Source organism: Pseudoalteromonas sp. CST2 (assembly GCF_028599385.1).
Classification (GTDB): Bacteria; Pseudomonadota; Gammaproteobacteria; order Enterobacterales; family Alteromonadaceae; genus Pseudoalteromonas; species Pseudoalteromonas atlantica.
The window spans coordinates 1-115,343 of record NZ_JAQREO010000002.1 but is presented as its reverse complement, the minus strand read 5'-3'; the positions used below and the strand labels follow the sequence as shown (position 1 = coordinate 115,343).

Sequence of the window (115,343 nt, the reverse complement as noted above, 5' to 3'; positions counted from 1 at the left end):
ACTTCTATTACAAAGTCCATTGGCGTGTAGTCGTCGTTATTTAAAACAACTTTGTATTTTCGCGGTGGCTGCAGCTTTTGCTTTTCACTATCGCGAACTGTGTCGATGACACCTGAATCTTTCATACCACTCATAATTAAATATAGTCTTGTCTTTAGAACTCAAGCAAACTTGAATAAAAAATAAATTAAATGTTAAAAAAATACCACAAAACACTTGACTGACTGGCCAAATAAACTACAGTCAGAAGTAGATTGATTAATCCTTAGTCAGTCTAGCAAATTATACGGTTTAGAATAACTAAATTAGTCAACTTATAGAAGGATGTAGAAGTATGGCTTGTGGTAAAGTCAAATGGTTCAACAACGCCAAAGGTTTTGGTTTCATCGTAGAAGACGGCTGCGAGAATGATATTTTCGCTCATTACTCAACGATTGTAATGGACGGTTATAAGACACTTAAAGCTGGTCAGGATGTAACATTCGAGCTAGAACAAGGCCCTAAGGGCTTACACGCTAAAAACATTGCGCCTAACGGCGACATTTTAGAGTGATCAAAAATTTGTTCGACTAAAGCGAGCGACCTAATTTAGATCCTCGCTTAATTCCCCACTTACCATTCAACTCTCTTCTTATTACTAAATTGCTCCTGTACACGCTAAATTCAACCCTTTTCCTTGATTTTATTTTATATACCCCAATGTTCTAACAGTTACCTGCTAATTAAGGCTGTTCAAAAGCGCAAGCGCTAGCCCTTTTTAAACAAGCTTGTTACACTCTTGTTGCTAAATTACGCGGTTACATTTTAGCTTATGCTTTTACGCGGCTAAAATACGTGTACTTTGCAACCTATAAAAATCAGTTAGTCAGGTGTGACTATTCTGCCTTTTGGCATATTAAGAGTACCGACACCTAACAAACTGCTTGTTAACGCAACCATGCGCTAATGAGTTTCTTTGCATTGTTGAATACGGCCACTGCGGCCTACTATCTAGGAATGATGATGACATCAAAAATTATCTACACTAAAACGGACGAAGCTCCGGCGCTAGCAACCTACTCGTTGCTACCAATTATCCAAGCCTATACAAATGCGGCAGGTGTTGAAGTTGAAACTCGCGATATCTCATTAGCAGGTCGTGTAATTGCAAACTTCGCTGATTACCTTACTGAAGAGCAACGCATCGGCGATGCGCTTGCAGAGCTTGGCGAACTTGCAAAAACACCAGAAGCAAACATCATCAAATTACCAAATATCAGTGCGTCTGTACCGCAATTACGCGCTGTCATTAAAGAGCTTCAAGAAAAAGGCTACGCACTCCCAGAGTACCCGGCTGAGCCTAAAAATGATGAAGAAGCTAAAATTAAAGCCACTTACGACAAAATTAAAGGCAGTGCTGTAAACCCAGTATTGCGTGAAGGTAATTCAGATCGTCGTGCACCAGGTTCTGTTAAAGAGTATGCACGCAATAACCCTCATTCAATGGGTGCGTGGAGCAAAGACTCACAATCATACGTTGCAAGCATGAGCGAAGGTGACTTCTTTGGTTCTGAGCAATCTGTAACTGTTGATGCAGCAACTGATGTACGTATTGAGCACGTAGCGACTAATGGCGATGTGACTGTACTTAAACAAAGCACGCCGCTAATTGCTGGCGAAGTAATTGATGCATCGCGCATTAGCGCAGCTAAACTACAAGCGTTTTTAGCAGCAGAAATTGATGCAGCTAAAGAAAAAGGCGTATTATTTTCGCTTCACATGAAAGCGACAATGATGAAAGTATCTGACCCAATTATTTTTGGTCACGCGGTAAAAGTTTTCTACAAAGACGTATTTGCTAAACACGGCGAGCTTTTTGAAGAGCTAGGTGTTGATGTAAATAACGGTTTAGGCGACGTTTATTCTAAAATTCAAACATTAGATGATGCTAAGCGCGAAGAAATTGAAGCAGACATTCAAGCGGTTTACGCTGAGCGTCCTGCTATTGCAATGGTTGATTCTGACCGTGGTATTACTAACTTACACGTTCCAAGCGATGTGATCATTGATGCGTCTATGCCTGCTGCTATTCGTTCAAGCGGTCAAATGTGGAACAACGACGGTAAACTACAAGACACTAGCTTTGTGATCCCAGATCGTAGCTACTCAAGCGTTTACCAAGCTACAATTGATTTTTGTAAAGAAAACGGCGCGTTCGATCCTACCACTATGGGTAGCGTACCAAACGTAGGCCTAATGGCTCAAAAAGCAGAAGAATACGGTTCTCACGATAAAACGTTTGAAGCAAAAGCGGATGGTTCTATTCGTGTTGTTGATGCAAATGGCACAACATTACTTGAGCACACTGTTGAGCAAGGCGATATTTGGAGAATGTGTCAGGTTAAAGACGCACCAATCCAAGATTGGGTTAAGCTTGCTGTAAACCGCGCACGTGCGACGGGCGTACCTGCTATTTTCTGGTTAGATGAAAACCGTGCTCACGATGCAGAGCTTATTAAAAAGGTAAACAAATACTTACCAGATCACGATACTGATGGCCTAGACATTCAAATTTTAGCACCGCTTGAAGCAACTTTATTCTCATTAGCGCGTATTAAAGAAGGTAAAGACACTATCTCTGTAACGGGTAACGTATTACGTGACTACCTAACAGATTTATTCCCAATTTTAGAGCTGGGTACCAGTGCTAAAATGCTTTCTATTGTGCCACTAATGAACGGTGGTGGCTTATTTGAAACTGGCGCAGGTGGTTCAGCACCTAAACATGTTCAACAGTTCGAAAAAGAAAACCACTTACGTTGGGATTCGTTAGGCGAGTTTTTAGCACTAGCGGCTTCGCTTGAGCACCTAAGCGTGAATACAGGCAACAAAAAAGCACAAGTACTTGCTGATACGCTAGATAAAGCAACAGGTACGTTCTTAGCTGAAAACAAGTCGCCTTCACGTAAAGTAAAAGAAATTGATAACCGTGGTTCTCACTTCTTCTTATCTTTATTCTGGGCACAAGAGCTGGCTAAGCAAGACGAAGACAGCGAGCTTAAAGCGCAATTTACACAAATTGCGAGCGATTTAGAAACGCAAAAAGAGCAAATCGTAAGCGAGCTTAACGATGCACAAGGTCCTTCAATGGATATTGGTGGTTACTTCCAACCAAACGATGATGCAGCGTTTAAAGCAATGCGCCCAAGTGCAACGTTTAACGAAATTTTATCTAAATTAGTATAATTTTAGATTAAATTAAAAAACCGCTTACGTTTAAAGTAAGCGGTTTTTTTGTGTCTTTATTTTATATAAAAAGGCCGCTACTTTAACTTTAAAGTAGCGGCCTTTAATAATTAACCTGAATTTGGGATAATTAAAGCTATATTAATTATTTTGTATATGCACGCGGCATAGATGATTCAGTGGTATAGCGCTCACGCAGTTTATCTTGGCGCGACTGCGTAGATACTTCTTCACCGTTAATAATCATTTTACTAACGTGCGAGCTTAGCTCAAACGGGTCGTTGCTCCACATTACTACATCAGCGGCTTTACCAACTTCAATGCTGCCGGCATTAATATTAAACACACTCGCCACATTAGATGTAACGGCCTCTAATGCACCTTGCTGGCTCATGCCGTACGAAACTGCATTACCGGCATCAAAACGAAGCTGGTAAATATTATGGCTGGCATCGCCGCCCACAGTTAAAATAACTTTTACCCCAGCTTTTTCAAGCGCGGCTGCGTTATCTAAACTGGCATGTAAAGAGTCAAAGCTTGAAGGTAAGCTATCCATAGCACTCATAATTACTGGTACTTGCGCTTTAGCAATCTGCTCTTTAACAACAACAGCATCTTGTGCACCATTGAGCACTAAATTAATACCAAATTGCTCTTTAACTTTAAGTAGCTCAATAATATCAGCCGCACGAGATACACCCACTACAAGTGGCATATCGCCGCTAAGTACTTTAACCATTACTTTATCTTCAGTACTTGGGGTGCTGTCGTCGTCTTTTTTAGGCTTTTTAGCTGCTTTTGTTTGGTGCTCTTCAAGCTTATTAATTAGCGTTTGCAATGTAAATGCGCGCGAGCCCTTACTGCGCTCACCTAAATAAACCACTAATGCAGCTTGTTTTTGTATGTCGCCTTGTAAATCACCGCTTAAATCAACCACGCTTGCTAAGCCCGAAAAAATACTATCGCCACCATGCGGGGTAATTACATCGCGGGTTACACCGCCTTTACGTGCATACGGGATAAGGCTTGAGTGAGCGTTATAAGCAAGGCTTACATCAAAATCAATGCCTGCTTTTTCTTCGCCTGCATCGCGTGAGCCTGCAACTGCACTTACTTCCACTAAGCCAAGTTGATTAATGCTAGCAATAAAACCTGGGGTTACAATTTGCCCATTTGCATCAATAACTTTATCTGCTTGTACTTGCTGTGGATTAATAGCGGTAATTTTACCGTTATCCATAACAATGCTGGCGTTTTCTAAAACACCTTGCTCGGTTGCCGTATGCAGCGTGGCATTAATAATTGCAAGCGATTGTGCATTAGCTGCACCTGAGGCTAATAGTCCGGCAGCAACCAGAGATAGCGAAAACGAACGTGATAAATTTTTCATTCTGGGCTCCTTATTGTTGGCCTAACATAAAATCACTTTGTGCTTGAAATGCGCTATCGTTTCTATCGTAAACTTTTGCGCCATCAATAAATACTTGTTCAGCTTTTGCGTAAACGCTAAATGGGTTTTGGTTCCAAATAACCACATCGCCTTGCTTACCTGCTTCAAGCGAACCAGTTTTATCTTCAATACCTAATGATTTAGCCGCGTTTGAGGTGATCCACTTAATCGCGTGCTGCTCCGAAATATCAAACCCATTTTCGTTTGCACGGTACATTACTTTACCCGCTTCTTGGTTTAAGCGCTGAATAGTGGTGTCTGAGTCAGAATGCACAATGGCACACGAATTTTTTACCGCATCAACAATAGCTACGTTTTCTTGAACCATGTCGTAGGCTTCCATTTTAAAGCCCCACCAATCTGGCCAAAGTGCAGCACACGAACCATTTTCAGCTAATAAATCTGCAATTTTATAAGCTTCTACACCGTGATGGAACGTACCTGCGTGATAGCCAAATTCTTTTGAAAGGTCGATCATCATCGCCATTTCTTCAGCTTTATAACAGTGATTATGAATTAACACTTCACCTTCAATTACCGCGCGAAGAGTATCGTGCTTAATATCGCGAACTGGTGCTTCTGGGTTTAAACCTGCTTCGTAATCGGCGTCGTACTTATCCCATGCACGTTTGTACTCTTGTGCTTCTGCCCATGCCATACGGTAACCGGCCATGTTACCCATACGGGTTGAAGGCAAAGTACCTTGGCGACCATATACGCGTTTTGGGTTTTCACCACAGGCCATTTTTAAGCCATTAGGCGCATCAGGGAATTTCATTGCTTGCATGGTATGCGCAGGAATGTTTTTAAGTGTTACGCCACGGCCACCAAATAAGTTAGCTGAGCCTGGTAAAATTTGTAGTGAAGTAATACCGCCTTCGCGCGCGCGGTTAAAGCCAGGATCTTGAGGCCATACCGAATGCTCTACCCACACCTCAGCAGTATTTGGGCTGGTCATTTCGTTTCCATCTTGATGAGACTCAACCGATGGGCTTGGGTAAGCACCTAAGTGAGAATGTACGTCAATAATACCTGGGGTAACCCATTTTCCCTGTGCATCAATGGTTGCATCTGCATTGGCCGATAAGTCTTTACCTACTTGTTGTACTTTACCATCAACAAGTAAAACATCGGCGTCATCTAAGCGCTCGCCAGTGCCAGTAAGTACTGTTGCATTGATAATTAATGTGCTTTTACTTGCAAGCGGTGTGTAGGTACTTGGGTATGGGTTTTTATTAATGGTAATTTTTGCATCTTGTGGGCCGTTTTCTTGGCAACCAACAAGGGCAGCAGCTAAACCAACTGCTAACAATGAGGGAGCAAATTTTTGCATGTTGTTAGGTTCTCCTGTTTTTTTGCTACTTTAGCTAAAGCGGCGTAATAAAGCTAAAAAAACAGGTAAAAAAGCGATTAAATGAGTTAAACGGCTGTAATTATTTTTTTATATAATTGTTATACAGTTTTTCAAGTGCGCCTTCGGTAGTAAGCGATGGGTCTTTGTTTATAAAGTGTTTTACGGTGCGAGTTACAAAGTCTGAGTTTTGCTTATGCTGCTTAGCAAAATCCTTAATTAATGTATTGCCATCGCTTGCTGCTGTTACTTTATCATGGCGATGACGATACTGGCTAAGTGCCCTATTAAAGTCGCCGTTATAATCCTCTACCAATATTTTATAAAAGTCACTTTTTTGAACTTTAAGTACGTTAATACAGTAATTTAATGCCTCTTTAAAGTCGGTAAAAACGGTGCCTTCAACATCAAACTCTTTGGTTTTTTCGCGTACGGTCACGCGGGCTTCTTCGGTGGAATATGTAAAGCCTGTAAACGCTAAACGCTCAGATGCCTCTTTACCTAATTTCATACCCGCTTGAATGCTGTGCGCAAATTCGTCACTCATTTCGCTTAATTCGTTTTCTTCCCACATGTTATAAACACGCAGCGCCTTAGCGTACTTATTAGAGAGCTTTTTTTTAAGTTTTGTAAAACGCTCATCTATCGTCATTAGCCTTTCATTATGCAATAAGGCATGGCACTCATAACACGCGGCAATAGAGACAAAGTCGGCCTCTTCGCCTAAATCAATAATGCTCTGTAGCATATGTAACGGCGGGCAATGATCGCGCTCTGTGGCTTCGCATCCACAATAAAAACATTGGTTAAAATGCTTGTGCTCGCAGGTATACGCTTGCTGGTAATAGCTGGCTAACGTTTTGCTCACTGGTTCTCCTAAAAATTAAGCGCGTAAATAATGGGGGCGATAATAGCAGGCTGAGAAAATATGTCAGTAGCTATAAAATAATTTTGTCTAAGTGTGTCAAAAAACACATTTATTAGGGCTTAAATTCAGTCACCTAGCTTAAGTGTGTATTTTTAAACATACCTGCTTACACCTTGTTGCGTTTGGTTAACAGCTTTTTAGTTTGAATCGCTCAATAATAAAGCTGAACCACAAACAATGAGGACTAATTATGAACACGTTAAAAGCTACTTTATGCACAACTATGGTACTAGGCGCTACTTTACTAATTGCAAAACCAGCATTAGCCACCCAATTTGTCGCGGCCGATTCATCGCCAGGTACACAGGCTTGTATGGCTGTTGCAGCTAATAAATCGTACGTAGTACGTAAAGCGTCACGCGATTTAAATATAAGCAAAGCGGTAATGAGCAAAAAGCTGCACTGTAATAACTTATCAATGGGCGATTTTGTTACTTTGTATAACCTTGATAAAAGCGCAAATTATTTAAATATTGATACCAGTACTCGTACATCAATTAAAGACTTAGCTAAATCGTACAACCCAGAAAAAGTAATCATCACAGGGCCAAAATAGTATGGCGTTAACACAAAATTAAGCCTGCTTTGTAAGCAGGCTTAGTTTATTAAATAATGGCCGCAATTAAGCCAAATAAACCGCCAAACACACCGCCCCATACTACTAGCCAACCTAAATGCTCACGTATCATAGTTTGAATAATGTCTTTAACCATTTTTGGGGTGAGTTCATTTAAACGCTCATCAACTAATTTAAGTACCGTAGCATGTAAGCTTTGTGCGCTATTCCCTTGTGATAACGTATCGTTTACTAGCACTTTAAAATCGTCTGTTTGGCTAATTTGCGCAAGTGATAGCTGCATTTTTTCAATAAACTTTTCTCGCATTGGCTCTATAGCCGCTGTGCCACCAAACATACCTAACATACTGCCAAACTGTGATTGCTCTATTACTTGAAGTAGGTTGTCGAATGCAGGGTTTAAATCAACCTTAGTAATAATGCCTTCAAAGTCGATATTAGGTTGTGCTTTGCTAAGTAGGTTATTAATTTTTTGCTCAGAGAAAAACTCAGTCAAAATTAAATTACGAATAGCCACTTTAAAACTTTCAAATTTTAGAGCAATAACACCCGAGCCGTATAGTAAAGGTACTTTTTCAAATAACATATGAACAGCCAATAAGTTTGTGACAGCACCAGATAGCGCAAATAACCCCACCGATAACACAATAGCGTGGTTAAAAAAGTAGCCTATAACTACACACAAGACAGCAAGCAAATTGGTGATAAAACTTTTGTTCATTGTTACTCCATTAGCATTTTTTATATCGTTAATTTTACAACGATTAGTTTGTTAAATTAATACTTTTTTGCCATAGTTTAAGTATCTGTTTAAAAGGCGAGCAATTGATATGTGGAAAACAGTAAACGAGCACATTAGCCAAGCCATTCATTATGACTTTAAACATACTTACAAACGTCAGCTGCAAAGTACAAATACCGATAAACTCTATCAACTCACCGATGGAAAACACAATTACCTGGTTAAAATTGCCCTTAAAAGCGAACTAGATCGTCTAGAAAGCGAAGCGATAGGACTTAAGCAGCTCACCCAAAATAGTGTTTTTATGGTGCCCGACTGTATTGTAACAGGTGCTAATATTGAATTTTCGTTTATTGTACTTGAATGGTTAGTACTTGATAAACAGCCCCACACGCATTGGCACGATATGGGTAAACAACTGGCTATGCTGCACCAAAAGCACGACCAAGCAATGTTTGGCTTTGATGTAGATAATTACCTAGCCACTACCGTGCAACCAAACCAATGGCATAAAAAATGGGACTTATTTTACGCAGAAGAGCGCATAGGTTGGCAACTGCAACTATTAGCCGAAAAAGGCATTCAGCTTGTAGAGCCTGAGCTATTAATTAATTTGGTAAAAGAGCAATTGCACAGCCATATTGTGGAGCCCTCTTTAGTACATGGCGACTTTTGGCGAGGAAATATGGGCTTTATTAAAAATGTACCGACCTTATTTAATCCCGCTTGTTATTACGGAGACCGCGAGGTAGATATTGCAATGAGCGAGCTATTTGCCCCCTTACCTGATGATTTTTATAACGCCTATAACGCGCAATACCCATTAAGCGAAAACTATAAAAAGCGCAAAGCTATATACCAACTTTACCCTATTTTAAATCACGCAAATATATTTGCAGGGCACTATCTTACTCAGGCTAAGCAGCATATTGATGAGCTGCTATCGCTTTAAATAATAACGCCTTATAAGGCGTAAAATAACTGTCATAATCGTTGCTTCAGCACTATATTTAAAAAGGATGTTATTTAGGCTCAATACCTTGTTGTTTAGTTCAGTTTTGAGCCATCAAGTTGTTGCTAGTATAACTGCACAACTTAATTAATGCGTATCAACAAGTTAATTCTTACCTTGGTACTATTGGAGTGATTATGAAAGATTTTTTATCACAACGTATCACGTGCCCACACTGTGGCAACCACATACACCTAGACATTGACGCAAGTATGGGGGATCAAGACTACGTAGAAGAATGCAGTGCCTGCTGTAACCCTATTCATTTAAACATGCACATAGACCATGCTCATAAAAAATTAGAGTTACACATAGACAGCGACGATGAACAAATTTTTTAGCCTTGGTGGCGTAAGTAATTTTCTACCGTGTTAATAATGGTATAAGTTTGCTGATCAACTTCTATATTTAGTTCATCACCCACTTGAGCGTTACCTAAATTTGTAATGGCCAGCGTTTCGGGGATCAGGTGTAACCAAAACCCCTGCTCGTCAATTTCGCCCACGGTTAGGCTTGCGCCATTTATTGCTACAAAGCCTTTGTACAAAACATATTTTTGCCATTTAGTAGGTAAGCTTAACTGAATTTTACAGTTATTTTGTTGCTTAACTATTTGCTCGATTTGGGCAGTGCAGTGTATGTGCCCCGACACAATATGCCCACCTAATTCAGTACCAAAGGTTACTGAGCGCTCATAATTAACTAAGCTACCTACTGCAAGCTTGCCTAAATTAGTTAGTAATAGTGTTTCGTCAATTACATCAAAATGTACTTGCGCCACTACATCGTGGTTACTTAATTCAACTTTAACCACCGTTAAACAACAGCCATTAATTGCAATGCTGGCGCCTAAATCTAAATGTTTAACGTATTCATCACCTACCGATACAACCAAACGTAAAACCCCTTCGGTATGCGTGGTAGATACAACAGTAGCTTGAGTTTGAACGATTCCTGTAAACATAAAATCACTTAAAATTATTACAAAGTGCTAGTTTAACGTATCAACTCGTAAAATCATTCACAACAGTGATTTTTATTTTAAACACAATCGATTACAATTGCGCCCTGTTTTATCAAATAGCTGTTTTTATGACCTTTAGTAGCTGGGAAGCCAAACGTTTAATCACCCTTGCCGTACCTGTATTTTTAGCACAAGTAACACTCGTTTTAATGTCGGTGGTCGACACCATTATGGCAGGCCAAGTAAGCCCAACAGATTTAGCTGCGCTGTCGATTGCAACCGGTATATGGAACCCGTTATTACTGGCGCTGCAAGGTATTTTGCTCGCGTTAACCGGTATTATTGCCCAATTTGCGGGCGCTAATGATAAAAAAGGCATTAGCCATTATTTTCAGCAAGCTCTGTATTTAACCGCTATTTTAAGCGCAATTGGTTTTGCTATAGCCAACCTAGCCGATATAGTGATTTTAAAACTCGATACAACCCCCGCTATCGCAAGCCTTGCGTATGACTATATCCATTTTGTGAAATGGGGAGCCTTTGGCTTTTTAATTTTTACCGTTTATCGCAATATGACCGAAGGCATGGGAATGACAAAACCCGCTTTTTATATCAGCTTGCTGGGCCTTGGCGTAAATATTCCGGCTAACTATATTTTTATAAATGGTTTATTTGGCTTACCAGCCTACGGCGGCGCTGGTTGTGGCATTGCTACGGCATTGGTACTAACTGTAATGGCTGTTGCACAAGTAACGTATTGCCAGTTTAGTAAAAAAATCGATGCAAAAGCCCTGCTGGCAAATTTTGAAAAGCCCAATATTAAAACCATTGGGATTATTACTAAATTAGGTATACCCATTTCGTTGGCTACCTTTTTTGAAATTACGCTATTTGCGTGTATACCTTTATTTATTGCACACTTAGGTGCTGTTGCAGTGTCGGGCCATCAAATTGCGGGAAGCGTGACCGCGTTATTATTTATGATGCCACTGAGCTTATCTATCGCCATTAGTATTCGTATTGGTAATTTATTTGGTCAAAACCATTTAAGCCAATTAAAAACTGCTATATCAACCAGCTACATATTAGCCATTGCTATTGCGTTATTTTTAGCTTTTATAACCTTTATTGGCCGCGATTTAATAAGCCAACTATACACCGACAGCCCAGCCGTTATTGCATTAGCGACCTCAATTATGATTTTGGCATGTATTTATCAAATACCTGATGCACTTCAAGTCGCTGCGAACGGCATTTTAAGAGGTTTAAAACATACGCAGCCTATATCGTATATAACGTTTATATCTTACTGGTTAATCGGTTTTGCTTTAGGCTACGTATTGGGAAGAACAGATTTAATTGTGCCCGCCATGGGGCCGCACGGTTTTTGGATAGGTATTATTTTTGGTTTAACCGTTGCTGCTGTATGGCTTATGTTCACCGTTAATAAGCGATTAAAGCAGGCGCCATTTGTATAAAAAAGCACTAACATTAATACCAAGCAAAACATGGTTAAGTTGTTTATTAGCTGTGTGTTGCGCCGTGCTTGCTGGGTGTTCAAAAGCGCCTAGCAACACTTATCAAACATACATAGCACGCTTAAGTAATACCCTTGAAACCCAAGCCCCCGGTTTAAGTAAACCTGTAGCAATTAGTCCGCTTTTACCCCCTAACACGCTTTTAAACACCACCACCATTAGCTTGATTGAACTTGCCAGCTTAAGCCATTGTAAGCTCAGCTTACTTATTAGTGAGCACAACAATCAGCTAGGTAAAACGGCCGGACATGCCGGTGTTTTAAAGTATCAAATAGAGTTTGTGCAAAATGCACAGCAGTGCTTAAGCACGCTTGAGCCCGACTCAGCAGTTTATAAAACCCTGTTAAAAGCAAAAACACATAAAGAGCAAACACTAAACCACTACTTTAATTTAATGTTGTATAACGAATTTGAGCTAAAAAACACGTGGCAAGCTAGCAGCTCAGAGCTTTCTGCTTCCCCTGCAGGGTTTAGCGACACGGTAGCGGCCATGCAGCAGCTTGCACTCATAAAACAACACATACTCAATAAACACTACTTAAAAATTAACTCCGCAGACATTTTTAACGCGTTAGAGCAGCTGAATAAGTACCGTTTTAACCAATTACTCATTTATTCTGCACGGCTGCAAATAGCGTTTAATAATTCAGCCACGCGATTTATCGAATCGCAATCCATCGATGAAATATGCCCAGCAGGAAAAAATAAAAAAATAGCCACTATCGTCAGTAACGTGTTTCAAAAGTATTTCCTTAAAGAAATACAGCCTTATCAGGCTAATTTAGCAGGCTACCTTGAAACACTTTTACCTTTGTATAACCAACTGTGGTTTGACCAAGCCATAACAAATAAGCAATTAAATACTTTAATAGCGCTTGATTCACAAAACAATCTACTAAACCAGCTTAAAGGCTCAGCCAAAAAACACGTTACCTGGTGGCAAAACTTTTATAAAACGTGTGAAATCAGCCCAATATGAATAAAAAAACGGCAAATAAACGTAAAAGCAACAAACTTGCTTGATTCACCACTCACCACGCTATATATTAGCGGCCGCTGATAATTAAATTTATCGCATCTTAATTAGGTAATACGACCGTAGCTCAGTTGGTTAGAGCGCTACCTTGACATGGTAGAGGTCGGTGGTTCGAATCCACTCGGTCGTACCAAATTTATTCTTCCCTCTGAATAAATATAATTAAGATACTATTTGTACGACTGTAGCTCAGTTGGTTAGAGCGCTACCTTGACATGGTAGAGGTCGGTGGTTCGAATCCACTCAGTCGTACCAAAACTATTCTCCCCTCTTAATAAATATAATTAACCTATTCCTATTAATCGTTAAGCCATAACTCAATTGGTTAGCGCGCTACCCACTCTCTATGCCCATGCAGAAATCGGTTGTTCGAATCCACTCTGTCGTATCAAATTTATTCATTCCACTGAATCAATTTAATTAAGCAATTAATAGTTCAATCATAGCTCTGTTGGTTAGAGCACTATCTACTTTAAATCCTAACTAATACTGCAAACACCCGCAGTGTTTATAAATTCGTTTAAACAAAAACGCCCTCGTATTACTTATTTATTAATGCAGTTTGTTATTTAAAGCCAAATTAAGCCATTACTTAAAGGCGATAATTTTGTTTGATTTATATACTATTTGTTTACAATTTGATTATAATCGCTTAGTGGGTTTTTAAAGTGAGTTTAGGTATGGTGCGGGTTGGTATATTAACAGTATTCTTTTTCTGTGCTTTGTTTAGCCCGCTAGCATATGCTTATACACTTAATAACAACATTACCCTAGAGGATGATAACCTGTGGCGCCCTGTCACAGCATTCAATGCGCCTCCTTCTGCACAGCAAGTAATTACATCTTATAAAAACGCTAGTGAAACGAGTAACCTGCTCGGTAAAAGTGGCGCTGTAATAACAAAAATTGCGCTAAATAACCCCACCACTGGAGATTGGTATGTGCTGCCGCAAGCCAATTTTATCGACGTTGGTTTAGCCTATTGGCAAACCGAACAGGGGGATATAGTTAAGCTTGCTGATTTTTCGCAGTCTCACGTTAATCAACCGGCTATTTTAATGCATGGACAAGCATTTAAATTGCCCTTCTATGCGCCAAGTAGTGGCTATTTATGGATATATTTAGAAGCCAAACACTATCCAACGCCAGTTGATTTAAGTATTTTAAGCGAAGGTGTATTTTTGCATCATCAGTTTTATATAAACTCATTAAGCCTTATTGCTATTTCTATCATGCTTACTTTAGCAATGATGGCCTTTGTAATGTTTTTAAGAGTAAAGCAAAAAGTGGCCTTGTTTTGTGCTGGGTATGTCGGTTTGCACGGTCTTGGCTGGGCGTTTGCTTCGGGCGCTGTAAATACAATTTATGCCAGCCCCTCTTTTAATAAACATTACTTAGGTATTTATTTATTTGCCTTTGCTGTGAGTTGCGCAGCAGCATTTACCTACTACCTGTTTAACTTCGATAAAGAAAAAGCCAATAAGCTTGGGAGTGCTTTAAAATACTTTACCGTTAGTGCATTTGTATGTGGTATCTGCAGTCTATTTATGCCTTTTTATTTAGTGTTTTATATCGCGCACTTTTTAGCAGCTGTATGGGTTATGCTTAGCTTAACCACCGGGTTTGCTATGCTTAGCCTGAACGATTTTAGAGCCAAGTATTTTTTATTTGGAAATATGCTCTATAGCCTGTCATTAGTAGTATACGTTGCGTTTCATTTTGATTTAATAAATGCGACCTCATCAGAAATACTTGTACTGTTAGCCTTAGCAATAGATTGTGTGTGTATTGTGCTGTCTTTGTCTGAGTGGCTAAAGTTAAAACAGCATGAATTTAGTACCTTGTTACATGAATCTCGCTTTGATCCTCTAACCCAAGTTGGCAACCGACTACTATTAAATGATGAGCTGATTAAACTTGCACACAGTGCTTACATCATTGTGTTTATAGATTGTGATGGAATAAAAAAAATAAACGATGCGCTTGGTCACGCCAAAGGTGATGCGTTTTTAATTAATGCAGCAAAATTAATGACACAGCATCTAGCGCAAGACGGCACCGTATTTAGAACCGGGGGCGATGAATTTATTTGGTTATGTAAAGTCAAAAACAAATCACACCTCCCCCAACTAAAAGCCACACTTACCCAAAAGCTCACCGCATTACATCGCACTATTCAACAGCAATGGCCGCAATCTGGTATTAGTTATGGCATAGCATCTAGCGATGAGTGCCAAAGCCATACCGAGTGTTTAACCTTAGCGGATCAGCGCATGTATAACTTAAAATCAGCCCATAAACTTAAAGCAAGTTAAGCTAATAACCTTCTCAACCACCTTTTTCGCCACTTACCGCCTTTTATTTTACTCGAAGCCTCTGCTAGGTACGCTCATGTATTCGCCAATAACTTCATGCACGTGTGTCGCCCTTTGTTCGCGAGTATGAAATTTATTAAACAGTGTAATAGTACAAAACAAACAAGAACAAAGTTATAATGGCGCTAATTTGTCAGGCGAATAAAGCTATAAATAACACGATTAAATTACACCAATAGGAGTTGTACATGGAACATATTATTTCGGGCGTGGCTAAGTTTCAAAAAGAAGTTTACCCATCAAAAAAAGCAGCGTTTCAAAAACTAGCCAATGGTCAAAACCCAGAAGTGTTATTTATCACCTGTGCCGACTCGCGTATTGATCCAAACTTAGTGACTCAAACTGAACCCGGTGAATTATTTATTTGTCGTAACGCGGGCAATATTATCCCGCCACATAGTAATCAAACCGGCGGTATGACAGCCTCAATTGAATTTGCGGTGGCTGCACTGGGCGTATCGCACATTATCATTTGTGGGCACTCGGATTGTGGCGCAATGAAAGGCGCTATAAATACTGAAGGTTTATCAAGCTTACCGCACGTTAAAGAGTGGCTTGGCCACAGCCGCGTAGCAACTGAAGTTGTAAAAGAAAAATGCGGTTGCGCAGAGCTAAACAATAACGACCACCTAGGCTTAGTAATTGAAGAAAACGTAGTACAACAACTACAGCATATAAAAACACACCCTGCTGTGGCTGCAAAAATTGCAACCGGTCAAGTCAAGCTACACGGCTGGGTATATGATATAGAATCTGCAGAAATTAAAACCTACGATGAAGCGACGGGCAGCTTTAAACCTGTTGAAGATACCGATGTAGAAACCCTGGCAAAACAAAGCAAGTAAAACCGCTTTACAGTATTAATGCACTTAGTGTTATTTTCATCTCAAAATAACACTAAGTGCATTTTTTATTTATAGCCTAAACGCTTACTCCTCGTTATTAGTTAACGTCACAAATGCACTTTTATTGGCTAAGCATCACATTGTAGCCTCATTTTGTGCACTCCCATAGTGCTAGCACCGCACCAAAACAACTCAAATATGCGTAAGTAAAACCATTTAAAAGTAATGTAGCTATTAAAAAACAAACACTTATAAAAATGGCCGTGTTTTTGCTTATATGATAACCATACCGTTCGTTATTAAAACGACACACATTTAGGTTGTTATGACCACAGGCAAAGAAGCCCGCTCGCAGTTACATTAATTTGTATCTGTAGCGGGCTTTTTTGTTTTTAAATTAAACCGTCATTGAGGGGATACCAATGCAAACACCAACAAAAATACTCATTATTGGGAATGGGATGGTTGGGCACCATTTTGTAGAGCAAATGCGCCAAAGCGACGCTAACGCGCACATTACCGTACTGTGTGGAGAAGCAAATTTAGCTTATGACCGTGTTTACTTATCCAGCGTGTTTGATGGTAAAACAGCCGCCGATTTAGCCCTAACCACCTTTGATAATTATCAGCAGTTAAATATAAATGTGCATACTAACCAGTGGGTTAATGAAATAGATAAAACAAACAAGGTAGTTAGCACTCAAACCGGTGATAAATTTAATTACGATAAACTTATTTTAGCAACAGGCTCGTACCCGTTTGTGCCGCCAATTAAAGGAAATGACCAACCCCATTGCTTGGTTTACCGTACCCTAGAAGATTTAGAGCAAATAAAAGCAAGCGCTGCACAAAGTAAAAGTGGCGTAGTGATAGGTGGCGGCTTATTAGGGCTTGAAGCAGCCAATGCAATTAAGCAACTTGGGCTTGATACTCATGTAGTTGAGTTTGCACCCCAACTTATGGCGGTACAACTTGATGAACAAGGTGGCACGCTGTTAAAAAACAAAATTGAAAAACTGGGCGTGAGCGTGCATACCGCTAAAGCCACCAGCGAAATAGTAAAAGGCGAAACGAGCCGTTACAGATTAAATTTTTCAGATGACACGTTTTTAGAAACCGACTTAATTTTGTTTTCGGCCGGTATTCGCCCATACGATGAGCTTGGCAAAGTGGGCGAACTTGAATTAGGGCAACGTGGCGGTATTGTAATTAATAACCAATGCCAAACATCAAACCCTGATATATATGCTATTGGCGAATGTGCCTTATGGGACAAAAAGCTATTTGGCTTAGTCGCCCCGGGATATAACATGGCTCGCGTGGTTGCAAGCCAACTTACAGGCGGCGAACTTGAGTTTTTAGGCGCCGATATGAGCACAAAATTAAAACTACTCGGGGTAGAGGTAGGCTCAATTGGCGATGCCCACGCTAAAACCCCCGATTGCAAAGAGCTAATTTATCAAGATCCTATTCGTGATTGTTATAAAAAAATTATTTTAAATGAGACAGGCAACAAGTTATTAGGCGCAGTGCTTGTTGGCGATACTAGCGATTACGACACACTGTTGCAGTACATGTTAAACGACATGGAATTACCCGCACACCCTGAGTGCCTCATTTTACCTGATAGCGAAGGAGCGCCTGTTTTAGCGGGAAATGCCCTGCCCGATACTGCGACTATTTGTTCGTGCCACAATGTAAGCAAAGGCGACATTGTGGGTGCAATTGATGGCGGCTCATGCGATTTGTCGGCAGTTAAAGCTTGTACCAAAGCCGCCAGCGGCTGTGGTGGTTGTGCCGCATTATTAAAATCGGTAGTCGACAGTGAACTTCAAAGCCGTGGGGTTGAAGTTAACAACCATGTGTGTGAACACTTTGCTTTTTCGCGCCAAGAGTTACTGCATTTAGTAAAAGTAGAAAGCATTAAAACTTTTGATGATTTGCTCGCTAAACATGGCAGCGGTCATCACGGCTGTGAAATATGCAAACCTGCAGTGGCCTCTATTTTAGCTTCAACGTGGAATGAGTTTATTTTAGAACCCGCTCATGTTGGCCTGCAAGATACCAACGACACTTACCTTGCAAATATGCAAAAAGATGGCTCTTACTCTGTCGTTCCCCGTATAGCGGGTGGCGAAATTACCCCCGACAAACTTATCGTTATTGGTCAAGTTGCCAAAGACTTTAACCTGTACTGTAAAGTAACCGGTGGGCAGCGTATCGACTTATTTGGCGCACGCCTTGAAGAGCTCCCTATTATTTGGGAAAGACTTATTGCAGCCGGTTTTGAAACCGGTCACGCTTATGGTAAATCGCTCAGAACAGTTAAATCGTGTGTTGGCAGTACGTGGTGTCGCTATGGCGTACAAGACAGTGTTGGCCACGCGATTGCGATTGAAAACCGCTACAAAGGTTTACGCGCCCCGCATAAATTTAAAATGGCCGTATCGGGTTGTACTCGCGAATGCGCTGAGGCACAAAGCAAAGATATAGGCGTAATAGCAACCGAAAATGGCTGGAACTTATACGTATGTGGAAATGGCGGTATGCGCCCGCGCCATGCTGATTTATTTGCTACCGATTTAGATACCGAAACACTCATTAAATACATTGACCGCGTGATCATGTTTTACATTAAAACCGCCGATAAACTGCAGCGCACCTCAGTGTGGATGGAAAATTTAGAGGGCGGGTTAGATTATTTAAAAAGCGTAGTAATAGACGACAGCCTAGGTATTTGCCATGAGCTTGAAACCCAAATGGCGCTTATAACTAAAACTTACGCCTGCGAATGGAAAAAAGCAGTCGAAAGTCCAGAGGCCTCAAAACGGTTCCGCCAATTTATTAATAGCCCAGATGCCGATAGCAATATTTTATTTGTACAAGAGCGCAACCAAATTCGCCCCGCCACTGACTCTGAAAAACGTAACCAGCAAAATTCGACAAACCGTATCCCCGTAATGGAAATTGAGCAGGAGCAAGCTGATGTATTGGCATAAAATTGGAACAATCGACGACCTAGTTGCTAATAGTGGCGTATGCGCATTAGTAAACAACCAGCAAGTGGCCATATTTTATGTTCCACAAAATAGTGAGCCTGTGTTAGCCATTAGCAACTACGACCCGATAGGCAAAGCCAATGTACTATCGCGCGGCATTATTGGCTCTATTGATGGAAAATTAGTAGTGGCCTCCCCTTTGTATAAGCAACATTTTTGTTTAAATACCGGCGAGTGCCTAGAAGCAGAGGCAATACAGCTCCCCGTATTTGAAGCCAAAATAGACAATGGCAATGTCTTTGTTAGCGCTGAGCCAAAAGCCATTACAGCGTTAGCATAAGGAGCAATAAAATGAGTGTTCTTTCGTATTTTTCGGGTATTGAAAGCCCATGGCTAAACAAGTTTGTTAATAAACTCACTCAAGATGCAAAGCACAAAGCTAAACACCAAAAAAACGGCCACGTGTATTTAATAGGGGCAGGCCCTGGCGATGCTGAGCTTATAACGGTGAAAGCGCAGCGCCTGATTGCAGCAGCCGACGTGGTATTGTACGACAGCCTAGTTAGTGAAGCGCTTTTAAATACACTGCCTAAACATGCGCAGCGAGTGTATGTAGGTAAACGCGCAGGCAAGCACTCTATGCCACAAGCTGCCATTAGTGCCTTATTAGTAAAATACGCACAACAAGGGTTTAAAGTTGTTCGTTTAAAAGGTGGCGATCCGAGTATTTTTGCGCGCATTAATGAAGAAGCCAACGCCCTATCAGAGCACAATATTAATTTTGCTATTGTCCCAGGCGTTACCACCGCGTGTGCAGCCTCGGCTTATACTGGTATACCGCTTACTGCTCGCGATGTGGCCCGAAGTGTTACATTTTTAACGGCGCAATTTGCCGATCCTAATAAACTCCCTAATTGGCACAACTACACCTATGTACAAGGCTCTAATAACCCCACGCTAGTCGTCTATATGGGATTAGGACGTTTAAACGCATTAAGTACTGGTTTGCAATCGGTTGGCTGGCCTAAAACAACCCCTATCGCATTGATAGAAAATGCCACCACCAACCAGCAAAAAATAATAACCAGCACGCTTGAGAAAATTACTAGCGAGAGTGCGGTGCACACATTATCGGGCCCTACGCTAATTATGGTTGGCGAGGTAATAAATCATCAAATGGCTATCAGCCCAGCGTTGCTGCAATGTAGCAACGTATAAATTCCCCCTCTGGTGTTTGCTCTGTGCAGTTTACAGAGTAAACACTTTTTTCCCCTCGTTCATGAAGGGTGCAATCGAGTGCAAAAACAACTATTTTTGCACCAAAAAGGTTTATTCCTGTAATAAGGACAGATAAGTTAAAATGGGAACAAATAGCAAGTATGGCTTTAAGCGGCTGTTTTAATTTAATTTTAAATTCAATCGAAAATTTTTTAAATGATTGGAACAGTGGTTGCACTTTATATACAAAAAAGTGTGGAATAAGTCCTATGTTATCGAGCAATCCTCTCACAAAACAGTTTTTATTAGCAGCAAAATACCAAGAAATTCATGCCTTAAAGCAGCTTCAAAAAAGCTGTGCATCGCTTACTAAACTGGGCGATTTTATACATCAGTTACAAAAAGAGCGCGGCATGAGCAATATTTATTTAGCCTCTAACCGCAAACGTTTTGCTTCGCAGTTAAAACAACAAATTAGCTTAACAGAGCAAACACAAACGCAGTTTTACCACTCAATTAAAACGACCTTTATTACCGATAACGCCGACACGGGCCACACCCGTTTGTACAATTTAATTACCCATAGTTTGCAAACGTTAGAGGCGCTGCCAGATCTGCGACAACAAATAGCAAATCAAAAAATTACCCCAGTGCATGCAACTCAATCGTATACGCAGCTTATTTCGTGTTTGCTAAATATAATTTTAGAAGCCGCCGATGGCGCCAGCGACCCGCGCGTTACACGATTGCTAGTGGCTTATTTTAATTTTATGCAAGGTAAAGAATACGCCGGACAAGAACGTGCCTGTGGCGCGCAAGCGTTTGCATCAAGTAAGTTTACCGTGGAGCAAAAACAACAGCTTGCTCATTTTGTTCAACAACAGCATCACAGCTTTACGTTTTTTAACGAATACGCCGACGAACACGTATTAAAATGCTATCGCTCGTTAACTGATCACCCCGTAAATAAGCAAGTGGATCAGCTACGCGGGCTTTTACAAAATTTAGATGACGAAAATGCGCAGCCGCTTTCTCAGCTTAGTGAGGTGTGGTACGAGGTAACAACAACGCGTATCGATATTATGCACAAAATTGAGCAAAACCTCAGCGACTACCTTATTGACTCTGCAGCAATGCAAATTGCTCAGGCTCAGCGCACTTTAAATTCAAATAAACAAGTTATAAGCAGCCTTGAAGAACAATACATGCCAATGACCGACGGGCAACTCGCGTTTAAACAAAATACCCCCCAAAATACCGCTGCTAATAAACTCAATAGTAATAAAAGCATGTACGACCTAATCATGGAGCAAAGCCAACATATTAAGCAAATAAATCAGGCTTTAGTTGATGCAAAACGGGTAATAACAGAACAAAAAATAATACATCAGGCAAAGTATATTTTAATAGAGCAGCTAAGCCTTAGCGAAGAGCAAGCTCATAAAAAGTTGCAAAAGCAAGCAATGGACTCGCACTGCTCGCTTTATAATATTGCGCAAAAAATTGTAGAGCTAAGCGATTAACATCGGGCGTGTGGTTAGCGCCCAAAACCGCCTTAAAGTAAGGGTTTTAAAAAGCGGTTTTTACGAGGTAAGTAATAATCGTCGTAATCAAGCGACACAATAATGCGCTCTGCTTTGCCAAGTAGTTCGCTGCGAGGGATCAAACCAATAACACGCGAGTCAGCACTGTGGTCGCGGTTATCACCCATTGCTAAATAATAATCTTCAGGAATAGTTATTTTATTAAAACCCGATAGCTGCGAAGGCGTATGCGCAACACGAATCGTGTGTTTGTGGCCATTTAAATCTTCTATTTTATCTAAAGAATCAATATTGCTTTGCAAGTTATTGTATTTAAGTTTAACGCCATTAATTTCTAGCTCGTTGTTATAAAGCGCTACCGTATCGCCAGGCACACCAATTACGCGTTTAATTAACCGGTTATCAGCAGCTTGTGAGTCAAATACAATAATATCGCCTGTTTGTGGGTCGGCTAATTTAACTAAAGGAATATGTGTAAAAGGGATGCGTATATCATAAGCCATTTTATCGGTTAAGATTCTGTCGCCTTCTAATATGGTGGGTTTCATCGAGCCTGTCGGTACTTCATACCAATCGGCAACTGCGCTTCTAAACACGCTCATCAGCGCAATAAATAAAATTAACGAACGGTTATTTTTCCAAAATTTATAAAGTGGCTTCATACCTAGTCCCTACCTATCATAAGTAATAGTATGACTAGCTTAATACCAAGCAGTTCAATGAATAATGTAACAAAAGTGTGGTGATTTTAGGTAGAATTACCAAGGCTTATGCCTTGGTAAGGAGTAATTTGTGAAGCTTATTGCTGGTTTAGCTTGTCTTTCGCTTCTTTTACTTTTTCAAAGTCTAGGCCGAGTTCGTCGGTGGCTTCTTTAATTAAGTGCGGCTGAGTCATAACCACGGCCATTAACTGCTGTAGTTTTTCAGGCGGAATACCAAGCTCTTGTACTAATGCCATTGCCATCATTGGGTTTTGTGTAAAGGCCTCGAACAATGCTTTTACTTTTTCGTCGCTTACATTGTGCTCTTTAAGTATTGCTAGTATTGGGTTCATTTTTAACCTTGTGTGTTTTGTACGTATTTTATATTTACTAAATTATATTAGCTGAGCCATGCATTAACAACGCCAACCCACGCCTCAGTGTTACATTGGGTGGTTATTCTACAAGTAATACCACTTTACCGGCATTTTCATTACGCTCTAAAATAGCATGCGCTTCGTTTGCATCGCTCCACGGTAGTGTTTTATACACGTTAAAGTCGTACTTTTTAGTAGCAATATCATTGTAAAAACGCGCAACTAAGTCATCGCGTAATTGGCGTTTAAACTCAATGCTACGGTTTCTAAGTGTTGATGCATGAAACGAAATACGTTTGCGTAATAGCGCTGCAAAATCAACCTCAGCAAAACGCCCATCTAAAAAAGCGAGCATAATAATTTGGCAATCCATGGCAGCAATAGCCGCATTTTTATTTAAATAACTGCCCGAAACAGGATCTACAATTGCATTTGCTGAAAGCTCATTTGCTTGCATATATTCTACAAAGTCAGTTGTTTTGTAGTTAATGGCATGATCGGCGCCAAGGGCTTTTGCATGCTCGCATTTTTCATCTGAGCCGGCAGTAATAACCACCGTTGCACCTGCACTTTTAGCCATTTGAATAGCCGCACCGCCTACACCACTTGCCCCTGCATGAATAAGCGCTGTTTGACCTTGTTGTAATTTACCAAGTTCAAAAAGCGCACCAAATGCTGTTAGGTACACTTCGCTAATAGCTGCACCTTCAACCATGGTTAAATCATCTGGCAATACCATTAATTGTTTAGCATCTATGGCAACGTATTCGCTGTAAGCCCCGCCTGCGCACAAGCTAAAAATACGTTTATTAAGCCAGCTTTTATCAACATCAAAACCAAGCTCAACCACTGTGCCTGCGCACTCTAAACCTAAAATGGGGCTATCCCCAGCTGGCGCTGGGTATTTACCTTGGCGCTGCATGCAATCAGCGCGGTTTACACCTATAGCAGACACTTTTACTAGCACTTCGTGGCTTTTTAAAACCGGTTTATCGGTTTCACTAAATGCAAGGGTGCCACCCTCATGAGAAATATATTTCATTAATGCTCCGTATTTAGCCTTTTAATTAGGGCCTGTTAACCTTTCAGGATTAAAATTTGTTCAATCTAGGGGCCATTTAATCGCGGCGCGAGGTTTGTAACCTAGTGGACTAAGTAAAAACCGAGCAAAGCTTCCGCGTCCTGCTCACGCCCCTTACCTACATCCATGTAGGCAACAAAGAGTCAATGGCCCCTAGGCAAAAACCCTTCGGGCAGCGCCTGTTTGGCATTTATGCTACGTTATCGCCTATTTATGGGGAACAACCACACTACATAGGCTCTGCCTTGCCTAATTACCAAACAGACGGCTGCAAATTTAACCTCGAAAGATAAACAGGCCCTAGCTAGACATGGGGTTAGTTATTTTTATTTAAACCGCCAGCTTTGTTTATAAGGGTATACGTCAGGTAAAAAGCCTGATTTAATTTGTTGTTGGCAAGCTTGCCAAAAATCGGCTAAAAACAGATCGTTATGTTCGCCGTTAAAATAGTTAAATGCCGTTTCGTTTGCGCTAAAAAACACCTTAAACTGACTGGGGAAAATATCGTTTTCTGCTATATCAAAATAACTGTTGGCGCTTAGCTCCTCTAGGTCGTTTTGTGCGCTAGGTACATCTCTAAAGTGGCAATCAGTCAATGGGCAAATTTCATCAAAGTCGTAAAAAACAACGCGCCCCCAACGGGTTACGCCAAAGTTTTTCATTAGCATATCGCCTGGGAATATATTTGCGCCGGCTAAGTCTTTAATCGCTTTACCGTAATCGGTCATAACCTGTTGTAATGCTTTGTTAGAGCAGTGATTAATGTATAAATTAAGCGGCATCATTTTTCGCTCAACATACACATGCTTTAAAATAAGCGCCTTACCCGATATAACCATGCTGCTGCCAATTTGTGATTTCATTTGCTTAAGTAACTCGTCGCTAAAGCGGCTGAGGTCGAACGCTAAATACCTAAATTCGTGTGTATCTACTAAGCGCCCTACGCGGTCGGCTTGCTTTACAAAGTTGTACTTGGCTTTTACTTGCGCTTTGGTGGCTGTTTTTGGTGCACTAAATTTATCTTTTATTACTTTATAAACGTAGTCAAGCCCTTCAATGGTAAATACCAGCATAACCATGCCGGGAGTACCTGGTGCTGTCACGTATTTAAAATTAGTAGGGCTATTTTTAGTGGTATCAACTTTGTAACGATAAAACTCTGTTTTAGCGTGCTTAATAAAGCCAATGGCGTTAAATAACTCAAAGCGTTTTTTATGAGGCATCAGCACGCTTAAGTAATCTACGTAACGCGCGGGTTGGTCGGTATCAACCATAAAATAGGTACGAGCAAAACCAAACAGTAAACTTAACTGATCGGCGCCCATCATTACGGCATCAAGCTTTAACCCTTTATTAGTATTTAATATGGCGATAGCAAAAGGCATATTATCGCCATTTTTAGCAATACAGCGCCCTATTAAGTAACAGGCTTTGTTTCTAAAAAATAATGAATTTGCGTATTCTATAAACCCGTCGTTTAAATTTATAAGCTCATACACTTGTTTGCATTGTTGCTTTGCACCGGCCATTAACGTTGTTTGCAATGCCTGTAAATCGGCGTTTAAATGGCTAAAAGGCACTCTAAAAGCTTGGCGGGTAATGAGCGTTTTTACAGCATGGTTAAACCCATCTTTAAACGATATTCTCCTTACTAAATTTTCATACGAACGCGGCTCGCTTCTGTATTTTGCTTTTAATACAAACAAATGTACGGTACGAATTTTTTTATCGTCCCAAATTGCACCAAAGGTAGAATTAAAAAAGGTATGTGCTATGGGTTTGTTTTCATGATTTTGCACCATATCGCCGTATATATTTTTAGCTAGCTGCCATGTTTGCGGGCAACTCAGTTCAGCGTAAGCAATTACTCTCACAGCTTCACTGACATTTTTTACTTCCCGTTCGTACACTTGTAAGCGTTCGCGCATGGCAGTTTGCACATCGTGATATTTTTGTTGTTCAAACCGGCTTTGCGCACCTAGGGTAATATTTAAAAACTGCGCAAACATTGCTTCAAAGCCTGCAAAAACAGCGCGGGCTAACTTAGTAGCAATAACTTGCTGTAGCGCATTATTGGTTTGATTAGTTAACAATTTTGACATGGTTACAGCACTTTTATTTTTACCACTTATAGCGGTTATTTTTTATTAATTGTTTACACCTTAGCAAGCAGGCTTTAATTTAGGTAATTAATAAAGCATATAAATAAAATTGATCATATGAATATACGTAACGTCGATCTCAACTTATTAGTGTACTTAAATGTGCTCATTGATGAAAAAAGTGTTTCAAAAGCGGCTAATAAACTCGCTCTAACACAACCTGCCATGAGTAACGCACTTAAACGATTACGTGATTTATTTGACGACCCATTACTTGTACGTGCCGCAGGCTCTATGACCCCCACCAGCAAAGCACTTAGCTTAAAGCCTGAAATAGAGTCTCTTTTAAAAATGGCAGAGGCGATTACTCAGCCCAGTGAGCAATTTAACCCAGCAACGGCAGAGGTGACTTTTAGAATAATGGCAAACGACTACATGGAGTCGACCTTAATTGCCCCCTTTATTACTGAGCAGTTAACTAAAAACCCGGGGGTTAATTTTGATGTACTGAGTCCAAGCGATGTAAACCTGCAAGATATGGAAAAAGGCACTATTGATTTAGGCATAAACCGGTTTAATGGCTTGCCCCGCTCGTTTCATCAGGCCAGTGTTTGGCGCGATAATTACTGCTGTTTAACCCACCCTAAAAATACCTTTTTACAGCACTCAAGCCTTGAAGATTATCTGCAAAAAGAACATGTTTGGGTAAACCGCGCTGGCTGGGGGCCAGAAGCTGCCGTTACCAATAAGTCAGGCAAGCAAAAACTAGGTTGGGTTGATGAAGCACTTTGGCAGCTAGAACAAACACGTAAAATACGGGTGTTTACACGCCACTACATGATTGCAAGTTTGCTATGCCAATCAGAGCAACTTATTGCTACTTTACCGCGCAGGCAGGCTAAATTATTAACCACGCATACCGATTTAGTCATTAGCCCAGTACCGTTTCAAATAGTCCCTATTGAGGTAAAAATGATATGGAGCCCGCTGCTTCACCATGCTCCCGCACACCAGTGGTTACGCCGTGAGCTGCTTGAGTTTGCTAAAACAATTGCTGATAGGTAATTAGTAATTTTCTTTAATTTAAAATTCTGATTACAGCTCAAAATGTATTAAAAAAGATTTAAGGAAAATCACTATCAACATTGATTACTCTAATTATTCACTTAAAGAATTACATGAAGCACTTGAAACTATTGATGCAAACAAATACCCGCAAAGATACAAACATCTAATAGAAGAGCTAAACAACCCAAAGAGAGTGGATCCTAAGGTTATAAAGCAATTAGAAATAACAGAGCAAAACTCAAAGAAAGAAGCCAAAGCATACGTAACTATTTTACTAGGCTTGTTTTTCATTCTATGGAGCTACTTTACTTATAATGATGGCGTTATACATAATAAAGGAGGGGAACGGGTAATTGCTTCTATCGAATCGAGCCCTAAAAAATTCTATTTTTTTATTTTTGGTGCAATAGGCTTAGGGTGTATAACCGTCGCGCACGGTATAGAAACGATAGTAAAACAAAAAAAAGCGCTCAAAAATAACAATTATGAAAAATAAAAAAGAATATCCTTACCTATGCGAAAGCCGCCTTAGCTATATTTATAGATGTATAAAATGTGGCGCATTTATTAAAAAGGGAATGCACGTGTGCTATCGGTGTGAACATGTTTTTTCTAAAGAAGATGTTGATATTATGATCAAACAGTATCGTAAAAATTATAAGAAAAACTGGCATCATAAACTTTATTTTGTCGTTTTTATCACAACTATTATATGCGCATTGCTCTTTTAAAAAATAAAAAAGCGCCATGGTATTCAACTTTGGGAAAATACCATGGCGCTTTTGAAATCGTAGAAATAGGAGTGAACCCTACCCTTTATATTTAGCAACCTTGATGCCAACCCACCAAAAAAATAAAAAACACTTAAAATCAAACATCTAATTAAATTATGCTTTTAATTATTATCTAGTGTGTCCCAGTTTTGTGCATTTTTATAGGTATTTGCACCACTTTAATTAAGCATGCTAAGTGGTTTTTGGTTTGTTGTCATTTACTATTGATAAAATCAATGTCAGTTATTGAAAACAACAATTTCATTAATAATACACTTAGCGCTAAAGTGAAGTTAAGCCAACAAACTAAGAGTAATGATTATGACAACATCAAGCTTCACACAACAAGACGGGTTATTTATTGACGCTAATTTACATCAGTTTATTACCCAACAGTTATGCACTAAAACCAATGCAGCTGAGACATACCAAGCACTTGCTACCTTGGTTGATGAGTTTGGTTGTAAGTGCCGTAAAACAAAGCACCAACCAGATGACATTTTAGAAGTAGATACGCTACTGCATGCGTATCAGCGTAAAAACCACCCGCTTTGCCATGTAGATGCACAAACAACCGAGGCAGTACTTGATGAATACTGCTGCCAAGTACCGGCTATTATTGTAGTTGCATTAATGGATACGCTTAGCGGTACTCAGTGCGATGAACCTAATGCACACGATATTTACCACCGCGCTGCACAGCTTACTAATCGCCCATGTGTACACAAGGCAAAAACAGCCACAGCGGCCTAGTAATGGAGTTGCTTAAAAATACTCGATAACCTTTTGTGCAAAATCACTGCAGCTTAGGGTTGTCGAGTTATTAATATTTTGCGCTAAATCAAAGGTTACATTACTGCTTTTGAGTGCTTGTTCGAGCGCTTGTTCAATCAGCGTTGCTGCCTCATCCCAGCCCATAAACTTAAGCATTAAAACGGCACTTAAAATACTGCTACTTGGATTTGCTTTGTTTTGCCCTGCAATTCTCTCAAACGTACCATGGGTTGGTTCAAAAAATGCCACATCGTTATTTAAATTAGCAGCCGGCATAATGCCCACTCCGCCAACTTGTGCGCTGAGCATATCTGCTAAAAAATCGCCATTTTGGTTTGTGGTTGCTACCACATCAAATTGCTCTGGGTTCATTAAACATTGTTGCAGCATGTTATCGGCTATCACTTCTTTAATAATCAAAGGCGATTTATTAGCGCGTGGTATTTCAAGCCAGCGTCCGTTTTCGTGTGGGGTAGCGTTAAACTCATTTTGGGCTAAGGCAAACCCCCAACGTTTAAAGGCACCATCGGTAAATTTAAGTACATTTCCTTTATGCACAAGCGTTAACGATTCGCTGTTATTTTTAAGGGCGTAATTAATTGCATAGCGTACTAGGCGCTCGGAGCCTTCTTTAGATATATTTTTTATACCTATGCCACACTCTTGAGAAAACCTTAGGCGCGTTACTCCCATTTCTTCACATAAAAAGTCGAGCATTTTCTCGCTCTCTACGCTGCCCGCTTGCCACTCTATTCCTGAATATACATCTTCGCTGCTATCACGCAGCACTGTTATATTAGTTAAAAATGGATTTTTTAACGGCGATGGCAACGCACTTAACCCTTTAACAGTGCGCATATTTACAAATAAATCCATTTCGTGCCTTAGCGCCACATTTAATGAGCGAAAACCGCCGCCAAGAGGTGTAGTTAGCGGCCCTTTAATTGCTATTTTGCACGCACGTACTGCGTTAATCGTCTCCTCTGGGAACCAATCGCCATCATATAACTTTGCTGCTTGCTCGCCGTTATATACTTGCATCCAGTGAATTTTTCGCTCCTTTGCATAACAGTGTGTAATGGCATTATTCACCACATGCTGCATGGCCGGTGTGACCTCTTGCCCAACCCCGTCACCATTAATATAAGCAATAATAGGGTTTACAGGCACATGCCATTGGCCTTTAGCATCAATAGTAATATTTTGTCCGTGCTCAGGGATTTTAATATGCTGATAAGCCATGGTTAATACCTATACTAAAAATAGTGTTACCTGATTAAATCATGCTTGATTGAGCATGTATGCAATTTGCTTTTTATAATTGATATTAGTTAAAAAAATAACGAATAACATGTGCTTAATTACGTAAATAGTGGGTCTAGTATTAAGCGCGTATTTAGGAGGTATAAATGAAGTTATTTTGGCTGTTATTGCTATTAATGTGCTCTTTAAAAGCCTCAGCTGTTGATGTGGTTATTCATAATTTAGACGCACTGACTACAAAGGGTCAAAAAACGGTAGCTACATGGGTAAATCAAAGCCTTGAAAAAACACAAAATACTTTAGGGCCATTGCAACAAAGCACCCTCCCTATTTATTTAAAGCCACAATATTTTGCTTTTGAACCCGTGCCATGGGCTAGCGTAAAACGAAATAATCCCGATGGATTAGAGCTGCATATTGACCGCTACGCAAGTTTAAATGCATTTACAAAAGATTGGACGCTTTACCATGAGCTCTCTCATTTATATTTACCACTACTGCCTTACTCTGGCTTTTGGTTAAGCGAGGGGTTTGCCAGTTACATGCAAAACGTAATAATGCGCAACAGCGGTGTCATTAGCCAAGCGCAATTTGTTCAGCGCCTAAACGCAGGGTTTGAGCGAGCACGCTTACAAACTAAAACAAAGCAGCAGCCACTTAATAAACTTTCAAGTGATATGTGGCAGCAACGTGCACAACAGCGGGTTTATTGGACAGGGGCAGCATTTTTTGTAGAAGCCGATTTAGCCCTTCACAAACAAGGTAAAAGCGTTGCCGCTATAATAAAACAATACCAACTATGCTGCAGAGCTGCGCGCACAAGTGCTAAAACGCTCATAAAAGAGTTAGATAAGCTCTCACGCAGTAGTATTTTTACTACCTTGTACGCGCAATATAATACGCGTACCGACTTTCCTGTTATTACTAAAACGCAGCTAAATACACTTTAAGTGCTTTTAATAAGTGCGCAATACTCATCATATGCTTTTACATTGTAATTAGTTGAGTAAGCATTCATAAAACCATGCAAAAACGGTGTTTTGTTACACGTAACTTGGCTTTTACTGGCTAAAGTACTTATCACTTCATCTACATTAAAATGCATTTCGGTATGTGGAAAAATAAACGTACAAGGTACTTTTGCCGCAATATCTAAATGATTTCTAATTTGTGAAGGGTAAAAGCCAATCAGCTTTTTTAGGTGTGGATTGCCTGTTAATAACTGTGCGCGCCACGCGGCACTTGCGCCTGCACTAAACCCTATACAGGCTGTTGGCTCTGTAAGGTTATTAAATACATTTAAGAGCTTAGCTACGTAATTGTCATGGCCACAGTCATTTATAAATTTATTATAATAATACTTTTCACTATCAATGGGTTGCAGTTCTCCTTTGTAGGGGTCTATAACCTCTGTATTGGCTTGCATAATATCTAACAACCTCATTAAAGGTGCTGTTAAACCATAAATATCGCTGACTATTATGTAATTCATACTTACCTTTTTAGGGTTAAAATCCATGCGTTTAAGCAGTTGATAAAATTAAGTATAAATAATTTTTAAATAAATAGCTTGCACACATTTTTTATTTAGGTTACCTTTCCTCTCTGGTCTTAAAAAACCACCGCGGTTAACCTTTTTACCCTGATCCAGTAAGCCCCGCAAAACGTATATTTTAGAGCTAAGTTATTGTACGGCGAGAACCCCTATTAATACCTTGATGATTTTTTTAATATCATCGCAAAAGTGTCATAAAGATCGTCAACACTGTAATGAAGCTAAACACAACATCGTTAATTTATTAACTGCATTTGGCTATAAAAAAATAGCGCAGAGTAAATAACAAGAATAAAGTGAGTTTTATTATGTCTTATAAATACAATGGATCTATGATCCAAATTGCCCATCCGGTGCAATCAATTTCTGTAAACAAACAACGTGTTATTTTTAGTGATACACAAGGTTTGAAAAACGCAATGTTTCAAAAAGCAAGCGAAGCGCGCGAATTTGTAAAGTGGTTAAAAGCCAACTAATCATTGCGAGCAATTAACTGCTTAAGCAGTTAATGTTAATAAAATGTGCCAGCTTTGTAGCTGGCATTTTACTTTGTTGCACTTAATTGACTACAATAGCGATACTTTCATTGTTTTAGGTAGTTGTAGTAATGCTCCGTGCATTTTTGTGTATCACCTTATATTTAAGCATTTCTTCAGTCAGTTACGCCCACACGATTAACTGGCTAACGCACGACTTTGCGCCCTATTACATTTTAAATGGAAAATACCAACACCAAGGGCGTGATGAAAGCGTTATAACCTTACTCGAGCAACAACTTGAGCACATCACGTTTAATCGCCTTGTTATCCCCTCTGGCAAAGTAACGCAAGAACTAGCCAATAAATCAGCCACACATTGTGCCCTATCACTTTATAAAAATGCATTTAGAGAAAAGTTTATTCACTTTAGCGAGCAAAGCTCAACCACGGGCCTTTCACCTTCCATTGCTATGCATAAAGGTTTGGCGCATTCACTAGAAGTGCCTAACTCAGAGCCGGTGTCGTTGCAGGATTTACTAGCAGAAAAAAAGCTCACGTTAGGTGTATCTATGAACCGCTCATACGGCGAGCAACTCGACAATGTAATAAATAACACCGCCGATGTTGATATTGTTATTCGCCCAACGCGAAATAGTTTAGCCAGCCTTACCTATATGCTTAATTTAAAGCGCTTAGATATTTTATTAGGTTACCCAAGTGAGCACCATTACTTAGCTAAATCTATGTACTTTGAAGAAAACCTAACTCAGCGAGCGATAGTTGAAGCGCCACCGTTAAGTTATGGTTATATTGGCTGCACTAAAAATGAGCAAGGTGCTAAAAATATTCAACTATTAGATGAGCAATTAAAAAAAATTAAGCAAACCGAGCAATACCACCAAGTAATGTTACGCTGGTTGCCCCCACATTTAAAACCCTTATTAGAATCAAGAATTCACGCTACAAAAAACAAAAACGCCACTAACTAAAGTGGCGTTTTAATTTAATCTACGCTTTATTATTTGCGTACACCTTCAATAGACAGCCCAATATCAACATGGGTAGACGCCGAGCCTAAATTATAATCAATGCCGTAATCGGACAGTTTTAAACTGGTTTCGCCCTCAAAACCAGCACGGTAGCCACCCCAAGGGTCTTGCCCTTCACCTACTTTATCCATTTTAAACGTAATGCGTTTAGTTACGCCATGTAAAGTAAAGTCACCCGTTACTGTGGCTGTATCATCATCGGTAAATTTCACATTGGTGCTTTTAAATGTTGCTGTTGGGTATTTATCCACATTTAAAAAGTCTTTACCGCGTAAGTGTTTATCACGCTCAGCATGGTTAGAGTCTAAACTTGCTGTATCTATATTTACTAAAATATTAGACCCTGTTTGCGCTTTAGCGTCGTAACTGAAGCTGCCATCAAAACGGTTAAATCGCCCGTGCAGCCAGCTGTAGCCTAAATGCTTAATTTTAAAGGTAACAAATGCATGCGCCCCTTGCGTATCAATTACATAATTTGCTGCATTTGCAGTAGCCGATAACATCATTACACCCGATAGAGCTGCAGTTACTAGTCGTTTTTTCATGTTAGTATTCCTTTGGTTTGATCATTCTCGTTAAGGTTTTATCTTTATCAATAAAGTGGTGCTTTAATGCCCCCAGTGCATGCAAAACAGCCAAGCCAATTAATGTACACGCACCGTAGTAATGAATTTTTCCGGCAATATCGGCTTGTCCATCAAAGTTATAATCCAGAGCTGGTACATTAAATATCGAAAAAACGGCGATTGCTCTGCCATCAGCGGTAGAAAGCAAATAACCCGCCACCACAATGACTGCTAAAATTAGGTACATAACAATATGCGCTGTATGTGCAATGTGGTTTACTGTTTTATTTTGACTAAGGAGGCGAGGTTTCGGGCTGGATACGCGCCACAAAATTCTAAAAATAAGCACTGCGGCGAGCGTTATACCTATACTTTTATGTAAATCCAGTGAGCCTTTATACCAGCTATCGTAATAGGTTAGCTCAACCATGTATAAGCCCAAGCCAAATAAACCAAACACGGTAAAAGCCATCAACCAGTGTAAAATAATGCCAATAAGGCCATAAGATGTGGGCGTATTTTTAAACATGTGGGTTCCTCTAAATTCAATAATTTAAGAATATAGAGGGTGAAGAAAAACTAAAATAGCGTATACAAACAACATCTGTGCATATACGCACATACAACTTGAGCTACAGTTTTACTAATTAGCTATTTGGTGTGTCGGTAAGGTTTATGTAAATTAGGCTATCAGGTGAGACTTGCAAACAGCTAATTAAGCCTTCTTTTATAAGCTCAAGCATAGCAATAAAGCTAACCACTACACCGCTTCTCCCTTCACTAAGGGTGAATAAATCGCTAAACGGCAGCGCTTTTTTTGCGTTACTCAGCTGGGCTAAAATTTGGCTCATCCGTTCACGGGTAGAGAGGATTTCTGCGGTCACTTGGTGATGCTCAAATGTTTTGGCGCGCGCCATCACGTCGCTCAGTGCTAACATTAAATCTTTTAACTCAAGCTCTGGCAGGTTTTGAGCGGTATTTTCAATAACCGGCATAGTTGCATGTGCAACAAAAATATCACGGCCTACACGGGGGATGGCATCTATATTTTCGGCTGCTTTTTTAAACTGCTCGTATTCTTGTAAACGCTTGATCAGTTCTGCGCGGGGGTCTTCCTCTTCTTCGAGCTCCTCGTGCACAGGCAATAACAGACGCGATTTTATTTGCGCCAATAACGCTGCCATTACTAAGTACTCACCGGCAAGTTCTAACTGAAACTCATTCATCATTTCTACATAACTGACATATTGCTCAGTAATGCTAAAAATAGAGAGTTCGAGCACATCTAACTTGTGCTTTTTTATTAAATACAGCAGTAAATCAAGCGGTCCTTCAAAGGTTTCCAAAATAATTTCAAGTGCATCGGGCGGAATGTATAAATCTTCAGGTTTATCTACAACGGCTTTGCCATGCAAAAAAGCCAGTGGCAGCTTTTGCTGCACTGGCTCACTTTGAGTCTTTTTTTCGCCCTGTGTTGTATCACTCACAAAGGTTACTCAAACGGGCTGGTATCGCCACATCCTACACGCAAAATGTGAATATCATCTTCTGATAGGTCAATAACCGTGGTTGCTTGCTCTGCAAGGTGTCCGCCGTCAATAATTAAATCTACGTGTTTATCTAAACGCGTTAAAATTTCATCTGGATCTGATTCTGTAAACTCTTCTCCAGGTAAAATTAACGAACACGACATTAACGGCTCCCCAAGCTCTGCAAGTAATGCACATGCAATTGGATGCTCTATAACGCGCATACCAATGGTTTTTTTCTTATCGTTTAATAACCGCTTTGGCACCTCTTTTGTGCCTTTAAAAATAAAGGTGTATGGCCCTGGCGTATTATTTTTAATAAGCCTAAACATTTGGTTATCTACACGGGCATAAGTTGCCAGCTCAGATAAATCACGGCATACCAGCGTAAAGTTATGGTGTTTTTCTATTCCACGAATACGCTCAATGCGCTCTTTTGCTTGCTTATTACCTAGGTTACACCCTATTGCGTAGCCCGAATCTGTTGGGTATACAACAACCCCGCCCTGTTTAATAATATCAACCGCTTGGCTAATAAGTCGTGGCTGTGGGTTTGCTGGGTGAATATGAATTAATTGACTCATGATAATGCTCCTTCTTGCCCTTCCCACACTTGCCAAACCCCTTGGCAGTCTTTGGGTAAGTATAAGTTTTTACCTAGCTCTAAATAACTAGTTGGAAAATGAAAGTCAGAACCTTGCGAGCACAGTAAACCGTACTCTTGGCTCAATTGCCCTAAAAATTGGCGTTCAGTAGGCGCTTGTTGCGGCTGCGCAACTTCCATGGCATCGCCCCCGTCACTTTTGTATTGCACAAGTAGCTTACGTAACCATTTATTAGACATTTGATAACGCCCTGGGTGTGCAAGTACTGCAACCCCGCCCGCAGCATGAATGGCGCTAATAGCTGTTTGCATATCACACCAATTGCTTGGAACATAACCTGTTTTGCTGCGCCCTAAGTATTTTTTAAATACCCCAGGAAAATTTTTAGCTACGCCTCTTTCAATCAATGCACGCGCAAAATGAGCACGGGTTATTTGGGCGTTTTCTGCCAGCGCCTTGGCTTGCTCGTAAATGCCATCAAAACCGTTTTTTGCCAGCCTTTTGCCTATTTCAATAGCGCGTTCGTCACGCTTTTGCTGCTGCGCCGATAACAATGATGTAAGGGCATTGTTATTTATATCAATATTTAGCCCAACAATATGTATTTCAAAGCTTTCCCACTTGGTAGAAATTTCTACGCCAGATATAAGCTTAAGCGGTAAGTTTTCTGTTTCGATAAACGCTTTTGCCGGCGTAATAGCAGCCACAGTGTCGTGATCGGTTATCGCAAACACATCAATGTTTTTTTCTACGGCGCGGTTTAATAATTGCTCAACTGTTAAATGTCCGTCTGAATGCGTTGTATGGCTGTGTAAATCGTATTTTATCAAAAGAAAACTGCTTAAATTTAAGGGTAATAGATGTTTATATAAGTATAACAACTTTTTTGACTAAATTGTTTTAAATAAACACTTGACACAAAAGCGCTAAATACGTTTTACTGTAGCCACTTTAAGACACATTAAGAATTAATAAAAATGATCAATTCAATTCAACACACTATTTGGTGGTGGCACTCATAATTTTTGGGTGATGAATTGTCGTGTCTAGCAAATATTCAAAACCCGCAACTATGCGGGTTTTTTTATAACTAAATTTTACGTATTTAATTTTTTATTTTGAGGCAAAAAAACATGAATAACGGTCTTACTCTTACACATCGTTGGTGGTGGCGCCTGATATAGCGGGACGGTAATGATCTGTTTGTAATTTAGATATCGTTATTCAAACCCCGCATTGCAAAAGCATTGCGGGGTTTTATTTTTTGAGGGAATGAGGTTTGATTTTTAGTCATATAACTACCACACCAGGCGAAGTTACTAGCATAACGCAAGTGCGCGACTACATTAGTAGCCCACTTGCACTTTATGCAGCACTTGATAAGCCTAATTCGCTACTGCTTGAATCAGCCGAAATTGATTCTAAAGACAGTGTTAAAAGCTTAATTTTAGTTGACTGCGCGCTGCGCATTGTTTGCCAAGGTAAAACCGTCACGGTAAGTGCTCAATCTAATAACGGTAAACAGTTACTGCCGTACTTAAGAGCCAATGTGCAAAGCTGCGATGCAACCTTAACCGACACAAGCCTAACCCTTGTTTATAAAGGCGGCTCTAATGACATTGACGAGGCAAGTAAACTGGTTGCCGATAATGCATTTAGCGCACTACGCACCTGTATAAACAGTATCAAAAGCACCACCGAAAACCCGTTTTCGGTATTTTTAGGCGGTGTATTTGCCTACGACATGGTCGCTAATTTTGAGCAGCTAAGCGACGTACCCGATGGCGAAAACACCTGCCCAGACTACGTATTTTACTTAGCCGAAACCTTAGTGGTTATCGATCATCAAAAACAAACTACCGAGCTTATTGGTAATGTGTTTAATGGCCCAGACGTACACGCTAATTGTTTTGAAGTAGGTAAAGAGCTAGAACGATTAAATGCCTTATGCGACAAAGCAGAAGAGTTTAGTGCGCCTATGCAAACAGGTACCTGCGATGTAAGTGTTGATATAAGCGATGAAACTTACTGCGAGCAAGTGGTTAAGCTTAAAAAGAACATCGTTGATGGTGATATTTTTCAGGTTGTGCCTTCGCGCACGTTTTCACTGCCCTGCCCTGATTCATTGCACGCATATAGCCAGCTTAAAAAGCAAAATCCAAGCCCTTATATGTTTTATATGCGCGATGAAGAATTTGCTTTATTTGGCGCCTCACCTGAGTCTGCGCTTAAATACGAAGTGCAAAGCAAACAAGTTGAAGTTTACCCTATTGCCGGTACTCGCCCACGTGGAAAATTTGCCAATGGCGCAATCAACCCAGATTTAGACAGCCGTATAGAGCTTGAACTAAGAAACGATCAAAAAGAGCGTGCAGAGCATTTAATGCTCGTTGATTTAGCTCGTAACGATGTGGCACGCATTAGTGTAGCCGGCACGCGCCATGCAAAAGAGCTATTAAAAGTAGACCGCTACTCGCAAGTAATGCACTTGGTTTCTCGCGTGGTGGGCACATTAAAGCCTGAGCTTGATGCACTACACGCCTACCAAGCGTGTATGAACATGGGCACGCTGGTAGGCGCTCCTAAAGTACGTGCCGCCGAACTTGTACGCCAAATCGAAGGCAAACGCCGTGGCAGCTACGGTGGCGCAGTGGGCTATTTAACAGGCGATGGTGCAATGGATAGCTGCATTGTTATTCGCTCAGCGTTTGTTAAAAATAATACCGCGTATGTGCAAGCAGGTGCCGGTGTCGTTTACGATTCTGATCCGCAAGCCGAAGCTAACGAAACCCGCGCTAAAGCCCAAGCGGTGATCACCGCCATAAAATCGACTTATGAGGCGGTATAAAATGAGCACAGCAAACCCAATGAAAATATATTTTTTAGATAACTTTGATTCGTTTAGCTACAACCTTGTTGATGAACTAACCATGCTGGGCTGTGAGCTTGTGGTATACAGAAATAACATACGTGCAGAGGTTATTTTTAATAAAATGCGTCAAGAGCCTGGGCAAGTATTATTAGTGCTTTCGCCAGGACCTGGTGCACCCAGTGATGCAGGTTGCTTAATGGAATTAATCGAACTGGCTAAAGGCCACTTCCCCATGCTGGGCATTTGTCTAGGGCAACAAGCACTTACACAAAGTTATGGCGGAGTAATCGGCCACGCTGGCGAAACCGTACATGGTAAGTCATCAATCATTAATTTAAACCCGCATCCGGTGTTTGAAGGAATGGGCAACACCATGCCCGTAGCCCGTTACCATTCATTAATGGCAACCAAGGTACCTGAAAATATTGAGGTAATTGCACAATTTGACGATATTCCTATGGCCATATATCACCACGACGATAAAGCGTTAGGTTATCAATTTCATCCTGAGTCAATACTTACGCCAAATGGTGCAATGCTACTTCAACAAAGTGTTGCGTACTTAACGCGCACCAACTAATAGAGGACATTATGAGTACCCAAGCACAAGAGACCATAAATGTTCAATACGCTATTGAGCAACTTATTCAAGGCAAGTCGTTAAACTATGCCCAATCAAACGCATTATTTAACCAAATAATGCAAGGTAACATGAGCGAAATAGAGCTCACTGCATTGCTAATCAGCCTTAAAATAAAAGGCGAAGTAAGCGATGAAATTGCCGGCGCTGCAGCGTCAATGCGAGAAAACGCCGTTGCCTTTACAACCGCTAGCACGCAACTTGCCGATAGCTGCGGCACCGGGGGCGATGGCTCAAACACGATTAATATTAGTACTACCGCGGCTATTGTTGCAGCTGCCGCGGGTATTAATATGGTAAAACATGGTAATCGCAGTGTATCGAGTAATTCGGGCTCTGCTGATTTATTAAAAGCACTGGGCATTAATATTGATATGAGTCCAGCACAGGCTGCACAGTGCCTTGAACAAACCCATTTTACCTTTTTGTTTGCACCGCATTATCACAGTGGTGTACGCCACGCAATGGGCGTACGTACTGCGCTTAAAACACGTACCATTTTTAATATTTTAGGCCCGCTTGCTAACCCTGCTGCACCACACGTGCAATTACTGGGTGTTTACGATGAGTCTTTATGTATGCCAATGGCGCAAACACTTAAAACATTAGGCACTAAGCGCGCGATGATAGTGCATGGTTCTGGCACTGATGAAATAGCCCTGCACGGCCCAACTAACGTAGTTGAGCTAAACAATGGCGAAATAACGCAGTACACATTAAACCCAAGCGACTTTGACCTTGCAAACTATTCACTTGAACAACTAGCCGGTGAAGGCCCACAATACAACGCAAATGCGAGCCTTGCTATTTTACAAGGTAAAGGCAGTGATGCGCACAATGCTGCAATCGTGGTCAATGTGGCTGCACTTTTATACCTAAGCGGTAAAGTACAGTCATTAAAAGAAGGCGCACAACAGGTACAAACATTACTAAGTTCAGGCAAAGCCATGAACACATTAAATGCAATTATTGAGGTAAGTCATGGCTAATGTATTAGACAAAATTGTTGCTGATAAAAAACAAGAGCTAATAGAGCGTAAAGCCGCGCGCCCACTAGAGAGCTTTAAACACCTAGCAGTGCCAACCAGCCGCAGCTTTTATAAAGCGTTAGCAAAGCCGGGTACGCAGTTTATTTTAGAATGTAAAAAAGCATCTCCTTCAAAAGGGCTAATAAGAGAGCCGTTTGATTTAACCGAGATCACCTCTGTTTATAAAAAATACGCCAGCTGCATGAGCGTACTTACAGATACTAAATACTTTCAAGGTAGTTTTGATTATTTAGAGTTTGTACGTAGCCAAGTAGAGCAACCACTTATTTGTAAAGACTTTTTTATTGATGAGTACCAAGTTTACATGGCACGTATTTATGGCGGCGATGCTATATTACTAATGCTTTCAGTGCTTGATGATGAACAATATAAAGCGCTACATGCAGTTGCCGACTCGCTTAACATGTCGGTATTAACCGAAGTAAGTAACGAAGAAGAAGTGCACCGTGCCCTTGCACTTGATGCGCAAATTATTGGTATTAATAACCGTGACCTTCGCGATTTAAGCACTGATTTAGCAACCACCGAAAAGCTACGTAAACTCATCCCACAAGATAAAGTAGTTATTTCAGAGTCGGGCATTTACACTCATCAAGATGTTAAACGTTTAGCGCCATTATGTGATGGCTTTTTAATTGGCAGTTCTTTAATGGCTGAGCGCGATTTAGAACAAGCCTGCAAAAAAGTGATTTTAGGTGATAACAAAGTGTGCGGTTTAACCCGAGCACAAGACGTACAGGCCGCTTACAACAACGGCGCAGTGTACGGTGGACTCATTTTTTACCCTAAATCGCCTCGTTATGTTGATTTAGATTGTGCGATTGAGCTGAGCCAAAGTGCGCCACTTAAATTTGTCGGTGTTTTTGTTAATGCAAGCCCGCAGCAAGTGGTACAATACGCGCACGAACTAAAACTTGCCGCAGTACAATTACACGGTCAAGAAAGTGACGATTACATTGCCGCATTACGTACACAGTTACCTAAAGGTTGTGAAATTTGGAAAGCACAGGCAATTAAAGATACATTGCCAACCCCAGCTACGGGCGTAGACCGCCATCTTTATGATACCCACAGCGATACACAAGCCGGTGGTACAGGTAAAGCATTTGATTGGGCAGTACTGCGCGACGCAACAACCCCCTTTATGCTAGCGGGTGGCTTAAATCCAGACAATATAAAAGACGCGCTTTCTCAAGGTGCCCTAGGCCTTGATTTAAATTCAGGCGTTGAAGAATCTGCGGGTAAAAAGTGCCCTATCAAATTACAAAATGCTTTTACAAGCATCAGAAATTATTGAGGTTATAATGCAAAATCCAGCTTATTTTGGCGAGTTTGGCGGTATGTTTGTACCTGAGCTACTTGTCCCTGCGCTTAAGCAGTTAGAGAACGAATTTAACAAAGCACAAAAAGACCCTGAGTTTGAGGCTGAGTTTACAAAATTATTAAACGAGTATGCCGGTCGCCCTACGCCGCTTACATTAACGCGTAATTTAATTAAAAACCCTAAAGTTAAACTTTACCTAAAACGTGAAGATTTACTGCACGGTGGCGCACACAAAACTAACCAAGTACTTGGTCAAGCGTTGCTAACTAAACGTATGGGTAAAAAAGAAGTTATTGCCGAAACTGGAGCGGGCCAACACGGCGTGGCAACAGCCCTAGCCTGTGCATTACTTGGCTTAAAATGCCGCATTTATATGGGAGCTAAAGACGTTGAGCGCCAACAGCCTAACGTATTTAGAATGAAATTAATGGGCGCAGAGGTTATTCCGGTAACAGCCGGCTCTGGCACATTAAAAGATGCGGTAAACGAAGCGCTCCGCGACTGGTCTGCAAACTACCAAGACGCTCACTACTTACTTGGTACCGCAGCGGGTCCTCACCCATTCCCAACAATTGTACGAGAGTATCAAAAAATCATTGGTGAAGAAGCTAAACAACAAGTACTAAAAGCAGAAGGACGCCTACCAGATGCCGTACTAGCCTGTGTTGGCGGTGGCTCTAATGCCATTGGTATGTTTACTGACTTTATTGACGAGCCAAGTGTAAAACTTATTGGTGTAGAGCCTGCAGGTAAGGGCCTAGATACCCACGAGCACGGCGCTACAATTTGTAAAGGTACTAAAGGTATATTGCACGGTACCTATACGTACATTATGCAAAACGACGATGGCCAAATTGAAGAGTCATACTCAGTATCTGCCGGTCTTGATTACCCAGCAGTTGGACCACAGCACGCGTTTTTACACGAAACAGGCCGTGCTCAATATGTGGGTATTACCGATACAGAAGCCCTTGACGCGTTCCAAGCACTTGCTAAAAACGAAGGCATTATTCCAGCTCTTGAATCAAGCCATGCCCTTGCTTATGCGCTTAAATACGCCGAAGAGCAAACAGAAGAAAGCATTTTGGTGGTTAACTTAAGTGGCCGTGGCGATAAAGATTTAACCCACGTACACAGTGTTTTATCACAAGGAGGTCAACTATGAGCCAGTTAAATACAGATCGTTACGGTAAAACCTTTGCTGCACTTAATGAGCAAAAACAAGGTGCATTTGTACCATTTGTTACCATTGGCGACCCAGGTAAAGAGCAAAGTATTGCCATTATTAAAAGCTTAATTGACGGCGGCGCGGATGCACTGGAGCTAGGTATTCCGTTTTCGGACCCAATCGCTGATGGCCCCGTTATTCAAGCGGCGAATATTCGTGCTCTCGATGTAAACATTAACACGCAAGATTGCTTTGATATTATTAAAGAAATACGCGATTACAATGCAGATATTCCAATTGGCTTATTATTGTATTCTAACCTTGTGTTTAAACGCGGTTTAGAAACATTTTATAAAGATGCTAAAGCGGCGGGCGTAGACTCTATTTTAGTTGCTGATGTACCACTGCATGAGTCTAAAATGTTTAGAAAAGCAGCCATGGCAAACGGTGTAGACCCAATATTTATTGCCACACCCAATGCCGATGACGATACTCTGCGCCAATGTGCATCTTACGGCCGTGGCTACACGTATTTATTATCGCGTGCGGGTGTTACCGGCACCGATACTAAAGCGCAAATGCCAGCGGGTAACATAGTAACTAAATTAAAAGAATACCATGCAGCCCCTGCTTTATTAGGCTTTGGTATTTCTACTCCCGATGATGTAAAAGCCGCCCTAAATGCCGGTGCAGCTGGTGCTATTTCAGGCTCAGCTGTTGTTAAAATTATTGAAGCCAACCTTAATGATTTAGACGCGATGACAACGCAGTTAAAAGCGTTTGTAGCTGATATGAAAGCGGCCACCGCACTGTAAAAGCTTAAAATTTACGCATTAAAAAAGGGCATTTAAAATGCCCTTTTTTATTAAGCTCTACACTTAGTGAGCTTGATGCTTACCTTCTAAAATTTCTTCAATAAATTTTGCATTAAATGCTTCTAAATCTGCAGGACTGCGGCTTGTTACTAAACCTTGGTCTACACTCACCTCTTCATCAACCCAGTTTGCACCAGCATTGATTAAATCACTTTTAATACTCGTGAATGATGTAACGGTACGGTCGCGTAATTTATTAATTTCGGCAAGTAACCAAGGGGCATGGCAAATAGCTGCAACGGGTTTGTTTTTCTCGGCGCCAAAAAAACCGTCTATAAACGCTTTTGCGTGCTTATCTTGGCGTAACGTATCAGGGTTAAATAAGCCACCTGGCAGCATAAGCGCATCGTAATCGCTGGCACTGGCATTTGTAACAAGTTTATCTACGCTTACTTTGTCGCCCCATTTATCTTCATCCCAGCCGGTGATTTCACCCTCTTTTACCGACACAATATCGATATCGGCGCCGGCATTAAGTAAAGCATCACGTGGAGATAATAGCTCACTTTGCTCAAAGCCATCGGTAGCTAAAATAGCAATTTTTTTACCTTGTAAACGAGTGCTTGTTTGTAATGTAGACATAGAGATCTCCTTATTGCGTTTAATAAAATGTTTCAATCACCCTAATAAAAGCATAACCGATGCCAAATTTAACCTATTGAAAATAATGGATAATATAAATTAAAGCTGTCAAAGCTATGTAAATCATTTAGAGGGTTTGAACAATCTACATAGCTTAATTTAAAGTGCGTATTAAAAACCAGCACACAAGCTTTGCTTATAAGATGAAGTCGTTAGGCATTAAACTAAAAGTTGGGTATTTATTTTGTAGACGCACCCTATTAGCGGGGTGCGCCGAACTATAATTTTATGATTAATAGCGCTAACTAAATCTAAAAAGGTAACCAGGCTATTAACAAGTATTGGTTGCAGGAACTAGTCGCTGGTACTGATCACTGGTACCGGTCAATGCAAGTTGCTACTTAAAGGAGATCTTTTAATGCTTTGGCAGGTTTAAATACGGGTTTGTTAGCGCCTTCTATTTCAATGCTTTCGCCTGTTTGCGGGTTACGCCCAGTGCGCGCTGGGTAGAAGCTTAAAGCGAATGTACCAAATCCATTAATTTGCACTTGGTCGCCTTCAGATAACGATTTAGTAATTACTTTTTGTAAGCTAGTAAGGGCTGCTTGTGTGTCTTTTTTTGTTAGTTCACTGCGTTTTGCTATTTGGGCAACAAGTTGTGCTTTGTTCATTGTAGGCTCCTAAATGCACACTTAATCAGTGTTGGTTAAGCGTGGGAATATGATGATGGATAATTAAAGCCACGCAGGCTAAGGCTTACAGGGCAACAAGTCAACCTTGTAGTTGCCTAGTGTTATGTGGTAAAAACTTCCCTGACTTCTTTTTGTATAATTTAGGTAGTATATGCACGCATTGATTGAATACATCCCGCTAATATTATTTTTTGCGGTATTTAAATTAGTTGATATTTACTGGGCAACAGGCCTTTTAATGGTCACTACGCTTATTCAAGTTGCGTATAGCTACTTTAAGCACGGCCATGTACCTGCCCGCCAATGGCTATTTTTTGCTATTGCAGCGGTGTTTGGCACATTAACCTTAGTACTCCACGATGAGCAGTATATAAAATGGAAAGCCACGTTAATTTATGCCGGCTTAAGCCTTACCTTATTAATTAGCCGTTACGTACTGAATAAAAATCTTGTTAAAAAAGCCCTTAGCTCAATTCTCGAAAACGCCAACGACTCTAAACAGGCGATTGAAGTACCTGAGCCGGTGTGGAATAAGCTTAACTTAATGTGGGTTGCCATTACCGCAGGTATTGCAGTACTGAATATTTACATTGCGTATAATTTCTCACTCGATTTTTGGGTTAACTTTAAAGTGTTTGGTTTAATGGCCATTACTTTTGTGAGTATTTTGATCACTATTTTTGCTTTGTATAAATACTTCCCTGATGAAGAAGAACCCGCAAAGTAAAACACCTTCGTCATAAAAATGTCGTCTTTGCTTGATAGCGTGTAAAAAAAATCAATCAGAGACGACCTTGAACGCCAATCAATACCGCTGGTTTGAATTTACCCTAATATTTGTTTTATTGCCTTTAATAGGCTTTACCCTTCGTAGCTACCTAGCAAACTGGCTAATACCTGCACTGATTGTTTTAATGAGTGTGTGCTGCATGTTATTACTGAACGACCCTCACTTTAAGCGATTTAGACTTACAAGCCTGGGGCAGTTTTCTGCGGTAAAGCGCCGTTTATTTAGTTTCTTTTTTTTAGGTGCGCTTTTTTCAGGCGTGTTTTACGGCATTATTCATCAAGAAAACTGGTTTAGTATGCCGCTGCACTCATTTTATAACTGGTTACTTTTACTGCTTCTATACCCGCTGCTGTCGGTATTACCACAAGAGCTAATTTTCAGGACCTACTTTTTTCATCGCTATAAACGCATTATGCCCAAAAAAAGAGTGCGTATAGTGGTAAGCGCAACGGTGTTTGCCCTTGCCCATATTGTGTATGCCAATTGGGTGGCTGTAGGCTTAGCATTTTTAGGCGGGTTATTATTTTCGTTTACTTACGCGCAAAGCCGCTCAACCATAGTGTGTGTAATTGAGCATAGCTTATGGGGATTATGGATGTTTACACTGGGGATAGGCAGTTCATTAGACTCAGGAGCTATAAGCTAACAAGCTAAGCCGCTATTTTAAACACAAAAAAGCCGCGTTAATACGCGGCTTTTGAAAACTTTTTTAGCCTAAAAACCAAATAACTTAAAGGCAAAAAACTTAGTCGCTACTGTGTTTATAAATATGGCTAATAAAATAACCGGAATAAACGTAGAAAGCGAAAAGTTAACGTATTTCTCCATAAAGCTACCGGCGTAATTAGGTGAGCCTTGGCTTAGCTCATCTGTTAGGCGCGCTTTTTTCCAGCGGTACATAACAAATAAACACACCATTAAACCATTCAGTGGCAATATAGTGTCGTAAAATACATCATAAACAATATCAAAAAAGCTTTTATTACCGCTGCCGTAACTAGTAAACGACGTTAGGCTATCAACCATACCAAACGACATAGTACATAATATAGTTAGCACACCGGTGGCTAGCGTTAAAATACCTAAGGCTTTTTTACGGCTGATCCCTTTGCGGTCGCTAAGGGTCGCTGTAGGTACTTCTACAATTGATACAAGCGAAGTAATCGCTGCAAAAAACACTAATAAAAAGAACGAAAACGCTACTGCAGACGCGCCAAAGTAACCAATATCATTTTGTAGTGCTAATAAAATTTTAGGTAAGTATACAAATATCATCGATACAGACGAGTCAGAAAGCGCGGCTGGGTCGGTATTTGGATCAAAACTAAATATTGCCGGTAACACCATTAAACCGGCAACAAATGCCACTAATGAGTCGGTAATAGCTACCATTTTAGCACTGCCAACAATGTCATCTTTTTTAGATATGTAAGAGGCGTACGTCATTAAAATACCCATACCTAGCGATAATGAGAAAAACGCTTGGCTTAGTGCACCATTGAGCACGCTGGCGCTCATTTTAGAAAAATCAGGAATAACATAATATTTAACACCAGCCATGGCGTTATCAAGCGTTAATACATACGCTACAAGGGCAAGCAACATAACAAATAAAGCCGGCATTAAAAACTTAGCGGCTTTTTCTATGCCTTGTTTAACCCCACCCAATAAAATAAGGTTAACAATAATAACGACCACAGCCATGTAGCCAAAAACAGTGTAGCTATTTATAAAGCTGCCAAAATGGCTAGGATCTGCCAATGCATCTAAATTACCCATGGCGGTTTGGCTTAAGTAACCAAAAATCCACACGGTAATAACCATGTAAAATACGGCAATCATAAACGGCGTTAATACAGCCAAAAAGCCTGCAAACTTCCATTTTTTGTCGTTATTTGCCAGCGCTTTATACGAACCAAGTGGATCTTTTTGCGCGTTACGACCCATGGCCATTTCAGCCATCATTACCGGTAAACAAATAAAAGCAACAAACAAAGCGTATACAAGTAAAAATGCACCACCACCATTTTTAGTTGCCGACACAGGAAAACCTACTAAGTTGCCAATACCCACTGCCGAACCTGCTGCAGCCAGTATAAAGCCAAGACGGGAGCTAAAATGCTCTCTATTATTGCTCATGTATTAACCTTGTTATTTTTAAGTTATTCAAGCGACTCTACCAGTGTTGTGCCGCGCTTTTCAAGCAATTACACACTAAAAATAATTAATAACTGTAAACCTAGCTTTAACGGTAATTTGTTCACCAACTATCAACGTTGTGCTAGTATTTGCGTTATTAAACTTAACATTTTTTTGAGAATTACTATGTTGTACATGATTTATTCAACCGACGTTGAAAACAGCTTACCGCTTAGAAAAGAAGCCCGCCCCGCCCACTTAGCACGTTTAAGCGAACTTGACTCTCAAAACCGTTTACTTGTTGCCGGCCCACTGCCAGCAATCGACAGTGAAGACCCGCAAGATGCTGGATTTACAGGCTCATTAGTCATTGCCGAATTTGATTCACTTGAAAAAGCACGTGAATGGGCAGCCTCTGATCCATACGTTGCAGCCGGCGTTTACGCAAACACCGTTGTAAAACCATATAAAAAAGTATTACCAGCGTAACGAACACCCTGAATTTAAAACGTTATTTAATTCAGGGTTGGTTCACTGCTAATTAATTAAGCTGGCGAACGTAAAAGCGCATATTGGACGTTTTTACTTGAGTTTTAGTAGCTTAGTTAATTAGAATAGCTGGGTTTGATCTAGGAGTTCCCGTCATGCGTGTATTATTAACCCTTGGTTTAATTGCCTGTATTAGCGTCAGTGGCGCCGTACACGCAAGTTCGACTGTTACCAAAGCAGTTAAAAAAACTGAGATCAGCAAAAAGAAAGCCGTAATACTTGCAAAAGAAGAAACTGACGGTAAAACCTTAAAAATTACAGAACAAGCAAAATTTTATACTGTACGTATACTCAAATCTGACGGCCACGTCGTTGATTTACATATAAATAAAAAAACCGGCGAAGTGAAAAAGGATTAGCAAATGCGAATTTTAGTTATAGAAGATGATTTACACTTAGCAGACAACCTACGTAATGCTTTAGAGAAAGAACGTTACAGTGTTGATTTATGTCACGATGGCGAAGCTGGCCTATTCCATATTACAGAATACCCGCTAGATATGGCGGTGGTTGATTTAGGCTTACCAAAAATTGACGGTATTGAGCTAATCAATAAAGCACGTGCACAAGGCGTGACGATCCCTATTTTAATCTTAACGGCGCGCGACCGCTGGCAAGACAAAGTTGAAGGCCTAGATGCAGGTGCCGACGACTACTTAACCAAGCCGTTTCATGTTGAAGAATTAATTGCGCGTTGTAACGCACTTATTCGCCGCAGTGCTGGTAAAGCAAACCCTGAAATGACAGCGGGTCCAATTAAAATTCATACTCGCTCACAACAAGTTTGGGTTAACGACAAAGAACTTAGCCTTACGGCTTATGAGTACAAAGTACTTGAGTATTTAATGGTTAACCCGCAAAAAGTAATTTCTAAATCAGAACTTACTGAGCACATTTACGACCAAGATTTCGATCTTGATTCTAACGTTATCGAAGTATTTGTACTTCGTCTGCGTAAAAAATTAGACCCTGAAGGCACATTAAACCCAGTAGAAACACTACGTGGGCGTGGTTACAGGCTTAAAAGTCAGTGGTAGCATCGCAAATATCGCTTAAAATAAGGCAAGGATTTATCCTTGTCTTTGTTTTATTGGTGGCACTGCCTATTTTATTTTACTCGATTGGTAAAGCGTATTACGCCTCATTAGTCGAAACCACCGAAAAAAATCTAGAAGCCCACTTATACTCCCTTATTTCTGAAGTCGACTTTACTGAGCGCGGCATTATTATGCCCAGCACAATTTTAACGCCTGAGCTAAATAACTTAAATTCAGATACCTACGCCATGATTTACCGCGATGATGTACCTGTGTGGCACTCAGAGTCGGCAGTAAATGTAAACTTTAAACCCGAGTACATAGAGCCTAAAGCAGGTGCGGCCGACTTTAGACGTGTGGTTTACAACAATGCAGTTTACTGGCAATTAAGCCTAACGGTCATTTTAAATAATATTGACCAATCTGAGCAGGCACGTTTTATATTACTCAAACGAAACGATGCATTGCTAAGGTTAATGGATGGCTTTAAACAAACCCTAGTCGATTGGATGTTTATAATGGGTATTGCGATTGCCGGTTTAATGGCAATTGGATTTATTTGGAGCGGCCGGCCGTTACAACGTCTTGATAAAGAAATAAAAGCCATTGAGTCGGGCGATATTCAAGAAATTAAAGGCTTATACCCTGTAGAGCTGCAAACAATTAAATCAGACCTAAACTTATTACTAGAGTCGCAGCAACGTCAAAAAGAGCGCTACAGAGCCTCTTTAAGTGACCTAGCACATGCATTAAAAACGCCCCTTGCGGTATTAAAATCAAGCCCGCTTGCTAATGATGCCGATGCCCAAGAGCAACTTGATAGAATAAATGTGATGATCGAGCATCAGTTAAAGCGTGCAGCTACTGGCGCCTCAGATACATGGAAAAAACAAACCCCAGTTAAACCTGTGGTTGATTCTATTTTAAGTGCAATGGCCAAGGTATACCGCGATAAAGACATTATATTTAATTGTACCGTGACCGATAAAGATTACTTTTTAGGTGACCAAACAGATTTAATGGAGTTACTGGGTAATTTAATTGATAACGCCTGTAAAGCGTGTCGCTCGCAAGTAGAAATACAGGTCATTCAAAGTAAAACACTGTGCATAGGCATTAGTGACGATGGACCCGGTGTACCCGAGGATAAACGCGAGTCTTTATTAACCCGTGGTACCCGCCTTGATACTTACGAAAGCGGCCACGGTGTTGGTATGGCGATAGTCTCGGACTTGGTCAAATCTTATAACGGTCACTTAACGATTAATAAGTCGGACACCTTGGGCGGCGCACAATTTATTTTAGAGTTTAATTACAATGATAAAAAATAGCCTTTTAATCACACTTGCGAGCCTATTAGCACTAAGTGCTAATGTCAGTGCGCAAGCACAGTGTACGCTTGAGCAAAACGCAACGCCAAGCCAAACTAAACGCTATACGCAGTGTTTAGACACTCAAATAAATCAGGCTAAGTACAATCAGGGTACTTGGGTTCAAAAACGTAAATATGAACTCACTAAATTAGAAGAGCAAAGCGGAAATACGCAAATACTCATGTTGTTTAAGCGCAGCGTCGACAACCACCAAAAGTATATTGAAGCAAGCTGCCAATGGCGCTACATATTAAAACTGCCAAATGCCAGCCAAGCCGCTATTGATTACAAATTATGTGAACTTGCACTTATTGAACAGTTTACTCAAGTGCTTAAAAAGCCACTTTAAACGGGGATTAACCCCTATAAAAAAAGCGATTAATACTGTGTATTAATCGCTTTTTTTGTATCAATTATTTAATCAAATACGCAATTTAAGCTATTAAAACCAATTGATATTATTTATCGTCTATCGACTCACCAGTACCAAGTAGCGTGGCAACCCAACGCCCTTCATCACTTGCCTCTAGGGCTATTTTAACAATCATGGTAAGCGGTACCGATAGCAACATGCCTACAGTGCCTAATAACCAACCCCAAAATATTAACGACAAAAACACCACCAAGGTAGAAAGCCCAAGCCCTTTACCCATAAATTTAGGCTCTACAATGTTACCCATTACCGTATTAATAATTAAATACCCTGCACCTACAAGCCCGGCTGTTAATGGTCCTTGTGTGATCAGTGCTAACAATACAGCTGGTACTGCGGCAATAATAGAACCTATATTAGGAATATAATTAAACATAAAGGCCAACACGCCCCACAGCACAAAGTAGTCAACATCTAAAATCCATAAATAAAATGCTGCAATAATACCGGTGGCTAAACTCACTAATGTTTTAATTGCTAAATACGAATTAATAGAAACCAAAAAGCGGTCAATTTGCTCCATTTTTCTATCTGGGTCGGCAAGTGCCATATGAATTTTTTTGCTTAATGCAGGCCCTTCAAAAAGCATAAACACCACAGTTAAAATTATTAAAAACATGTTTGCCATTACGCCACCTAAGCCGGTAAGCATATTCGTGGCTACATCGACCATTTTACCTGGGTCAAACATAGAAAGAATTTGATCTCTATCGATTAAGATATTGTATTGCGATGCAAGATCGACCAGCCACACAAACTCTTCTTGTAATTGGGCTTTATATTCAGGAAGTTGCTGAGAAAAGTCGTTAACTGATTGTCCTACAAGGCCGCCTAAGCTAACACCTAAGCCCACAATGATAAGCACCACAATAACAACAGAAACCCCTTTAGGGATCCGGTAGCGACCAAAAAATGTGATCAGCGGGTTGCATACAATGGCAATAAACGCCGCCAAAATAAAGGGAATAATAATAACACTTGCGGCCTTAATACCGGCTAATACAACCACCAGGGCTGCAAATATTATTAAGCTTTTATTTACGCCAGTTAAACTTGCCAACGCGCCAATCCTTTTCTTATGAAATTCGCTTTAGTGTAAGGCAAAAACTAATTAAATGAAATATTTACAAAGTGATCGTTGTTTTTTAGTTAACGTAATAATTTGCATTAAGATAGTTTAAATAGTATACATTTTAAACAAATCGTACACTTAAAATTGGTAAGATTTTTATGCATATTTTTTTTACAGGCGCTACAGGCCTAATAGGTAAACACTTAACGCCTTTTTTGCTACATCATCATAAAGTAACCGTACTGAGCCGAAATAAAACCAAAGCCCATGTATTGCTTGGTCATAATATTGATGTAGTAAGCAGCGTTGATGAGGTTAATTTTAACCATGTTGATACCGTGATTAATTTAGCCGGCGAACCTATCGTCAACAAACGCTGGACGCAAGCACAAAAACAAACAATTAGAAACAGCAGAATAAACCTTACCACGCAAATCAGCGATGCTATTTTAAATTGCAGCACGCCCCCTGCTACATTTATATCTGGCAGTGCCATTGGCTATTATGGCCGCCAAGGCGATACTCCTGTAGATGAAGACACCGACGATGTAAATGATGAATTTAGCCATCAGCTATGCAAAGAGTGGGAGCATGCGGCACTAAAAGCGCAAAGTGATAAAACACGGGTGTGTTTATTACGCACGGGAATTGTACTTAGCAAAAACGGCGGCGCTTTAAGTAAAATGCTTCCTGCGTTTAAATTTTTTGCAGGTGGCCCCATTGGAGATGGGGAGCAAGGTATGTCGTGGATTCATATTGATGACATGATTCAACTGATTTTATTTATTATAAAACACACGTCGCTTTGCGGGCCAATTAACGCTACTGCACCCACCCCTGTTAGCAATAAAGTATTTAGCAAAAGTTTAGGTAAAGCATTGTCACGCCCTGCGGCCCTAACCATGCCAAGCCCTGTGTTAAAAGTGTTAATGGGTGAAATGTCTGATTTGCTCACTACTGGGCAATATGTAATACCCAAAAAAGCGTTAGCGCATAATTACCGTTTTCATTTTACGGATATAGATTCGGCTCTAAGAAGTTTAATAAAGTAGGTGTATTCAGCATAGATACACCTACTAAAGGTTATAAAAATACTACTTTAAGCTAGGTTACTGTAATTAATATAAGCTTTAGTATCTAGTCTCCATTAAAATAGTCGTTTTATAATAAAAGAACCTTTCTATGCTGCACTTACCAACCGTTATAAGCCTTTCTTTTATTTTAAACCTTATAATTGGGCTGTATTTTATCTCTATTTATCAATATAAAAAACAAACTAGTTTTTTATATTTTGGCCTAGCTTGTACCACCTTTACATTCGCCATACTATGCGCAAGCTTACGCGTGATCATTGCATGGCCGTTTATTACCCATTACTTTGCCAGTCTATTTATTATTGCTTGCCCACTTTTTTTAATTATGGGATTAAAAGCACTCAGCCCTTTAAATAAAAGCATATGCAGGCAAGTTAGCTATTTACTCATCATGGCTGCGGTTTTTTTGCTCGTAGTTTACAACACCGCAGCAGAGCAAGTATTGGTTAGTTTAACTGTGGCAGGGTTATTTTTGTATGCCTCGTATATTGTTTTAAGTACCCGCTTTATAGCAAAATTACAGCAACGTATGCTATTGCTTTGCCTATTAATGCACGCACTCGTTATGCTAATACAGGGAGTTTTATTACTGTTGCCGTTTTTTACTGCGCTCAACTTTAATTCTGCCTCTGTTTTGCAATTTACTTTGGCTGTACACTTAATACTTGCCACTAGCGCCGCCCTATTGCTGCCTTTTTTAGTTTTTGCCAATACAGAGTATACGCTCAACTCCCTTGCTAATCGCGACCCATTAACCCAGTTATTAAATAAGCGCGGTTTAAATGCAGTGGCCAATACGTTATTTAATAAAAATAATGCCGAGCATCCCCTTAGCATTATTATGGTCGATATAGACTTTTTTAAGCGCGTTAACGATGAATACGGACACGATGCAGGTGATGAGGCAATTAAATGGGTTTCGCAGCATATTGCAGCGCTTTTTTCTAACAGCGCAGTTACCGCACGTGTTGGCGGCGAAGAGTTTGCAATTTTACTAAGCCACTGCACTTTAAATGAGGCACAGTGCGCTGCAAACACCCTCAGAAAAAACATTAAAAACAAGCCCTTTAGCTATTACGGCAACACCATTTATTTAAGAATAAGCGCTGGAGTGGCATGCAGCGATACTCAAACAAGCTCTTTTAAATCGCTACTTAGTGCGGCAGATAAGCGCTTGTATATTGCTAAAACCACAGGACGCGACAAAGTTATATATGAATCTGCACAAAATCCTTTTATAAATAACAAACCGGTTTGCACATAAAAAAAGCCCTTCAATTGAAGGGCTTTGACATACACACTAAAACAAAATGATTACTGACATTTAAGCCCAGCAGAGTCTGCCTTATTAGGCACAAACTGAATGTTTGCTACCGACACTGAGGTTTTACTGCTTGCATGTAAACTAAACGGGCTTGTAAGGCTTGCAAAGTCTACGCCTTGGTTGGCAAAACAACGTAAGTCTACCGACACCGACTGCCATATATTTTTGATTGATTGATCAACCATTTTACTCAAGGCAATCGCACCACCACACTCACCTGAACAAGTCATAGCAAGGTTTACGTCATCGGTTAGTGGCTCATTGAGTTTAATATCAAAACTAATAACGCCATTAGCCTCTAAATACGTAATGGTATCTTCTGCAAAGCTTGTGACTATTTCAGCACTTGCCTTTTGCTCGCCACTAAAATTAAATTGGCGCGCGTCTTCTTGAACTGTTTTATCTTCAGTACGGTATTTAAGTGCACCCAGTTGATGAGTACTGCTTGATACATCTAATAGCTCATCGCCAGATTTAAGTAATAAACGCCACGGAGCAACCGGTGCGCCAACTAAAATATCCATACTAGTGAGTGCTGAGTTATCTAATTTAGAGTCTTCGTCTAAATTATCAGCCAATACATTTTTATCGCCATAAGTTAAACCAAAGCCGTACGGTAATAATGGGCTGTAATCGTCATCGCCTTTATTAACCGTTGCTTGTACTGCTGTTTTAGGCCATGAAAACGAAAGCTTGCCGCTAAAGTCATGTTGAATACTGCCATCTTTGGCTTTTAAAATAACATCGGCAATACCGCCGCCCTCTGTACCTGGCAACCATGCTGCTACAAATGCATCTGAGGCATTTAATTCACTGTTAACCCACATAGGGCGACCCGAAATAAATACTGATACAACCGCAATACCCTGCTCTTTTAACGACTTTAATAACGCGAGCGATTTTTTATTACCACGCTCAAATTCAAGGTTATCTCTATCGCCATGGCCTTCTGCATAAGGCTCTTCACCAAATACCACAACAGCTACATCTGGGCGCTGCTCATATGAGCCATCCACACTTAAAATGGCACGACCACCCGCCTGCGTAATTTGTTTTTCAAGACCTGCGTAAATAGACGTGGCACCAGGAAAATCAGCATTTTTGTTATTTGTCCCTTGCCAAGTAATACTCCAGCCACCCGACTGTTTACCTATATTATCGGCTCCATCGCCGGCAATAAGTACAGTTTGGTTTGCTTCAAGAGGCAAAATATTGTTTTTGTTTTTAAGTAAAACAAGTGATTCACGAACTGCCTGACGCGCAACTTCGCGGTGCTGCTGCGCACCAATTAGCTCAGTTTTACCCGAAAACTGACGCTTAGCTGGGCTTGGTTTATCAAATAAACCGGCACGCAATTTAACGCGTAAAATTCTACTTACTGCATCATCAATGCGCGACATGCTGATTTCGCCAGCTTTGACTTGCGCTATGGTGTTTTCGTACAGCGGCTTCCAAGCACCCGTTGGCACCATAAAAATATCAAGCCCCGCGTTAACAGCCTGTGCACAGCTTTCGTTTGTACAGCCTTCAATTTGACCGTGGCCGTTCCAATCCCCTACCACAAAACCATCAAAGCCCATGCGGGTTTTAAGCACATCGGTTAACAGGTATTTGTTGCCGTGGTTTTTAACTCCATGCCAGCTATTAAACGATGCCATAACCGACTGACTTCCCGCCGATAAGCCGCCTACATAACCTTGGGCATGTATATCAAACAAATCTTGCTCACTGTCGATATTATTACCTTGGTCATCGCCATCGACTGTGCCGCCATCACCTAAAAAGTGCTTAACGGTGCTAATAACACGTTTATCACTTAAAAAGTCGCCTTCGGCTTTGCCCTGTAAACCATTTACAATGGCAGCTGAATAATCGCGTACAATGCGAGGGTCTTCTGAATAACCTTCATAGGTTCTGCCCCAGCGGTCATCGCGCACAACTGCCACTGTAGGTGCAAATACCCAATCAATACCCGTTGCCATTACTTCAACCGCAGTGATAGCTGCTATTTGCTCAATCAATGCCGGGTTGTTTGCCGCACCTAAACCAATATTATGCGGAAATAAGGTCGCGCCAATTACATTATTGTGACCATGCACCGCATCGGTGCCCCACATTGTGGGTATTTTACTGCCATCAATAGAGTCATCTACCGACGCCTGATAAAAATCTTCAGCCAATTTTACCCAGTCCATTGGTGTTGCGTGTTTATCACCGTTAGGAAACGCACCGCCCCCATTTAGGTATGAGCCAAAGCCATATTTGCGCATGTCTTCAACGGTAATATCACGAATTTCTGGTTGAATCATTTGAGCTACTTTTTGCTCAAGTGTCATCGTTTTTAAATAATCTGCTATTTTAGCTTCAATTTTTGGGTCTTGCTTTACGGCAATATTAAGTTTTGGCCAAATTTTCTCTGTTTTAGACAACGCATTATTAGCTTCCGGAGTGGTTGTCGCGTCATTTGAACAAGCCGCTAAAATGCCTACTGATGCAATTAATGAGGCACGTGCTATTTTATTAAGTGAAAAAGGGGTTTTCATTATAGAGTCTCCTGAGCTTGAACTGGTTTGCTTCCGCTTAAACCATAAAACGCGATAAATAAGTAACAAAAAATAGGTAAAACATACGAAAGTTGAACACCCACACTATCAGCAAGTGCACCTTGTAAAAGTGGCACTATTGCCCCCCCTACAATCGCCAAGCACAAAATACCAGAGCCTTGCGCGGTATGCTTACCAAGGCCATTTAACGCTAAACTAAAAATAGTTGGGAACATAATAGAATTGAATAAACCAACCAGTAGTATTGACCACATTGCTAATTGACCCGACGTGCTCATGGCAATAACCACCAAAATAATAGCCATACTTGCGTTAAAGCCAAGCACTTTACCAGCGGGTAATTTTTGCATTACCGCGGCACCAATAAAACGCCCCACCATAGCTCCACCAAAATAATATGTGATGTAGTGAGCGGCAACATGCTCTTTTAATCCAGCAATATTTTCTTGGGCTAAAAAGCTAACTAAAAAACTGCCAATCGCAACCTCTGCACCTACATACATAAATATACCCACAGCACCGAGTGTTAGGTGGCGGTATTGCCATGCACTACCTTCAATTGTCTCTGACTTTTCAGCGGCTTCTTTTTGCTCATTCATTATGTCTGGCAATTTAAGCCATGCAAAAATACCGGCTAGTAAAATAAGCATGCCTGCTAATAGTAAATAAGGAAGTTGTACCGATTCTGCATTTTGTGCCGGCGTTAAAAATGCTTCAGATGCAGAGTCAAGAATCAAAAATGCACCAAATGTAGGGGCAACCGTCGTGCCTAGCGCATTAAATGCTTGCGTTAAGGTAAGGCGAGAAGACGCTGTTTTAGGGGGGCCCAATAAACTTACATAAGGGTTTGCAGAAACCTGTAACAAGGTAATACCGCTTGCCAGAACAAATAAAGCAAACAAAAATACCGGGTAATTATGTAGTGCCGCGGCTGGGTAAAAAAGCACACAACCACATGCCGCTATAAGTAACCCCACTACAATGCCTTTTTTATACCCTAATTTTTTAACTATATAGCCACTTGGCAGTGACATTAAAAAATAAGCCCCAAAAAAACAAAACTGAACCAGCATTGCCTGAACATAAGTTAAGTTAAATACCGCTTTTAAATGCGGGATTAAAATATCGTTTAAGCAGGTAATAAATCCCCACATAAAAAATAAAGTAGTTAAAGATGTTAATGCAAAACCATAGTTTTTATCTTGGTAGTTTTGCGTCTGTGTGTGTGTCGTCAGTGGTGCTGAACTGGCCATGGGCTCTCCGCAATTTATTATTATAAATTAGGGCGTGTTGTTCTTTGCGGATTGAGATTTGTTCAATCTAGGGGCGATTAAATCGCGGCGCGAGGTTTGTAACCTAGTGGGCTAAGTTAAAACCAAGCAACAAAGAGTTAATCGTCCCTAGAAAGAACCCGAAGGGCAACGCATGTTTGGCATTTATGCTGCGTTATCGCCTATTTATGGGGAATAACCACACTTCATAGGCTCTGCCTTGCCTAAAACCAAACATACAGCTGCAAATTCAACCATCAAAGATCAATACGCCCTAACACAAAAGTCGTTATTAAAAATTGCCGTGTAACCCAGCAACATTAAAGGGTTGACCTTCGTATCAATTAACACTAATCTAAAAATGTAAGCGCTTTCACGTGTAATTAAATACGAACATGTAACATATTTCAACAAGTTTTATTTTTTTATAAACGCGCCCTTACGCTTCATCGCAGTAAATACAGTGGCTATTTATGCATTTAAGGTTTAAAAAGGTTTGTTACTAATGACAAAATTATCGTTACCATCTCATTCACCTCTATTAACAAAAAGCTTTGTTTATGGTGTGGCTACGGCATCATTTCAAATTGAAGGCGGGTATGAGCATCGCCTGCCCTGTATATGGGATACCTTTTGCGATACACCCAACAAAATAGCCGACAGCTCAAATGGGCATGTTGCCTGCGATCATTACAACCAGTGGCAAAACGACATTGAATTAATAGACTCGCTTGGCGTAGATGCGTATCGACTTTCTATCTCTTGGCCGCGCGTTATTACCTTATCGGGCGAGCTAAACCCTGAGGGCGTAAAGTTTTATACTAATATTCTTGATGAGCTTAATAAGCGCAACATTAAAGCGTTTGTAACGCTATATCACTGGGATTTACCTCAACATTTAGAAGATAAAGGCGGCTGGTTAAATCGCGATACAGCTTATGAATTTGCTCGCTATGTAAAGCTTATTAGCCAAGCATTTGGCGAGCGGGTATTTTCGTACGCAACCCTAAATGAGCCATTTTGCAGTGCCTTTTTAGGCTACGAAGTAGGCATACATGCCCCAGGTTTAGTGGGCAAAGAGTACGGTAAAAAAGCGGCGCACCATTTATTGCTTGCCCATGGTTTGGCAATGGATGTGTTAAAACACACCTCGCCTAATACTCAAAATGGTATTGTGCTTAATTTTACACCTTGCTACCCCTTAACGCAGTCAGCAGAGGATATAAACGCAGCTCGTTACGCCGATGATTATTTAAATCAATGGTATATGAAACCAATAATGGATGGCCAATACCCAGAAATTATTAAACAGCTTCCTAGCAATCAGCAGCCTGAAGTCCACCCAGGCGATATGGACATAATTTCACAATCTATTGATTACTTGGGCATTAATTTTTATACGCGCCAAGTATACAAAGCACACCCTAGCGATATATACGAGCCACTTGCACCACAAGGGCCTTTAACCGACATGGGCTGGGAAATTTACCCGCAGTCGTTTACCGATTTACTTGTAACGCTTAACAACACCTACACCTTACCGCCTATTTATATAACCGAGAACGGCGCGGCTATGCCCGACACCATAAAAAATGGCGAGGTAAACGATGTAGATCGCCTAAACTATTATCATAGCCACTTAAATGCCGTTCACGATGCCACAGCGCAAGGGGTTAATATTATTGGTTACTTTGCGTGGAGCTTAATGGATAATTTTGAATGGGCTGAGGGCTACTTAAAACGCTTTGGTATTGTTTACGTTGATTATAAAACTCAGCAACGTACTATAAAAGCCAGTGGCCAAGCTTATAAAAGCTTGATACAAAGCCGTAAATAGCCAATAAAAGCTATTCGACTAATCGCATAAATAAAAATCAAAAAGCGAGAACCTAACATCATGATAAGTGTAAAAGAAAAAATAGCCTATGGCCTTGGCGATACGGCAAGTAATATTATTTTTCAAACAGTTATGATGTTTTTAATGCTTTACTACACAGATGTAGTAGGGCTTTCTCCAGCGGTGGTAGGCACCATGTTTTTAGTGGTTAGGTTGTTTGATGCCATCACCGACCCAGTTATGGGCAACTTAGCCGATAAAACCCAGTCACGCTTTGGCCATTTTAGGCCCTATTTATTGTGGCTTGCCCTGCCCTTTGCGCTTATTAGTATTTTAGCTTTTACCACGCCAGAGCTTGAAGGCACTGATAAAATTATTTACGCCTTTACTACCTACACCTTGCTTATGGTGGCGTATACCGCCATAAATATTCCTTATTGCGCATTAGGTGGCGTGCTCACTAACGATGTAAAAGAGCGTGTTAGCGTGCAATCTTATCGTTTTGTGTTTGGTATGTTAGGCGGCGTTATTGTTGCGGGCTGTACAATGCCAATGGTTGAATACTTTGGCCAAGGCGATAATGCCAAAGGCTACCAATACACCATGACGGCAATGAGCTTGCTTGGCTTAGTGTTATTTTTACTGTGTTTTTTTGGTACCAAAGAGCGCGTAGAGCAACCGCCTGAGCAAAACCTGTCGTTGTTTAAAAGTTTAAAAACCTTGATTAAAAACGATCAATGGCGAGTCCTGTGCGCTGCCGCGCTATTTTTACTCACTGGCCAAGTATTACGTTTAACCTTAGGGGTTTATTACGTTAAATACTATTTAGGGCAAGAAGATTTAATTACCTCCTTTATGACCCTAGGAGTGGTTGCCAGTATGGTTGGGTGTGCGTGTGCTCAGCCGTTGGCTAAGCGATTTTGTAAAATAAAAGCCTATATTAGTTTGCAGTTAATCGCTGCGGGCATATGTATTGCGAGCTATTTTATCTCCCCTGATAACATTACCTTGGCATTTGCTGCCTTTATTTTGTGGAAGTTTTTTTTAGATATGGCCACCCCGCTACTATGGGCAAAAATGGCCGACACCATAGACTACGGGCACCACAAAACTGGGGTAAGAATTACTGGCCTTGTGTATTCGGGCGTTATATTTTTTATAAAAATGGGTGTGGCGTTAGGCGGTGCAATTGCAGGCTGGCTGCTGTCTTTTTATAATTATCAGGCGCAAACAATGCAGAGCCTTGATACGCAGCAGGGTATTTTATTATCGTTTACTATTATACCGGCGTTTGGTTCTTTGTTTGTTGCATTTATTATGCGTAAATACACGCTCAATAACGCACAGTTAGCCTCTATACAGGCATCGCTAAAAACTAGTGCTAGTTAACATTTGGTGGGTACGGTATTATTTGCCCGCCAAAATAAAGGATATAAGTGAGTTAACAATAACATGGCCACAATTTATGAAGTGTCGGAGCTTGCTGGCGTATCGTTAGCTACAGTGTCACGGGTAATGAATAAAAACACCCGCGTAAGTGAAAAAACCACTAAAAAAGTACTCGATGCAATGCAGCAGCTGGGCTATAAGCCCAACTCTATTGCGCAATCGCTTGCCTCAAACAGAACCAACAGCGTGGGTATTTTGGTCTCAGAGCTTCATGGTCCTTTCTTTGCTCAAATGATGGCAGGCATAGAGTCAGCCCTGCGCGCCGCGGGTAAGCACGTTATTATTACCACTGGTCACAGTGAAGACGATAAAGAAAAAGACGGCATTGAATTTTTAATTAGCCGCAAATGCGATGCGCTAATTTTACATGTAGAGTCAGTCAGTGATGACTACCTAATTGAGCTAAGTAAAGGTAAAACCCCTATTTACCTTATTAACCGATACGTACATTCACTTGAAAGTAACTGCATTAGCCTAGATAACGAACTCGGCGGCTACTTAGCCAGTAAATCTATTGTTGAACAAGGCCACACAAATATAGCTTATATCGCGGGGCCGCAAGTTAAAGCCGATGCCAGAAACCGTTTAAAAGGCCATAAAAAAGCGCTGCACGAAAAAAACATCCCCTTTAATGAGGCGCTGTTTTACGAAGGTGATTTTAACGAAATTGGCGGCAGCAAAGGCCTTGAAAAACTACTCAACACGCGTATTCCGTTTAGTGCTTTAGTGTGTGCCAACGATGAAATGGCATCAGGTGCTATGAAATACGCCCGAGAGCATGGCTTTAATTTACCAAACGATTTGTCGGTTATTGGCTTTGATAACGTTATATTTGCCAATTATCTTTACCCTACACTTACCACCATAGATAACCCAGTAGAAGAAATGGGTGAAATGGCTGCAAAAATGGTGCTACAAGATGTGTATCAGTATAAAAACTTACACATAAACCGCGTGTTTGAACCCACCCTTATAAAACGTGACTCAACACAAGCACTGCCAAAATAACGCATAAAAAAACGGCGCTATATTAAGCGCCGTTTTTATTAAACCCTGCAACTTATTTTGCTATCCAGGGAGTTACTTTAACTACGTTTTCTATATCACCAAGCAGATTTACGTCATCTTCCCAGTTATCCTGTACTGCAAAGTAGCAGATTAATTTTTCGCACTGTATATGTGGGTTATTAAAGGTTACAGGCTCTTTAAATGTTACAGCAACGCCTTTTTGCTCTGGCAATAAAAACCACATAAGCTTACTAACAAAAAAGCCCGATAAATCGGTTAAAAGTTCATCTAGCTCGTTATTAATTGTATACAACGAATCTTTAGTTAAGCTAAGCCCTTCAAATTCGCTGGCCTCAATTTGCAATTTTAACTGACAATCGTGATCGGGGTTTTGTGGCTCTACAACAATAACGGCTTTATCCGTATCGAGCTGCTTATCAAACGGTAAAAGTAACTGTGCTTTATCGGTAAAATTAAGCGGGTATTCGTTATTTTCAGTTAAAATTGTGCCGCTTTTAATAGCACATGCCTCGTTTGTGGCAATATCGCTAATGTAAAAGTTAACCCGTGCATACTGAAAGTCGCCCTTGTTAACCACTTTTAATCTATCGTAAAAGCCATCGTACGACATAACAAACTCTTTGGCATTGACGGTACTTGCCGCCAAACTTAATAAAATGAGTATGGCATTAATATTTATAAGTCGTATTTTATTCATCAAAGTAAGCTCTATTTTGGTTAATCATGGTGTTTAGCTCTTCTATGTAGGCCTCGCCGCGCTCTGAGTACGACATTAAACCCTGCGTTAGTGCCGTTGCCGCAATGGGCTTTTGCTGTTGTCGTAAATCTTCGCGTATCAGGCGTAAATCTTTGTAGGCATTATGCGTGTTTATATTTCTAAAATACGAGCTTACTGCTGCGCGTACCGACTTAAATGCAGCAACTTCGTGCGCCGCTCCGCTATTGCGGCGTCTTGGCACCATACCGCACCCTTTTGAATAACACCATTGGCCAAAAAAATTGAGCCCTATGCGTGCAAAGCGTGATGTACCCCACGCTGACTCATTCGCCGCTTGCATTAGCGCAAGCTCTTTAGGAATAATATCAACACGGCGCAGCGCTTGGCTTAAAATTAGGGTGTTTACTGTTTCAGGTAAGCCATAGGCTTTTAAAATATTAACGATGTCGCGCTGTTGTTTTTTCTCGAGCGGTTCGTTGTATTCAAGCATCATACGCGCAATTTCTAACTTAGCGCGTTGCTGTAATATTTTTTTATTTTCAGCCTCAACATGTGGGCGAATAAAATCAAAAAATGCCTGTTTTTTCTCTTTTACATCAGCAAATTCAGAAAATTTAGGTAAGGTAACATTGTGCAGGGGTTTTTCTTTTTTCTTTACTTTTTTAGGTTGTTCACCTGTGGTTTGTTCTTCAACCTCGTGCTCATTACTTTGCATAAACGGATATGCAAGCGCCCATAAAAAAAATACGCTTAGTAACAGCTTTAAAATGGTTTTTAGCATGTAGTCTCTCTTTCAAACAACAATTATGTATGGGTAATACACACACATACGAAACCCCATTATACCTAAGCCACTATATAAACGCGAATAACTCCCTGTGTGTAACCCTTTAAGGGCCACGCTTTGCTAAAAAATGCTAAAGTGGCTGCTTGCGATAAATATATTATCCACCAGCTAAGGTTATGTACTTGTTCATTCGCAATTTATTAGGGCATGGGTATACTGAGCTTATACCGTGTATAACAACGTTTTGTGAGTAAGCAGTATGGATAAGCAATGGCAAAGCCGAATAATAGAACAGTATAAAAATCGCCCTAATGATAATCGCTCCCCCTGGCAGGTAGACCGCTCTCGTATAATTCATGCTGCAGCTTTTAGGCGCTTACAAGCAAAAACCCAAATTATGGGGATAGGCTTAAACGACTTTTATCGCACACGCTTAACGCATTCTTTGGAGGTATCGCAAATTGGTACCGGCATATTGCGGCATTTAAAAGCACAGCACAGCGATTTTGAACACTTCCCCTCTACCGGTTTATTAGAAACCTTATGTTTAGCCCACGATATAGGCCATCCCCCGTTTGGCCATGGCGGCGAAATTGCCTTAAATTATATGATGCGTGAGCACGGTGGATTTGAAGGCAACGCACAAACATTACGTACAGTCGCTAAACTTGAGCCTTACTCTAACGGCCACGGCATGAACCTAACGCGCCGCACATTGCTTGGCTTTATTAAATATCCCGCATTTATAGACGATTTATGGCACACCATTCCGAAGGTAAATAATACACGTTCATTTATAAAAGCAGATGATTGGCGCCCCGCTAAAGGCTTATACAAAGACGATGCACAAATATTTGAATGGATCATTGCCCCTTTAAGCGACAACGACAAAGCCCTATTAACAAGCCATACGCCAATAGATCAGTTCCGTGCAAAAACCCGTTATAAATCGTTAGATAGCGCCATAATGGAACATGCCGATGATATAGCATATGCAGTGCACGACCTAGAAGATGCCATAGCCACTAAAGTGCTGACACTAGATGATTGGCAAACACACGCATTACCCCACTTAAACGCGCTTAATTACGATTGGTTAAACACTAAATTAGACTCGCTTACCCAACGCTTATTTTCAAAAAACGATTTTGAGCGTAAAGATGCCATAGGCGAGCTGGTAAATATGTTTATTATTCATATTCATTTAGATGTTCAGCATGGTGATTTTGAGTGCCCTATTTTAAAGTACACTGCAAAGCTAGACCCACAGTACGAGCGCGTTTTACAAATACTCAAACGTTTTGTATTTAATCGCTTAATACGCGACCCAGAAATGCAGCAAATAGAGTTTAAAGGTCAAAACTTACTGATTGAATTATTTACCGCTTTTGCCAGTGACCCACTGCGTTTATTACCCGAAACAACGCAAGCGCTTTATCTAGACGCTGAAAAACAAAACCAAGGGATGCGCATAATATGCGACTACCTAAGCGGCATGAGCGATGAGTACGCCTATAAAACCTATCAGCGGTTATTCTCACCAGTACAATAAAAAGCCAAGAGCACATCCTGCTAAGCGTTTGGTTAAACGAAGAGCCTGTGTAAGGGGTTATAGCAAATAAGTAGGCGTGCGCAAAAGCCGTTATCGAGCCCACTCGGTTACAAACTTAGCGCCGCGATTAAATAACCTCTTGTTTGCAAAAATTTTTCCTGCAAAATCTAGCAGCCCTTGTATATTTAATAAACTATAAAAATAAGAGCATTGACTATGAACACACCACACACTTTTAACTCCTTTAAAGCGTTTTACCCGTATTACTTAAAAGAGCACCGCAATGTAACCTGCAGAAGGCTTCACTTTATTGGCAGCACGCTAGTACTTGCAGTCATCTTTATTGCATTGATCAAGCAGCAATATAGCTTGCTGTGGTTATTACCGGTTATTGGCTACGGATTTGCTTGGATTGGGCATTTCTTTTTTGAAAAAAACCGCCCCGCCACTTTTAAGCACCCCCTTTATAGCTTATGGGGAGATTGGGTCATGTTTAAAGATATACTTATCGGTAAAATAAAATTTTAATTTTTATATTATTTTATTATAAAAATCACTCGCAACCTTTTTAAACGCTATACAAATTTCAGCTTAAATAATCTGCTTTTTATATGTTAATTTATTTAACATATAAAGGTGGGTTATACATTTAATTTAAAAAAAACACTGAGTAACAGCCATTATTAAAGGCGTACACACTGCTCTTACCTGTTAACTAAAAGTAAAATTCATGGTTGCCAATTATTTTAAGCTCCATCAGTTACTTACAAACTCCTGGCTATTTATAGCTTTTACCTCATTTAGTTTTATTAATTAAACCTTGTAACTATATATCCCTTAATTTTAATTGAATGTTATTCAATTGACTCATTTTGTTAATGCGGTTTATGTTCTCAAAGCAGCTCCATTAAAAAGTAGCGGCTATAAAAACAAAAACTTTAAATCAATGGATGATCAGATGAGGATTAACAACATGAATCAAAGCCTACCGTTTAGGTTAAATAACTTAAAAGTGAGTACAGCAGTGGCTGTGGGTGCATCGCTTTCGCTATTTGGTGCGTTTTCTGCACACGCGGTACAGCAAACACCTCAAGTACAAGAAGATATAGAGCAAATTAGCGTAATTGGCTCACGCCGTTTAGGGCGCACAGTTGAAGACAGCGCCGTACCTATTGATATTATTGGCGCTGAGGCGCTTACCAGTTCAGGCCTTACGGAAACAAACGCGCTACTGAGCAATTTGTTACCAAGTTTTAACTTTCCACAGGCATCGCTTACCGATGGCAGTGATCATGTACGCCCTGCACAACTTCGTGGTTTAGCACCCGATCATACCTTAGTGCTGGTTAATGGGAAGCGTCGTCATAGTAGCGCACTGCTTAATTTAAATGGTTCAACGGGGCGTGGTTCATCTTCTGTAGATTTAAATGCAATACCAGCTAATGCTATTGAACGCATTGAAGTTTTACGCGATGGCGCTGCGGCGCAATACGGCTCTGATGCTATAGCGGGTGTGATTAATATTGTACTTAAAAGCGCAAGCAGCGGCGGCTCCCTTGCTGCTATTTATGGGGCAAATGTCACCGAGATGGATGGTGTACCTCAGCTTGAATCGGTATCTGAGGGTAGCGATGGCAACCTAGCATTTACCGAAGGCGGCGATCGCTCTTTAACCGATGGGCAAACGCTTACTTTGCAAGGTAATATTGGTTTAGAGCTTGGTGATAATGGCTTTTTAAACATTTCGACTGAATACCGCGACCGCCACTCAACTAACCGTGCCGATTACGATCAACGCGAAAACTACAACCGATTAGAAGATGGCTCACTCGACCCTCGCGAGTTTACAGTTAACCGCTATAACCATAACTTTGGTAATGGGGATGTAGAAGACCTATCGGTTTTTTATAATGCGGGGTATCAACTAGCTAACGATGCAGATTTGTATTCATTTGGCTCTTACTCTAAACGTGAAGGTGAAGGCGCTGGTTTTTATAGACGCGCAAGCGATAGCCGTAATATAGAAGAAATATACCCCGACGGTTTTTTACCTGTGATCACCTCAGATATAAACGACTACTCACTCGCGTTAGGTGTTAAAGGCTTTATAAGTGATTGGAACTACGATGTATCGGCTGTGTATGGTGAAGATGCGTTCGAATTTGGTGTAACCAATAGTTTAAATACGTCGTACGGCCCCACTAGCCAAACACGCTTTGATGCCGGTACGCTTACATACGATCAACTTACTTTAAATGTTGATTTAAGCCGCGAAGTGGATGTCAGCTTTTTAGAAAGCGCGGTAAGTGTTGCCATTGGGGCTGAGTACCGCACAGAAGGCTATCAAATAGAAGCTGGCGAAGAAGCCTCATACGCACAAGGCTCATTTGGCCCAGGTGGCGTAGTCACAGGCGAAGATGGCCCATTTGGTGCAGCAGGTGCGCAGGTATTTCCAGGCTTTACACCTGAATCAGAAGGTGACAACAGCCGCCATAATGTAAGCTTTTACATAGACTTAGAAACCTACCTGACAGATGATTGGAACATAGCTGTGGCAGCCCGTTATGAGGATTACTCAGATTTTGGCGATACACTTAACGGCAAAATTGCAACGCGCTATTCGTTAACCGAAGATTTAGCCATACGCGCTTCAGCCTCAACAGGGTTTAGAGCGCCTTCATTACAACAGCAATATTTTACCTCGGTTGCTACCGTATTTGTTGATAGCGTTCCGACCGAAACCGGCACCTTTGCACCAAGCAGCGATGTAGCCAAAGCGCTTGGCTCACCGGGCCTTGATGCCGAAGAAGCCACTAACTACGGGGTTGGCTTTACTTGGTCTACCGACTTTAATTTCAGCTTATCGGTTGATTACTATCAAATACTAATTGATGACCGTATTGTTTTATCTAACAATTTATCGGGCGCAGCAATAGAAGAGCTGCTAGAAGGTACGGGCGCTAACCAAGGCCGCTTTTTCTTAAACGCTATAGATAGTAAAACGCGTGGTGTTGATGTGGTTGCCTCGTACAACTTAATCACCGATGGCTATGGCGATATTGCCTTTAACTTAGGGTATAACTACGGCAAAAATGAAGTCACTGATATTATTGACCCGCCCGCTGAACTGCAAGGTGCTGGGTTTGATCAAGACAACTTGTTCTCAGGTACAGAGCTGCGCCGCTTTGAAGTAAGCACCCCGCGCAATAAATACAATTTAAGTGCTACATGGACCCATGATGCGCTGCGTACCACACTTAGAACTACGCGTTATGGTGAAACCCAAGACCCTTCATCAACGCCCGAGCTAAACGAGGTATTAAAACCTAAGTGGATCACTGATTTAGATGTGGCTTATGCCGCTACCGATAACCTAACGCTTAGTTTAGGTGCCAATAACATTTTTGATGTATACCCAGATCCTACCCGCGAAAATGTAGAAGAAGTCTCTACTTTTTCTCGCTTGTTTGCTTATTCGAGCTTTTCGCCCTACGGATTTAATGGCCGTTACGTGTACGGCAAAATAGAAATGAAGTTTTAAGCGCTAACCATTTCAGAATGTACTCAAAAACACAAAAGCCACCTAGTCGGTGGCTTTTTACTGCGAACTACTCAAATCAATTAGATTTTAGTTAACCAGCCGTGTTTGTCTTCACTTTTACCCCATTGAATATCGTTCAATGCTTGGCGTAATCGCGCTGTTGTAGGGCCTGGCTCGCCACTGCCTACTTTGTATTCTTTATCGTTATGAATAAACGTGCCTACCGGCGTTAACACCGCAGCAGTGCCTGAAAGTGCAGCTTCTGTGCCTGGCTTTGCAGCACGCTCTAAAAGCTCGGTAACGCTAAAGTTACGCTCGCTTACCGTCATACCTAAATCTTTTGCAATGGTTAAAATGCTATTACGGGTTACGCCATGTAAAAACGTGCTATCAAGCGCTTTGGTAATAATTTCGTTACCATCAATAAGAATAAAGTTAGCTGCACCTGTTTCTTGTACGTCGCCGCCAGGGCAAAACAAGATTTGATCGGCTTGGTATTTTTCGCGCGCTGCGCTAATTGGTGCAAGTGCACTGGCGTAGTTACCGCCACTTTTTACCATGCCCATGTGTGGGGCACAGCGCATGCCATCTTCTTCAAGTAATACACGCAGCGCAGTAGCGCCGCCGGTAAAGTAATCGCCAACTGGCGATAAAAGTGTATATAACAACGAGCTCATTGACGGTGCAGCCGCTTTACCAATGGCAGCCTCTGTTCCTATGTGAGTTGGGCGAATGTACATAGAGCCCGGCGGTAATGGCGTTTCATCAGCATACTCTTTAACAATCTCGATAATCATGTCTTTTAGCATTTGACCGTCAAAGCTTGGTAAGCTTAATAACGCAGAGCTTTGCTGCATACGCGCAATGTTTGCATCTATTCTAAAAATATAAATAGAGCCATCTTCGTGGCGAAAAGCTTTTAAGCCTTCAAAACACGTGCTTGAATAATGAAGGACATGCGCGCCCGCATGAAGTTCAAGTTTATCGGAAGGGACGATTGAGCTTTCGCTCCATTGGTTATCAGAAAAACGAGCTTGAATCATCTGCGGCATAAACACGGTACCGAATGCGGCCATTTTAATCTCTCTTGTGTGGTCTATTTTTCTCCATTGTATGACATTCATGCATCATTTAACCATAGCAAAACTGAGGCTTTTTTAATTATCAAAAAGAATTTTTTGCAACTGCTGTTTATAAATTAGCCATATTGTTAAGCACATACAAAAAAGCCGATTAATGCATCTTCATTAATCGGCTTTTTAAAGGCACATTATTTATTTAAACGAGTACCTAATAATACGTTTTAATACCGAGCTATACTGTTTAAAAAAACCACCTGTATGATAATCAATACCGTGTTTTTGCATAACGGCTTGCACTTGCGGGGCCACTTCTTGATAGCGAGAGGACGGCATATCTGGAAATAAGTGATGCTCAATTTGGCAACTTAAATGCCCAGTTAAAACATGAAACCAATGCGGGCCTTTAATATTAGACGAGCCCAATACTTGGCGATAATACCACTGCCCTTGGGTTTCGTTTATGCAGTCTTCTTGTTTAAAGGTTTCGGTGTCCTCGGTAAAGTGGCCACAAAAAATAATGGTTGAGGTCCATAAATTACGGATTAAATTTGCCAGTAAGTTGCCTGCTAATACCCATAAAAACAAAGGGCCTGCCAATAAAGGAAATATCACATAATCTTTTATTAATTGGCGCGCACCTTTACTAAAAAAGCGCTGTTTTAGGGTAGAATGCGATACACCCCCTTCGCGGTTTTCTTTCTTTTTACCAATAAACACACGCTCAGCTGCCAGTTCGTGATACGACACACCCCACTGAAACAGCACACTTAAATTAATATACGTAATAAACTGCCACACATTTTTTAAGCGCCATTTAAAATCATTGCTTAAACGTAATAAACCATAACCAAAGTCGCGGTCTTTACCAATAATATTAGTGTAGGTGTGGTGCTCAAAGTTATGAACGCGATGCCAACTTTGCCCGTCGCAGGCAATATCCCATTCGTAGTGTTGCGAGTTAAGCTGCTTGTCGTTCATCCAATCGTATTGGCCGTGCATAACATTGTGGCCAATTTCCATGTTGTCTAAAACTTTTGCCAGCGCTAATAACAGTACACCCGCAACCCATAAAAGTGGCTGAATAAAGCCCAGCATAAGTAAAATACGGCCACTCCACTCACATAGCCGCTGCTTTTTAACGACCGAGCGAATGTAGTTTGCATCTTGTTGCCCTACTTTGCCTAGCGTATCCATTTTTATGCTATCTAAATCGTGGGCTAACTGATCAAAGTTTATGTTTTTCATAGCTGTAACTCCAAGTCGCTAACAGGTTGACTTACACACAGTTGAATTAACTGCTCGCCGTTATCACTCAACTCACCAGTTTTTAAATTACGCACCACGCCAGACTTTTTAATGCACTGGCACTGGTGGCAAATACCAATGCCACACCCGCGTTTAACCGGTAATTGTTTTGCTTCAAACTGTGCTAATAATGCGTTGTTGGCATTTACGACATGAGCGCTGCTATTAATCTGCACGTTAAACAGGCTGTCGTCATTTTGGCTTGGCAGCGTTAAACCAAATGCCTCTTGGTAGTAATTTAAATGGTGTTTTTTAGCAAAGTCACACACCGTTTTCATAAAGTTTGCAGGCCCACAGCAGTATATATCTGGGTTTTCCCATACATTTACATGGCGAGTAATCTCATCTGATTGCTCGCGTGTGAGCAGTAAAAACGAAAAATGCGAAAACTGGTTTGCTAATGCGCTTAGCTCCTCTACACATTGGTGTGCAGCAGCTTTGGCATAATAAATTAGCGATACTTTTTGTGTGGTATGTTTTAAATGCTCACTAATCATGGCAAGCATAGGTGTAATACCCGAGCCGCCAGCTATAAACGTTGCATTGTTCTGGGTGTTTTTATAAACAAAGTCGCCACTAGGCGCTGAAACATTGCACCACTCACCGACTCGTAAAGCACTGCTTAAAAGGCTTGTAAAACGCCCTTGCTCATTAGTTTTAATTAATAAACGCACCAAGCCCGTAGCTTTAAATTGCTCAGGGCTTGAGGCAACCGTAAACACACGAGTTAATAAACGCCCGTTTATTTCTACCGTTAAACTAATATGTTGGCCAGCAATGTGTGTCTGCCAGTGCTGAGTTGGCTTTAAGGTAATACTTAAAAAATCACCATTGTGCTGCGTCAGCTCTTCTATTTTTGCTCTATAAAGACCAGCACGCCACGCAGGCTTAACCATTTGCATAATGGGCTCAATGTAGCCTGCAAAGCTTTGATGGTGTAAAAACCACTTCGAAAATTGGTCTAATACTTTAGTAATCATCACTATTAATCTCTTGGATATTAAATATTGAATTTTAACTTACACGTGTACGCTCAAACTTCAGCGCACAAGTGTACGCCCAAAAAAATTAATTTCAATAGTATTAGAGTAAATATTCAGTTTTTTTAGCACAGTTTTTACGCAGCTCACTAATTTAAAGTGCTGTACTAAAGCCTCAATTAAGGTGTAATAAATAGCTGTTTAAAATATTAAAACCAGCCATACAACACTGCGGGTAAACTCTTTATGATTGAAATATATATAGTTTTTATTAAAGCGCTACATTTAGCAAAATCTGCAGCAGCATGCTAATGTAGGTATTACTTGCTTATTTATTGGACAGGGATATGACTGCGTTTATACCTACAAAAACGATTGCTAAAACATTATCAACGGCGTTTATAGCTGTACTCGTTTCAACGCCAGTGGCAGCTGTAGATTACAAAACCCTTGATGTGTTACCGCTCAATGTAAAGGCCGTCAGTGTGGCTAAAGGGGTAACTATCCCCTGGGCTATTGAGCCGTTAAGTAACGGTGATTTACTTATAACCGAGCGAAGCGGCACACTTTATTTACTGCCTAAAAACTCAGCTAACTTAACTAAGCTCTCGGGTTTGCCACAAATTGATGCTAATGGGCAAGGCGGTTTATTAGATTTAGCCCTACATAGCGGACCAGACGATAGCCAATGGCTTTACATAACTTACTCAAGTACCCAAGGCGCTAAAAGTGGCAGTAATACAGCCCTAATGCGCGCCAAGCTTAGTGACGATCGCACTGAGCTTTTAAACACACAATTACTATACAAAGGTGAGCATAACAGCACAAAAGGCCAGCACTACGGAAGCCGTATTGTGTTTGATAACCAAGGGTATGTTTACTTTTCGATTGGCGATCGCGGCTCGCGCGATAAAAACCCGCAAGACTTAACCCGTGATGGCGGTAAAATTTATCGCTTACACACTGATGGCCGTATTCCTAAAGATAACCCGTTTGTAAATCAAAAAAGCGCTAAACACGCTATATGGTCATACGGACACCGTAACCCTCAAGGCATGTGGTTTGATAAAACAACACAAACGTTATGGTCTCATGAGCACGGCCCACGTGGCGGCGATGAGCTAAACATAATTAAAGCGGGCGCTAATTATGGCTGGCCTGTGGTTAGTTATGGTGTTAATTACAGCGGTACGTCGTTTACCGACATACAAGAAAAAGACGGCATGCAATCGCCCGTACTGCATTGGACCCCCTCCATAGCCCCTTCTGACATGTTATTGGTTAGCAGCGATAAGTACCCGCAATTAAAAGGCAAACTTTTGCTATCGTCTATGAAATTTTCGTTTTTAAGTGCACTGGAAATATCTAACAAAGGTGTTTCAAAGCAATATAAAATTTTAGAAGGAATAGGCCGCGTCCGCAGCTTAGCACAAGGCAGTGATGGCTATATTTACTTAGGCATTGACGGACAAGGAATTAAACGCCTTGAGCCTGAACAATAAAACCGTTAGTAACCGCAGCATAGCAAATAATGCGTTTACCTTGTTTTTATATAACAAGGTAAACGCCCTTCAGCTAAAAGAACTATTTAGCTCTTTGTAGCGTATGGTAATGCTAATACTTTTATAAAACTAAGGAGCCACATGTTTTCACTATTTAAATCAGACCCGACAAAAAAATTACGTAAAGAGTACGATGCAAAGCTTGAGCAAGGCATGCAAGCACAGCGTAAAGGCGACATTAAAAGCTGCGCCATGTTAAGCGCAGAAGCCGAAAAAATCTGGAGTGAAATAGAAGCGCTTGAGGCAAAAAAAGCTAAGTAAATTCGTATTAAACGTGTCTGTACTGTTTTAAAAAAGCCGTTGCATCGGACCAAAACAAGCTTAGCCAATGGACAGGGGCATTAGCATGAAAGGAGTCAGCGTTTGGAAGCATTATTTTTCCTCTATTTTATTTTGATCATTTATGCATTGCTAATTCGTTTTGCTTCAAGGCATGAAATACGCGCACAATGTGACGGAAAAATATATAAGTTCCAATCCGTTTCAGCTGTTTTAATTACATCTTTAGCTAGCGCATCCCTCAGCTTTTTATTCGCAGAGCATTTCGCTGATTGGCTGTATCAGTTTATTCCTGCTTTTAATGTGGCATCTATAGTAGCAGTTGATAAACCTATTAGATTACAGTAACTTTATGCTAACAAGAGTTTCAAGTGGAACAAAATACAGTGGGCTTTTTATTCACTACGTCATGTATTTTAGCCATCTGAATTTAGCCTCTTAAATGGACGTTAGCCCGCCTGGAGATTTATGAGCATTCCCTTAGTCTACATTGATCAAAATATCATTGGCCTCCAGTTGTTAGGACATATAAATCTTAGCAAAAGAGATGACATGAAATGGGTTTATTCGAAGGAACATTATGCGGAAATCAAGCGAGCTGATGACCCAGAAAAATATTTAAATGTGCTAAATGAGATTGGCGCAAAAATGTTGGACCTTATACTTGACGAAAACTGGAAAATTACCGGTGAAGCAAGATTGATCGAAGATCTTACTCCATTTGAGAATTATCAGAACTATATTGAAGCAATAGGGAACGTAGAATTCGATGAAACCATTTTTGATCCATTTCAAGTGTGGATGAACGGTGGTGGAGATGAGGGTCCCTTAAAAGAACTTTCAGATAATTTAGCGAATCAAGTTTTGCTACTAACATCAGATTTACCATATAACACAACAGGAATGCCTAACAAAATCGGCGCCATCAAACCTGAACTTGATTCGATGGTTGACGATATGATTTCGAACGGAAATGACATAAAAAAGACTAGAGCTGCACTTGGTGATAAAAAAGGCACTATTGGCACTGTCTCTGAAGAACATCAGATTGCCCAAATTTGGGAGATAATATCTCCAACAATGGAAGACTCTGGCATGAACTGCGATCAATTCTTTGGGTTTGATCCCATTGATAATCAAGGTTATGAGTTATGGCCAGTGTATCTTGGCATAGTTGGATGCAATGCAGTTATGGATATTTTGGGATTCCAAGCGGAAAAGAAGTGCAGAAAAATTAGTAAAATCCAAAATGTGAGAAGTGATGCTGGTCATATTGGAATGGGAGCATACTGCTCTGCAATCTTGTCAGAGGATAAGAGACTAGTGAAAAGAGCAAAAGCCATTTATGAATACAAAAACATAGTTACTTCATCAATATTGATAGAGAAAGATGCTAAAAAGTCAATCCAGCCGACCGCTAACGTGTCGGCTGATTAAAGCGTTAGGCACCAAGGATGATTAAATTAATAAAGTATCTGCTAATAATATTTCTTATAATGCTTCTTGCAGTTATAACTCTTTTTACCATACATATTTTAAACGGTGATGATGACGCTACCTACGAGCTTAGAGGCCGATATAAAACTTCACTAGACGGTAAAACCTATTTGGTAATTGAAGATAATAATGGTGGCAATTGTGGGCCTTTACTCGTAGATAAAAAAGAGTGGCCATATGGTCTGAACGCTAAAGGAGAAGTGAAACCTGGGGAGCATAGAATTGAGTGTGGCGGATGGAGGGGAATTAGCATCCAAAAAGGCACTACTTATTATTTTGATTACTGGGGTCCATAAAATGGCTAAAAAGTTGCTTACATAGGCATTGCTCTTCCCTCGTTTACTATACCTCTCTAGTATTTCCCTCATACACATTTTCAGGATTTATTTGCATTAGCAGTGCTGGGTTATCTATCGGTTTAAACCCGTATTGCGCATACAGGCCATGGGCATCAGAAGTGGCTAATAAAAAGCGCCTGAGCCCTTGCAGCTCAGGGTGCTCTACTATCGTTTTAATAAGTAACTTGCTCAAGCCATTACCTTGCAAATCTGGGGTAATAAATACATCCGCCAAATAGGCAAAGGTGGCGTTGTCGGTTACTACGCGGGCAAAGCCCACTTGCTCGTTATCAGCGCTGTAAACACCAAAACACATTGAGTTATCAATCGCTTTTTGCATAATGCTTTTAGGTATTCCTTTAGCCCAATAGCTATTAGCAATAAAGTTATAAATAACGTTAAAGTTAAGCTTGCTTTTATCTGTGCTTATCGTGAAATTGTGGGTATTTACAGTCATAATTTATTGTCTTTTAGTAACAAAATTTGAATCAATAATCTTTAACATTTTTTAACTGTTTATCGTGTACTTTAGAAAGCAGCAATATCGAGCAAATAGCCCCAAGTAAGGCAATTCCCATATCAGATTGAGTATCCCATACGTACCCTTGCGTACCTAAAAATGCTTCTGCGTTTTCACCGCTTAACACTGCAACCCACCACTCTATTAGTTCGTAAAAAGCACTAAACGCTAAACATATCGATACAACAAACACATTTAGCCAGCCTTTACCATTGACTACGTTTTTACGTAGTAATATTTCACGCGCTAATAATGCAGGCACAAACCCTTGAAAAAAGTGCCCTACTTTGTCGTAGTTGTTACGCTCACTGCCAAATAAGTTATCAAACCAAGGGACTTCGGCGTAGGTGTAATGCCCGCCAACCATTAGCACAATACAATGCGCTAATATAAAGCCATATAAAATGGGGGTGAGTTTAAAATGCTTATAGCTGCTTGCCATAAGCACTAAACCAATTATTGCGGGGATAACTTCAAGCAGCCAAGTAAACTGATCTTTTGGGTTAATTCCGGACCAAGTTAATACAATAAAAAACAGGCCAAGCCATAAATACTTCATTTAGAATCCTTGTCTAAATTGATTGAATTTACAGCATTTTATATCTCTAAATCGCCCGATGCTACCGATAGTTTGTTTTAGCGGTTAATCGATTAAATACGCGAGGAAAAAACCGTTTAATGGTCGGTGCCCAGCCACTTAGGCCTTTGCCAACAATCACTTCGTCTTTTTGATTATAAATTGCGAGGATCATTTTTTTAGCAGCTAGGCTTACATCCATGCCATTTTCTATTGAGTGCTCTGGCTTGTTTTGTGCTATGCCTTGCTCGTTTAACGAATTATGTGCAATGGCGGTTTTAATAGAGCCGGGGCAAATAGTTAAGCAATGAATATTATGCTCTGCAAGCTCTGCACGCAGGCAATCCATAAAACCCACTACTGCATATTTAGAGCCTGAATAGCCCGTTCTAAATTTAGAGCCTACTTTACCCGCAACGCTACTAATTGAGACTATTGAGCCTCTGCGCCTAGCAACCATAGTAGGCGCTACCGCTTTGGTAAGTGCAATGAGGCCAAAATAGTTAACTTCCATCAACTGGCGGTAAACATTAAATTCGTTTTCTAAAAATAAGCTGCGCTGCGATACCCCACCGTTATTAATTAAAATATCGATAGCAGGTAATGTACTCATTAAATCAGTAACTTGAGCCAATACAGCTTCAGGCGCTGACAAATCAAGAGGCACAATAATGTGGCCATCGCCATGTAAGCTTTGTTTTAGTTCGTTAAGTTTATCAACGCTTCTGGCTGATAAAATAACCTTGGCACCCAGTGCTGCAAACTGTATTGCGAGCTCTTTGCCAATACCTGATGATGCGCCGGTGATCCATACGGTTTTATTGTTGTATTGCATGGGTTATTTGCCTTTATTATTTTATCCGCTGCTAATAGCAATCGTGTTAATTTTTATACGTTTATAACGACATATATATGATTTATAACGCGGTTAACGCTTTATTTAGTACACTCGAATAACTAAATATTTAAGCCGCTTAGCGTTATGCTTTGGTAGGGCCTGCTATGGCGTTAACTTCATGCTCTAGCGATTTATAAAGCCCCATTAAAAATAAAAACTCAACGGTTACATACAACGGGCCAATAATTAAGCCAATTAAATCATCTACAAACGCAGGCTTTTTACCCTCATAGTAATGGCCAATAAACTGCAGCACCCATCCAAATACAAACACGCCCACACCAATACTTAACCAAGGCCAAAAAGCCATAGCAGCGATTGGCTGGGCTGCTAAAAGCAATAAGGTAAACAGTACACCCATTATTAAGCCAAGTGACACGCTCAGCATTAAGTAATACACCACGCTTGCAAAAACAAAAAGCTGCGCGCCATCAATAAGCAGGCTACCAATGGGTATTTGAATACGCGCTAATAAGCACAGCACCGCAAATACAATAAGCGGAATGCCAAAAAAATGAGTTAAAACATTGCGTTTAGAGCGATGGTACAAACCGTATGTACCAAGCTGTTGCTGTAGAGTTTTCATGTGTGTGCCTTTTATTGTGATTTTTTACACTATATCAGGCTTTTAAAATATCACTCTGTCGGGTAACCGACATTTACTGATTACAAAGTAGCTCTAAAGCAGATTGGTTTAAAATGGTCACTTTGTTATAGCCGACCTCAATGAGTTGCTGCTTTGCTAATTTTTTTAGAATTTGATTGGCGGTTTGCCGTGTAAGGTAAGTCATATCAGCCAATTGTTGCTGAGACAAAGTAAACGTATGGCCATTACTATGCGCTAAATGCGCGCACAATATAAGTAAGCGTTTTGCAACGCGCTGCTCGGCACTTAATAGTGCGTGATCTTCCATGCTAGTAAACATAACTCGCAATTTTTGGGCAAGGAGTAACCCAAAGTCTTGCCAATAATGCGGGTATTGTTTTAACAATTGCTCAAGTGTATGTTGCCCAATAAAACACAGTGTTACATCGGTTTGCGCATAAACATCGTGGGTGCGCATTCCGCGGTCAAATAAAGTGACTTCGCCAAACCACAGCGAGGCGTCAACAAAGCTTAAAACAGCTTCTTTACCATTATTACTTACCCCACTAATACGCACCACACCACTTAATACAGCATAAATACCGTCGTGTTTATCACCTCGTAAAAAAAGAGATTGGTGCGCGCTAAGGCTTAAAGTTTTTGCGTGGCTTAGTAAAAACTGTTTTAAGTGTGCATCACGGCCAGAAAACCACTGCCCTTGTTCAATAATGTTACAATGTGCTTTACTTAATCCATTCATTGCATTGTGTTTATATGTGGTTGAAGCTCTATCGCCAACGACTTAGGCAAGTCTAAATTACTGGCAATAACAAAGTCGTTATACGCCTCATTACCAGAGAAAAACTCCGCAATAAGCGTTTTATTTTTATATACGTTCACTGAAACACCACTGCCCATACCACCAGCATTAATAATGTAGTAATAGTAATTGCCTTTGTTAAAAAACAAAATACTTTCGCCTACTTTCCCTATTTGACGATAGTAGCTACCAAATGGCTGCGCGGCAGTGGCCGTATACTCAAGGCCAATTTTTTGCTCAGTGCCATAACGATAAGTAATAGCTGAGTTATCATTGGCCACACACACAGACAAAATATTATCAGTGGGCTTTAGTGTATAAGTCACTTTTGCAGTTGGGTTGCGTATAACCTTTTGCATTTTTGCATTTATATACGCTGTTTCACCACGTTTACAGTGACTTGGTACAATTCCCTCTATTAGGCCTTCTACAACAAGGTGCTTTTGCTTAATAGCAGTAGCCGGTAAATTAGCGTTTTCGTTTTTAGCCACTGACGGCGTTTTACTGCTACTAAATAAACTCACTTCCTCATCGCAACCATTTAAAAAGAGTACGGGAATACAATAGCAAAAAGAGATCATTTTGAAACTCATACTAATTCCATCTAATACAACTTAACCTTAAAATAGCGGCAAAATTAAGCACTAGCAACCATTAAAAATGGTAAGTTTTATAAATCTTTTTTTTAACCATGTTATGCAAATATTGCTTTACTATTTAGTGACTTATTTAATATTTATTCACACAATAATTGGTTTATTTACGAGCAATTCATAAACCAATTAATACCCGTATGTCTATTTTCAATATAGGGACAATAAACCCTCTTTTTATAATATTTAAACACAATAATTGCGAATAAGCATTGGCTAGCGAAAAGCAATGTGGGCTTTTATTAATACAAATTCGCTTGGTTAGGTAATTTATTTTAGGTAGGAGGCGCGTTGAATTTTAGGCAAAAATTTCATTGTTGAGCTTTGTTCAGCAGAACACTTTAACGTAGCAAGGTTTGCTTTGGGCTCTTTAGTATTAGCTAGAAAAGTTAGCGCATGCCTTTAAGGGCATGCGCGGTAAATAATAAAGCGTTGTGACGCCTGAGCTAAGGCTAACCTAATCAGATGAAGAATCGTTTTCTTCACGCTTATATATGTAGGTTTGCTGCGTTTTAAAGCCAAAGCCTAATGTATCACTGTCATTTACAAGTTTAACTTTACCATCAACAACAGTTAGCCCTGGTCCGTTAATTTCAGGCGGTTTGATAGGGTTTACTGCGCCTTCACCAGTAAGGCTCGGGCCGATTAAATAAAACTGGCTTACTTGGCTAACAGGTATTGTTTCTTCGTACTCGTAACCACCACCTGGGATACCGTCATCTGGGTCACCATCATCAGGTGTTGGCACATCACATAATCCATTATTATTAGCATCTATACATGAGTCGCCTTCACCAAAATACAACTGAGCGGTGTCGGGTACATCGTAGCTGGTAGTAAATTTAAGTTGGTCGTACACTTTTGTGCCATAGTGCAAATGAAAAGCGTACATTGCACCACCGCCTCCAGTTAAAGAACACTGATTTTTATCAGACTCTAGTGCAGGTGTAAACGATGTATAATAAGCTACGCCTCCTACTACGGTGGCTGCAGCCAATGATTTTTCACCATTACTTAGCTCATATCGCCACCCTTTAAAGCCTGCTAAATCAGTTTCAAGTTCTACAAACTCATCTACATTATCTAGTGCATTGCCAAATGGGTCGTCATTCATAAGCATTAAATCACTTGGCACTATGGGCTCTGCCGTATTTTGTGAATCGAAGGTTTTAGTTACGGTTTGTTCATCGCGAATCATGTAAAGGTGATCTTGCTCATTGGTTGCAAGCGGATTTGAGCGATTACCACTGCCTATCACGATTGCATCGTAAGGCGTATCTAAGCGTGTGGTTATTTCTTCACCGCCATAGCTCGTTTTGCTCACTTTACTAAACATAGTACGTGCCACTAGTGGCTTGTAAAAAAAGCGTCGGTCTTGGGTTGCTAATGAACTGCCAAGCTCTGCTAATTTGTAATGAGAAAAACTATTTTTGTCAGAGCCTGGCATATCCACACGCCAAATATTACCCCCCGTATCGGTGGCATATAAACGGTCAATGTAACCATCATAATCTGAGTCAAGCGTTGCTATATCAGCAGCTATACTGTGCTTACCTTGGAAATTATTATCCTCAGGCGTTAACGCCCATACTCTTTCGCCAGTTTTAGCCTTAACAATGTAAATTCCCGTGCCTGATTCATCCTCGCTACGAATCGCGTTGTCTTTGTTTGTATCGTATCCGCCACCAAATACCAGTAAAGGCTCATCTCCAAACGCTTTAATATAGGCTATTTGTGGTTTTGACCAGGTTTGAGCTAGGTATTCAAACCCATCTGAGCCGCCTACAATAGGCTTACTCCAAAGCTGTTTTGGCTTATCTGGTGAGCTAATATCAAGTGCATAATAGTTTTTACCCCCGCGGCGCATGCCAGCAAATGCCCATACTTCATCACCTTTAGTGGCATCTATTACTCCGTCATTTAAGCCGTCACTGTTTAAACTTTTATTGTTAAAAAACACACTAATAGGCCCATCCATACCATACACTTTAGTATTGGCTTGATTTGTACGAAGCGCAGGTATGTTTTTTAACAGCTCAGCAGGCATAAACGCCCACTCCTCTTCAATGCTGTTACCTTTATCGTTAAACATGTGCAAAAAGCCAGCATTAGTGCCCACTAAAATACGTATGTTGCCATCACCATAATCAATAGATACCGGTTTAGAATGCAAAGGATCACCAAAAATATTGGCACGCTGATCTACTGATGAGCTATCGCTATCTTCGTTATCTACATCCATGCCTCTTGCCCAATTAATATCATTGCGCGAGATAGCAATATCAGTACCCGGTATGATGCCACCTATGGCGTCTGACACTATATTTAAAATTTCTTTAACTCTATCAAAGGTAAAATCAACAATACTACCGTGCGAATCTATATACAGTTTGCGGCTTTGTGAGTCTAAGCTTGAAAGTAAGTAGTTTACGCCCCCTTGTGCGACTAAATTACCATCGGCCGGTTTATTTGAAGGTAGCCAAAACGTGCGAGCGTCTTCTTTAATTAAGCCGTCGTCACCTATCGCCTCACGGCCTGTAGAGTCAACTATGTTAGAGCCCGACATAACTAATTTTTTTAAATTTCCGCCCCAACGAGCCCCGGTCTCAGGGTAGAACATAGCAAAATAAATTGCTTCTCGGCTGCGGGTTTGGTCAACGTTATTACTGGCAACCGTAGGCGATGAAAAGCTATCGTTTACTTCGCGTATTCTAGAAATAGTATTATTTAATGCTTCAGAGAGCTCTGCTGAGGTATCTGCGTGAAGGTACTCGCCACCACCTAGTTCAGCGGTTTTTTCAAGAAGCGTTTTACCTTTGCTACTCATGCCACTACCAAAACCAATAGTAAATACGCGGCCTGTGTCTGCTACTTCCGGTGTGTCTTCGTAAAGATCTATTTCAACGTCTTGTGTACCATGAATTATTTGCGCTAATACCGCTAAATAACTGTTACTTGTTTTACTTGGGTTATAACCAAATTTTTGCTTGTATAAATCTTTAATATCGTCATTACGGTTATTATCCTGAGTAGGGTCGCCGTCGGTCATTAATATTAAATTTATAGAATTATCACAGCGCTCTTGCGAACCATATGCCTGTCTAAACGGCGATATATAATCAGGGGGCGTTAAAGGGTTGTCATTGGTCTCTACACTAAAGTCACGTTGATTGGTATTTTGTCCATACCAAACGGTTTGGCCTGTCATATAAAGGTAGGCTTCCCATAAGGTTTCTGTAACGGGGGTGTTTCCGCTAGCAGGTAGCTTTTCAATTTGGCCTAAAATAGTGTCATGTGATGAGCCTAAACCAGCCATAATATAACCACCGTTGTTACCATTAAAACGCATTAAACCAAAGTCAATGGCGCTATTATCATTAACCAGTTGGGTCATGGCATCTTTAGCTGCATCTATTTTTTTAGGTCCGTTGTAAGGAAGCTTACTTCCCATACTTCCGGAGGTATCAAAAATAATCACAACACGGGGGTTTTCATCGGTTTCTACGTTATGGTTTACGTATAGCTCTATATCTTCGGCGGTTACAGAGAGGCTTACAGTTGCTGCAAAAAAAGATGCAACAATGCGATTGAAGGTAAGTTTCATTTTAAATCCTTTTATCTGCGCTAAAATCACGCAGTTCCATTAAAAGTGCAGTTACTTATTTATTTTTAGTTTTAATTAGAAAAATGCACAAAACAGCTAAATGCCATTAAACATAAACTTATTTACAAAGATTAATGTTAACTGAATTTGCTATATTTTAAGTACTTTAATGAAAATAGACGCAAATATAAAGAAATTTAATACCCTTAGAGCATTTTATATACGCATAGCCATTAGTAAAATATCCCGCTTTTAAAAACAATTAACCCTGCAATTCTCGGTTAACCTTACTTGCAATGGTGTTATTACCATATTTTAAGTTTAAAACCCCCTATTAAAATAGGTATTTAAGTGAGGATACACGTTAAACCCGCTTAAAAATTAACAACTCACATTGGTTAATTTCAAAAATAAAAACTAAAAAGCCCCCGCGAGTTATAAACTCGCAGGGGCTTTTTAAGTGTTAAGTAATAAATTTATAACGATAAATCTTCTTTAGCACGCGTTAAATTATGAGATACCAGTGAGTTTTTAGAGATTTGATACGCTTCGTATAAATCGGAAAGGCCTGCGGTGTCTTTTTTGGCCATCATGCGGGCTACACCACGGTTACTTAATGCAAACGATGTAAGTTCGCGTACTTTTAAACGTGGGCCACGGCTTTCTTTTAATAAGGCAATTGCTTGTGTACAAATGGCTTCAGCTTCTGTGTAGTTTTTAGATTCTACATTAAGTGCACAGCTATTAAATGGCTGTTCAAACTCTGGTGCAGCTGTTACAGAATCTTCAATAACCATTAATTTGTAGTCACTTTGATCAGCCATTGCAGCAGCTGAGCAAGTTAATAATGAGCCAAGAGCGATGGTTTTTAAAAGTGTACGTTTCATGATTATCTTCCTGTTTGGTTAGTCGTGCTTGTTGCCGACAACTTAACTTTAGATAAATCCTCTCCCCCCGACAAACGATAAAAACAAACCTAATAAGTGAGAAAATCTAACTTATAGACTTTAGTCTAATGCCTGCTTTAAATAGCGTTTCTTTCACTTTCAAAAAATACAGCAAAAACAAGCGAGTTAACTACATTGGCAGTTTATTAGTAAAGGCCCACCTATAAGTAAAACTGAGTTAGTTAGCAGTCAACTTTTTATGTGGGTTTAAAAAAAACATTTTTTTCCACCCTTGGCTTTGCGTTGTAAAAAGCCACGGCATAGGCATAAGCGATAATATAGAATAATGCACATGGGGTTGTTTTCCTGCAGCATTACCGGTATCACCCAGTAAGCCAATTTGGCTGCTTATGCTAACTACATCCCCTGCACTTACATTGTAATCATTTAAATGTGCAAAATAATGCACTCGCCATTTTGCACCAAGTACTGCAACCACTTTGCCACCTCGATTTAGTTCACCTGAAAAAATAACAATACCGCTTGTTGCAGCAACCACAGGGGTGTTTTTAGCGCCAAAAATATCAATTCCTTTATGCACACCCGAGCGCCCCCACGGCTCATACCAAAACGTATTGTGGTTCCAATCCTTACTTGTAGCGCCTTGCACAGGAACTACTAGCTTCTCAGGAATGAGTTAACCCACTATTAATAAAATTATAACTGCGCCCAAAGTCCACTTTAGTAGTTTCAATGCATTACCTTTGCTGTGAATAGTCATTAAATTATTAATTACAATACCTGAACGCCTAGTGAGTATTGTTAGAACGAAACACTTTTTTAACGTGAACTAAACTCATTAATTTTAATACAGGTTTTATTATTAATTGCGCACTGCCAGCTATAAAAAGCCAGGTACCGCTTTCAACTAATGACTCATTTAAAAAGAAAAAGCTACCAATTAAAAACCACACCGCAATTAAAAAATCGTTAACTGCGCCTAATGCTTCATAACGGCGTTGGATAGTAATATGCTCTTGTCCTAAGTCTAAATTAAGCTGATTTTTGCTGGAGCCCATAAATACTACTCACTCTTTTTACTGTGTAATTAAAAAAACTGTTTTCACTAGCATCTAATACCAATTCGCTTAATTAAGTATTATTGCGAATTGGTATAGGCTTATCTGCATAATACAATAGCAAAAAACACACAATAAAAAACGCTGCCTGATATATCAGCCAGCGTTTTTATTGGTGTAGAGTCTTTATAACTAAAAACTCACTATTGCTTGTATATTTAATTGTTTATTTTTGGTCTTTTTCTAAACGTTTTTTAAGACTTAAAGCCGCATCTGCCGCTAATAATCTCATAAATTCAGAACCATTGCTTTGTTCGCCCTGCCCTGCACCTATTACAATTTCAGGCACTAAACGGCTTTTTCCTAAACTATTGAATAAAGCAGTTTGAATTTTCACCTCAGCTTTTAATGTTTCATCAAACACATATTTAGGATCAAGCGCTGCTGATTTAGCACGTAAGCGTGCCTCAGCTAACACATCCATGCCTAGTGCTTCTAAACGCTGTTGCTTTAATATCTCTTCTTGCTCTTTAGCCAACTCAGCTTTTACAGCTACACGTTGCTGCGCAGAAATAATAGCATTCGCTTTAATACGCTCGGCATCGATTTGCTCTTTAATTTTAAGCTTTTCAGACTCTGCCCGCTGCTTTGCTATTGCTTGTTCGCCTAAGGCAACTTCTGTACGCGCTTGTTGCTCTGCTTTTTTAAGATTTTGACGTGCCAAGGCTTCATCTGCAGCCGCTTGCTTTTGCGCTTCTAAGCGCGCGTTTACTTTACTTTCGTAGTCAATATCAATAATACTTGCATCTACAACAGTAATACCATACGCACCTAAAATCGGCGCATTACGCAGCGGTTTACCCTCTTTATCAGATTTAATATTTACCGTTACACGCTGCTGTTTACTTAAGCTACCTAGTTCATCGCTTTTATCCCGCTCACCGCTGCTGATTATTTGCTCAGTAACAAAAATACCATTAGTAAGTTGATCAGAGAAGTCTTGGCTAAGTTGCCCGTTTCCACCAGAATAATGCTGCTCAACCGACATCATACGCGCCGACGCTTTAACGTTTTCTGTAGTAGCACGCATAAGTAAATTAGATATAAGCGTATCTTGCGAACCAAACTCTTCGTGTATTTTTAGTAATCCACGTAATTCACCTTTTTCAGTGGCTGGTACATTGCCTGGCAACCTAAAGCGCGATACACCACGTGCACCACCGGTTGTTGTATCCAAAAAGCGTATTGGAATAAGAGGTACAATTGCACTCGCAGTCGCGTTTTCGTCACCCGTAAAGTTAATCGATATAACCTTTTTATAAGCAGATGTAGTGCCAAATGCTTTTAAGTATGGGCCAGCTTGGTTAATAACCGTTAACTTTCCGGTAAACGCCGATTGATGAACTAAACGCTCGTCAGCTTCGTTCCAAGAAATAACTTGTGAAGTAAGCGTTGCTATAACAGCCAACACAACCACTATTGATGTTACTAAAATGACATTTCGGCGGCCAAAACGACCTATAAATGATTGTGACTTTTCTTCTGGAACCGCTTTTTTATCGCTATCCATTTTCATTACTCTCCATGTTTAGTTTTTTCTTAACAAAGTAAATAATTTCTTGCTCGCTTAAATGCGCACAAAAACTACCTGAGCGATGCAATTCTATAAATGTTGCAAGGATCTCTTCTTTGCCTTTTATTTTTTTATGTTTATCTGCTTGGGCTTGGTTTTTATCCGTAAGTTGAGTAATAAGCTCATCTACAATGGTGTCTTTATCAAACAGCACATTGTATTCCTTAGTTTTTCTTACTCGGTTTTTGCGTATATTGCTATAAATAACATAAATAGCTAAACACAAAATAATAACCAATGTACTCAACCCAACAATATAGAAAATCATATAACCTGCTTATATTTAGTTGAATGATCACGTCAATAACAGGTGTTATAAATCAATAACAAATGTTAACTCATTAATTTTACAGAAACCTCGTATAAAAGACAGGTAAAAGTAATAATTCCAAAAATTAAGCTTTCTAAAACGGGCTTTCTCGCTTTTAAATTTACATGTGAGTTTTATAAAAAAATTTTATTACACGCACAAAAAAGCCCCTACCTAATATAAATCGGTAGGGGCTTTTTTGTGACTCTCGCTAATTAAATTGCTTTATAAGGCAAGCTCTTCTTTAGCGCGAGTTAAGTTATGAGACACTAAAGTGTTTTCAGAGATTTGTACTGCTTCGTATAAATCAGCTAATGCTGCTGTATCGTTATGCGCTTTTAAACGTGCAACGCCACGGTTGCTTAAAGCGTACGATGTAAGCTGGCGTACTTTAAATTTAGGGCCTTGTGCATCTTGTAATAGTGCAATGGCTTTAGTACAAATTTCTTCAGCTTGAGCGTAATTTTTAGATTTAACGTTAAGTGCGCAGCTATTGAATGACTCTTCAAGTGGCAATGGCGCAGTAGCGGTTTTGATAACCATTAGTTTGTAGTCACTTGAATCAGCCATTACAGCTGCTGAGCAAGTTAGTAATGAGCCAAGAGCGATGGTTTTTAAAAGTGTACGTTTCATGGTTTGCCTTTCCTAATTAAGTTAGTCGTGCTTGTTGCCGACAACTGAACTTTAGAGTAATAGCTCAGCGACGACAAACGAGAAAAACAAACTCAATAAGTGAAGAAAATTAACCTATAGACTTTAGTCTAATATACGTACAAATTTAAATGTTTAACAGCGTGTAAACCAGCGTAATTACTGCTTGTTTTGAAAAAGGTTTTCAAACGAATCTTATGCTGTAGCTACGCAAACAAGCCTATAAGCTGTACAAAAATCAGTCTTTATAATTTATTTTGTTTTTATGCTTTTGGCGACTTTTCCTACGCTCAAGCCTTGCACTAAAATTGAAAAAACCACCACTGCATAAGTTAAAGCCAATAATATATTACGCTGCGCTCCATCAGGTAGCTGCAACACTAGTGCCACCGAAATACCGCCACGTAACCCTCCCCAGGTTAACACTTTCCATGCACCGCTGGGCAGCTCGAGCTGTTTATTAAAAATAGTTGTTGTTAGGCCAACCACAATAAGCCGTGCGCATAGCGCAATTAAAATGGTTAAAACGCCCGCCACCAGCAAATTAGCTGAGTACACAATCATTACCACTTCAAGGCCAATTAGCACAAATAAAATGGCATTTAAAATTTCATCAATTAGCTCCCAAAACAAATCAACATAGTGGCGTGTTTTATCACTCATGGCTAAATTACGGCCATGATTACCCACCATTAATCCCACCATAACCATCGCAAGTGGCCCCGATAAGTGCCAGTGACTCGCCAATGCATAACCGCCTATAACACCCGCTAGCGTAAGTAATACTTCTTCTTGGTAGCTATCTATTGCTTTTAATAAATAATTTAAAGCAGCGCCTAATATTAAACCAAATATTATACCGCCCCCCGCTTCAACAGTGAGTGTATGAGCCACTGAGTATGTAGTTGGCATATCGCCACTGGTTAAAATTCCTAATAAAAGCGCAAATACCACCACGCCTATACCATCATTAAATAGCGACTCCCCCGCTATTACAGTTTCAATACTTTTAGGCGCACCAGCAGAGCGTAAAATACCCATCACCGCTATCGGATCGGTTGGCGAAATCAACGCACCAAATAATAAACACCATATAAACGATAAATTAAATCCCAATAAAGGCACTACTACATATAACGCTGCAGCAATAATAACTGTTGAAATTAACGTACCCACACACGCTAAAATACCTATGGGTAATTTATAACGTCTTAAGTCACTTACATTAACGTGCAGCGCCCCAGCAAAAAGCAGCATTGAGAGCATGCCATCGAGCAATACATGAGTAAAATTGAGTTGATCAAGTAGGCTTACTTCGTAATCAATAAGTTCATCAAACCCTAAAAAGCCCAAAAATATAGCCGCAATAGACACTAAAAGCGAAATAACCATCACCCCAATGGTGGTTGGCAGGCCAATAAACCGATGATTTATATAAGCAAGTAATGCGGTTATAGATAAAAAAATCGCGCTAATTTCAAATATACTCAACGTACTGGTGACATCCATAATCTAGCTCTCTTAAATTTAAAGCCTAATAAGTGGTTTCCACTTTTATGATTTGCACTTTTTTACCGTGCAACGCAAAAAGCCCATGTTAAGAATAAACCTAACATGGGCTTTTTATACACTGGCTTAATTAAAGCATGTTTAGTGCTTTTTTATAGCGCAAGCTCTTCTTTAGCAAGTGTTAAATTATGCGATACCATTGTACTGTTAGACATTTGCGCTGCCTCGTACAAATCAGCAATGGCTGCGGTGTCATTATTTGATTTTAAGCGCGCAACACCTCGGTTACTTAACGCGAATGACGTAAGTTGGCGTACTTTAAATTTAGGACCGTCTGCATCTTTTAAAAGTGCAATTGCTTTTGTACAAATTGCTTCAGCTTCAGCATAGTTTTTTGACTTAACATTAAGTGCGCAGCTATTAAATGACTGCTCAATTGGCTGCGGTGCAGTCGCTTGTTCGATAACCATTAATTTGTAGTCACTTGTATCAGCCATTACAGCAGCTGAGCAAGTTAATAAAGAGCCAAGAGCGATGGTTTTGATAAGTGAGCTTTTCATGATTATATTCCTGTTGAGTTAGTCGTGCTTGTTGCCGACAATTCAACTTTAGAGAATTAACACAAAACCGACAAACGATTAAAACAAAACCAATAAGTGAAGAAAATTAACTTATAGACTTTAGTCTAATGCCAACTTACTAATTTACGGTAATTGGTATTTATACAATCGGCAACCGAACCCGCTCTTTACTTAGTCCGTTCAAGTAGCTTAACTTTTCCATAACAGCTTCAAACTTAAAGCCTATGTCTGCAGCATCATTTATCCACCAAACCAGCTGTTAAAGCACCAAGTGCTTAGCAAATTTGCGTTTGATTTACTTTGGACCAGTAATAACTATTTGCAAAAAGGTTAGCAAGCCATGGGCTATAACGGCGCGCCCCTTACTTTTAATTCGTGATTGTGGATTGGAACAAAACTCAAACTTGACGTATTACTACAAAGCTCCATAACATCATTTATCACCCAAACCTATAAACTCCCTCGCCCATATGCCATAATCTAAATAATTCATTATTTTAGTAACTTGGCGCATATTTAGGCGTTTTTAAGTTAACTACATCAGGGTTTTCAGCATGGCATATCAAGAGCAAAATCAAGCTACAATCTATTGGCACGATTATGAGACCTGGGGAGCGACCCCTCAAAAAGATAAGCCGAGCCAATTTGCGGGAATTCGTACCGATCTTGATTTAAATATAATTGGCGAGCCGCTTATTGAATATTGTAAGCCGCAAGCGGATTACTTGCCTCACCCTGAGGCATGTTTAATTACGGGTATTACGCCACAAGTGGCGATGCAAAAAGGTTTGGTTGAGGCTGAGTTTATAGCCAAAATTCATGCTGAATTTAGTGCGCCAAACACCTGTGTGGCTGGTTATAACAGTATTCGCTTTGATGACGAAGTAAGCCGTTATAGCTTTTACCGTAACTTTTACGACCCGTACGAGCGCGAATATAAAAACAATAACAGCCGCTGGGATATTATTGATTTAGTACGTGCGTGTTATGCGCTGCGCCCTGAGGGGATTGAATGGCCGTTAAAAGAAGACGGCAGCCCGAGCTTTAAGCTTGAACATTTAACGGTAGCTAATGGTATTGAGCACGCTGCTGCGCACGATGCGCTAAGCGATGTAACTGCCACTATTGCACTGGCTAAACTTATAAAAGAAAAACAGCCAAAGCTTTATAACTTCTTTTTTGGGCTACGAAATAAAAAAGCGCTTGGCGAGTTAGTTGATGTATTTAACATGACGCCGCTGGTACATACTTCGTCACGCATTCCTGCAACGCAAGGCTGTACTACGTGGGTGGCGCCTATGAGCTTTCATCCGGTAAATAAAAACGCCGTTATATGTTTTGATTTAACCCAAAACCCGCAAGTATTGCTTGATTTAAACGTAGAAGAGTTACGTAAACGTTTATACACCAAACGCGTTGATTTAGCCGAGGGCGATTTACCTGTTGGTTTAAAATTGGTGCATTTAAACAAGTGCCCTATTTTAGCGCCTGCTAAAACGTTATTGCCTGAAAACGCAGCCCGTTTAGGCATTGACCGCGAGCAATGCCTCGCTAATTTAGCTATTTTAAAAACCAATACCGAGCTTCGCGATAAAGTAACTGAGGTGTTTAATGAAAAAGGCGATTACAGCGCGACCACTAACGTTGATTACTTACTTTACGATGGCTTTACAAGCCACGCCGACAAAGCTAAATTTGCGATTATTCGCGATGCTAAACCAGACGAGCTAGCGGGCTTAAATTTAGATTTTGAAGATAAAAAGTTCAATACATTACTGTTTAGATACCGCGCGCGAAACTGGCCTGAAACGCTAAACCAGCAAGAGCTTGACCAATGGCGCCAGTATTGCCAAAACAAGTTAATGCACGGGGAAGATCAACCTTCAATTAGTGCACAAGATTTTATGATCACCCTTGAAAACTTGGCCCATGAGCACGACGACAGCGAAAAAAACCTCACCATTTTAAAGGCTTTATATAACTACGCGCAAAGCATGTAATTTTCTTTTAGTTTATTTGTATAGCGCATATAAAAACGCGACGCTTTTATTACTAAAGCGTCGCGTTTTTGTTTAAATTATTATGGGCTTTGCCCATCACGCAAGCAAGCTGCGCATCTACAGCGGTATACTCAAAACGTTATTTTTTGTGCAGTGCTTCAATGCGTGCTAGTAAGCTTGATGTATCGTATCGGCCGCCACCAAGCGCTTGTACGTCGGCGTAATATTGATCAACCGTTGCAGTCATAGGTAACGTAGCGCCGTTGTTTTTAGCTTCATCAAGCGCGATGCCTAAATCTTTGCGCATCCAATCTACGGCAAAACCAAACTCGTACTCACCTGCCCACATTGTTTTGTAGCGGTTTTCCATTTGCCACGAACCCGCAGCCCCTTTTGAAATGGTTTCAATTACTTTTTCACCATCAAGCCCTGCTTGTTTAGCAAAATGTAAGCCCTCGGCTAAGCCTTGCACTACGCCGGCAATACAAATTTGATTAACCATTTTACATAACTGCCCTGCGCCCACATCGCCTAATAACTGGCTAAAACGGCTATATGCCGCCATTACGGGTTGCACTTTAGTGAAAACAGCTTCGTTACCGCCTGCCATGACTGTAAGCACGCCGTTTTCAGCACCTGCTTGTCCGCCAGATACAGGCGCGTCTATAAAATCTATATTTTGCAAGGCTGCTTTTTCTGCTACTTCACGGGCTACTTCGGCCGATGTAGTAGTATGGTCAACCAAAATGCTATTAACGGCCATCCCCGCTAAAACACCATTTTCACCATAAACAACCGCACGTAAGTCATCATCATTACCTACACACATAAATACAATATCAGCATTATTAGCAGCTTCTCGCGGCGTGGTAGCAAAGCTTCCTGCATACTCATCTACCCAGCTTTGCGCCTTTGCTTGAGTGCGGTTATATACACACACATTAAAGCCCGCTTTTGCTAAATGCCCTGCCATTGGGTAACCCATTACCCCTAAACCTATAAATGCAACATTGATTGACATAAAAGTGCCTTATTTTCCTGCTAACTTAGAAACTATGCCCGATTATGTCAATCGGCTGCTTAAAAAGCGAATTAAGTCTTTATAAATTTCCAACGTAAGGAAATAAGTAGGTAACCATGGATAGTATTTATCAATTTAGTGCCCCTTTGTACAACAGCGAAAGCTTTGCGCTTAGCCAGCTAAAAGGCAAAACAGTACTTATTGTTAATACAGCAAGTAAATGTAATTTTTCGGTGCAATTAAGTTCGCTAGAAAAGCTCTATCAGGAATATAAAAATAGCGGCTTCACTATTTTAGCGTTTCCGTGTCATCAATTTGGCCAAAACGAGCCGCTTGATAACCTCGCAATTAAAGACTTTTATCAAGGACAATTTGACGTGTCGTTCAAAGTGTTTGGTAAGGTCATGGTAAATGGGCCCGAGGCGCATCCGCTGTTTAATTATTTAAAGTCGCATACCCGTGGTATTTCGCAAAACCGCGCAGTAAAGTGGAACTTCACCAAGTTTTTAATTAACCCACAAGGCCAGCTCGTTGCACGTTATGCGCCGCGCACCAAGCCCGAAACGCTTAAACAGGTCATTGAGGCAAATTTACCTAGCGCACTAAACGCTAATAATTTAAATAACGCAAAAATAATACCCAGCTTTAATGCATTAAAAGGCGCTTAATTATTCTAAATCAATAAACGGGTGGTTACTCAAGCATGCTTTATTAAACTAGTTTAAGGTTATGTATAATACCAATCGGCAATAATACTTAATCATTTTTAGGGGCTAAACGTGTCGCTATCTGCGTTAAAAAACTCTCATTTACGACTGCATGGATGCAGAAGGTAGAGCAATGCAGGAGCAATTGCCGAGAACAACTAAATAGCGAATTTTTTGCCTTACTATCAACGCGTTTTTACATCCTCAAAATAGATCACTTGATTATGCGCATTGGTATAACAGCTAGGCTTTGGAGTAAATAACATGAACATTGCTTTTTTTAGTACGCAAAAATACGAGCAGCCTTTTTTTGAGCGCAGTATTAACAAACACCCACAAATAGAGATTTGTTACTTTGAGCAAGCACTGAACGAGCAAACAGCACTGCTTGCTAAAGGGTTTGATGCTGTGTGTGTATTTGTAAACGACACAGTTAACGCCCTCGTTATTGAGCACCTTGCTGAGCAAGGAATTAATACTATTTTACTTCGCTGCGCAGGGTTTAATAATGTTGATTTAGTGGCCGCCAAAGCACACAACATTAAGGTATTACGAGTACCCGCATACAGCCCAGAAGCCGTAGCTGAGCACTGTGTTGCACTTATGCTTACCCTTAGCCGTAAAACACATAAAGCCTATAACCGCGTACGCGAAGACAACTTTGATTTAAACGGTTTATTAGGCTTTAACTTACACGGCAAAACAGTTGGCATTATAGGCTGTGGTAAAATTGGCCTTGCCCTTTGTAATATTTTAAATGGCTTTGGCGCGGATGTTTTAGTGTGCGACCCTTATGCAACACCTGGCAATTACACCATTACCGATTTAGATTCGCTGCTTACTCAAAGCGATATAATTTCATTGCACTGCCCACTGAATGAGCAAACACATCATTTAATAAATGACGATGCATTTAATAAAATGAAACCTGGGGTAGTGCTAATTAACACTTCGCGCGGTGCGCTACTTAATAGCAAAGCGTGTATAAATGCGCTTAAAACTAAAAGGCTAGGGTATTTAGGGCTTGATGTGTACGAGCAGGAGTCGGAGCTATTTTTTAAAAACCATAGCGACGAGATAAACCAAGACGATATATTCTCGCGCTTAGTTAGTTTTAAAAACGTATTAATAACTGGCCACCAAGGCTTTTTTACTCAAGAAGCCCTTAGCGAAATTGCCAATACCACCATACAAAACGCAATAGAAATTAATGAACAGAGACCTTTAACTAATGAGGTTTTATAAAGCTGCGGCCCATTAATTTAGCTTTACCCGTTTTGCTATTTACATAACGGGTAAAGCTTAAATACTTTAGCCAAACGCAACGTTTGCAAAAACAAGAGTCATTAATACTGGGCACACAAAACGAATGTATTGAGCAAACCAGTAATGCGTGCCGGTGCTGGCTTTATGAAGCTTATTACCGCGTTTCCACATCCAACCTGCGGTTATAAAATAAAACAGCCCCATCAGTGGAAGTTGGTACTGAGTAAATAGCATGATTACTAAACCAAATAGCCACTCAAAGTTTAATATTATTGCACTAGCGCATATTAACACCACTAGGCTAACGGCCCACGTTGCTTTAGTACGATCTACGCGGTGGTTTTCTACTAAAAACGCTACCGGTATTTCTGTGGTAGAAATAGTAGATGTAACCGATGCAATCGACATAAGTACAAAAAACAGTAACCCAATTAGTAAACCAATTTCGCCCATGGTACTAAAAAGCTCAGGTAAAATAGCAAATATAAGCTGCCCTTCACCTATAAGTTTTCCGCCGCTAAACACCTCTACCCCGTTATGCTGCGCTACATAAATTGCAGGCACTATCAGTAAACCTGCTAAAAATGCCACGCTGGTATCAAGTAGTGCAACGCTTGCAGTTAGTTTTGGCAGGTTTGCATCTGGCTGCAGGTACGAGCCATAAATCATCATGCAGCCAACCCCTAATGAGAGCGAGAAAAACGCCTGCCCCATTGCAGCAATAATTAAATTTGGGTCAAGCACTTGGCTAAAATTAGGAATTAAATAAGCAGCAAACCCTTCGCTGGCGCCTTCTAAACTGGCTATATAAAAAATTAAGCCTATTAGTAGCACCAACAACAATGGCATTAAACGGCGTGACCAGGTTTCAATACCCGACTTAACCCCTTTTAAAATAATACTGGCGGTTAAAATAAGCATAAGCGGCGTAAATATAAAATTACGCACCATAGAGTCGCTGTGTAAAAATTCGCTTGCGGCGGTAAAACCAAAAAATGTAGTAATAGGCTCTATCGCGTAAGAGAGCATCCACCCAGCTACAATAGAATAAAAGCTAAGCATAACCACAGCGCCCGCAAGGCCAATATATCCTGCGGCAGCCCCTACTTTTTTGTTGGTATTTTGCCACGCATTACCCAATGCTTTTACTGGGTTTGCTTGCGCTTGGTGGCCTAAATAAAGTTCGGTATAAAGCGCAGGTAGCGCAAGTAAAAATATAACTACAAAGTAAACCAATAAAAATGCACCGCCACCATGGTTGGCCGCCTGCGTAGGAAAACCCCAAATATTACCTAAACCCACTGCTGCGCCTGCAGCGGCTAAAACAAAACCAAAACGGCTTTGAAATCCATCACGCACTTGTGCCATACATCTACAAATTCTGTTATTCTTTGATTATTGTGAATTAAACCATATTTAATGCCAACTGAGTAATAAAATTGCTTTTGGCATAAATAACCGCTGTTAACCGCTCATAATTACAGCACTCACTTATTTTAAGCGCGTATGACTAACCACTTTTTTAAAAACACCCTAAGTATTGCTCCCTCTTTTTATAGCGATTTACCCCCTAGCAACAATACTATTTTAGTGTTTAACGCCAACACACTTAATGTAGAACACCTTGATTTAACCCAGTACCTAAGCCCATTTGAGCTAAGCATTATAAATCGCCGTAAACGCATGCAAGCAAAGCAAGAATATCTAGCATCGCGTATATTACTAAAGCAACTTGCAAAGCATACTCAGCCCCAATACGCACACATACCGCTTAATAAAATGAGCACCCACTTTAATGAAGAATGCTCAAAACTGCAGCTCCATATAAACCACACCGTTATAAATACCTGTATTTCGCACTCACATGGCTTAGTTAGCGTAGCACTTAATGTTACTAAGGCGGAGTTTGGCTTTGATATTGAAAAAATAAACTTAAAACGCCCATTCGAAAAGCTCGCTAAGCATTTTTATCATAAGGCTGAAATTGCCTTAATTAGCGCGCCTTTGGCTATAAAAGAGCAAGCTCAGAGCTTTTTTAGAATTTGGACCTTAAAAGAGGCACTCGCTAAAGCAACTAGCCGCCCAATAGCGCAATTGCTTAGCCCAAATGTATTTGATGAATTTTCTTTGTTAAACCTAACAGCATCGAGTAACACCATAACGGTTGCCAATGAGGAGTTTGATATAAGCGTGGCGCATAAAAAAAGCACCGACTGGCGGTGCTTTATACTTAATAACTTAGATACTCAATAACTTAGATACTTAATAACTTGGCTTTAAAAGCTTAAGCAGCGCTTTCTAATAAGCGGCTGTGTATTGCTTGTACCACGGTATCTGATTCGCTTTGCTCTACTAAAAAGCATAAGTTGTGCTTACTTGCACCATGACAAATTAATCGAATATTAAAGTCTTTTAATACGTTCATTAAGTTCATTTCGTGCTGGCGTAGCTGTATTTCAGAGCCTATAAGCGCCACTAAGGTTAAGTTGTTTTCAACCGATACATGACAAAATTCGGCCAATTTATCTAAACACGCTTGCTCAAGCTCAGGTCGCGAGGCATTAGGCGCGTTATCGAGCGTAATGGCAACACTAATTTCTGAGGTAGTCACTAAGTCTACTGATATATTAAATTCACTTAAAATGGTAAATACACGGGCCAAAAAGCCACTTGCTAATAACATTTCCGGGCTTTTAAGGGTTAGCAATATTTGGTTTTTACGCTGCGTAACGGCACGAATACCTGGCTGCTGCGATTTTTCACGCTCAATCCACGTTCCTCCGCGCTCTGGCTCGCGGCTAGAGCCTACAAATACATTAATATGGCTACGGCTTGCTGGTAAAATAGTTGCAGGGTGCAATACTTTTGCGCCAAATGTCGCCATTTCTGCGGCTTCATCAAAGCTTAAACGGGCAATTGGCGTTGCCTTAGCGCATAAACGCGGGTCGGTGCTAAAAATACCCACTACATCGGTCCAAATGTGTACACTTTTAGCGTTAATAGCCTCTGCTAATAACGCCGCACTGTAGTCAGAGCCACCACGGCCAAGCGTTGTGGTTTGGCCAAATTCATCACTACCAATAAACCCTTGTGTAACTATTACTTGCTCATCTAATAACGGAATTAACAGGTCTTTAGCCGCTTGTGCAGTGGCCGCAACATCGGGCGTTGCTTTACCAAATTGGCTGTCTGTTTTAAGCACTTTGCGTACATCAAACCTATCTGCATTTAAGCCTTTTAAGCGCAGCACTTGAGCAAATAAATAAGACGATAAACGTTCGCCAAAGCTAAGCAGCTCATCGTGTTGTTGATCAGTGGTGAGTGTTTCAAGGGCTAACGTTTGAAACGCTTTTAACGTCTCGTTAAAACCTACGGCTAAATCGGCATCAAGCGACAGCTCATCTAAAATAGCCTGTTGAATAGCCAATACGCCATCTATGTGTGCTTGGCGCTGCTCTTTACTAAGGTTGGGTTTGCACAGTGCAACTAAGTGGTTAGTTACGCCGGCACTGGCGCTCACAGCTACAATACGTACGCTTTTATCTGCAACAATAATTTCGCTGCAGCGACTCATCGCTTCAAAGTTTGCAACACTGGTTCCGCCAAATTTGGCAACGATGTAATCTGATTTTGCGCCTGATACTGTTTGTGGCACTGATTGGGTAGTCATTTCGTCTCCTTTCGCGGTATCCAAACCGCTAAAAAACAAGAAGAACTTGGCAAAGGAATGCAAATAAGATGTGTCCACTGCCAGAAGCTCTCCACCTAAGTTGGTGACAGTTTTGGGGATTCAGCCCCATAAACCGAAAAACACGGTTGACGTAACCTTGTTTTCCTCGGCGAGTACTTCCCTCTTTAATGGTTATGGGCGTTCGTCACCTACCATTAAATACCTAAGTATCGCACCTCTTCTGAATGTTGTATTAACCTGTGGCTAATAAAACAAAACCCCACTGTGTAGCGGGGCTTTGAAAGTTATCGTTTAGACGTCTAGCTGTCAAGGTGTTTTAGTTAATATAACGCGAATAATTTAGCCAAGGTTTACATTGCTGGCTACTTTTACAGCGCTTAATGTAACTCGCCTGTACGCCAGCTAAAAAAATGTGTAAATTAAGCCAGTTAATAACGAGTACTTTTTATTATAAAAATATAAAAACTACGCTCTGCTTTAAGCGTAGTTAACTCATTACTAGGATGTATCACCGCATTATGATCCCAGCTAAAAAGCTGCTTAACACCCTTAGCGAACATTGGGGTGTTTTAGAGCTATTATTTAAACGTTTTAAAATGGCCGACTTTAGCCTCAAAGACGTGCAAAACGCTATTAAGCAAAAACAGCCCACATGGACAAACGAGCGCATTTACAAAGAAACAAATCGTTTGCTCAATCAAGACATACTTATTCCATTGGCTAAATCATCCCAGCTTGAAATAAACCGCGCCATTGCCGATTTTGCGACCTTTTTATTACAAGAAGAACACCTAGGTTTAGCACAAGAAATTAGCGTTTTGGTTGATGATTTAGCACGCCTAGGAAACCGTTTAGATAATGCCGGCGAAATAGAAGACTATGACGATTTACGCCGCTATAGCCGCATTATGGATGATCGGGTGCGTAAAATAATGAAGCTTTACGCGCACAACGAAAACGCTATTTTAAACATTGTTGAGCAAGCTAAATCTGATCACGCGGTGCAATCTTTGCAAAAGCGCTACAAAGCGGTAATAGAAGCCTTTGATGAATACATAGAGCCGATGCTTGAAATGGTCGATATTCGCGGTGACTTTCATGCCTGTTTTACACTTATTGAGCAACAAATAAGTAAGCAAATAGAGCACATTGAACGCTCAGGTAAAGCCTACAACGACAAACGTATGCTTGAGCAATTGCGTACTCGGATACTCGAAATGCATTTAGTTGGCCGAGAAAGCTTACGCAAAAGTGCCGATATGCTTATGCCACTGCGCGAAGAGCTACGCCGTAATAACCTAATTACCCGCCAGGCAGCAAAAGTGCTGGGCCTTGTGCGTAAAAATGGCGTAGACAACATGCTAAGCGCGGTACAACCAAACTTTGTAAGCGATGCGCAGCGTTATTCGCTTGGCCAGCAGCGTCATATAGTTGCCTATATGGCAAGCTTGGTAGAATTTGAACACGAAGAATACCAGCTCCCAGAGCAACAAGACGTGCCGGCATTTGTTACGCCAAACATTCCTGATTACCACGATGTTAAAACAAGCTTTGCAAAACGCTTTAATAAAAAACGTAAAAAGCCCCAGCCATTACTGCAATTTTTAGATGAAAGCTACCCAGAATTAGACGCCGACGAAATGCTATTTTTATATCAAAAACTAGTCAGCGACAGTGAAATTCACATTAGCCAAAGCGATGAAAAGACACGCGTAAAAATTGCCGGCCAGCATTTTTCGTTATACCCATTTAATTCTGCGCCTCAGCCAGATACACAGGCAGACGAGTAACACATGACACATATAAACTTAGACGAGCTTACGCACCTACAAGCCATTAATAAAAAATTAGGTGCGGGTTACCATATTTGCGAACAAGACAACGTAATGTGGCAAGAGCTTGACCAGCACATAGAATCTTATAGCGCCTTATTTAGCGCCCTTGGCCACGATTTAAAAAACGACAGCCGCGGCTTTTACTACTTTGCCAGCGACGAAAGCACGCCAAACATGGGTAAAATATCTCGTGCTATTGCACTGACTATTTACATTTTAATTGAGCATTTTGCCAATACGGGTAAAGACCCAATGCGTGCCCTGTTTGATGAAGTAAACGACTTAGAACTGATGCAAACCTTAGTGCAAATTAATAAACACTTGTTTGATCAGCTTGAGATATTTTCGGGCTCAGATTTACGTAAAGACGTATACCTGCGCATGGTACGTTTAGGCCTTGCCCGCGAAGTCGAAGGCGGCTTTATGCTACAAGCGCCTATTCACCGCTATATTGATGCACTTATGGAAGTAAACGAAGAAACCTACATTACAGAGGACGAGCAATGAAAAACTTATACGGACTAAGTAAACTCGCCCTACTTAATACCGCAGGTTATGCAAAATGTGTTATTCCGCTTGATAAAAGCAGCTCTATTTGTGCGCCAAACAATACCGGTAAAAGCTCGGTTATAAACGCCCTGCAATTTCCGCTAATAAACGATTTACGCTTAACCGAATGGGACGGGCACGATTTAGATGAAACCCGTAAATTTTATTTTTCATCAGATCAGTCGTACATTTTGCTCGAAGCCAACCTCCCCCATGGCTCGGTGGTTATTGGTGTAGCAGGCCTTGGTAAAATAGCCGGTTACGCGCATCAGTACTTTTGTTATCAAGGCAAACTTGATTTAGCGCAGTACACGCAAGGTAATACCATTATTAAGTTTACCAAGCTGTTTAATCATTTAAAAACGCAAGGTTACAACCCTATAGAGCTTAAAGCACAAGAGCTAAACGCCCTGCTTACCGGCGGCGCAACCCCTTTTGACGGCGACATTAATTTAAAAATGATCCCGCTTAATAACGTGCAAGACTCCGCCATTTATAAAGAAATTTTTAGGCGTATTCTTAACTTACACAAATTGGGTGCAAGCGATGTTAAACGCTTTATGCTGCGTGTGTTTGAACGCCATATGTCTAACTCTAAAGTGGACTTTTACGAGGTATGGCGTCGCTCGTTTGATAAAGTAAATCGGGCTAAACGCGAATTAAAAGCGCTTGAATCAATGCAAGAGCCAATAACAGCGCTTGAATCAATGCTTGAAAACCAAACCGTGCTTAAAGGTAAGTTAGCAGCCTACGCGCCTAAAATTGATCAAGCATTAATAGACTTTGATACCTACCAAGAAGAGCAACTAAGCGAACTAGCCATTGCCCTTGAAGACATAGAGCACGAAAAACACGAGTTTGAGCAAAAACAAAGCTTATACGTACAGCAATCGCGCGATATAGAGCGCAGGCAAACCCAAATAGAGCAATGGTTTTTAGATTACAGCGCTCTTAAAAGCGAATTTGAACTGGTAAATAAAGCCACCCTTAAAGCCAACCTTGGCCAACTTAAGCAAGACTACGAGTCACTTTCGCACTCTATTACCAGCGCACAAGGGCAAAGCCTACACACGCTTGATTACCGCATTAGCGAAACGCAAAAGCAAATTAAAAGCTTAAAACTGCAGCTTAAAAACCTTGAGTTTAATTTGTTTACTCGAATGCGCGAAGACCTATCACTTAAAGAAGTAGAAGAAATATCGCGCATTTTAAACCCCGATATTCTCTCGTTTGCCACCACCAGCAATGGCGATATAACCATTGATGATGAAGACGCCTTTGGGGAATTTTTATCGCTATTAAGCGAAAACGTTAAAGGCGGTGTACTAACCCTGCCAGGGGCAAGCATTAAACTTAAAAAACTTTCGCCAGTGCAAATGCAAAGCGGCGAAAACAAAGCCCAGCTTAGCGCTCAGCTAGACGCGCTGGAACGCTCGTTAAAAGAGTTTAAACAACAGCGCGAAGTAGCCGCTAACGTGGCCGATAAACAAAAAGAAAAAGATGCACTTTACGATGAGCTAATGAGCGCAGAGAGCGCCCTAAAACGCTTAGAGCAATTTGAGGTAATGCAGCAGTCGGTAGAAGCGCAATCCATGCTAAAAGAGCAGTTATTAGCAGAGCGCGAACAAGTTGACGACTACCTACAAGACATTCAAAAAAATAGTGGCTCAATTGCTGACAGGCGCTCGTTAATTAAATCTAAGCAAGAGCAAATTAGTCGCCAAACTGAGCGTCTACGCCAAGTTAAAAGCGAGCGAATTGACCACACGCTTGATTTATACAGCGGTAAAGTTACCCCGTATATGATTGATATAACAGTCGACTTTGATAACTTAAGCGACTTAGTACATCACTTTAATAAAGACTGCCAAGAGCTGCGCAACTTTGACATAAACGTACGTAATACCTATTTGCATGTATATAACGCGGGTATTACTAAGTTCGATAACGAAAACGACGAATTTACTAAATACCAAAAGTTGATTAGCGCGTTTCATAACCTTGATAACGAACGCGATGCCGTTGAGCGCCAAGGCCGCGTAGCCCTGACCGAAGTAGCCGCCACAATTAAAGGCTTGCGTGAAGACTTAGACCGACTTCGCCGCGAAATGAACAGCTTTAATAAAGGCATAAGCCAGCACCGTATTTCTAACCTTCAAGCGTTTAAAATTAACGTAATACCGCGCAAAATGCTGGTTGATAGTATTGATACCATTATCAGCACGTCGCATCAGTTTGAGCAAGGCGACACCCTTGACTTATTAAGCCAAGAACCTTACAGCGAAAGCGCGGTAAACGAAGCAAAAGATCACCTAATAAAACTTGCCTCCGACAAAGCAGGCCTTACATTAACTGACTTATTTGATATTCGTTTTGAAGTGGTTAACCGCGCTGGCGAAACCGAACACTTTGAAAAAATCGATTCAGCTGGCTCAAACGGCACTCGTATTACTATTAAGTTATTATGTGGCATGTTGTTTATTCGTTACTTATTAAGCGATCAGGAACAAAACCTTTACCGTATACCTATTTATATTGATGAAGCGGCAGACATTGACCCCCAAAACCAAAAAGCAATCATAGAAACGGCACTGAGCTTTGGCTTTGTGCCAATTTTTGCCTCGGTTAAGCCGCAGGTAAGCTGTGATTACATTGTACCTATTCGTTCAGTAAAAGATGGCGCCCAAAACTGGGTAGACGAAAAAGACTGGATTGAAGTTGAGCACAATTAATTGGCCGTTAAGGCAAACCAACTAAACTAAAATATAGGACGTTAAACTAATACACATTTAAACGATGTGTGTTATTTTAAATTAACGCATTTTATTGGAGCAAAGGTAATGAAAAATATACTTATTGTTGCAGCGCTGACATTACTTACAGCCTGTACGCAAACCCCAGACTGGGATTACGACAAATCAGCCAACTTTAGTAATTTTAAAACATTTGCTTGGGTAGAAAACGCGAGCCTAACCAAAGACACCACAAACTACCAAATTAACGGCTTAATGGAAAAACGTGTACGTACTGCCGTTAATAATGAGCTTAGCCAAACATTAGGTATGAGCCTAGTAGACCCAGCCCAAGCTGACGTACTAGTTAACTACCATGCATCGGTAGATAAAGAGCTAGAAGTAGACAGCTTTAACGTAGGCTACGGCGCACGTTGGGGATACTGGGGTACGGGTTTTCAACGCGATATTAGCGCCCGCGAATACGAAGTGGGTACGTTAGTAATTGATATTATTGACCGCGAATCAAACCAGCTTGTATGGCGCGGCGCAAAAGAAGGCCGTTTAAAGAAAAAACAATCGCCTGAGCAACGCGAAGCATCAATTAAAGAAACAGTCGCTAATATTTTAAGCAACTTCCCGCCGCAAAAGCAGCTGTAAGTTTAAAGTTAGTTTTTAAAAAGCTCACAAAATGTGAGCTTTTTTGTTAATAAAGGACTCATACCTTGGCATTTTTAAAATATTTTACAGCCACTCTGTTCGTCTTTTTTGCTTCGCTCCCCGCACATGCGGAAAATTTAAAATTAACTCCAGGTTTGTGGCAAGGCATTTACAAAGATAATTTCGAATACAATGTACTGGAAATAAAAGAAAACGGAGAACACCGTTTAATCATTGCAAATATCGCCAGTGCATTTCATAGAAATAAATCAATTGCGTTTAATGATAACGATATTAAATGCAATCGCATTAATTGCACTATCAAACTCATTAGCCCTAATAAAGAGCATCTGCAATTTACATTAATTTTAAGCCGTTATTTAGATAATTCATTTGAGGTGTTAGAAATTTATTCTAATGCAGACGATGATTTTGTCATGTCAAAAACTTACCGGTTGGAAAAACAAGAAAGGCAATCTACCGTCCATACATTTATAGATAAATACCGCTCTAGAATAGATGAATTAGCAGCTATAGAAAAGTCAGGTTTATATGGTTTTTGGGTAGGATTATTAAATTTAGACGGCAATCAAAAACTCGTAAGTATTGAATTTCACCCAAATAAAGAGTCATATTTCACCTATTTTGCAAGTGGAACCAATGACATAATCAGCACCACTTTTATGCAACAAGATATTCAAGAAATAGACAACGTACTGAAAATCACTACCAGCAATCCACTCTTCGCAAATAAGCTAATTATTCATAAAGACAACCGAGAACTCAAAGGCTATATGTATTCAAACCACAAAGGTACAACTCTTCAAACTGGCTCGTTTAAATTGTATCGCTTTGAAAGGCCTGAGTAACCTGTAATCTAAGTATAACTCTATGACAACTTATACTTATACAATAACTCAAAAGGTATATGGCAATAGTCATCTGGGTGGTTGGTTAAACGGTCTTGATGCTCAGGATCGCTTGGTACGTAATTAGTTAGCGGCTCTACCTGTACTACAATTTTATCGGCATCGCTGCGCTTTTTGATATATTTGTTTGCTGCCTCTAAATGGCTTTGGTGTTTGCTGTAAATAGCAGTGCGGTATTTAGGGCCTACGTCATCCCCTTGTTTATTAATGCTGTATGGGTCAATAATTTCAAAAAAGTAGTCAAACAGCTTATTTAAGCTAACGGCGTTTAGGTCAAAAATTACCTTTACGCATTCAGCATAACCATCATATTCGCCATCTGTAGTTTTACTTGTACCATTAGCGCGCCCTGCCTGTGTGCTAACAACACCTGGTAAGTGTTTCATAAACTCTTGTACGCCCCATAGGCACCCACCAGCAAAGTAAATAGTATTGTGTTCTTTAATATCCATTATAAATGTTACCTAATGAGAAAAGTGTGAATGGTTATCAAATGCAGATATTAACAAATTAATGTACAATCGCGCACAAAATGACTGCTGTTACATTTGGCTATTTTATCATGCTCAAATATAAGCTTTGAAATTAATTGTAACCGCAGCTACAAATAAAAAAACGATGAGAAACACATGAACCGCACAGCACACATTATATTGCCTGCACTATTATGCAGCGTTACTCCATTTGCTTATGCTAATACGTTATCTGATGAGTCTTCAATCGAGCAAATAACAGTGGAGGCTTCGCCTACTGCGAATAAACTGCCTGTAGGTACATTTGACTCGCCTATTTCTAATTTAGAATACGATCCGCGTGTAGATCTTCAATCGCGCAATATGGCTGAGGCGCAAGCTGATGTAACTATTCGTGGCGGTATTTTTGAAAACACCGGCTTTAGAATAGGCAGTGCTACCCTGCTTGACCCGCAATCTGGTCATTATTTTGCTGAAATTCCCATTGCACCGCAAATGCTAAGCGGCCCAGCAGTTCTAACCGGTGCCGATAACGCACTGTACGGTATGAACAGCTCTGTAGGTACGGTTTCGTTTGGTTGGAAACCGATTATTACTGGCGGTAGTGTATCGCTTGGTACTGGTACGAACGACTTTAATCTTCAAAGTATTCACGCTGCTAAAAACACACAACTTGATAGCTTAGCTGGCTATACCTTAGGTTTTGAAGGTGAATATTCTCACTCGCAAAGTGATGGCACTATTGATAATGGTGACCATGACTTTTCGCGCGCCTCAGCTCGCGTGCAATTGGCAAGTGAGAATAGCCAAACCGATTTATTTTATGGCTCGCAAGATAAGTTTTTTGGCTGGCCCAATTTATACACTCCCTTTGGCGTTAACGAAACTGAAGATTTAGAAACCCGCCTTTGGATGCTTAATCACAAACAAAATTACGCTGAGAACAGTAATTTTGAAGTATCGGCGTATTACCGCACCCATGACGATCACTATATTTACTCGCGCGAAAACCCAAGTGCATTCGAAGCGTTTCATAAAAGCGAGGTTAAGTCACTTGCTCTTTCCGGCCGCCATGCACAAAGCAATGCATTTGCAGTCAATTACTCAGCACAATTTATTGATGACTCGATTGAATCAACCACACTTGAAAACAACTTTACCTCACGAAAATATTATAAGCTGAGCGTATTGCCCCAATACACAATGGCGCTAAAGGCTAATCAACAGCTTATATTTCGTTTAGGGGCTGCGTATGACGATACAAACCGTGATGATGCTGAAGTATCAGCCATTGGTGATATAACCTTAAATACCCAAAATAATGACGGCACAGCGCAAAGCCTTTATTTATCGTACGCGCAGGCGAGTCAAGTTGCAGGCTATACAGCCATTGGCGGTAGCGATTCTGGCGGGTTATTTAGAAGTAACTACAACCTTGAGCGCGAAACCACTTCAAACTTAGAGCTAGGTATATTACTTGAAGAGCAAAGCTGGCAGTTAAACTCGGCTATTTTTTATCGAAAAGATAGTAACTTAACCGACTGGACCTTTAATTTTGACTCTACCTCAGCGCGCTTTGCAAACCCGGTTGATATAGATACTTCAGGGGTTGAATTTTTAGCAACTAAGCACTTTGATACAGCAAAACTTATTGCTAGCTACACCTATTTACATAAATCAGAGAACTACGGCGCAGCCGATATTGATGCCAGTTTTTACGCATTAAACTTCCCCGATCACCGTTTAACACTTGGCGCTGTGTATAACCCAACTGATATTTTAGAATTTAGAATAGATAACGAATGGCGTACACAGCACAAAAACGCCCTTAGAAACGGCGACGACAACGCGCTTTTTACCCAACTCACGCTTAAAATAACCCCGCCTCAGTTAAGCAATTTATTTATTACTTTAGCGGCTGACAACTTATGGGATGAGTCGTTTGAAGAAATACCTGGTACACCAGGGCGCGGTGAGCAATATACGTTAAGCGCAACGTATAGTTGGTAAAATTAAAGCGGCGTTTACAAACTCAATTTATACTTTGGTTTGTAAACGCTGTGTTTATTGATACAAAAGCATAGTTTTTATGCAAAAAATATTGCACAAAGAGAAGCGAATGAGGAGTAAATGAGAAAACAAAAGCCAACTATTGCTTAAAGTTAATCTCTTCCTCTAAAAGCCCCGCGCCTCTTGCCCTCTTTGTGAGTTACTCACTTTATGGCCTTAAGCAGCGCGTTTTTATATAAAGCAAAGCTAAAAAGTTGCACAAAAAGAAACGAATAAGCAGTAAATGAGAAAACAAAAGCCAACCAATACTTAAAATCAATCTCTTCCTCTAAAAGCGCAGCGCCTCTTGCCCTCTTTGTGAGTTATTCACTTTATGGCCTTAAGCCAGTAAAAGCAGCGCGTTTTTATATAAAGTAAAGCTAAAAAGTTGCACAAAGAGAAGCGAATGAGTAGTAAATGAGAAAACACAAACCAACGATTACTTAAAGTTAATCTCTTCCTCTAAAAGCACCGCGCCTCTTGCCCTCTTTGTGAATAAATCACTTTTACAGGTTTTACCTGTCACGTAAGCAAGCTTTACGTCTACAAAACAACCATATATCTGCACATTTTCGGTAGACGCAGAGCTTGCTCGCGTGAAAAGCGCAGCTTTTAATTACTTAAAAAAATCACTCGGTAATAGATAAATGTAAATATATGTGTATTAACTTCGTAAGCTAGGTTAACTGCTCAAGTTCGGTAATAAGCGCTAGAGCCTCTGCATTAGTAGACCCACATACATCGCGCGTGGCGCTAAAATCGCTACATACTTTAGGGCGGCTTTCATCGCCAAATAGTTTACATAAATTGTTCTCATCAAGCTGAATACAACGCTCTCCGGCTTTTTTACCGTTTGGCATTCCGGGTATGGGCGAGCTAATACTTGGGGCAATGCAACATGCGCCGCAGCCTAAGCGACATGCCATAGGCTCTGTTTTCATAAATACCTCTGTTAGTTAAAGCCAGGCCTTTGTATTTAAATTAACACCCTGCCTAGCCCATTATTTATCTGTAATACACATATGTAATGCTTTGTTACATCTTAAAACGCCTTGTAAACACTTTATTGCGTATTATTGCCTTGTCACCAAATATATGAAGGAATGCCTTGTGGCTACTAAAAAACAAATTTTATTACCAGTCGCGGTTTTAGCAGCCGGGATTGCACTCGCTTTTGGCCTTTCGGCCATGAAAACGCCACCAGAAGAAAAACCAGAGCAAGACACTCGCCCACTTGTTGCTGCGCAAAACGTGAACATTGATGCAATAACGCTCGATGTTAAATCGTACGGCGTAGTAAAACCTAAAGACCGTACAGAACTGGTTGCACAAGTAAGCGGGCAAGTTATTTCAGTAGCCAAACAATTTGTTGAAGGCGCGTTTGTTAAGCAAGGCGATATTTTAGCACGAATTGATCCAAATGATTACGAGGCTGATTTAATTGAGGCCGAAGCAGGCCTTGCCCAAGCAAGTTCAGCGCTTGAAATAGAGCGCGCGCAAGCTCACGTAGCTAAAGCCGAATGGGAACGTATTAAATCAGACTCAAGCGATGCAATTGCATCGGAGCTTTATTTACGTAAACCACAACTTGCAGAAAAAATGGCAAACTTTCGCTCTGCCCAAGCCCGTGTAAAACGTACTAAACGTAATTTAGAACGCACGTACATCAAAGCCCCTTACGACGCTATAATAAACCAACGCACCATTAGCTTAGGCTCAGTGGTTAGTGCGGGTAGCAAGTTTGGCGAGCTAAGCGCTACCTCGGTTGCAGAGGTACGTTTACCGGTTGCAGATAAAGAGCTGCAATACTTAGATAACGGCGGTATTGGCGCATTGGTTACGCTTAACGCTGAATTTGCCGGCAAGCAAACAACATGGCAAGCCAAGGTGGTACGTAGTGAAGGTGTGGTAGATCAAACCAGCCGTATGAGCTATTTAGTTGCTCAGCTGCCCACCCCATATGCTGATAACACCAAACCACTGCGTTTTGGCTCTTATATAAATGCCACCATAAAAGGCCGCGCGCTTGATAACGCGATTATAGTTCCGCACCATTTAGTTAAAAATAATAAAATTGCTATTTTAAACGACGATCACACCCTGAGTTTTAAAACGCTTAATATTGTACGTGAACAAAACGGTATGGTGATTGCGGACCAAGGCTTAAACAGTGGCGAGCAACTTATTACCTCTGCCCTTGAATACCCAACAGAAGGCATGGCGGTTAAGCTGGAAGGCACTGAGCCTAAAAGCGATGTGACTCAATTAGCACTTAAAGAGGATACACCATGAGTACCTCAGAAAAAGGCTTAATTGCTTGGTTTGCACGTAATCCAGTGGCGGCAAACCTCATCATGATTTTTATACTTATTGGCGGGCTTTTAACAGCGCTGACAATTCGTAAACAGGCATTTCCGCAGTTTGAAAGTAACTGGGTGAGTATTCAAGCGGTATACCCAGGCGCAGCCCCGCAAGAGGTTGAAGAAGGTATCACGATAAAAATTGAAGAAAACCTTGAGGGTACCGAGGGTATAAAACGCTTAATCACTTACTCTAACCGAGGTTATGCGCAAGCGTGGGTAGAAATAGAAGAAAAATACGACCTACAAGAAGCCCTAGACGAAATAAAAGCGCAAGTTGATTCTATCAATACCTTTCCGGCAGGAATGGAGCGCCCCGTTATTCAACGTGAAAAATTTCAGCAAGAGGTGATGATCCTCGCGCTTTATGGCGACATGAGTTACTACCAGCTTAAAGAGCTAGGTAACGACATAAAAGATGAACTACTCGCCTTGCCTGGCGTTAATTTAGTCGACTTTTACAGTGGCCTAGATTACGAAATAGGCATAGAAATAAGCCCCGACAAACTACGTGAATATGGCCTAACTTTTAGAGATGTTTCAAGTGCGGTGCAAAATTTTTCTACCAATATGTCGGCAGGGCAAATTCGCTCTGACACTGGCTATATTTCAATGCGTGTCGAAAAACAAGCCTACCGTGGTGGTGAATTTGCAAAGCTTCCGCTTATAACGCTTGCCGATGGCGCACAGATTAACTTAGGCGATGTAGCGACGATTAATGATGGCTTTGAAGAAGGCTTACTTTACTCTAAATATAACGGTAAAAACTCACTCACGTTTGAAGTAGATGCCTCAAAAGATCAAGACATTACCGATGTAGCTAAAATTCTTAAGGGCTACATGGCAGAAACACAATCGAAACTTCCACAAGGCGTAAAGCTCTCCCCTATTGTTGATTTAACTTACTACCTTGAAGGTCGACTCGATATGATGATCGACAACATGGTATGGGGCGGTATTTTAGTAATGATAGTGCTGGCACTGTTTTTACCGCTGCGTTTAGCTTTTTGGGTAATGATGGGCTTACCGGTGTCTTTTCTAGGTGCCTTTTTGTTTATGCCAATTGGCTTTTTAGACATCACCATAAACATGGTGTCGTTATTTGCCTTTATTATTGTACTTGGCATTGTGGTCGACGATGCCATAGTCGTGGGTGAGTCTGCCAGTGCCGAAATAGAAAAACACGGCCATAGCCTTGATAATGTTATTCGCGGAGTTAAGCGCGTTGCAATGCCTGCCACTTTTGGGGTTTTAACCACTATCGCGGCGTTTTTACCGCAAGCTATGGCATCGGGCCCAGGCGCTGCGTTTTCTAAAGCCATTGGTGTGGTTATTATATTGTGTTTGATTTTCTCGCTGATTGAATCAAAGCTAATATTACCTGCGCATATTGCAGCCATGAACCCACGTAAACCTAACCCTAAAAACCCATTACACAAACTGCGTAATGTGGTTGATAGTGGCTTAAAACACTTTGTACAAAACTATTACACGCCTTTTATAGGTCATTGTATACATTATCGTTATACCGTAATTATTGGCTTTTTATGCATATTAATAGTCAGTGCAGGTATGTTTGCAGGCGGCTTAGTTAAGTTTGTGCCTAACCCTAAAATACCGCATGATTTTCCGCGTATTACGCTTGAAATGAACTTGGCCTCTTCGGAGCAAGCCACCCTTGAAACTGCCCGTAAAATAGAAGATGTTTTACTCAAAGTAGATAAAGAGCTTGAAGAGCAATACGGCCAAAGCATGATCCGCGATTTATCGGTAAGCTTACGTGGGCGTACTCAAGCAAACATTATGGCTATTTTAGTAGAGCCACACTTGCGCCCTATCGACACCTTTGCATTAAGCACCCTGTGGCGCGAACAAATGCCCCCGCTTCCAGGTGTTAAAACGCTTAATATTCAAGATAATATTTTTAGCGGCGGACGTGATGACGGCGACGTAAGCTTTAGGCTACAAGGCAAAGATGCCGATGAGCTAAAAGAAGTCGCTGGTAAATTAAAAGCTAAACTACAAAGCATGGAAGGTGTAGGCGATGTAAACGACTCACTGCAAAGTGCCACCGACGAAGTACAGCTTGATTTAAAACCACTGGCCTACAGCATGGGACTTACACTTGCCGACGTTGCATCGCAAGTAAGCTTTAGTTACTACGGATTAGAAGCACAGCGTATTTTACGCGAAGGCGAAGAAATTAAAGTAATGATACGCTACCCAGAAAGCGAGCGTAACTCAATTAGCAACATTCAAAATGCGCGTATTATTACGCCAACCGGCGCAGAAGTACCGTTAAGCGAAGTAGCCGAAGTTAGGCTAGTAGATGGTGTAAACCGTATTCGTCGTGAAAACTCAAACCGTACTGTTAATGTGTGGGCAGCGGTAAATACTGACCAAGTTGAGCCGTTTGCTATTGCACAAGAAATTCGCGATACCTATTTACCTTCATTGCTTAAAAGCTACCCAGGCGTTAAAAGTAATGTGGCTGGACGCGTACAAGAAGAAATGGACAGTGCCGATGAGCAGTTACGCGACTTTGCTATATCGCTGATGATTATATTTGCCTTATTAGCCATTCCGCTTCGCTCTTACTCGCAGCCGCTTATTATTATGTCAGTTATTCCATTTGGTGTAGTAGGTGCAATGTTTGGTCACGTAATATTAGGTATGACCATGAGCGGGCTGTCTATGTTTGGCATTATTGCTGTAGCGGGCATAGTCGTAAACGACTCACTCGTAATGGTTGATTTTGTAAATAAAGCACGCGCAGAAGGCATGGCCGTAAAACAAGCCGTTATGCAAGCCGGTGCAAAGCGCTTTAGAGCTATATTGCTTACCTCAATCACTACATTTATTGGGGTAATGCCAATTATTATGGAAACCAGCTTACAGGCTAAAATAGTTATTCCTATGGCGGTATCGCTGGCCTTTGGTGTGCTATTTGCCACGGTAATTACTTTAATACTTATACCTTGCCAATACGTAGCACTAGAAGACGCTAAGCGCCTTACCCGTAAGCTACTTGGTAAATCGCAGCCTATAAGTATTCAACCGGCACCCACTGCCAAATAATTAAAGTTTCTCTCCCAACCATTAAAGCTCGGCCTAATACGCCGGGCTTTTTATTGCCTGCATATTGCACTGCATTATTAATAGTTTTTATAAAGTGTTTCAAATAAATTATGGGTAATTATTTTAATTATATCAGCGTATTATGCGCCCTCAATTTAAAGCATCGCTAACGCATTATAATTTTATTACTTAGCATTAAGCTCACACCGCAATGGTTTTGAGCCGCTTGTCAGTTAAGTGCCCTCCACTTAGCTCTAATAACGTGGGCGTGTTGACCTTTGGCGTTTGAATTTGCAGCAGTATGTTTGGTTTTTAGGCAAGGCAGAGCCTATGAAGTGTGGTTACTCCCCATAAATAGGCGATAACGTAGCATAAATGCCAAACATACGCTGCCCTTTGGGTTCTGCCTAGGGGCGATAAATTCTTTGTTGCCTACATGGAAGTAGGTAAGGGGCGTGAGCAGGACGCGGAAGCTTTGCTCGGTTTTTACTTATTCTTACATGGATGTAAGTCATTAGAATAACGCAGGAGCAGTTATCGAGCCCACTAGGTTACAAACCTCGCGCCGCGATTTGATCGCCCCTAGATTGAACAAATCTCAATCCGCAAAGATCAACACGCCCTATACACGTAAATTTAAAACACCTAAACATACTGCTATCCGCTTAAAGCGCTATGGCATCTAGTTTATTTATGCACCCTAAGGAACCCTATGTTTGATTTAATAAGCAAACGCAGCGCTAATTTAAAAAATGATGTATTAGCCGGCTTAACCGCTGTGCTTACGCTCATTCCCGAAGCCGTTGCGTTTACCTTTGTAGCGGGAGTTGACCCAATGATGGGGCTTTATGGCTCGTTTTTTGTTGGCTTTATTACCGCCGTGTTTGGCGGCCGCCCAGGTATGATTCCGGGTGCTGCTGGCTCAATGGCTGTAGTCACCACCGCCTTTATTATTATGTTTGGGCTGGAGTACTTGTTGGCCGCCGTGGTATTACAAAAAGCCGGTGATTTGGTTGAGGTTAACATTGTTTGTCCCGTCCTGAAATAGGTTGACGGTTTTAATGAAAGACTTGGTGCGAAAGCGCCAGGTCTTTTTTATGCACTTGATTTGGTGTTTTCATATCCAAACTTAAGTGCGGTCGCATTTCATTGTAT

106 protein-coding genes, 2 tRNA genes and 1 riboswitch (1 of these 109 running past the window's edge) are annotated in these 115,343 nt (G+C 40.6%); of the genes, 60 read left to right on the top strand and 48 right to left on the bottom strand.

The window, feature by feature from the left end:
• Positions 1 to 125, bottom strand: the 5' portion of a protein-coding gene (clpS, locus tag PSH41_RS03220; RefSeq protein WP_004586754.1) for an ATP-dependent Clp protease adapter ClpS. Its footprint begins 184 nt before the window's first position; only the first 125 of its 309 coding nucleotides appear in the window; its start codon is at positions 123 to 125; the stop codon falls past the left edge of the window.
• Positions 126 to 334: 209 nt separating this feature from the next.
• On the opposite strand from clpS, the gene cspD reads away from it, so the two are divergent.
• Both cspD and PSH41_RS03210 read left to right on the top strand, forming a co-directional pair.
• Positions 335 to 553: a cold shock domain-containing protein CspD gene (cspD, locus tag PSH41_RS03215; protein ID WP_004586755.1), complete on the top strand. Its 219-nt coding sequence runs from the start codon at positions 335 to 337 to the stop codon at positions 551 to 553.
• A gap of 449 nt (positions 554 to 1,002) precedes the next feature.
• The gene (locus PSH41_RS03210) at positions 1,003 to 3,225 is read left to right on the top strand and encodes an NADP-dependent isocitrate dehydrogenase (RefSeq protein ID WP_055253781.1); all 2,223 of its coding nucleotides are present in this window, start codon (positions 1,003 to 1,005) and stop codon (positions 3,223 to 3,225) included.
• Between the two features lie 145 nt (positions 3,226 to 3,370).
• Here PSH41_RS03210 and PSH41_RS03205 read toward each other — a convergent pair whose 3' ends face one another.
• The 3 genes from PSH41_RS03205 to PSH41_RS03195 all read right to left on the bottom strand — a co-directional run bounded on the left by PSH41_RS03205 (position 3,371) and on the right by PSH41_RS03195 (position 6,894).
• Positions 3,371 to 4,615 (bottom strand): amidohydrolase family protein, encoded by a 1,245-nt coding sequence (locus PSH41_RS03205; RefSeq protein ID WP_096041612.1) that lies wholly within the window; start codon positions 4,613 to 4,615, stop codon positions 3,371 to 3,373.
• A 10-nt stretch (positions 4,616 to 4,625) separates the two neighbouring features.
• Positions 4,626 to 6,008 carry an amidohydrolase gene (locus tag PSH41_RS03200; protein WP_054982614.1) on the bottom strand — a complete coding sequence of 461 codons (1,383 nt, stop codon included), beginning with the start codon at positions 6,006 to 6,008 and terminating at the stop codon, positions 4,626 to 4,628.
• A 100-nt stretch (positions 6,009 to 6,108) separates the two neighbouring features.
• On the bottom strand, positions 6,109 to 6,894 hold the full coding sequence (locus tag PSH41_RS03195; RefSeq protein WP_273588341.1) for a hypothetical protein: 786 nt from the start codon (positions 6,892 to 6,894) through the stop codon (positions 6,109 to 6,111).
• A 250-nt stretch (positions 6,895 to 7,144) separates the two neighbouring features.
• Between PSH41_RS03195 and PSH41_RS03190 the strand changes: the two genes are divergently transcribed.
• A complete protein-coding gene (locus PSH41_RS03190) occupies positions 7,145 to 7,510 on the top strand; it encodes a DUF3718 domain-containing protein (RefSeq protein ID WP_054982616.1) in 366 nt (121 codons plus the stop codon).
• A gap of 49 nt (positions 7,511 to 7,559) precedes the next feature.
• Here PSH41_RS03190 and PSH41_RS03185 read toward each other — a convergent pair whose 3' ends face one another.
• Positions 7,560 to 8,252 (bottom strand): hypothetical protein, encoded by a 693-nt coding sequence (locus PSH41_RS03185; RefSeq protein ID WP_029772433.1) that lies wholly within the window; start codon positions 8,250 to 8,252, stop codon positions 7,560 to 7,562.
• A 109-nt stretch (positions 8,253 to 8,361) separates the two neighbouring features.
• Here PSH41_RS03185 and PSH41_RS03180 point away from each other — a divergent pair, with 109 nt between their 5' ends.
• Both PSH41_RS03180 and PSH41_RS03175 read left to right on the top strand, forming a co-directional pair.
• Complete coding sequence (locus PSH41_RS03180; protein ID WP_004586762.1) at positions 8,362 to 9,225, top strand: fructosamine kinase family protein; 864 nt, start codon at positions 8,362 to 8,364, stop codon at positions 9,223 to 9,225.
• Between the two features lie 197 nt (positions 9,226 to 9,422).
• The gene (locus tag PSH41_RS03175) at positions 9,423 to 9,626 is read left to right on the top strand and encodes a CPXCG motif-containing cysteine-rich protein (protein ID WP_004586763.1); all 204 of its coding nucleotides are present in this window, start codon (positions 9,423 to 9,425) and stop codon (positions 9,624 to 9,626) included.
• Here PSH41_RS03175 and PSH41_RS03170 read toward each other — a convergent pair.
• Complete coding sequence (locus PSH41_RS03170) at positions 9,623 to 10,249, bottom strand: riboflavin synthase subunit alpha (RefSeq protein ID WP_273588342.1); 627 nt, start codon at positions 10,247 to 10,249, stop codon at positions 9,623 to 9,625. The two genes, PSH41_RS03175 and PSH41_RS03170, sit on opposite strands and share 4 nt — an antisense overlap.
• Before the next feature lie 128 nt (positions 10,250 to 10,377).
• Between PSH41_RS03170 and PSH41_RS03165 the strand changes: the two genes are divergently transcribed.
• The 10 genes from PSH41_RS03165 (at position 10,378) to PSH41_RS03120 (ending at position 21,783) form a co-directional block, all read left to right on the top strand.
• Positions 10,378 to 11,727 (top strand): MATE family efflux transporter, encoded by a 1,350-nt coding sequence (locus PSH41_RS03165; RefSeq protein WP_273588343.1) that lies wholly within the window; start codon positions 10,378 to 10,380, stop codon positions 11,725 to 11,727.
• The gene (locus tag PSH41_RS03160; protein ID WP_273588344.1) at positions 11,720 to 12,766 is read left to right on the top strand and encodes a DUF3080 family protein; all 1,047 of its coding nucleotides are present in this window, start codon (positions 11,720 to 11,722) and stop codon (positions 12,764 to 12,766) included. Before PSH41_RS03165 ends, PSH41_RS03160 begins: the two co-directional genes overlap by 8 nt.
• A 113-nt stretch (positions 12,767 to 12,879) precedes the next feature.
• A tRNA-Val gene (locus PSH41_RS03155) sits at positions 12,880 to 12,956 on the top strand.
• A gap of 45 nt (positions 12,957 to 13,001) precedes the next feature.
• A tRNA-Val gene (locus PSH41_RS03150) sits at positions 13,002 to 13,078 on the top strand.
• Positions 13,079 to 13,491: 413 nt separating this feature from the next.
• The gene (locus tag PSH41_RS03145) at positions 13,492 to 15,138 is read left to right on the top strand and encodes a sensor domain-containing diguanylate cyclase (protein ID WP_273588345.1); all 1,647 of its coding nucleotides are present in this window, start codon (positions 13,492 to 13,494) and stop codon (positions 15,136 to 15,138) included.
• A gap of 248 nt (positions 15,139 to 15,386) precedes the next feature.
• Positions 15,387 to 16,043 (top strand): carbonic anhydrase, encoded by a 657-nt coding sequence (locus PSH41_RS03140; protein ID WP_055255729.1) that lies wholly within the window; start codon positions 15,387 to 15,389, stop codon positions 16,041 to 16,043.
• 422 nt (positions 16,044 to 16,465) lie between these two features.
• Positions 16,466 to 19,042 (top strand): nitrite reductase large subunit NirB, encoded by a 2,577-nt coding sequence (gene nirB, locus PSH41_RS03135; RefSeq protein WP_273588346.1) that lies wholly within the window; start codon positions 16,466 to 16,468, stop codon positions 19,040 to 19,042.
• Positions 19,029 to 19,382 carry a nitrite reductase small subunit NirD gene (gene nirD, locus PSH41_RS03130; RefSeq protein ID WP_138541236.1) on the top strand — a complete coding sequence of 118 codons (354 nt, stop codon included), beginning with the start codon at positions 19,029 to 19,031 and terminating at the stop codon, positions 19,380 to 19,382. Before nirB ends, nirD begins: the two co-directional genes overlap by 14 nt.
• Before the next feature lie 11 nt (positions 19,383 to 19,393).
• Entirely contained in the window at positions 19,394 to 20,260 is an 867-nt protein-coding gene (cobA, locus tag PSH41_RS03125; RefSeq protein ID WP_273588347.1) for a uroporphyrinogen-III C-methyltransferase, read from the top strand.
• Between the two features lie 269 nt (positions 20,261 to 20,529).
• Complete coding sequence (locus tag PSH41_RS03120; protein WP_248442131.1) at positions 20,530 to 21,783, top strand: nitrate regulatory protein; 1,254 nt, start codon at positions 20,530 to 20,532, stop codon at positions 21,781 to 21,783.
• 32 nt (positions 21,784 to 21,815) lie between these two features.
• On the opposite strand, the gene lepB is transcribed toward PSH41_RS03120, so the two are convergent.
• From lepB to aceK, 4 genes are all read right to left on the bottom strand, one after another.
• On the bottom strand, positions 21,816 to 22,466 hold the full coding sequence (gene lepB / locus PSH41_RS03115; protein WP_004586775.1) for a signal peptidase I: 651 nt from the start codon (positions 22,464 to 22,466) through the stop codon (positions 21,816 to 21,818).
• A gap of 137 nt (positions 22,467 to 22,603) precedes the next feature.
• Positions 22,604 to 22,858, bottom strand: a complete 255-nt coding sequence (locus PSH41_RS03110; RefSeq protein WP_004586776.1) for a DUF2999 family protein — start codon at positions 22,856 to 22,858, stop codon at positions 22,604 to 22,606.
• A gap of 103 nt (positions 22,859 to 22,961) precedes the next feature.
• Positions 22,962 to 23,924, bottom strand: coding sequence for a zinc-binding dehydrogenase (locus PSH41_RS03105; protein ID WP_273588348.1), 963 nt, complete (start codon positions 23,922 to 23,924; stop codon positions 22,962 to 22,964).
• Between the two features lie 365 nt (positions 23,925 to 24,289).
• Entirely contained in the window at positions 24,290 to 26,065 is a 1,776-nt protein-coding gene (gene aceK, locus PSH41_RS03100) for a bifunctional isocitrate dehydrogenase kinase/phosphatase (RefSeq protein ID WP_273588349.1), read from the bottom strand.
• A gap of 117 nt (positions 26,066 to 26,182) precedes the next feature.
• Between aceK and PSH41_RS03095 the strand changes: the two genes are divergently transcribed.
• The 3 genes from PSH41_RS03095 (at position 26,183) to PSH41_RS03085 (ending at position 28,659) form a co-directional block, all read left to right on the top strand.
• Positions 26,183 to 27,130 (top strand): LysR family transcriptional regulator, encoded by a 948-nt coding sequence (locus PSH41_RS03095; RefSeq protein ID WP_273588350.1) that lies wholly within the window; start codon positions 26,183 to 26,185, stop codon positions 27,128 to 27,130.
• A 196-nt stretch (positions 27,131 to 27,326) separates the two neighbouring features.
• Positions 27,327 to 27,629 carry a hypothetical protein gene (locus tag PSH41_RS03090; RefSeq protein ID WP_055255712.1) on the top strand — a complete coding sequence of 101 codons (303 nt, stop codon included), beginning with the start codon at positions 27,327 to 27,329 and terminating at the stop codon, positions 27,627 to 27,629.
• Between the two features lie 598 nt (positions 27,630 to 28,227).
• The gene (locus tag PSH41_RS03085; protein WP_004586781.1) at positions 28,228 to 28,659 is read left to right on the top strand and encodes a hypothetical protein; all 432 of its coding nucleotides are present in this window, start codon (positions 28,228 to 28,230) and stop codon (positions 28,657 to 28,659) included.
• Positions 28,660 to 28,671: 12 nt separating this feature from the next.
• Here the strand turns inward: PSH41_RS03085 and icd are convergent, their stop codons facing one another.
• Positions 28,672 to 29,922 carry an NADP-dependent isocitrate dehydrogenase gene (icd, locus tag PSH41_RS03080; RefSeq protein ID WP_248450877.1) on the bottom strand — a complete coding sequence of 417 codons (1,251 nt, stop codon included), beginning with the start codon at positions 29,920 to 29,922 and terminating at the stop codon, positions 28,672 to 28,674.
• A gap of 167 nt (positions 29,923 to 30,089) precedes the next feature.
• On the opposite strand from icd, the gene PSH41_RS03075 reads away from it, so the two are divergent.
• Positions 30,090 to 30,893 carry a M61 family metallopeptidase gene (locus tag PSH41_RS03075; protein ID WP_273588351.1) on the top strand — a complete coding sequence of 268 codons (804 nt, stop codon included), beginning with the start codon at positions 30,090 to 30,092 and terminating at the stop codon, positions 30,891 to 30,893.
• Here the strand turns inward: PSH41_RS03075 and PSH41_RS03070 are convergent.
• A complete protein-coding gene (locus tag PSH41_RS03070; protein WP_264389359.1) occupies positions 30,890 to 31,435 on the bottom strand; it encodes a dienelactone hydrolase family protein in 546 nt (181 codons plus the stop codon). The genes PSH41_RS03075 and PSH41_RS03070 overlap by 4 nt on opposite strands.
• 371 nt (positions 31,436 to 31,806) lie before the next feature.
• Between PSH41_RS03070 and PSH41_RS03065 the strand changes: the two genes are divergently transcribed.
• Positions 31,807 to 31,974 carry a hypothetical protein gene (locus PSH41_RS03065; RefSeq protein ID WP_024033460.1) on the top strand — a complete coding sequence of 56 codons (168 nt, stop codon included), beginning with the start codon at positions 31,807 to 31,809 and terminating at the stop codon, positions 31,972 to 31,974.
• Between the two features lie 131 nt (positions 31,975 to 32,105).
• Positions 32,106 to 32,966: a transporter substrate-binding domain-containing protein gene (locus tag PSH41_RS03060; RefSeq protein WP_273588352.1), complete on the top strand. Its 861-nt coding sequence runs from the start codon at positions 32,106 to 32,108 to the stop codon at positions 32,964 to 32,966.
• A gap of 29 nt (positions 32,967 to 32,995) precedes the next feature.
• Here the strand turns inward: PSH41_RS03060 and PSH41_RS03055 are convergent, their stop codons facing one another.
• From PSH41_RS03055 to rnm, 5 genes are all read right to left on the bottom strand, one after another.
• Entirely contained in the window at positions 32,996 to 33,571 is a 576-nt protein-coding gene (locus tag PSH41_RS03055) for a YceI family protein (protein WP_273588353.1), read from the bottom strand.
• A 1-nt stretch (position 33,572) separates the two neighbouring features.
• The gene (locus PSH41_RS03050; protein WP_273588354.1) at positions 33,573 to 34,121 is read right to left on the bottom strand and encodes a cytochrome b; all 549 of its coding nucleotides are present in this window, start codon (positions 34,119 to 34,121) and stop codon (positions 33,573 to 33,575) included.
• A 118-nt stretch (positions 34,122 to 34,239) separates the two neighbouring features.
• The gene (locus PSH41_RS03045) at positions 34,240 to 35,079 is read right to left on the bottom strand and encodes a segregation and condensation protein A (RefSeq protein ID WP_273588355.1); all 840 of its coding nucleotides are present in this window, start codon (positions 35,077 to 35,079) and stop codon (positions 34,240 to 34,242) included.
• 5 nt (positions 35,080 to 35,084) lie between these two features.
• Positions 35,085 to 35,705, bottom strand: coding sequence for an L-threonylcarbamoyladenylate synthase (locus PSH41_RS03040; protein ID WP_004586789.1), 621 nt, complete (start codon positions 35,703 to 35,705; stop codon positions 35,085 to 35,087).
• On the bottom strand, positions 35,702 to 36,556 hold the full coding sequence (gene rnm / locus PSH41_RS03035; RefSeq protein WP_004586790.1) for an RNase RNM: 855 nt from the start codon (positions 36,554 to 36,556) through the stop codon (positions 35,702 to 35,704). The genes PSH41_RS03040 and rnm overlap by 4 nt, the downstream gene beginning before the upstream one ends.
• A gap of 449 nt (positions 36,557 to 37,005) precedes the next feature.
• Between rnm and PSH41_RS03030 the strand changes: the two genes are divergently transcribed.
• From PSH41_RS03030 to trpA, 6 genes are read left to right on the top strand one after another with little or no spacing between them, the layout of a single operon-like run.
• The gene (locus PSH41_RS03030; RefSeq protein ID WP_273588356.1) at positions 37,006 to 38,574 is read left to right on the top strand and encodes an anthranilate synthase component 1; all 1,569 of its coding nucleotides are present in this window, start codon (positions 37,006 to 37,008) and stop codon (positions 38,572 to 38,574) included.
• Between the two features lies 1 nt (position 38,575).
• A complete protein-coding gene (locus PSH41_RS03025; protein ID WP_054982635.1) occupies positions 38,576 to 39,178 on the top strand; it encodes an aminodeoxychorismate/anthranilate synthase component II in 603 nt (200 codons plus the stop codon).
• A gap of 11 nt (positions 39,179 to 39,189) precedes the next feature.
• Positions 39,190 to 40,227, top strand: a complete 1,038-nt coding sequence (gene trpD / locus PSH41_RS03020; RefSeq protein WP_248442123.1) for an anthranilate phosphoribosyltransferase — start codon at positions 39,190 to 39,192, stop codon at positions 40,225 to 40,227.
• The gene (trpCF, locus tag PSH41_RS03015) at positions 40,220 to 41,584 is read left to right on the top strand and encodes a bifunctional indole-3-glycerol-phosphate synthase TrpC/phosphoribosylanthranilate isomerase TrpF (protein ID WP_054982637.1); all 1,365 of its coding nucleotides are present in this window, start codon (positions 40,220 to 40,222) and stop codon (positions 41,582 to 41,584) included. Before trpD ends, trpCF begins: the two co-directional genes overlap by 8 nt.
• 7 nt (positions 41,585 to 41,591) lie before the next feature.
• On the top strand, positions 41,592 to 42,776 hold the full coding sequence (gene trpB / locus PSH41_RS03010) for a tryptophan synthase subunit beta (protein WP_054982687.1): 1,185 nt from the start codon (positions 41,592 to 41,594) through the stop codon (positions 42,774 to 42,776).
• Positions 42,773 to 43,594: a tryptophan synthase subunit alpha gene (trpA, locus tag PSH41_RS03005; protein ID WP_004586796.1), complete on the top strand. Its 822-nt coding sequence runs from the start codon at positions 42,773 to 42,775 to the stop codon at positions 43,592 to 43,594. The genes trpB and trpA overlap by 4 nt, the downstream gene beginning before the upstream one ends.
• Positions 43,595 to 43,657: 63 nt before the next feature.
• On the opposite strand, the gene PSH41_RS03000 is transcribed toward trpA, so the two are convergent.
• Both PSH41_RS03000 and PSH41_RS02995 read right to left on the bottom strand, forming a co-directional pair.
• Entirely contained in the window at positions 43,658 to 44,236 is a 579-nt protein-coding gene (locus PSH41_RS03000) for a type 1 glutamine amidotransferase domain-containing protein (RefSeq protein ID WP_273588357.1), read from the bottom strand.
• A 401-nt stretch (positions 44,237 to 44,637) separates the two neighbouring features.
• Positions 44,638 to 44,907, bottom strand: coding sequence for an HU family DNA-binding protein (locus tag PSH41_RS02995; RefSeq protein ID WP_273588358.1), 270 nt, complete (start codon positions 44,905 to 44,907; stop codon positions 44,638 to 44,640).
• Between the two features lie 172 nt (positions 44,908 to 45,079).
• On the opposite strand from PSH41_RS02995, the gene PSH41_RS02990 reads away from it, so the two are divergent.
• On the top strand, positions 45,080 to 45,655 hold the full coding sequence (locus tag PSH41_RS02990; RefSeq protein WP_004586799.1) for an inner membrane-spanning protein YciB: 576 nt from the start codon (positions 45,080 to 45,082) through the stop codon (positions 45,653 to 45,655).
• Positions 45,656 to 45,722: 67 nt separating this feature from the next.
• Complete coding sequence (locus tag PSH41_RS02985) at positions 45,723 to 46,364, top strand: CPBP family intramembrane glutamic endopeptidase (RefSeq protein ID WP_024033448.1); 642 nt, start codon at positions 45,723 to 45,725, stop codon at positions 46,362 to 46,364.
• 68 nt (positions 46,365 to 46,432) lie between these two features.
• On the opposite strand, the gene PSH41_RS02980 is transcribed toward PSH41_RS02985, so the two are convergent.
• On the bottom strand, positions 46,433 to 47,857 hold the full coding sequence (locus PSH41_RS02980) for a sodium-dependent transporter (protein WP_054982639.1): 1,425 nt from the start codon (positions 47,855 to 47,857) through the stop codon (positions 46,433 to 46,435).
• 186 nt (positions 47,858 to 48,043) lie between these two features.
• On the opposite strand from PSH41_RS02980, the gene PSH41_RS02975 reads away from it, so the two are divergent.
• From PSH41_RS02975 to PSH41_RS02955, 5 genes are all read left to right on the top strand, one after another.
• Complete coding sequence (locus tag PSH41_RS02975; RefSeq protein ID WP_004586802.1) at positions 48,044 to 48,346, top strand: YciI family protein; 303 nt, start codon at positions 48,044 to 48,046, stop codon at positions 48,344 to 48,346.
• Positions 48,347 to 48,501: 155 nt separating this feature from the next.
• On the top strand, positions 48,502 to 48,765 hold the full coding sequence (locus tag PSH41_RS02970; protein WP_024033445.1) for a PepSY domain-containing protein: 264 nt from the start codon (positions 48,502 to 48,504) through the stop codon (positions 48,763 to 48,765).
• Positions 48,766 to 48,768: 3 nt separating this feature from the next.
• Positions 48,769 to 49,443: a response regulator transcription factor gene (locus PSH41_RS02965; RefSeq protein ID WP_004586804.1), complete on the top strand. Its 675-nt coding sequence runs from the start codon at positions 48,769 to 48,771 to the stop codon at positions 49,441 to 49,443.
• Complete coding sequence (locus PSH41_RS02960; protein ID WP_004586805.1) at positions 49,437 to 50,774, top strand: ATP-binding protein; 1,338 nt, start codon at positions 49,437 to 49,439, stop codon at positions 50,772 to 50,774. The genes PSH41_RS02965 and PSH41_RS02960 overlap by 7 nt, the downstream gene beginning before the upstream one ends.
• Positions 50,761 to 51,165, top strand: a complete 405-nt coding sequence (locus PSH41_RS02955; protein WP_029772701.1) for a hypothetical protein — start codon at positions 50,761 to 50,763, stop codon at positions 51,163 to 51,165. Before PSH41_RS02960 ends, PSH41_RS02955 begins: the two co-directional genes overlap by 14 nt.
• A gap of 109 nt (positions 51,166 to 51,274) precedes the next feature.
• Here the strand turns inward: PSH41_RS02955 and PSH41_RS02950 are convergent, their stop codons facing one another.
• Positions 51,275 to 52,309 (bottom strand): AI-2E family transporter, encoded by a 1,035-nt coding sequence (locus PSH41_RS02950; RefSeq protein ID WP_024033443.1) that lies wholly within the window; start codon positions 52,307 to 52,309, stop codon positions 51,275 to 51,277.
• A gap of 170 nt (positions 52,310 to 52,479) precedes the next feature.
• On the opposite strand from PSH41_RS02950, the gene PSH41_RS02945 reads away from it, so the two are divergent.
• A complete protein-coding gene (locus PSH41_RS02945; RefSeq protein ID WP_273588359.1) occupies positions 52,480 to 53,373 on the top strand; it encodes a TIGR01777 family oxidoreductase in 894 nt (297 codons plus the stop codon).
• A gap of 433 nt (positions 53,374 to 53,806) precedes the next feature.
• Entirely contained in the window at positions 53,807 to 54,679 is an 873-nt protein-coding gene (locus PSH41_RS02940; protein ID WP_273588360.1) for a GGDEF domain-containing protein, read from the top strand.
• Positions 54,680 to 54,729: 50 nt separating this feature from the next.
• On the opposite strand, the gene PSH41_RS02935 is transcribed toward PSH41_RS02940, so the two are convergent.
• Both PSH41_RS02935 and PSH41_RS02930 read right to left on the bottom strand, forming a co-directional pair.
• Positions 54,730 to 57,282: a glycoside hydrolase family 3 protein gene (locus PSH41_RS02935; RefSeq protein ID WP_273588361.1), complete on the bottom strand. Its 2,553-nt coding sequence runs from the start codon at positions 57,280 to 57,282 to the stop codon at positions 54,730 to 54,732.
• Positions 57,282 to 58,556 (bottom strand): sugar MFS transporter, encoded by a 1,275-nt coding sequence (locus tag PSH41_RS02930; RefSeq protein ID WP_273588362.1) that lies wholly within the window; start codon positions 58,554 to 58,556, stop codon positions 57,282 to 57,284. Before PSH41_RS02930 ends, PSH41_RS02935 begins: the two co-directional genes overlap by 1 nt.
• 523 nt (positions 58,557 to 59,079) lie before the next feature.
• On the opposite strand from PSH41_RS02930, the gene PSH41_RS02925 reads away from it, so the two are divergent.
• From PSH41_RS02925 to PSH41_RS02915, 3 genes are all read left to right on the top strand, one after another.
• Entirely contained in the window at positions 59,080 to 60,411 is a 1,332-nt protein-coding gene (locus PSH41_RS02925; protein WP_273588363.1) for a GH1 family beta-glucosidase, read from the top strand.
• 60 nt (positions 60,412 to 60,471) lie between these two features.
• Positions 60,472 to 61,800: a glycoside-pentoside-hexuronide (GPH):cation symporter gene (locus tag PSH41_RS02920; RefSeq protein ID WP_054982646.1), complete on the top strand. Its 1,329-nt coding sequence runs from the start codon at positions 60,472 to 60,474 to the stop codon at positions 61,798 to 61,800.
• A 63-nt stretch (positions 61,801 to 61,863) separates the two neighbouring features.
• Entirely contained in the window at positions 61,864 to 62,868 is a 1,005-nt protein-coding gene (locus PSH41_RS02915) for a LacI family DNA-binding transcriptional regulator (RefSeq protein WP_096739481.1), read from the top strand.
• A gap of 52 nt (positions 62,869 to 62,920) precedes the next feature.
• Here PSH41_RS02915 and PSH41_RS02910 read toward each other — a convergent pair whose 3' ends face one another.
• Complete coding sequence (locus PSH41_RS02910; RefSeq protein ID WP_273588364.1) at positions 62,921 to 63,586, bottom strand: DUF2987 domain-containing protein; 666 nt, start codon at positions 63,584 to 63,586, stop codon at positions 62,921 to 62,923.
• Positions 63,579 to 64,388 (bottom strand): glucosaminidase domain-containing protein, encoded by an 810-nt coding sequence (locus PSH41_RS02905; RefSeq protein WP_273588365.1) that lies wholly within the window; start codon positions 64,386 to 64,388, stop codon positions 63,579 to 63,581. Before PSH41_RS02905 ends, PSH41_RS02910 begins: the two co-directional genes overlap by 8 nt.
• 265 nt (positions 64,389 to 64,653) lie before the next feature.
• Between PSH41_RS02905 and PSH41_RS02900 the strand changes: the two genes are divergently transcribed.
• From PSH41_RS02900 to PSH41_RS02890, 3 genes are all read left to right on the top strand, one after another.
• Positions 64,654 to 65,946 carry an anti-phage deoxyguanosine triphosphatase gene (locus tag PSH41_RS02900; RefSeq protein ID WP_273588366.1) on the top strand — a complete coding sequence of 431 codons (1,293 nt, stop codon included), beginning with the start codon at positions 64,654 to 64,656 and terminating at the stop codon, positions 65,944 to 65,946.
• Positions 65,947 to 66,162: 216 nt separating this feature from the next.
• Positions 66,163 to 66,474: an Mpo1-like protein gene (locus tag PSH41_RS02895; protein ID WP_024033431.1), complete on the top strand. Its 312-nt coding sequence runs from the start codon at positions 66,163 to 66,165 to the stop codon at positions 66,472 to 66,474.
• 445 nt (positions 66,475 to 66,919) lie between these two features.
• On the top strand, positions 66,920 to 69,487 hold the full coding sequence (locus PSH41_RS02890) for a TonB-dependent receptor plug domain-containing protein (RefSeq protein WP_273588367.1): 2,568 nt from the start codon (positions 66,920 to 66,922) through the stop codon (positions 69,485 to 69,487).
• Between the two features lie 80 nt (positions 69,488 to 69,567).
• Here the strand turns inward: PSH41_RS02890 and PSH41_RS02885 are convergent, their stop codons facing one another.
• The 3 genes from PSH41_RS02885 to PSH41_RS02875 form a co-directional block, all read right to left on the bottom strand.
• Positions 69,568 to 70,611, bottom strand: a complete 1,044-nt coding sequence (locus tag PSH41_RS02885) for a branched-chain amino acid aminotransferase (RefSeq protein ID WP_083901793.1) — start codon at positions 70,609 to 70,611, stop codon at positions 69,568 to 69,570.
• Positions 70,612 to 70,761: 150 nt separating this feature from the next.
• Positions 70,762 to 71,814, bottom strand: coding sequence for a fatty acid desaturase family protein (locus PSH41_RS02880; RefSeq protein WP_273588368.1), 1,053 nt, complete (start codon positions 71,812 to 71,814; stop codon positions 70,762 to 70,764).
• Positions 71,811 to 72,854 (bottom strand): flavin reductase family protein, encoded by a 1,044-nt coding sequence (locus tag PSH41_RS02875; RefSeq protein WP_273588396.1) that lies wholly within the window; start codon positions 72,852 to 72,854, stop codon positions 71,811 to 71,813. The genes PSH41_RS02880 and PSH41_RS02875 overlap by 4 nt, the downstream gene beginning before the upstream one ends.
• A gap of 347 nt (positions 72,855 to 73,201) precedes the next feature.
• Between PSH41_RS02875 and PSH41_RS02870 the strand changes: the two genes are divergently transcribed.
• The 5 genes from PSH41_RS02870 to PSH41_RS02850 all read left to right on the top strand — a co-directional run bounded on the left by PSH41_RS02870 (position 73,202) and on the right by PSH41_RS02850 (position 76,488).
• Positions 73,202 to 74,356: a PQQ-dependent sugar dehydrogenase gene (locus PSH41_RS02870; protein WP_273588369.1), complete on the top strand. Its 1,155-nt coding sequence runs from the start codon at positions 73,202 to 73,204 to the stop codon at positions 74,354 to 74,356.
• A 141-nt stretch (positions 74,357 to 74,497) separates the two neighbouring features.
• Entirely contained in the window at positions 74,498 to 74,677 is a 180-nt protein-coding gene (locus tag PSH41_RS02865; RefSeq protein ID WP_273588370.1) for a DUF6435 family protein, read from the top strand.
• Between the two features lie 102 nt (positions 74,678 to 74,779).
• Entirely contained in the window at positions 74,780 to 75,043 is a 264-nt protein-coding gene (locus PSH41_RS02860) for a hypothetical protein (protein WP_273588371.1), read from the top strand.
• Positions 75,044 to 75,163: 120 nt separating this feature from the next.
• Positions 75,164 to 76,132, top strand: a complete 969-nt coding sequence (locus PSH41_RS02855) for a hypothetical protein (protein ID WP_273588372.1) — start codon at positions 75,164 to 75,166, stop codon at positions 76,130 to 76,132.
• Positions 76,133 to 76,149: 17 nt separating this feature from the next.
• Positions 76,150 to 76,488, top strand: coding sequence for a hypothetical protein (locus tag PSH41_RS02850; RefSeq protein WP_264389334.1), 339 nt, complete (start codon positions 76,150 to 76,152; stop codon positions 76,486 to 76,488).
• A 46-nt stretch (positions 76,489 to 76,534) separates the two neighbouring features.
• Here PSH41_RS02850 and PSH41_RS02845 read toward each other — a convergent pair whose 3' ends face one another.
• From PSH41_RS02845 to PSH41_RS02775, 15 genes are all read right to left on the bottom strand, one after another.
• Entirely contained in the window at positions 76,535 to 76,987 is a 453-nt protein-coding gene (locus tag PSH41_RS02845) for a GNAT family N-acetyltransferase (RefSeq protein WP_273588373.1), read from the bottom strand.
• Positions 76,988 to 77,018: 31 nt separating this feature from the next.
• A complete protein-coding gene (locus tag PSH41_RS02840; RefSeq protein ID WP_004587214.1) occupies positions 77,019 to 77,609 on the bottom strand; it encodes a DUF2238 domain-containing protein in 591 nt (196 codons plus the stop codon).
• A gap of 61 nt (positions 77,610 to 77,670) precedes the next feature.
• Positions 77,671 to 78,462 carry an SDR family oxidoreductase gene (locus PSH41_RS02835; protein WP_273588374.1) on the bottom strand — a complete coding sequence of 264 codons (792 nt, stop codon included), beginning with the start codon at positions 78,460 to 78,462 and terminating at the stop codon, positions 77,671 to 77,673.
• A gap of 145 nt (positions 78,463 to 78,607) precedes the next feature.
• Positions 78,608 to 79,111: an Mpo1 family 2-hydroxy fatty acid dioxygenase gene (locus PSH41_RS02830; protein WP_096739468.1), complete on the bottom strand. Its 504-nt coding sequence runs from the start codon at positions 79,109 to 79,111 to the stop codon at positions 78,608 to 78,610.
• A gap of 73 nt (positions 79,112 to 79,184) precedes the next feature.
• Positions 79,185 to 79,871, bottom strand: coding sequence for a Crp/Fnr family transcriptional regulator (locus tag PSH41_RS02825; RefSeq protein WP_273588375.1), 687 nt, complete (start codon positions 79,869 to 79,871; stop codon positions 79,185 to 79,187).
• Positions 79,868 to 80,524, bottom strand: coding sequence for a hypothetical protein (locus PSH41_RS02820; RefSeq protein WP_273588376.1), 657 nt, complete (start codon positions 80,522 to 80,524; stop codon positions 79,868 to 79,870). The genes PSH41_RS02825 and PSH41_RS02820 overlap by 4 nt, the downstream gene beginning before the upstream one ends.
• 517 nt (positions 80,525 to 81,041) lie before the next feature.
• Entirely contained in the window at positions 81,042 to 84,188 is a 3,147-nt protein-coding gene (locus PSH41_RS02815) for a PilC/PilY family type IV pilus protein (RefSeq protein WP_273588377.1), read from the bottom strand.
• Between the two features lie 476 nt (positions 84,189 to 84,664).
• Complete coding sequence (locus PSH41_RS02810; RefSeq protein WP_004587208.1) at positions 84,665 to 85,075, bottom strand: hypothetical protein; 411 nt, start codon at positions 85,073 to 85,075, stop codon at positions 84,665 to 84,667.
• Between the two features lie 238 nt (positions 85,076 to 85,313).
• Positions 85,314 to 85,769 carry a M23 family metallopeptidase gene (locus tag PSH41_RS02805; RefSeq protein ID WP_273588397.1) on the bottom strand — a complete coding sequence of 152 codons (456 nt, stop codon included), beginning with the start codon at positions 85,767 to 85,769 and terminating at the stop codon, positions 85,314 to 85,316.
• A 115-nt stretch (positions 85,770 to 85,884) separates the two neighbouring features.
• On the bottom strand, positions 85,885 to 86,154 hold the full coding sequence (locus PSH41_RS02800; protein ID WP_004587206.1) for a YrhK family protein: 270 nt from the start codon (positions 86,152 to 86,154) through the stop codon (positions 85,885 to 85,887).
• Between the two features lie 226 nt (positions 86,155 to 86,380).
• Positions 86,381 to 87,724, bottom strand: a complete 1,344-nt coding sequence (locus PSH41_RS02795) for an SPFH domain-containing protein (RefSeq protein ID WP_004587205.1) — start codon at positions 87,722 to 87,724, stop codon at positions 86,381 to 86,383.
• Positions 87,717 to 88,055 (bottom strand): hypothetical protein, encoded by a 339-nt coding sequence (locus PSH41_RS02790; protein WP_039972209.1) that lies wholly within the window; start codon positions 88,053 to 88,055, stop codon positions 87,717 to 87,719. Before PSH41_RS02790 ends, PSH41_RS02795 begins: the two co-directional genes overlap by 8 nt.
• Before the next feature lie 267 nt (positions 88,056 to 88,322).
• Positions 88,323 to 88,730 (bottom strand): hypothetical protein, encoded by a 408-nt coding sequence (locus PSH41_RS02785; RefSeq protein WP_096739465.1) that lies wholly within the window; start codon positions 88,728 to 88,730, stop codon positions 88,323 to 88,325.
• A 270-nt stretch (positions 88,731 to 89,000) separates the two neighbouring features.
• Positions 89,001 to 90,257, bottom strand: a complete 1,257-nt coding sequence (locus PSH41_RS02780) for a cation:proton antiporter (RefSeq protein WP_273588378.1) — start codon at positions 90,255 to 90,257, stop codon at positions 89,001 to 89,003.
• Positions 90,258 to 90,409: 152 nt separating this feature from the next.
• Positions 90,410 to 90,817: a hypothetical protein gene (locus PSH41_RS02775; protein WP_004587201.1), complete on the bottom strand. Its 408-nt coding sequence runs from the start codon at positions 90,815 to 90,817 to the stop codon at positions 90,410 to 90,412.
• A gap of 575 nt (positions 90,818 to 91,392) precedes the next feature.
• Here PSH41_RS02775 and sbcB point away from each other — a divergent pair.
• On the top strand, positions 91,393 to 92,838 hold the full coding sequence (gene sbcB / locus PSH41_RS02770; RefSeq protein ID WP_273588379.1) for an exodeoxyribonuclease I: 1,446 nt from the start codon (positions 91,393 to 91,395) through the stop codon (positions 92,836 to 92,838).
• 139 nt (positions 92,839 to 92,977) lie between these two features.
• Here the strand turns inward: sbcB and PSH41_RS02765 are convergent, their stop codons facing one another.
• Complete coding sequence (locus tag PSH41_RS02765) at positions 92,978 to 93,859, bottom strand: NAD(P)-dependent oxidoreductase (protein ID WP_029773952.1); 882 nt, start codon at positions 93,857 to 93,859, stop codon at positions 92,978 to 92,980.
• A gap of 116 nt (positions 93,860 to 93,975) precedes the next feature.
• Between PSH41_RS02765 and PSH41_RS02760 the strand changes: the two genes are divergently transcribed.
• Positions 93,976 to 94,527 (top strand): glutathione peroxidase, encoded by a 552-nt coding sequence (locus PSH41_RS02760; RefSeq protein WP_273588380.1) that lies wholly within the window; start codon positions 93,976 to 93,978, stop codon positions 94,525 to 94,527.
• Positions 94,528 to 94,830: 303 nt separating this feature from the next.
• On the top strand, positions 94,831 to 95,811 hold the full coding sequence (locus PSH41_RS02755; RefSeq protein ID WP_273588381.1) for a 2-hydroxyacid dehydrogenase: 981 nt from the start codon (positions 94,831 to 94,833) through the stop codon (positions 95,809 to 95,811).
• Between the two features lie 66 nt (positions 95,812 to 95,877).
• Here PSH41_RS02755 and PSH41_RS02750 read toward each other — a convergent pair whose 3' ends face one another.
• Positions 95,878 to 97,200: a sodium-dependent transporter gene (locus tag PSH41_RS02750; RefSeq protein WP_004587706.1), complete on the bottom strand. Its 1,323-nt coding sequence runs from the start codon at positions 97,198 to 97,200 to the stop codon at positions 95,878 to 95,880.
• 138 nt (positions 97,201 to 97,338) lie between these two features.
• On the opposite strand from PSH41_RS02750, the gene PSH41_RS02745 reads away from it, so the two are divergent.
• Positions 97,339 to 98,085 (top strand): 4'-phosphopantetheinyl transferase family protein, encoded by a 747-nt coding sequence (locus PSH41_RS02745; protein WP_273588382.1) that lies wholly within the window; start codon positions 97,339 to 97,341, stop codon positions 98,083 to 98,085.
• Between the two features lie 31 nt (positions 98,086 to 98,116).
• Here PSH41_RS02745 and lysC read toward each other — a convergent pair whose 3' ends face one another.
• The gene (gene lysC / locus PSH41_RS02740; protein ID WP_273588383.1) at positions 98,117 to 99,502 is read right to left on the bottom strand and encodes a lysine-sensitive aspartokinase 3; all 1,386 of its coding nucleotides are present in this window, start codon (positions 99,500 to 99,502) and stop codon (positions 98,117 to 98,119) included.
• A 76-nt stretch (positions 99,503 to 99,578) separates the two neighbouring features.
• Positions 99,579 to 99,751, bottom strand: a riboswitch (Lysine riboswitch).
• Between the two features lie 290 nt (positions 99,752 to 100,041).
• Here lysC and PSH41_RS02735 point away from each other — a divergent pair.
• The 5 genes from PSH41_RS02735 (at position 100,042) to PSH41_RS02715 (ending at position 106,168) form a co-directional block, all read left to right on the top strand.
• Positions 100,042 to 101,313, top strand: coding sequence for a hypothetical protein (locus PSH41_RS02735; protein WP_054983136.1), 1,272 nt, complete (start codon positions 100,042 to 100,044; stop codon positions 101,311 to 101,313).
• 3 nt (positions 101,314 to 101,316) lie between these two features.
• Positions 101,317 to 101,865 (top strand): condensin complex protein MksE, encoded by a 549-nt coding sequence (locus tag PSH41_RS02730; protein WP_273588384.1) that lies wholly within the window; start codon positions 101,317 to 101,319, stop codon positions 101,863 to 101,865.
• Entirely contained in the window at positions 101,862 to 104,639 is a 2,778-nt protein-coding gene (locus PSH41_RS02725) for an ATPase (RefSeq protein WP_273588385.1), read from the top strand. The genes PSH41_RS02730 and PSH41_RS02725 overlap by 4 nt, the downstream gene beginning before the upstream one ends.
• 108 nt (positions 104,640 to 104,747) lie before the next feature.
• A complete protein-coding gene (locus PSH41_RS02720; protein WP_273588386.1) occupies positions 104,748 to 105,299 on the top strand; it encodes a DUF4136 domain-containing protein in 552 nt (183 codons plus the stop codon).
• A 65-nt stretch (positions 105,300 to 105,364) separates the two neighbouring features.
• Positions 105,365 to 106,168: a methionine sulfoxide reductase gene (locus PSH41_RS02715; RefSeq protein WP_273588387.1), complete on the top strand. Its 804-nt coding sequence runs from the start codon at positions 105,365 to 105,367 to the stop codon at positions 106,166 to 106,168.
• Between the two features lie 20 nt (positions 106,169 to 106,188).
• Here the strand turns inward: PSH41_RS02715 and PSH41_RS02710 are convergent, their stop codons facing one another.
• Positions 106,189 to 106,680: a peptide-methionine (S)-S-oxide reductase gene (locus PSH41_RS02710; protein ID WP_273588388.1), complete on the bottom strand. Its 492-nt coding sequence runs from the start codon at positions 106,678 to 106,680 to the stop codon at positions 106,189 to 106,191.
• Between the two features lie 177 nt (positions 106,681 to 106,857).
• Between PSH41_RS02710 and PSH41_RS02705 the strand changes: the two genes are divergently transcribed.
• Entirely contained in the window at positions 106,858 to 108,711 is a 1,854-nt protein-coding gene (locus tag PSH41_RS02705; RefSeq protein WP_273588389.1) for a TonB-dependent receptor plug domain-containing protein, read from the top strand.
• 716 nt (positions 108,712 to 109,427) lie between these two features.
• Here PSH41_RS02705 and PSH41_RS02700 read toward each other — a convergent pair.
• A complete protein-coding gene (locus PSH41_RS02700; RefSeq protein WP_029774574.1) occupies positions 109,428 to 109,691 on the bottom strand; it encodes a YkgJ family cysteine cluster protein in 264 nt (87 codons plus the stop codon).
• 169 nt (positions 109,692 to 109,860) lie between these two features.
• Here PSH41_RS02700 and PSH41_RS02695 point away from each other — a divergent pair, with 169 nt between their 5' ends.
• From PSH41_RS02695 to PSH41_RS02685, 3 genes are all read left to right on the top strand, one after another.
• The gene (locus PSH41_RS02695; RefSeq protein WP_273588390.1) at positions 109,861 to 111,042 is read left to right on the top strand and encodes an efflux RND transporter periplasmic adaptor subunit; all 1,182 of its coding nucleotides are present in this window, start codon (positions 109,861 to 109,863) and stop codon (positions 111,040 to 111,042) included.
• Positions 111,039 to 114,188, top strand: a complete 3,150-nt coding sequence (locus tag PSH41_RS02690; RefSeq protein ID WP_273588391.1) for an efflux RND transporter permease subunit — start codon at positions 111,039 to 111,041, stop codon at positions 114,186 to 114,188. Before PSH41_RS02695 ends, PSH41_RS02690 begins: the two co-directional genes overlap by 4 nt.
• 712 nt (positions 114,189 to 114,900) lie before the next feature.
• Complete coding sequence (locus PSH41_RS02685; protein ID WP_273588392.1) at positions 114,901 to 115,236, top strand: SulP family inorganic anion transporter; 336 nt, start codon at positions 114,901 to 114,903, stop codon at positions 115,234 to 115,236.
• Positions 115,237 to 115,343 lie beyond the last annotated feature (107 nt).

What these genes read in the sequence shown, in the direction of transcription:
- PSH41_RS02840 (WP_004587214.1), bottom strand. Translation starts at nt 77,609, where the DNA reads ATGAAGTATTTATGGCTTGGCCTGTTTTTTATTGTATTAACTTGGTCC.
- PSH41_RS02980 (WP_054982639.1), bottom strand. Translation starts at nt 47,857, where the DNA reads ATGAGCAATAATAGAGAGCATTTTAGCTCCCGTCTTGGCTTTATACTG.
- aceK (WP_273588349.1), bottom strand. Translation starts at nt 26,065, where the DNA reads ATGTCAAAATTGTTAACTAATCAAACCAATAATGCGCTACAGCAAGTT.
- PSH41_RS02970 (WP_024033445.1), top strand. Translation starts at nt 48,502, where the DNA reads ATGCGTGTATTATTAACCCTTGGTTTAATTGCCTGTATTAGCGTCAGT.
- PSH41_RS02795 (WP_004587205.1), bottom strand. Translation starts at nt 87,724, where the DNA reads ATGGATAGCGATAAAAAAGCGGTTCCAGAAGAAAAGTCACAATCATTT.
- PSH41_RS03110 (WP_004586776.1), bottom strand. Translation starts at nt 22,858, where the DNA reads ATGAACCCAATACTAGCAATACTTAAAGAGCACAATGTAAGCGACGAA.
- PSH41_RS02925 (WP_273588363.1), top strand. Translation starts at nt 59,080, where the DNA reads ATGACAAAATTATCGTTACCATCTCATTCACCTCTATTAACAAAAAGC.
- PSH41_RS02830 (WP_096739468.1), bottom strand. Translation starts at nt 79,111, where the DNA reads ATGAAAACTCTACAGCAACAGCTTGGTACATACGGTTTGTACCATCGC.
- PSH41_RS02945 (WP_273588359.1), top strand. Translation starts at nt 52,480, where the DNA reads ATGCATATTTTTTTTACAGGCGCTACAGGCCTAATAGGTAAACACTTA.
- PSH41_RS02750 (WP_004587706.1), bottom strand. Translation starts at nt 97,200, where the DNA reads ATGGCACAAGTGCGTGATGGATTTCAAAGCCGTTTTGGTTTTGTTTTA.
- PSH41_RS02885 (WP_083901793.1), bottom strand. Translation starts at nt 70,611, where the DNA reads ATGAATGTCATACAATGGAGAAAAATAGACCACACAAGAGAGATTAAA.
- PSH41_RS02790 (WP_039972209.1), bottom strand. Translation starts at nt 88,055, where the DNA reads ATGATTTTCTATATTGTTGGGTTGAGTACATTGGTTATTATTTTGTGT.
- PSH41_RS03200 (WP_054982614.1), bottom strand. Translation starts at nt 6,008, where the DNA reads ATGCAAAAATTTGCTCCCTCATTGTTAGCAGTTGGTTTAGCTGCTGCC.
- trpB (WP_054982687.1), top strand. Translation starts at nt 41,592, where the DNA reads ATGCAAAATCCAGCTTATTTTGGCGAGTTTGGCGGTATGTTTGTACCT.
- PSH41_RS02900 (WP_273588366.1), top strand. Translation starts at nt 64,654, where the DNA reads ATGGATAAGCAATGGCAAAGCCGAATAATAGAACAGTATAAAAATCGC.
- PSH41_RS02975 (WP_004586802.1), top strand. Translation starts at nt 48,044, where the DNA reads ATGTTGTACATGATTTATTCAACCGACGTTGAAAACAGCTTACCGCTT.
- PSH41_RS02850 (WP_264389334.1), top strand. Translation starts at nt 76,150, where the DNA reads ATGATTAAATTAATAAAGTATCTGCTAATAATATTTCTTATAATGCTT.
- PSH41_RS02880 (WP_273588368.1), bottom strand. Translation starts at nt 71,814, where the DNA reads ATGAAAAACATAAACTTTGATCAGTTAGCCCACGATTTAGATAGCATA.
- PSH41_RS02875 (WP_273588396.1), bottom strand. Translation starts at nt 72,854, where the DNA reads ATGATTACTAAAGTATTAGACCAATTTTCGAAGTGGTTTTTACACCAT.
- PSH41_RS02910 (WP_273588364.1), bottom strand. Translation starts at nt 63,586, where the DNA reads ATGAATAAAATACGACTTATAAATATTAATGCCATACTCATTTTATTA.
- PSH41_RS03025 (WP_054982635.1), top strand. Translation starts at nt 38,576, where the DNA reads ATGAGCACAGCAAACCCAATGAAAATATATTTTTTAGATAACTTTGAT.
- PSH41_RS03205 (WP_096041612.1), bottom strand. Translation starts at nt 4,615, where the DNA reads ATGAAAAATTTATCACGTTCGTTTTCGCTATCTCTGGTTGCTGCCGGA.
- PSH41_RS02965 (WP_004586804.1), top strand. Translation starts at nt 48,769, where the DNA reads ATGCGAATTTTAGTTATAGAAGATGATTTACACTTAGCAGACAACCTA.
- PSH41_RS02935 (WP_273588361.1), bottom strand. Translation starts at nt 57,282, where the DNA reads ATGAAAACCCCTTTTTCACTTAATAAAATAGCACGTGCCTCATTAATT.
- icd (WP_248450877.1), bottom strand. Translation starts at nt 29,922, where the DNA reads ATGGCTTATCAGCATATTAAAATCCCTGAGCACGGACAAAATATTACT.
- trpCF (WP_054982637.1), top strand. Translation starts at nt 40,220, where the DNA reads ATGGCTAATGTATTAGACAAAATTGTTGCTGATAAAAAACAAGAGCTA.
- cspD (WP_004586755.1), top strand. Translation starts at nt 335, where the DNA reads ATGGCTTGTGGTAAAGTCAAATGGTTCAACAACGCCAAAGGTTTTGGT.
- PSH41_RS02870 (WP_273588369.1), top strand. Translation starts at nt 73,202, where the DNA reads ATGACTGCGTTTATACCTACAAAAACGATTGCTAAAACATTATCAACG.
- PSH41_RS02705 (WP_273588389.1), top strand. Translation starts at nt 106,858, where the DNA reads ATGAACCGCACAGCACACATTATATTGCCTGCACTATTATGCAGCGTT.
- PSH41_RS03095 (WP_273588350.1), top strand. Translation starts at nt 26,183, where the DNA reads ATGAATATACGTAACGTCGATCTCAACTTATTAGTGTACTTAAATGTG.
- PSH41_RS03185 (WP_029772433.1), bottom strand. Translation starts at nt 8,252, where the DNA reads ATGAACAAAAGTTTTATCACCAATTTGCTTGCTGTCTTGTGTGTAGTT.
- PSH41_RS02745 (WP_273588382.1), top strand. Translation starts at nt 97,339, where the DNA reads ATGACTAACCACTTTTTTAAAAACACCCTAAGTATTGCTCCCTCTTTT.
- PSH41_RS02690 (WP_273588391.1), top strand. Translation starts at nt 111,039, where the DNA reads ATGAGTACCTCAGAAAAAGGCTTAATTGCTTGGTTTGCACGTAATCCA.
- PSH41_RS03065 (WP_024033460.1), top strand. Translation starts at nt 31,807, where the DNA reads ATGTCTTATAAATACAATGGATCTATGATCCAAATTGCCCATCCGGTG.
- PSH41_RS02855 (WP_273588372.1), top strand. Translation starts at nt 75,164, where the DNA reads ATGAGCATTCCCTTAGTCTACATTGATCAAAATATCATTGGCCTCCAG.
- PSH41_RS02785 (WP_096739465.1), bottom strand. Translation starts at nt 88,730, where the DNA reads ATGAAACGTACACTTTTAAAAACCATCGCTCTTGGCTCATTACTAACT.
- PSH41_RS02720 (WP_273588386.1), top strand. Translation starts at nt 104,748, where the DNA reads ATGAAAAATATACTTATTGTTGCAGCGCTGACATTACTTACAGCCTGT.
- sbcB (WP_273588379.1), top strand. Translation starts at nt 91,393, where the DNA reads ATGGCATATCAAGAGCAAAATCAAGCTACAATCTATTGGCACGATTAT.
- PSH41_RS03120 (WP_248442131.1), top strand. Translation starts at nt 20,530, where the DNA reads ATGTTATCGAGCAATCCTCTCACAAAACAGTTTTTATTAGCAGCAAAA.
- PSH41_RS03170 (WP_273588342.1), bottom strand. Translation starts at nt 10,249, where the DNA reads ATGTTTACAGGAATCGTTCAAACTCAAGCTACTGTTGTATCTACCACG.
- lepB (WP_004586775.1), bottom strand. Translation starts at nt 22,466, where the DNA reads ATGAAGCCACTTTATAAATTTTGGAAAAATAACCGTTCGTTAATTTTA.
- PSH41_RS02730 (WP_273588384.1), top strand. Translation starts at nt 101,317, where the DNA reads ATGACACATATAAACTTAGACGAGCTTACGCACCTACAAGCCATTAAT.
- PSH41_RS02835 (WP_273588374.1), bottom strand. Translation starts at nt 78,462, where the DNA reads ATGCAATACAACAATAAAACCGTATGGATCACCGGCGCATCATCAGGT.
- PSH41_RS02865 (WP_273588370.1), top strand. Translation starts at nt 74,498, where the DNA reads ATGTTTTCACTATTTAAATCAGACCCGACAAAAAAATTACGTAAAGAG.
- PSH41_RS02890 (WP_273588367.1), top strand. Translation starts at nt 66,920, where the DNA reads ATGAATCAAAGCCTACCGTTTAGGTTAAATAACTTAAAAGTGAGTACA.
- PSH41_RS02765 (WP_029773952.1), bottom strand. Translation starts at nt 93,859, where the DNA reads ATGTCAATCAATGTTGCATTTATAGGTTTAGGGGTAATGGGTTACCCA.
- PSH41_RS02995 (WP_273588358.1), bottom strand. Translation starts at nt 44,907, where the DNA reads ATGAACAAAGCACAACTTGTTGCCCAAATAGCAAAACGCAGTGAACTA.
- PSH41_RS02990 (WP_004586799.1), top strand. Translation starts at nt 45,080, where the DNA reads ATGCACGCATTGATTGAATACATCCCGCTAATATTATTTTTTGCGGTA.
- PSH41_RS03105 (WP_273588348.1), bottom strand. Translation starts at nt 23,924, where the DNA reads ATGAAATATATTTCTCATGAGGGTGGCACCCTTGCATTTAGTGAAACC.
- PSH41_RS03165 (WP_273588343.1), top strand. Translation starts at nt 10,378, where the DNA reads ATGACCTTTAGTAGCTGGGAAGCCAAACGTTTAATCACCCTTGCCGTA.
- PSH41_RS02955 (WP_029772701.1), top strand. Translation starts at nt 50,761, where the DNA reads ATGATAAAAAATAGCCTTTTAATCACACTTGCGAGCCTATTAGCACTA.
- PSH41_RS03075 (WP_273588351.1), top strand. Translation starts at nt 30,090, where the DNA reads ATGAAGTTATTTTGGCTGTTATTGCTATTAATGTGCTCTTTAAAAGCC.
- lysC (WP_273588383.1), bottom strand. Translation starts at nt 99,502, where the DNA reads ATGACTACCCAATCAGTGCCACAAACAGTATCAGGCGCAAAATCAGAT.
- PSH41_RS03040 (WP_004586789.1), bottom strand. Translation starts at nt 35,705, where the DNA reads ATGAGTCAATTAATTCATATTCACCCAGCAAACCCACAGCCACGACTT.
- trpA (WP_004586796.1), top strand. Translation starts at nt 42,773, where the DNA reads ATGAGCCAGTTAAATACAGATCGTTACGGTAAAACCTTTGCTGCACTT.
- cobA (WP_273588347.1), top strand. Translation starts at nt 19,394, where the DNA reads ATGAGTGTTCTTTCGTATTTTTCGGGTATTGAAAGCCCATGGCTAAAC.
- PSH41_RS02775 (WP_004587201.1), bottom strand. Translation starts at nt 90,817, where the DNA reads ATGAAAAGCTCACTTATCAAAACCATCGCTCTTGGCTCTTTATTAACT.
- PSH41_RS02915 (WP_096739481.1), top strand. Translation starts at nt 61,864, where the DNA reads ATGGCCACAATTTATGAAGTGTCGGAGCTTGCTGGCGTATCGTTAGCT.
- PSH41_RS03070 (WP_264389359.1), bottom strand. Translation starts at nt 31,435, where the DNA reads ATGAATTACATAATAGTCAGCGATATTTATGGTTTAACAGCACCTTTA.
- PSH41_RS02905 (WP_273588365.1), bottom strand. Translation starts at nt 64,388, where the DNA reads ATGCTAAAAACCATTTTAAAGCTGTTACTAAGCGTATTTTTTTTATGG.
- PSH41_RS03210 (WP_055253781.1), top strand. Translation starts at nt 1,003, where the DNA reads ATGACATCAAAAATTATCTACACTAAAACGGACGAAGCTCCGGCGCTA.
- PSH41_RS03055 (WP_273588353.1), bottom strand. Translation starts at nt 33,571, where the DNA reads ATGAAAAAACGACTAGTAACTGCAGCTCTATCGGGTGTAATGATGTTA.
- PSH41_RS02920 (WP_054982646.1), top strand. Translation starts at nt 60,472, where the DNA reads ATGATAAGTGTAAAAGAAAAAATAGCCTATGGCCTTGGCGATACGGCA.
- PSH41_RS03000 (WP_273588357.1), bottom strand. Translation starts at nt 44,236, where the DNA reads ATGTCTACATTACAAACAAGCACTCGTTTACAAGGTAAAAAAATTGCT.
- PSH41_RS02930 (WP_273588362.1), bottom strand. Translation starts at nt 58,556, where the DNA reads ATGGCCAGTTCAGCACCACTGACGACACACACACAGACGCAAAACTAC.
- PSH41_RS02735 (WP_054983136.1), top strand. Translation starts at nt 100,042, where the DNA reads ATGATCCCAGCTAAAAAGCTGCTTAACACCCTTAGCGAACATTGGGGT.
- PSH41_RS02685 (WP_273588392.1), top strand. Translation starts at nt 114,901, where the DNA reads ATGTTTGATTTAATAAGCAAACGCAGCGCTAATTTAAAAAATGATGTA.
- PSH41_RS03190 (WP_054982616.1), top strand. Translation starts at nt 7,145, where the DNA reads ATGAACACGTTAAAAGCTACTTTATGCACAACTATGGTACTAGGCGCT.
- PSH41_RS02755 (WP_273588381.1), top strand. Translation starts at nt 94,831, where the DNA reads ATGAACATTGCTTTTTTTAGTACGCAAAAATACGAGCAGCCTTTTTTT.
- PSH41_RS02700 (WP_029774574.1), bottom strand. Translation starts at nt 109,691, where the DNA reads ATGAAAACAGAGCCTATGGCATGTCGCTTAGGCTGCGGCGCATGTTGC.
- PSH41_RS03140 (WP_055255729.1), top strand. Translation starts at nt 15,387, where the DNA reads ATGGAACATATTATTTCGGGCGTGGCTAAGTTTCAAAAAGAAGTTTAC.
- PSH41_RS03060 (WP_273588352.1), top strand. Translation starts at nt 32,106, where the DNA reads ATGCTCCGTGCATTTTTGTGTATCACCTTATATTTAAGCATTTCTTCA.
- PSH41_RS02825 (WP_273588375.1), bottom strand. Translation starts at nt 79,871, where the DNA reads ATGAATGGATTAAGTAAAGCACATTGTAACATTATTGAACAAGGGCAG.
- PSH41_RS02815 (WP_273588377.1), bottom strand. Translation starts at nt 84,188, where the DNA reads ATGAAACTTACCTTCAATCGCATTGTTGCATCTTTTTTTGCAGCAACT.
- PSH41_RS03180 (WP_004586762.1), top strand. Translation starts at nt 8,362, where the DNA reads ATGTGGAAAACAGTAAACGAGCACATTAGCCAAGCCATTCATTATGAC.
- PSH41_RS02710 (WP_273588388.1), bottom strand. Translation starts at nt 106,680, where the DNA reads ATGGATATTAAAGAACACAATACTATTTACTTTGCTGGTGGGTGCCTA.
- PSH41_RS02895 (WP_024033431.1), top strand. Translation starts at nt 66,163, where the DNA reads ATGAACACACCACACACTTTTAACTCCTTTAAAGCGTTTTACCCGTAT.
- PSH41_RS03085 (WP_004586781.1), top strand. Translation starts at nt 28,228, where the DNA reads ATGACAACATCAAGCTTCACACAACAAGACGGGTTATTTATTGACGCT.
- PSH41_RS02800 (WP_004587206.1), bottom strand. Translation starts at nt 86,154, where the DNA reads ATGGGCTCCAGCAAAAATCAGCTTAATTTAGACTTAGGACAAGAGCAT.
- trpD (WP_248442123.1), top strand. Translation starts at nt 39,190, where the DNA reads ATGAGTACCCAAGCACAAGAGACCATAAATGTTCAATACGCTATTGAG.
- nirD (WP_138541236.1), top strand. Translation starts at nt 19,029, where the DNA reads ATGTATTGGCATAAAATTGGAACAATCGACGACCTAGTTGCTAATAGT.
- PSH41_RS03050 (WP_273588354.1), bottom strand. Translation starts at nt 34,121, where the DNA reads ATGTTTAAAAATACGCCCACATCTTATGGCCTTATTGGCATTATTTTA.
- PSH41_RS02725 (WP_273588385.1), top strand. Translation starts at nt 101,862, where the DNA reads ATGAAAAACTTATACGGACTAAGTAAACTCGCCCTACTTAATACCGCA.
- PSH41_RS02780 (WP_273588378.1), bottom strand. Translation starts at nt 90,257, where the DNA reads ATGGATGTCACCAGTACGTTGAGTATATTTGAAATTAGCGCGATTTTT.
- PSH41_RS02820 (WP_273588376.1), bottom strand. Translation starts at nt 80,524, where the DNA reads ATGAGTTTCAAAATGATCTCTTTTTGCTATTGTATTCCCGTACTCTTT.
- PSH41_RS02760 (WP_273588380.1), top strand. Translation starts at nt 93,976, where the DNA reads ATGGATAGTATTTATCAATTTAGTGCCCCTTTGTACAACAGCGAAAGC.
- PSH41_RS03175 (WP_004586763.1), top strand. Translation starts at nt 9,423, where the DNA reads ATGAAAGATTTTTTATCACAACGTATCACGTGCCCACACTGTGGCAAC.
- PSH41_RS02940 (WP_273588360.1), top strand. Translation starts at nt 53,807, where the DNA reads ATGGCTGCGGTTTTTTTGCTCGTAGTTTACAACACCGCAGCAGAGCAA.
- nirB (WP_273588346.1), top strand. Translation starts at nt 16,466, where the DNA reads ATGCAAACACCAACAAAAATACTCATTATTGGGAATGGGATGGTTGGG.
- PSH41_RS02845 (WP_273588373.1), bottom strand. Translation starts at nt 76,987, where the DNA reads ATGACTGTAAATACCCACAATTTCACGATAAGCACAGATAAAAGCAAG.
- PSH41_RS02810 (WP_004587208.1), bottom strand. Translation starts at nt 85,075, where the DNA reads ATGAAACGTACACTTTTAAAAACCATCGCTCTTGGCTCATTATTAACT.